General features: G+C 62.0%; 73 protein-coding genes (1 of these 73 cut by a window edge). 37 read left to right on the top strand and 36 right to left on the bottom strand.

Features of this window, described 5'->3' with window-relative positions; translation table 11 throughout:
- A partial coding sequence (locus C8K66_RS21645; protein WP_108525898.1) for a GTP-binding protein occupies positions 1-881 on the top strand: 881 nt, incomplete at its 5' end.
- The gene (locus tag C8K66_RS21640; RefSeq protein WP_026139746.1) at positions 878-2,050 is read left to right on the top strand and encodes a PotD/PotF family extracellular solute-binding protein; all 1,173 of its coding nucleotides are present in this window, start codon (positions 878-880) and stop codon (positions 2,048-2,050) included. The genes C8K66_RS21645 and C8K66_RS21640, both read left to right, overlap by 4 nt.
- 62 nt (positions 2,051-2,112) lie before the next feature.
- Here C8K66_RS21640 and C8K66_RS21635 read toward each other — a convergent pair whose 3' ends face one another.
- Together C8K66_RS21635 and C8K66_RS21625 are read right to left on the bottom strand one after the other, a co-directional pair.
- A complete protein-coding gene (locus C8K66_RS21635) occupies positions 2,113-4,524 on the bottom strand; it encodes a glucose/quinate/shikimate family membrane-bound PQQ-dependent dehydrogenase (RefSeq protein ID WP_046384576.1) in 2,412 nt (803 codons plus the stop codon).
- 981 nt (positions 4,525-5,505) lie between these two features.
- Positions 5,506-7,524 carry a TonB-dependent receptor gene (locus C8K66_RS21625; RefSeq protein WP_046384575.1) on the bottom strand — a complete coding sequence of 673 codons (2,019 nt, stop codon included), beginning with the start codon at positions 7,522-7,524 and terminating at the stop codon, positions 5,506-5,508.
- Positions 7,525-7,734: 210 nt separating this feature from the next.
- Here C8K66_RS21625 and C8K66_RS21620 point away from each other — a divergent pair, with 210 nt between their 5' ends.
- Together C8K66_RS21620 and C8K66_RS21615 are read left to right on the top strand one after the other, a co-directional pair.
- Positions 7,735-7,968 (top strand): VF530 family DNA-binding protein, encoded by a 234-nt coding sequence (locus C8K66_RS21620; RefSeq protein ID WP_010212838.1) that lies wholly within the window; start codon positions 7,735-7,737, stop codon positions 7,966-7,968.
- A 4-nt stretch (positions 7,969-7,972) separates the two neighbouring features.
- On the top strand, positions 7,973-8,596 hold the full coding sequence (locus C8K66_RS21615; RefSeq protein WP_017844565.1) for a Pr6Pr family membrane protein: 624 nt from the start codon (positions 7,973-7,975) through the stop codon (positions 8,594-8,596).
- Between the two features lies 1 nt (position 8,597).
- Here the strand turns inward: C8K66_RS21615 and C8K66_RS21610 are convergent, their stop codons facing one another.
- Positions 8,598-9,365 (bottom strand): siderophore-interacting protein, encoded by a 768-nt coding sequence (locus C8K66_RS21610; RefSeq protein WP_046384574.1) that lies wholly within the window; start codon positions 9,363-9,365, stop codon positions 8,598-8,600.
- Positions 9,362-9,931, bottom strand: coding sequence for a PadR family transcriptional regulator (locus tag C8K66_RS21605; protein ID WP_017844567.1), 570 nt, complete (start codon positions 9,929-9,931; stop codon positions 9,362-9,364). The genes C8K66_RS21610 and C8K66_RS21605 overlap by 4 nt, the downstream gene beginning before the upstream one ends.
- 157 nt (positions 9,932-10,088) lie before the next feature.
- On the opposite strand from C8K66_RS21605, the gene C8K66_RS21600 reads away from it, so the two are divergent.
- The 6 genes from C8K66_RS21600 (at position 10,089) to C8K66_RS21575 (ending at position 21,953) form a co-directional block, all read left to right on the top strand.
- On the top strand, positions 10,089-15,800 hold the full coding sequence (locus tag C8K66_RS21600; RefSeq protein ID WP_108525896.1) for a membrane-targeted effector domain-containing toxin: 5,712 nt from the start codon (positions 10,089-10,091) through the stop codon (positions 15,798-15,800).
- 445 nt (positions 15,801-16,245) lie between these two features.
- Positions 16,246-16,737 carry a CS1 type fimbrial major subunit gene (locus tag C8K66_RS21595; protein ID WP_046384572.1) on the top strand — a complete coding sequence of 164 codons (492 nt, stop codon included), beginning with the start codon at positions 16,246-16,248 and terminating at the stop codon, positions 16,735-16,737.
- Between the two features lie 114 nt (positions 16,738-16,851).
- Entirely contained in the window at positions 16,852-19,371 is a 2,520-nt protein-coding gene (locus tag C8K66_RS21590; protein ID WP_108525894.1) for a TcfC E-set like domain-containing protein, read from the top strand.
- 118 nt (positions 19,372-19,489) lie between these two features.
- A complete protein-coding gene (locus C8K66_RS21585) occupies positions 19,490-20,230 on the top strand; it encodes a hypothetical protein (protein WP_017844572.1) in 741 nt (246 codons plus the stop codon).
- A complete protein-coding gene (locus C8K66_RS21580) occupies positions 20,227-20,697 on the top strand; it encodes a CS1 type fimbrial major subunit (RefSeq protein ID WP_017844573.1) in 471 nt (156 codons plus the stop codon). Before C8K66_RS21585 ends, C8K66_RS21580 begins: the two co-directional genes overlap by 4 nt.
- Positions 20,698-20,738: 41 nt before the next feature.
- Positions 20,739-21,953 carry a hypothetical protein gene (locus tag C8K66_RS21575; protein WP_017844574.1) on the top strand — a complete coding sequence of 405 codons (1,215 nt, stop codon included), beginning with the start codon at positions 20,739-20,741 and terminating at the stop codon, positions 21,951-21,953.
- Positions 21,954-21,996: 43 nt separating this feature from the next.
- On the opposite strand, the gene C8K66_RS21570 is transcribed toward C8K66_RS21575, so the two are convergent.
- The 3 genes from C8K66_RS21570 to C8K66_RS21560 form a co-directional block, all read right to left on the bottom strand.
- Positions 21,997-27,075 carry an NEL-type E3 ubiquitin ligase domain-containing protein gene (locus tag C8K66_RS21570; RefSeq protein WP_108525892.1) on the bottom strand — a complete coding sequence of 1,693 codons (5,079 nt, stop codon included), beginning with the start codon at positions 27,073-27,075 and terminating at the stop codon, positions 21,997-21,999.
- An 82-nt stretch (positions 27,076-27,157) separates the two neighbouring features.
- Positions 27,158-30,259 (bottom strand): transglycosylase domain-containing protein, encoded by a 3,102-nt coding sequence (locus C8K66_RS21565; RefSeq protein ID WP_108525890.1) that lies wholly within the window; start codon positions 30,257-30,259, stop codon positions 27,158-27,160.
- 73 nt (positions 30,260-30,332) lie between these two features.
- Positions 30,333-35,534, bottom strand: a complete 5,202-nt coding sequence (locus C8K66_RS21560) for a hypothetical protein (protein WP_108525888.1) — start codon at positions 35,532-35,534, stop codon at positions 30,333-30,335.
- Positions 35,535-36,015: 481 nt separating this feature from the next.
- Between C8K66_RS21560 and C8K66_RS21555 the strand changes: the two genes are divergently transcribed.
- On the top strand, positions 36,016-37,434 hold the full coding sequence (locus C8K66_RS21555; RefSeq protein WP_017844578.1) for an amino acid permease: 1,419 nt from the start codon (positions 36,016-36,018) through the stop codon (positions 37,432-37,434).
- Positions 37,435-37,479: 45 nt separating this feature from the next.
- On the opposite strand, the gene C8K66_RS21550 is transcribed toward C8K66_RS21555, so the two are convergent.
- Both C8K66_RS21550 and C8K66_RS21545 read right to left on the bottom strand, forming a co-directional pair.
- Complete coding sequence (locus C8K66_RS21550; RefSeq protein WP_256591019.1) at positions 37,480-44,001, bottom strand: NEL-type E3 ubiquitin ligase domain-containing protein; 6,522 nt, start codon at positions 43,999-44,001, stop codon at positions 37,480-37,482.
- Positions 44,002-44,063: 62 nt separating this feature from the next.
- Positions 44,064-45,212: an OpgC family protein gene (locus C8K66_RS21545; protein WP_079442933.1), complete on the bottom strand. Its 1,149-nt coding sequence runs from the start codon at positions 45,210-45,212 to the stop codon at positions 44,064-44,066.
- A gap of 222 nt (positions 45,213-45,434) precedes the next feature.
- Here C8K66_RS21545 and C8K66_RS21540 point away from each other — a divergent pair, with 222 nt between their 5' ends.
- Genes C8K66_RS21540 through C8K66_RS21530 form a run of 3 tightly spaced genes read left to right on the top strand, consistent with a single transcriptional unit; the run spans position 45,435 to position 48,348 of the window.
- On the top strand, positions 45,435-45,809 hold the full coding sequence (locus C8K66_RS21540) for a GtrA family protein (protein WP_046384565.1): 375 nt from the start codon (positions 45,435-45,437) through the stop codon (positions 45,807-45,809).
- Positions 45,806-46,780 (top strand): glycosyltransferase family 2 protein, encoded by a 975-nt coding sequence (locus tag C8K66_RS21535; protein WP_046384564.1) that lies wholly within the window; start codon positions 45,806-45,808, stop codon positions 46,778-46,780. Before C8K66_RS21540 ends, C8K66_RS21535 begins: the two co-directional genes overlap by 4 nt.
- Positions 46,777-48,348, top strand: coding sequence for a glycosyltransferase family 39 protein (locus C8K66_RS21530; RefSeq protein WP_108525884.1), 1,572 nt, complete (start codon positions 46,777-46,779; stop codon positions 48,346-48,348). The genes C8K66_RS21535 and C8K66_RS21530 overlap by 4 nt, the downstream gene beginning before the upstream one ends.
- Before the next feature lie 78 nt (positions 48,349-48,426).
- On the opposite strand, the gene C8K66_RS21525 is transcribed toward C8K66_RS21530, so the two are convergent.
- Entirely contained in the window at positions 48,427-50,046 is a 1,620-nt protein-coding gene (locus tag C8K66_RS21525; RefSeq protein WP_057004330.1) for an FMN-binding glutamate synthase family protein, read from the bottom strand.
- Between the two features lie 303 nt (positions 50,047-50,349).
- Between C8K66_RS21525 and C8K66_RS21520 the strand changes: the two genes are divergently transcribed.
- Together C8K66_RS21520 and C8K66_RS21515 are read left to right on the top strand one after the other, a co-directional pair.
- Positions 50,350-50,628 (top strand): type II toxin-antitoxin system RelE/ParE family toxin, encoded by a 279-nt coding sequence (locus C8K66_RS21520; protein ID WP_108525882.1) that lies wholly within the window; start codon positions 50,350-50,352, stop codon positions 50,626-50,628.
- An 8-nt stretch (positions 50,629-50,636) separates the two neighbouring features.
- Positions 50,637-50,942, top strand: a complete 306-nt coding sequence (locus tag C8K66_RS21515) for a HigA family addiction module antitoxin (RefSeq protein ID WP_017844583.1) — start codon at positions 50,637-50,639, stop codon at positions 50,940-50,942.
- A gap of 80 nt (positions 50,943-51,022) precedes the next feature.
- Here C8K66_RS21515 and C8K66_RS21510 read toward each other — a convergent pair whose 3' ends face one another.
- The 4 genes from C8K66_RS21510 to C8K66_RS21495 are packed head-to-tail and all read right to left on the bottom strand — an operon-like array spanning position 51,023 to position 57,120.
- A complete protein-coding gene (locus C8K66_RS21510; protein WP_046384561.1) occupies positions 51,023-52,414 on the bottom strand; it encodes an ATP-binding protein in 1,392 nt (463 codons plus the stop codon).
- On the bottom strand, positions 52,411-54,225 hold the full coding sequence (locus C8K66_RS21505) for a DAHL domain-containing protein (RefSeq protein WP_046384560.1): 1,815 nt from the start codon (positions 54,223-54,225) through the stop codon (positions 52,411-52,413). Before C8K66_RS21505 ends, C8K66_RS21510 begins: the two co-directional genes overlap by 4 nt.
- Before the next feature lie 10 nt (positions 54,226-54,235).
- On the bottom strand, positions 54,236-55,222 hold the full coding sequence (locus C8K66_RS21500) for a cytochrome-c peroxidase (RefSeq protein ID WP_108525880.1): 987 nt from the start codon (positions 55,220-55,222) through the stop codon (positions 54,236-54,238).
- A gap of 23 nt (positions 55,223-55,245) precedes the next feature.
- Positions 55,246-57,120 carry a bifunctional diguanylate cyclase/phosphodiesterase gene (locus C8K66_RS21495; RefSeq protein WP_108525878.1) on the bottom strand — a complete coding sequence of 625 codons (1,875 nt, stop codon included), beginning with the start codon at positions 57,118-57,120 and terminating at the stop codon, positions 55,246-55,248.
- Positions 57,121-57,377: 257 nt separating this feature from the next.
- Between C8K66_RS21495 and C8K66_RS21490 the strand changes: the two genes are divergently transcribed.
- Together C8K66_RS21490 and C8K66_RS21485 are read left to right on the top strand one after the other, a co-directional pair.
- The gene (locus C8K66_RS21490; RefSeq protein ID WP_079442941.1) at positions 57,378-58,724 is read left to right on the top strand and encodes an HD domain-containing phosphohydrolase; all 1,347 of its coding nucleotides are present in this window, start codon (positions 57,378-57,380) and stop codon (positions 58,722-58,724) included.
- Positions 58,725-58,772: 48 nt separating this feature from the next.
- The gene (locus C8K66_RS21485; RefSeq protein ID WP_017844589.1) at positions 58,773-59,186 is read left to right on the top strand and encodes an NUDIX domain-containing protein; all 414 of its coding nucleotides are present in this window, start codon (positions 58,773-58,775) and stop codon (positions 59,184-59,186) included.
- Between the two features lie 31 nt (positions 59,187-59,217).
- Here C8K66_RS21485 and metR read toward each other — a convergent pair whose 3' ends face one another.
- On the bottom strand, positions 59,218-60,135 hold the full coding sequence (metR, locus tag C8K66_RS21480) for a transcriptional regulator MetR (protein WP_017844590.1): 918 nt from the start codon (positions 60,133-60,135) through the stop codon (positions 59,218-59,220).
- A gap of 289 nt (positions 60,136-60,424) precedes the next feature.
- Here metR and C8K66_RS21475 point away from each other — a divergent pair, with 289 nt between their 5' ends.
- Positions 60,425-65,359: a dermonecrotic toxin domain-containing protein gene (locus C8K66_RS21475; protein WP_256591018.1), complete on the top strand. Its 4,935-nt coding sequence runs from the start codon at positions 60,425-60,427 to the stop codon at positions 65,357-65,359.
- Positions 65,360-65,395: 36 nt separating this feature from the next.
- Here C8K66_RS21475 and C8K66_RS21470 read toward each other — a convergent pair whose 3' ends face one another.
- Positions 65,396-71,047: a dermonecrotic toxin domain-containing protein gene (locus tag C8K66_RS21470; RefSeq protein ID WP_108525874.1), complete on the bottom strand. Its 5,652-nt coding sequence runs from the start codon at positions 71,045-71,047 to the stop codon at positions 65,396-65,398.
- A gap of 207 nt (positions 71,048-71,254) precedes the next feature.
- Here C8K66_RS21470 and C8K66_RS21465 point away from each other — a divergent pair, with 207 nt between their 5' ends.
- The 5 genes from C8K66_RS21465 (at position 71,255) to C8K66_RS21445 (ending at position 74,805) form a co-directional block, all read left to right on the top strand.
- Positions 71,255-72,274 carry an alpha/beta fold hydrolase gene (locus C8K66_RS21465; RefSeq protein WP_057004338.1) on the top strand — a complete coding sequence of 340 codons (1,020 nt, stop codon included), beginning with the start codon at positions 71,255-71,257 and terminating at the stop codon, positions 72,272-72,274.
- A gap of 55 nt (positions 72,275-72,329) precedes the next feature.
- On the top strand, positions 72,330-72,983 hold the full coding sequence (locus C8K66_RS21460) for a DsbA family oxidoreductase (protein ID WP_057004339.1): 654 nt from the start codon (positions 72,330-72,332) through the stop codon (positions 72,981-72,983).
- Positions 72,984-73,106: 123 nt separating this feature from the next.
- A complete protein-coding gene (locus tag C8K66_RS21455; RefSeq protein ID WP_017844595.1) occupies positions 73,107-74,027 on the top strand; it encodes an arginase in 921 nt (306 codons plus the stop codon).
- Complete coding sequence (locus tag C8K66_RS21450) at positions 74,024-74,404, top strand: transporter (protein ID WP_017844596.1); 381 nt, start codon at positions 74,024-74,026, stop codon at positions 74,402-74,404. Before C8K66_RS21455 ends, C8K66_RS21450 begins: the two co-directional genes overlap by 4 nt.
- Positions 74,401-74,805 (top strand): EamA family transporter, encoded by a 405-nt coding sequence (locus tag C8K66_RS21445; protein ID WP_017844597.1) that lies wholly within the window; start codon positions 74,401-74,403, stop codon positions 74,803-74,805. Before C8K66_RS21450 ends, C8K66_RS21445 begins: the two co-directional genes overlap by 4 nt.
- A gap of 132 nt (positions 74,806-74,937) precedes the next feature.
- Here the strand turns inward: C8K66_RS21445 and C8K66_RS21440 are convergent, their stop codons facing one another.
- A complete protein-coding gene (locus C8K66_RS21440) occupies positions 74,938-75,708 on the bottom strand; it encodes a MipA/OmpV family protein (protein ID WP_108525872.1) in 771 nt (256 codons plus the stop codon).
- Positions 75,709-75,937: 229 nt separating this feature from the next.
- Here C8K66_RS21440 and C8K66_RS21435 point away from each other — a divergent pair, with 229 nt between their 5' ends.
- The 6 genes from C8K66_RS21435 to C8K66_RS21410 all read left to right on the top strand — a co-directional run bounded on the left by C8K66_RS21435 (position 75,938) and on the right by C8K66_RS21410 (position 83,305).
- Positions 75,938-76,651, top strand: a complete 714-nt coding sequence (locus tag C8K66_RS21435; RefSeq protein WP_057004340.1) for an MtnX-like HAD-IB family phosphatase — start codon at positions 75,938-75,940, stop codon at positions 76,649-76,651.
- Positions 76,644-78,038, top strand: a complete 1,395-nt coding sequence (locus tag C8K66_RS21430) for an aspartate aminotransferase family protein (RefSeq protein ID WP_017844600.1) — start codon at positions 76,644-76,646, stop codon at positions 78,036-78,038. Before C8K66_RS21435 ends, C8K66_RS21430 begins: the two co-directional genes overlap by 8 nt.
- Positions 78,035-78,946: a carboxylesterase gene (locus tag C8K66_RS21425; protein WP_057004341.1), complete on the top strand. Its 912-nt coding sequence runs from the start codon at positions 78,035-78,037 to the stop codon at positions 78,944-78,946. The genes C8K66_RS21430 and C8K66_RS21425 overlap by 4 nt, the downstream gene beginning before the upstream one ends.
- Before the next feature lie 78 nt (positions 78,947-79,024).
- Positions 79,025-80,149, top strand: a complete 1,125-nt coding sequence (locus C8K66_RS21420; RefSeq protein ID WP_017844602.1) for a GNAT family N-acetyltransferase — start codon at positions 79,025-79,027, stop codon at positions 80,147-80,149.
- Positions 80,149-81,918: a HAMP domain-containing sensor histidine kinase gene (locus C8K66_RS21415; RefSeq protein WP_057004343.1), complete on the top strand. Its 1,770-nt coding sequence runs from the start codon at positions 80,149-80,151 to the stop codon at positions 81,916-81,918. Before C8K66_RS21420 ends, C8K66_RS21415 begins: the two co-directional genes overlap by 1 nt.
- The gene (locus tag C8K66_RS21410) at positions 81,908-83,305 is read left to right on the top strand and encodes a sigma-54 dependent transcriptional regulator (RefSeq protein ID WP_108525870.1); all 1,398 of its coding nucleotides are present in this window, start codon (positions 81,908-81,910) and stop codon (positions 83,303-83,305) included. The genes C8K66_RS21415 and C8K66_RS21410 overlap by 11 nt, the downstream gene beginning before the upstream one ends.
- Positions 83,306-83,340: 35 nt before the next feature.
- On the opposite strand, the gene C8K66_RS21405 is transcribed toward C8K66_RS21410, so the two are convergent.
- The 11 genes from C8K66_RS21405 to C8K66_RS21350 form a co-directional block, all read right to left on the bottom strand.
- The gene (locus C8K66_RS21405) at positions 83,341-83,670 is read right to left on the bottom strand and encodes a GlpM family protein (RefSeq protein WP_162231505.1); all 330 of its coding nucleotides are present in this window, start codon (positions 83,668-83,670) and stop codon (positions 83,341-83,343) included.
- Positions 83,671-83,689: 19 nt separating this feature from the next.
- Positions 83,690-85,030: a sigma-54 dependent transcriptional regulator gene (locus C8K66_RS21400; RefSeq protein ID WP_017844606.1), complete on the bottom strand. Its 1,341-nt coding sequence runs from the start codon at positions 85,028-85,030 to the stop codon at positions 83,690-83,692.
- Complete coding sequence (locus tag C8K66_RS21395; protein WP_057004345.1) at positions 85,027-86,928, bottom strand: ATP-binding protein; 1,902 nt, start codon at positions 86,926-86,928, stop codon at positions 85,027-85,029. Before C8K66_RS21395 ends, C8K66_RS21400 begins: the two co-directional genes overlap by 4 nt.
- A 159-nt stretch (positions 86,929-87,087) precedes the next feature.
- Positions 87,088-87,822: an amino acid ABC transporter ATP-binding protein gene (locus C8K66_RS21385; RefSeq protein ID WP_017844608.1), complete on the bottom strand. Its 735-nt coding sequence runs from the start codon at positions 87,820-87,822 to the stop codon at positions 87,088-87,090.
- Positions 87,819-88,490: an amino acid ABC transporter permease gene (locus tag C8K66_RS21380; protein WP_046384547.1), complete on the bottom strand. Its 672-nt coding sequence runs from the start codon at positions 88,488-88,490 to the stop codon at positions 87,819-87,821. The genes C8K66_RS21385 and C8K66_RS21380 overlap by 4 nt, the downstream gene beginning before the upstream one ends.
- Entirely contained in the window at positions 88,490-89,236 is a 747-nt protein-coding gene (locus C8K66_RS21375) for an amino acid ABC transporter permease (RefSeq protein WP_017844610.1), read from the bottom strand. The genes C8K66_RS21380 and C8K66_RS21375 overlap by 1 nt, the downstream gene beginning before the upstream one ends.
- Positions 89,237-89,430: 194 nt before the next feature.
- Complete coding sequence (locus tag C8K66_RS21370; protein WP_017844611.1) at positions 89,431-90,357, bottom strand: glutamate/aspartate ABC transporter substrate-binding protein; 927 nt, start codon at positions 90,355-90,357, stop codon at positions 89,431-89,433.
- Positions 90,358-90,672: 315 nt separating this feature from the next.
- Positions 90,673-92,211 (bottom strand): glycerol-3-phosphate dehydrogenase, encoded by a 1,539-nt coding sequence (gene glpD / locus C8K66_RS21365; RefSeq protein ID WP_057004346.1) that lies wholly within the window; start codon positions 92,209-92,211, stop codon positions 90,673-90,675.
- A 275-nt stretch (positions 92,212-92,486) separates the two neighbouring features.
- A complete protein-coding gene (locus tag C8K66_RS21360; RefSeq protein WP_017844613.1) occupies positions 92,487-93,242 on the bottom strand; it encodes a DeoR/GlpR family transcriptional regulator in 756 nt (251 codons plus the stop codon).
- Positions 93,243-93,337: 95 nt separating this feature from the next.
- Positions 93,338-94,843, bottom strand: a complete 1,506-nt coding sequence (glpK, locus tag C8K66_RS21355; RefSeq protein ID WP_017844614.1) for a glycerol kinase GlpK — start codon at positions 94,841-94,843, stop codon at positions 93,338-93,340.
- 79 nt (positions 94,844-94,922) lie between these two features.
- Entirely contained in the window at positions 94,923-95,777 is an 855-nt protein-coding gene (locus tag C8K66_RS21350; RefSeq protein ID WP_026139753.1) for an MIP/aquaporin family protein, read from the bottom strand.
- Between the two features lie 327 nt (positions 95,778-96,104).
- On the opposite strand from C8K66_RS21350, the gene ybaK reads away from it, so the two are divergent.
- Complete coding sequence (gene ybaK / locus C8K66_RS21345; protein ID WP_017844616.1) at positions 96,105-96,575, top strand: Cys-tRNA(Pro) deacylase; 471 nt, start codon at positions 96,105-96,107, stop codon at positions 96,573-96,575.
- Positions 96,576-96,599: 24 nt separating this feature from the next.
- Here ybaK and C8K66_RS21340 read toward each other — a convergent pair whose 3' ends face one another.
- Both C8K66_RS21340 and argF read right to left on the bottom strand, forming a co-directional pair.
- On the bottom strand, positions 96,600-97,709 hold the full coding sequence (locus tag C8K66_RS21340; RefSeq protein ID WP_108525868.1) for an ABC transporter ATP-binding protein: 1,110 nt from the start codon (positions 97,707-97,709) through the stop codon (positions 96,600-96,602).
- The gene (gene argF / locus C8K66_RS21335; protein ID WP_026139754.1) at positions 97,706-98,626 is read right to left on the bottom strand and encodes an ornithine carbamoyltransferase; all 921 of its coding nucleotides are present in this window, start codon (positions 98,624-98,626) and stop codon (positions 97,706-97,708) included. Before argF ends, C8K66_RS21340 begins: the two co-directional genes overlap by 4 nt.
- Positions 98,627-99,059: 433 nt before the next feature.
- Here argF and C8K66_RS21330 point away from each other — a divergent pair, with 433 nt between their 5' ends.
- Positions 99,060-101,168 (top strand): molybdopterin oxidoreductase family protein, encoded by a 2,109-nt coding sequence (locus C8K66_RS21330; protein WP_102617512.1) that lies wholly within the window; start codon positions 99,060-99,062, stop codon positions 101,166-101,168.
- A gap of 86 nt (positions 101,169-101,254) precedes the next feature.
- A complete protein-coding gene (gene grxD / locus C8K66_RS21325) occupies positions 101,255-101,593 on the top strand; it encodes a Grx4 family monothiol glutaredoxin (protein WP_046384543.1) in 339 nt (112 codons plus the stop codon).
- Between the two features lie 171 nt (positions 101,594-101,764).
- Here the strand turns inward: grxD and bfr are convergent, their stop codons facing one another.
- Both bfr and C8K66_RS21315 read right to left on the bottom strand, forming a co-directional pair.
- The gene (gene bfr / locus C8K66_RS21320) at positions 101,765-102,235 is read right to left on the bottom strand and encodes a bacterioferritin (protein WP_017844621.1); all 471 of its coding nucleotides are present in this window, start codon (positions 102,233-102,235) and stop codon (positions 101,765-101,767) included.
- Positions 102,236-102,436: 201 nt separating this feature from the next.
- Complete coding sequence (locus C8K66_RS21315; RefSeq protein WP_026139755.1) at positions 102,437-102,655, bottom strand: bacterioferritin-associated ferredoxin; 219 nt, start codon at positions 102,653-102,655, stop codon at positions 102,437-102,439.
- Positions 102,656-102,900: 245 nt separating this feature from the next.
- Between C8K66_RS21315 and C8K66_RS21310 the strand changes: the two genes are divergently transcribed.
- Entirely contained in the window at positions 102,901-103,503 is a 603-nt protein-coding gene (locus C8K66_RS21310) for a peroxiredoxin (protein ID WP_017844622.1), read from the top strand.
- 64 nt (positions 103,504-103,567) lie between these two features.
- Here C8K66_RS21310 and rnt read toward each other — a convergent pair whose 3' ends face one another.
- A complete protein-coding gene (gene rnt, locus C8K66_RS21305; RefSeq protein ID WP_017844623.1) occupies positions 103,568-104,239 on the bottom strand; it encodes a ribonuclease T in 672 nt (223 codons plus the stop codon).
- Positions 104,236-105,282, bottom strand: coding sequence for a dihydroorotase (gene pyrC / locus C8K66_RS21300; RefSeq protein ID WP_017844624.1), 1,047 nt, complete (start codon positions 105,280-105,282; stop codon positions 104,236-104,238). The genes rnt and pyrC overlap by 4 nt, the downstream gene beginning before the upstream one ends.
- Before the next feature lie 156 nt (positions 105,283-105,438).
- On the opposite strand from pyrC, the gene C8K66_RS21295 reads away from it, so the two are divergent.
- The 3 genes from C8K66_RS21295 to C8K66_RS21285 all read left to right on the top strand — a co-directional run bounded on the left by C8K66_RS21295 (position 105,439) and on the right by C8K66_RS21285 (position 108,940).
- A complete protein-coding gene (locus tag C8K66_RS21295; RefSeq protein ID WP_057005827.1) occupies positions 105,439-106,347 on the top strand; it encodes an OmpA family protein in 909 nt (302 codons plus the stop codon).
- Between the two features lie 129 nt (positions 106,348-106,476).
- Positions 106,477-107,694: an argininosuccinate synthase gene (locus tag C8K66_RS21290; RefSeq protein ID WP_017844626.1), complete on the top strand. Its 1,218-nt coding sequence runs from the start codon at positions 106,477-106,479 to the stop codon at positions 107,692-107,694.
- Positions 107,695-108,307: 613 nt separating this feature from the next.
- Positions 108,308-108,940, top strand: coding sequence for a response regulator transcription factor (locus tag C8K66_RS21285; RefSeq protein ID WP_017844627.1), 633 nt, complete (start codon positions 108,308-108,310; stop codon positions 108,938-108,940).
- 87 nt (positions 108,941-109,027) lie between these two features.
- On the opposite strand, the gene C8K66_RS21280 is transcribed toward C8K66_RS21285, so the two are convergent.
- Positions 109,028-109,207 carry a PA3496 family putative envelope integrity protein gene (locus C8K66_RS21280; RefSeq protein ID WP_017844628.1) on the bottom strand — a complete coding sequence of 60 codons (180 nt, stop codon included), beginning with the start codon at positions 109,205-109,207 and terminating at the stop codon, positions 109,028-109,030.
- A gap of 107 nt (positions 109,208-109,314) precedes the next feature.
- Positions 109,315-109,775, bottom strand: the 3' portion of a protein-coding gene (gene nth / locus C8K66_RS21275) for an endonuclease III (RefSeq protein WP_046384541.1). 178 nt of this gene lie beyond the right edge of the window; the window shows 461 of its 639 coding nt (coding positions 179-639); the start codon falls outside the window, past its right edge; it ends in the stop codon at positions 109,315-109,317.

The raw sequence follows: 109,775 nt of genomic DNA, 5'->3' as shown, positions 1-109,775 counted from the left end.
CGGCGCTGCTGATCAATGAGTTCGGCGACGTCGGCATCGACCACCTGCTGGTGGAAGAGGTGGCGCCGGACACGGTGCTGCTGCCCGGCGGCTGCGTATGCTGCTCGATTCGCGGCGAACTCAAAGACGCATTGCTCAGCCTGTTGCAACGCCGCGAGCGCGGCGAGATCCCGGCCTTCAAGCGGGTGATCCTGGAAACCACCGGCCTGGCCGACCCGGCGCCGATCCTCGCGACCCTCAACAACGACGTGCAACTGCGCGGGCGTGTTCATATCGGCCTGGTCATCACCCTGGTCGACGCCAGCCACGCGGCCCTGCAGGAACGCCTGCACCCGGAATGGCTGGCCCAGGTGGCGGCGGCGGATCGCTTGCTGCTGAGCAAGACCGACCTTGTGGACGACTGCACGCCGCTGCGCCTGCACCTGCAGGCGCTGAACGCGGGCACGCCGATCCTTGATAGCCGCGACATCCACAGCGGCGATCAACTGCTGCTCGGCGCAGGTCTGCGCAGCGCCGAACCGGCCGCCGAAGTCAGGCGCTGGCAACTGCACCGGACCACCACCGCCCGCCACGGCGCCGCGCAAGTCTGCTGCCTGAGCTTCGACCGGCCGCTGGATTGGGTCGGTTTCGGAGTGTGGTTGTCGATGCTGTTAAGATGCCATGGCGAACGAATCCTTCGCGTCAAAGGACTGCTCAACGTGAACGCAAGCTCGGCCCCCATCGTCATTCATGGTGTGCAGCACTGCCTGCATGCGCCGGTCCACCTGCCAGCGTGGCCGGGCAGCGACCGCCAATCGCGCCTGGTGTTTATCCTGCGCGGCCTCGACCCGGTGCTACTGCGCCGCTCGTTTGAGGCGTTTTCACGGCGGTTCGCGGCATGATCACCTTAAGAGTCCTCGGTACGTCGGTGACCTTGCTCGAATGCTTGCGCGTGCGGGCCGAACAGGAACTGGGCATTCGCCTGGTGTACCAGGTGCATGACGTCGAACAGGCCCAGCGCATCGCCGTGATGCAGCCCGACAGCTACGACCTGTACGACCAGTGGTTCCACAACGTCGACTTCGTATGGCCCGCCCGCGCGATCCAACCCATCGACACGCGGCGCATCGCCTTGTGGCACGAGATCAACGACCTGCCCAAGCGCGGTCGCCTGTCGCCCAGCGACCGCCTGGGCAGTGGCAGCGTGCCCAGCGAGCGGTTGTTTGTGCAGCACGATGGTAGCCTCGGCAGCACGGTCACCGAACGCATCAGCATGTTGCCGCTGACCCACAACGCCGACAGCTTCGCCTACCGCCCCGAGCGCCTGCCCGAGGCGTTCAGCCGCAGCAACGAAAGCTGGGGCTGGCTGCTCGACCCGCTGTTGCGCGCGCGCACCGCGTTGCAAAGTGACGCCGCCATCGGCGCGCTCGATGCCGCGTTGGCGGTGCAGGGCGCCGGGCTGGCGAGGTTCAGGGACATCGGCAACATGAGCATCGAAGAGATCGACGTGCTCGCCGATATCCTGGTGCGCAAGCAGAAGGAAGGGCACTTCGCGGCGTTCTGGTCCGACGATGAAGAAGCCGCGCAATTGATGCTCAGCCCGAACATCGATATCCAGAGCCTGTGGTCGCCGACCCTGATGCGCCTGCATCGCGCCGGGGTGAAGTACCGCCTGGCGGTGCCGCGTGAAGGCTATCGCGCCTGGTTCGGCGGCCTGTCGTTGTCGCGCCATGCCCAGGGCCCGGTGCTCGACGCGGCTTATGCGTACCTCAATTGGTGGTTGTCCGGCTGGCCGGGCGCGGTGATGGCACGCCAGGGTTACTACATCGGCAACCCGGCACGCAGCCGCGATCATTTGACCAGCGCCGAATGGGACTACTGGTACGCCGGCAAGCCCGCGCGCGAAGAGTTACCGGGCAGCGACGGCCTGCCGCTGATCGATATCGGCGAAGTGCGCGACGGCGGCTCCTATGAACAGCGCATGGGGCATATCGCGGTGTGGAACTCGGTGATGGATGAACACAACTACCTGGTGCGGCGCTGGGGGGATTTCATGCGCGCGCGAGGCTGATGCCAACCAAAAAAGGCGGCTACCTGTGAGGGTAGCCGCCTTTGTTTTGCTGCAGGTTTTGCTTAATCCGGCAGTTTGAACGCCATCACATAGTCACCCTGCTTGGTGCCCAGGGAGCCGTGACCGCCGGCCATGACCAGCACGTATTGCTTGCCGTCCTTGCCGGTGTAGGTCATCGGTGTGGTTTGCGCACCGGCTGGCAGGCGACCTTCCCACAGTTGCTTGCCGTTTTTCACGTCATAGGCACGCAGGTACTGGTCGAGGGTGCCGCTGAGGAAGGACACGCCACCGGCGGTGGTGAAAGTGCCGCCCAGGCTAGGCACGCCCATGGTCAGCGGGAGCGGAACCGGCGAGCTGTCGCGCACGGTGCCGTTCTTGTGCATCCAGATGGTTTTGTGGGTGGTCAGGTCGACCGCCGCCACATAACCCCACGCCGGCGCCTGGCACGGCAGGCCCATCGGCGACAGCATCGCTTCGAGGATCACGCCGTAGGGCGCGCCTTTGTTCGGCTGCACGCCTTGGGTTTCGCTGATGCGCGGGCCTTGCTTGGCAATGTCGGCGGCCGGGATCAGTTTCGATTTGAACGCCATGTAGTTCGGGTTCACGAACGCGATCTGGCGCACCGGGTCGACGGAAATGCCACCCCAGTCGAACACGCCGAAGTTACCCGGATAAACGATGGAACCTTGCAGCGAAGGCGGGGTGAACGCACCGTCGTAGCGCATGGATTTGAAATCGATGCGGCACAGCATCTGGTCGAACGGGGTCACGCCCCACATGTCGCGCTCTTTGAGCGGCGGTGGCATGAAGTTCAGATCAGACTTCGGTTGCGTCGGCGCGGTGTGATCGCCCGCGACTGCGCCTTGCGGCACGGCCACTTCGTGGATCGGCACCACCGGTTGGCCGGTGGCGCGGTCCAGCACGTAGATGCTGCCTTGTTTGGTCGACGCCATTACCGCTTGTTTCACGCCGGCTTCGGTCTTGATGTCGATCAGCGAAGGCTGGCCGCCCACGTCCATGTCCCACAGGTCATGGTGGGTGAACTGGAAGGTCCACTTCACGTGGCCGCTGTCGATGTCCAGGGCGGTCAGGCCGGCGCTGTATTTTTCCGAGTCTTCGGTACGGTCGCCGCCGTATTGGTCGGGCATCTGGTTGCCCATCGGCAGGTAGAGCATGCCGAGTTTTTCATCCACAGAGAACATGGACCACATGTTCGGCGAGTTGCGGGTGTAGGTCTTGCCTTCGGCCAACGGGGTGGTGTCGTCCGGGTTGCCGCTGTCCCAGTTCCACACCAGCTTGCCGGTGTGGACGTCGAACGCGCGGATCACGCCGCTGGGCTCGTCGGTGGAGACGTTATCGGTGACGTGACCGCCGATCACCACCAGGTTTTTGGTCACCGCCGGTGGCGAAGTGGAGTAGTAACCGCCTGGGGCGAAGCTGCCGATATTGGCACGCAGGTCGACCTGGCCTTTGTCGCCGAAGTCTTCGCACATCTTGCCGGTGTCGGCGTTCAGGGCGATCAGGCGGGTGTCGGCGGTCGGCACGAAGATGCGTTTCGGGCAGGCGTTCGGCGCGGCAGCCGGGCTGGCGCTGCCGGTCGGGCTCTGTTCGGAGGCGTAGGCGGCGTCATCGTGATACGACACGCCACGGCAGGTCATGTGCGCCCAGCCCTTGAAGTTTGCGGCACCTTCGGTGCTGATCTTCGGGTCGAAGCGCCAGATTTCCTTGCCGGTATCCGGGTCCAGGGCAATCACCTGGCTGTGCGGGGTACACACGTAGAGCATGCCGTTGACTTTCAGCGGGGTGTTTTCCGCGGTGGTCTCGCCCGGGTCGTTCGGGCCTGGGATGTCGCCGGTGCGGTAGGTCCACGCTGGAACCAGTTTGTGGGCGTTTTCCGGGGTGATCTGCGCCAGGGGCGAGTAGCGATCGCCGTAGGCCGAACGGCCGTAGGAATTCCAGTCGCCATCGGCCTGGGTCGGCGCGGCGCTGGCCATGCCCGGTACTGCGTCGCGGTCCAGTTGGCCTTTGATTTCACCCGGGTGGGTGAATTGGCTGGCCACGGCGGCAGCGCCGGCCAGGACCACGGCCACGCTCAGCGCGCCGGTGCCCAGCGGTGCCGATTGGCCACGCAGCAACGGACGGCGAAACCATGGGAGTAGCATGACGATGCCCAGGGCGAACAGCAGTGCCAGGCGCGGTACCAACTGCCACCAGTCCAGGCCGACTTCCCACAGTGCCCACACGGTACTGGCGAACAGTACCAGTGCGTATAGGCCCAGCGCGGCGCGGCGGGTGGCCAGCAGCAGAAGGCCGGTCAGGGTGATGCCGATGCCGGCCAGCAGGTAGTACAGCGACCCGCCGAGCAGGCTCAGCTTGATACCGCCGGCCAGTAAGGCCAGGCCCATGATCAGCAGCAAGACGCCTAGCAGCCTGGGCAGTAGGCGGCTTGGGCTTGAGGCACCATCAGTGCTCATAGTGTGTTTCTCCGTGACGTTGGAATTATGTGTCCCCGTGTGTCTTCACTGTAGATGACGATTTGGCACGGGCTTGGTTCAGCGTGAGTCGGTTTTTCCTGGGGATAGCGGGGGGTATCCACAGGGGGGTGATTTATTTTTAGGCGCGGTCGGGTGTGAGACAGCGCTGTCTTTGTGGCGAGGGGTGTTCGGTAGGTTGGGGTTGACCGAGAGTGAATCGTTTCAGGTTATTGCCGCCAAGGATAATGCGGTGGGGCGTTGAGAGAAAGTGAAAATCGCAAGATGCATTATTTCGGATTTGGTAACAGTGACAGAATGTCGCTGTGGGATGAGGGGGTGGGGTTGTTGTTAGGGGGCTGGTGGATGGCCTTGGGGGAGGGGGCATATCCGTTTCTTCGGTAACGGCGGCTATGGGTTCCGCCCTTACGGCGGGTCACTTTGGAAAAGCCCCAAAGTAACCAAAGGGCTCTTGCCCCACCACTCGGCACCTCGCTAGTGCTCGGTGTGCCCTCACTCCGGCTTGAATCCGTGGGCCGCCGTCATGGGCCATCCCTGGCCCAGGACGGCTAACCCGGCGTCCTGCCGGGTTGCCCACGGATTCAAGCCTGCGTTCGGCCAGCGTGGTTTAACGGGGCGCCTCAGATCAAGATCAAGATCAAGAGCCTCGCTTCGCATTGTGGAGTGCTTTGGATCAAAAGCGGATCAAGAGCCTCGCTTCGCATTGTGGAGTGCTTTGGATCAAAAGCGGATCAAGAGCCTCGCTTCGCATTGTGGAGTGCTTTGGATCAAAAGCGGATCAAGAGCCTCGCTTCGCATTGTGGGGTGCTTTGGATCAAAAGCGGATCAAGAGCCTCGCTTTGCATTGTGGGGGGCTTTGGATCGAAAGCGGATCAAGAGCCTCGTTTTGCATTGTGGGGGGCTTTGGATCGAAAGCGGATCAAGAGCCTCGCTTTGCATCGTGGGGCGGTTCTTTTTGGATAGTTAGAAGGTGGTGCGCAGGCCCACTTGTACGCTTCTGCCTGCTGCCGGGGCGATGTCGCGCAGGATCGAGCTGGCATAGCGCACGGTTTGGTTGGTCAGGTTTTCGCCATTGACGAATGCCAGCCACTGGCTGCCGCCGACGTTGAAGCGATAGCCGGCGCTGGCGCCCAGTGTGGTGTAGCCGTCGGTGCCGCTTTCGTTGGAGGGCACACGGCCTTGTCCGGCGGCGTGTTCGATGTCGATGCGCGCTTGCCAGCGGTCCAGTTCCCACAGCAAGCCGCTGTTCAGGCGCAGCGGTGCGATGCGCGGCAGGGCTTCGCCGGTGTCGAGGTTGGTGGCGCGGGTGTAGTCGCCCGACAGTTCCAGTGCGAACTTGCCGTAGGCGCCTTCGCCGAGCTTCCAGTGATCCTGGGCTTCAAAGCCGGCGAAACGGGCACGCACTCCTGAGTATTCGTATTCGGGGATGCCGCCGGCGTCTTCTTCACCTTCGTCGTTCAATGTGCGACCTGTGCCCAGCAGGCCGATGTAGTTGGAGAAACGGCTGTAGAACACGCCGAAGCTGCCCTTGTGCGTGCCGTTGTCAAAGCGCAGTGCGAGGTCGCTGGATACGGCTTTTTCTTTCTTCAGGTTGGCGTTGCCCAACTCGTAGGTGCCGGTGGCGACGTGAGCGCCGTTGGCGTACAGCTCGTAGAAGGTCGGCGCGCGTTCGGTGTAGCCCAGGGTTGCGGCCAGCGACCAGATCGGCGTGAGGGTGTACACCGCGCCGGACGACAGGCTGCCGGCGGTGAAGTCGTTGGTCTTGTCGGCATTGGCGAAGCGCGCGTTGCCTTTGCTGTCCGGGTCGACGCTGGTGTGCTCCAGGCGCCCGCCGAGGCTGAGTTTCAGGCGCTCGGTGGCCTGCATTTCTTCGAGGATGAACAGCGCGCCGGCGTTGGTGTCGGTCTGCGGCACGAAGGCTTCTTCGCCGAGGGCCGAGAACTCGTTGCGGGTCACTTGTGCGCCGACCACGCCGTCGAACGGGCCGAGCGGCTGGTGGCGCGCTTCAACCCGGGCTTCATAGCCTTTGTTCTTGAAGATCGTGCCGGTTTCGCCGCCTTCGATTTCGCGGTGCTCGTAGTCGGTGTAGCCGGCGTCGAGTTTCACCGAGGTGAACGGGCCTTGCAGGTTGCGTACCTCGGAGGCAAACGCGTAGTGGTCCTGCTTCATGCGGATCCGCACAGCCTGTTCGGCGGGTGAGCCGTAGTTGCTGTCGTAGGTGCTGTAGGACAGCCCGGCATAACCGTCGTCCCAGGTGTAGGAACCGCCCAGCGCACCGCCGTCCTGGCGCCCGTCGCTGTTGCCCAGGCGGCCGTTTTTGCCGGGGCCGTCTTCGGCTTCCGGGGCGTGGCGGCTGCGGGCTTGGCCCGGGATTTTGAGGTCGTTGAATTCCCGCGCATTCGCGTCCAGGTGCAGGGCGAAGGTGCCGTTGCCGGCTTCGAGTTTGCCCGCGCTGCTGCGCGTGGTGTCGGCGCCGCCGTAGCGTAATTCGCCGGCGCCGTGGATGCCTTCGATGGCTTCGGTGGGGATGCGATTGTCGAAGGTGTTGACCACCCCGCCGATGGCGCTGCCGCCGTACAACAGGGCCGCCGGGCCGCGCACGATTTCGATGCGGTCGACGTTGACCGGGTCCAGCGGCACGGCGTGGTCGTAGGACAGCGACGACGCATCCAGCGCGCCCACGCCGTTGCGCAGCAGGCGAATGCGGTCGCCATCCTGGCCGCGGATGATCGGTCGGCTGGCGCCCGGGCCGAAGTAGGACGACGACACGCCCGGTTGCTTGTTCAGGGTTTCGCCGAGGCTGCCTTTTTGCTGCAGGGTCAGCTCATCGCCTTCCAGCACGGTGGTCGGCGAAGCCAGTTGCGCGCTGCCCAGGGGGTTGGCGGTGATGACTTGGGGTTGCAGTTCCAGCGCATGGGCTTCGGAGCAGATCAGCAGGGCGGCGGCGAGGGGCGACAAGCGCCAGGCAGAGGAGAGGGACATCGGACATTCCTTGGCAAACGACAAAAAGAGAAGGCGGCAAACGGTAACGAACAGCTTACGGTTGATAACTATCGTTACAATATAACATCTCTTTTTGCCCTGAAAAGGGCAACTTTTCCCCAGGGGCTATATTCAATGCGGTGCTTCCACCTGTTCGCCCCGTCGGCTAAGGTGCGCGGCTGTATTTCCTCTTTTTGCAAAAGGCCTGGCATGACCGCGACAAGCAACGACCCGCTTCACGGCGTGACTCTGCAACACGTCCTCACCACCCTGGTGGAACACTACGAATGGAGCGGTCTGGCCGAGCGCATCGATGTCCGCTGTTTCAAGAGCGACCCGAGCATCAAGTCGAGCCTGACGTTCCTGCGCAAAACCCCGTGGGCGCGGGAGAAAGTCGAAGGGCTGTACGTGAAACTGATGCGTACCAAACGCCCGTTGGACTGAGCCCATGAAACGCTGTGTGACGGCGGCGGCCCTGGCCGGTTGGGTGGGGTTGGCGATTCAGCAATACCTGATTTTCTATTCGCGCTGGTCGACGGGCGCCAGCCTGTTGGGCGGTCTGGTCAACTTCTTCAGCTTCTTCACCGTGTTGACCAACACCCTGGTGGTGGTGGTGCTGAGCTACGCCGTGGTTGATCGTGATTCAGCGGCGAAGCGGTTTTTCCTGGCGCCCAGGGTCAGCAGCGCGATTGTCGCCAGCATCGTGCTGGTGAGCCTGGCCTATAACCTGTTGCTGCGGCACCTGTGGCAGCCCGAAGGGTTCCAGTTCATCGCCGACGAATTGCTGCACGACGTGATGCCGCTGCTGTTTGTCGTCTACTGGTGGCGCTGTGTGCCCAAGGGCACGTTGCAGTGCAAACACATTGGCCTGTGGGTGTTGTACCCGTTGGTGTACTTCGCCTATGTGCTGCTGCGCGGGGATTTGCTCGGGCAATACCAGTATCCGTTTTTCGACGTCGGCACCCTCGGTTATCCACAGGTGTTCGTGAATGCCGGGGGGATTCTGGCGGGGTTTGTGCTGATTGCTCTGGCGGTGGTGGGGTTGGATAAAAGCATCAAACCCCACGGATGACTCACTCTTCCTCACTGCCCTCGGCGCGCCAGTAGCCGACGGCCTTGAGGAACGCTTCATCGACCTTGTGCGTATCCAGCAGCACCCGGCGCACCTGGCGCGACAGCTTGGTTTCCATCGCGACGAAGGTGTACAGCGCACCGCTCGGCAGCGTCAGTGCGCGCACGGTGTCGAGCAGGTCGGCCTGGCCGCGCACCACCCAAATCACTTCCACCTCGGCCGCGCTTTGCAGTGTTTGCCGTTCCGCCGCATCGGCGATTTCGATCACCGCCAGCACCGTGCGCCCGGCCGGCAGTTCTTCGAGGCGGCGGGCGATGGCGGGCAGGGCGGTTTCGTCGCCGATCAGCAGGTAGCTGTCGAAGATGTCCGGCACGATCATCGAGCCCCGTGGGCCGCCGATGTACAGGTGCTGGCCGACTTGAGCCTGCTCGGCCCAGGTGGAGGCGGGGCCGTCGCCGTGCAGCACGAAGTCGATGTCCAACTCGCCGAGGCTCAGGTCGAAACGCCGTGGCGTGTAGTCGCGCATGGCCGGCTGCGGGCCATCGCCCTTGATGCTGAAGGTCGGGCTTTGCAGCGCGGCTTGCTCGGCGGCGTTCTGCGGGAACATCAGCTTGATGTGATCGTCACTGCCCAGGCTGACAAACCCCGCCAGTTCGGGGCCGCCGAGGGTGATGCGGCGCATGCGCGGGGTGATATCGACCACCCGCAGCACGTCGAGGCGACGGCGTTTGATCTCGTGGCTGACGCGATGGATGACGGGCGTATTCATTGATTTTCCCCCTGGACAGCTTGAACGGCCGGGCCGTCGACGATGGCTTGTGCGGTGCTGTTGAGCAGCGTGGCGACCCGCGCGATTTCTTCGGCGCTCCAGCGTCCGTGGTGCAGTTGCAAGGCATGACGCAGGTTATGCACCGCCTCGTGGATTTCGGGCGGGCGATCATGGCCGCGCAGCGAGCGTTTGCTCACGTCGATACGCATTCGCACGCCTTCCAGTGCAATCGCCTGCTCACTTAAAGAAAGACGACCGGCGTCGGTGATGGTGTAGCGTTTTTTTCCGCCTTCGGCATCGCCGCTGATCAATTCGCTTTCTTCAAGGAAGGTCAGGGTCGGGTAGATCACGCCGGGGCTGGGGCTGTAGGCGCCGTCGAACAGGCCTTCGATCTGGCGGATCAGGTCGTAGCCGTGGCACGGCTGCTCGGCGATCAGCGCCAGCAACAGCAACTTCAGGTCGCCGGGGGCGAACACGCGTGGGCCGCGACCGCCGCGTTCACGGCCGGGGCGTTTTTCGAAGCCGTCGCGGCCGTCGCCGTGGGAATGGGGATGATGCTCTCTCATTTTGGGTCTCTCCGTTTTGGTTAAGATATAACTTAAGATATATCTTTATACTGTTCAAGATCAGTCGACCAACGGTCGCGGCCTACTTAACTACCACCGTCCCGCGTGATGCGCCCAGCATGCTGATGGCTCTTCCCATGTGCATGGAGCCAGTGCGATGAGCACATTGATTTCTCCCCCTTACTCGCCAACCTCCTTGGAAATACGCGGGTATCTGCATCAGATCGGTCACCAGTTGCTCGAAACCGACACCCCGTTACTGTCCAAGCGGCCGCTCCCCGTCGAGTTACAACAGCTTGAAAAACTCAACCAGACGCTCACGGCGCACGCGCGCGCTCACTTCGACCGCTGTCGTGCGCTGTATGCCGATGTGGCGCAGGCCGACCTGCAAAGTGACGAGGGCAAGCAACGGCTGGCGACGCTCAAGCGCGACCTCACGGCGCACTTGCAAAAACTGGACGAAACCGGGGTGTTGGGCGGCCAAAGCCTGCGCACGTTCATGGCCAACGACGCCGGCCTGGTCGCGTTGGAACTCGAAGCCAGGCTCAACATCCAGGACTCTCTGCTGCATCGTGAAGAGGCCCGTCTGGTGCAGAACCTGGGGCTCGGGCCGAGCTTTCGACCGGGCATCTATGCGCTGACGTTCAGCTATCGAGCCCAGACGATTGAGTTCGCCGGGGCCTTTGTGTTGACCGAAAAAAACACCCCCGTGGTCGCGCAGCTGACCCCGGCCGACGATGCCGGCTACGTCGTGCTGTTCACGCCGGCCCGCGGCTTCGAGTCGTTCAGCTCGCTGGCCGAGATGAACCGCCGACTGCGCGAGACGATGGCGGTCGGCAGTTGGCGCAAGGAGTTCATGCGCCTGCTGCCGCGCCGGTACTGGGGGCTGTCCGTCATGGGCGTCTGGCCGCTGCAGTTGGTCCCCATCAACAGCGAACCGCTGTGCGAACACACCTACGACGCCAGGCTGGCCAAACGCGCGCTGGATATCGATTGGGCCTTGAGCCTGGACGCCAACCCCGACCATAGCGCCCGACAGCTGCTTGCCGAGCTGGACGACGCGATTCGCGCGGCCTTGCCCGACCTCAGCCCGCGCCTGGAATTGCGCGCCCAGCGCCTGCTCGACCGTTGCCTGGAGCACAGCGCCCCGGCCTGGTATCGCAACGCGCCGAGCCACCAGCGCGAGGCCCTGGCGCGGCAGCTGAGCGAGTACGACGAGGCCCGCCAAGCCCTGCTGAACCTGTTCGGCCATGCCGCCTCGCCGCAGGCCCTGGCGCGCTATCAGTTGCTCGAACAACTGGCCGCTGACCTGGAAATCACCGACCTGGACCCTGACCGCCTGCAAGTCCGCACGCGCCGCAGTGTGGCCAGGGTCGGCGCCTACGAGCAGAAACACAACCTGACCGCGCTGGCGCTGCGCGGCCTGCACACCGGCGACGAACTGCCCGGCTCGGCGTTTTTGCTCAATACCACCCTCACGTATGCCGACGCGCCACTGCCCGAGCGCTATCAAGACCTGACCCCGGCCTATCTGGTCAGCCTGCTCGACAGCCTCAAACCGCGTGCGGAGTTTGAGGCCGTGCGCCGCGAGTACTACGCCAAGCCGCAGATCCATGCCGCCATCGAACAGATGCTCGACCGCCGCATCAATGCCCTGGCCTACACGGCCACGCTGCAAAACCACATCACCGAGGCCGACTATCAACGCGTTACCCGCCTGCGTCGCGGCACCGACGCGCAACTGCACGCGAGCAGCGTTGCGCTCAATGGCTGTGTGCTCAAGGACCTCTGGCTGCTGCGCGAGCGCGACGAGCAGGGCGCGATCCAGCGCTTGCTGCTGTGTACCCCCGAAGCGCCGCAGGCCCAGCAGTTTCATGGGTTCGACACGGAAACCGGCTGCCAGGCGCATATCCTCGGCTGGTGCGCGGACGAAACCATGCGCGCTTATCTGCTGGGGCAAGTCGCCCTCAAGTCCCGTGCGGGTCTGGAAACGTTCATGGCTGGCCTGGGCTTCATTCCGGCGCGCCAGGAATATCGCCACGTCACCTTCAGCCAGGCGGCCGACCACGCCGATTGCCTCAAGGCCCTGTGCGCCCAACTGCTGGAGGTGCAGACCGACGATTACCACTGGGGCACCCCGACGTGGTACCGGGCCGCCACCGAGGCCCAGCGTCGACAACTGACTCAACTGGCGGAAAACGCCGAAGGCGCGGCGAACACCTATGCGCAAAACCCGTTATCCGACGCCCGCTTCATCAGCTTCGAGCGCTTCCTGCATGCCCAGGCCAAGACGCAGCTCAACGCCCTGCTGGGGCGCCAGCGGCAAAACGATGTCGACCCCGATACGGTGTGGGTGCATTACCCCAAAGACTTCCCGGCGTTGACGCGCCCCGCGTCGGTGTCCTACACCCGCTTGTATCGCGATGGTTATGAGGATTCGCTGGGGTTTCTCGACGCCAGGTTCGACACCGTCGCCACCTTCATGGGCCCGGCCGGGGTCGACCTGAGCAAGCTCACGCCGCGCAACGTCGCGCTTTCGGTGCGCGGCGTATGGATCGGCCAGCGCTACGCCGATGAAGTCCAGGCCAAACTGCAAAACCCGGCCAGCCCCGGTTATGCCCTGCGCCGCGACGCAACGCTGGCGATCAACCAGTTGCAGTTGCACAGCGCGGCGCTCGAATCGCGCCTCAAAGGCCATATCGCCCAGGTCGATCTGGATTGGTTTGAACGCGCCATCAAGAGCCTGGACGACACCTCGGTCGAGACGCGCAGCATCTACAACGTACATCGCCTGATGATCGACGGCGACTGGGTGATCGACACCTTGCTGTTCAGCCACGGCGCGAATCCGGTGTTGCTCTATACACCGCAGGCGCCGGACGGCGTGTTCTTGCGCGAAGCCCGGCTGTTCAACTACCTGCTGAAAAAAGTCGACGGCATGCTCGATTACTTCAGCGCCCGCGTCGGTGTGCAGTCCCGGGTGCGCGTGCGGCGTTTTCTGCAAACCGCCCAGGCCGGCCTGCCCGCAGACCTCAACAGCACCGACCTGAGCCTGGCGCGCTACGACGCGATCGAGCGCGTGCCGCCCGTGCTCGACCTGCGTCACCTGCTGCACGACATGAAGCTGCAACGCAAGATCGACGACGTTGCCGCCACCACGGTCAATCGCACCGACATGATCATGGGCCTGGTCTGGAGTTGCCTCGAACCGCTGATCGCCATTGCGACCGCACCGTTCCCGGTGTTGAGCCTGAGCCTGGGCCTGCTGCTGGCGCTCAAGGACGGCATGCTGGCCCTGCACGCCTACAACCAGGGCGACACCGATGCGGCGCTGCAACACTTCGTCGGCTACCTGAGCAACAGCCTCGGCGCGGTGTTCACCGACCTGCGCCCGGCACTCAAGTCCATCGGCCCGCTGCTCCGGCCGATGCGCCACCTCATGCGCCCAGCAGCGCCGCGCCAGGCCATGGCGTTGATCCAACAACTGCAGCCGCCGAGCCCCACGCTCGCCGGTATGCAGGCGGTGTGGTTCGAGGGCCGGCCGTTGTGGGCGGGCAAAACCCCCGATGCCCTGGGTCGCTATCTGCTGTTTCGCCAGGACCCGGTGAGCGGCAAACTCGTGTCGACCGCACGCCTGGTCAACCAGAACGCCGAGGGCCGCTGGGTGCGCTCGGGCCTCACCGGCGGGGCGCCGAAACGCCCCGCGCCAAGCCCCCACGCGTTGCAGCGCTATGAAGTTCCGCCGGAGCTGGCCAAAGACTACGAAAGCGTTCTGAGCGTGGAGTTTCGCAACACCTCCAGCGTCGATGAGTTGTTGGGCGAGGGCACCCGCGACAGCCTGCTGACCTATGAAATGGCCCCGCTCCAGGCCCCTTACCTGCACGCCTACCTGCAGTTGCGCGGCGATGCCGACACGTTCTTCGCCCAGCTCAATCCCATCGTTCCCAGGGCCGATGTACTGGCCTTCGAAGCCAGCGCGAGCCATCGGCACATCCTGGAAAGCGCCTTCAAGGAAAACCCCGGCTTGGTGGTGGGCGCCGTGCCTGGCTCGCTCGCCGCCAAACAGCTGCTGATCGACAATATGCACACCCTCTACGAGCAGGGCGTGCGGCGCCTGTACATCGAGTACCTGCCGGCCGACCTGTTCCGGGGCAAACTGGACAAGTTCAACGCCGGCGGCAGCTACTGGCACATCAGCGAGTACCTGAAAAAAGTCGAGGCAGCCCTGGGGATCGCCAACGACTCGCCGCATTCCTATCGCGCCCTGATCCTTGCGGCGCGCCGGCAAAACATCGCCGTTTGTGGGCTGGACGCGTCTACCGGCTACGAGGTGGACAAAGCCTTCAACCTGAAAAACGGCGCGCTGGTCAGCCCTCGGCCCAACGCCCAGCGACACTTCTACTCCCACACGCTGATCGAGGCCGACATCGGCGCAAAACCCGGCGAAGGGTGGGTCGCCCTGGTCGACAGCCGCCGTCTCAACACGCACACCCAGACCCCGGGCCTGGCCGACCTGCAAAAGACCCTGAGTGTGCGCGTCGAAGACGTCGCCCCCGGCCAACCGGTGGGCATCTGGAACGATACGCCCGGCGCGATCGTCGACGACCCGGCGGCCAAAGCCGACTTCAAGCTGACCCTGCAAACCGCCTACACGGCGCCCCCGGCATTCGTCACCGCGCCTGGCCGCGCAAGCGCGTACAGCGAGTTCGACATCGACTCGCGGTTCGTCCCCGAGCTGCATGAAATGGGCAAAGGAGCGCATGCGTTCGACACCCGTTATGGGTCGCTCAACCCGAAAATCGCCGCTGCCGAAAGCGCCTTCCACAAGACCCGCGAGCGCCTGAACAAAACGGCGCAGGCGTTCTTCAAAACCCCTGAACTGCCCCCCAGGCCGACGTTGCCGGACCTGCCGGCGAACACCACGCCCGCCGACTTTATCGCGCAAAGCTACCAACACGCTCGGGGGCTGATTGTCTGCGAGAGCCACGTCGAGCAATCGAGCAAGGCGCTGCTGATCGATCAGATGAAGGCGCTCAAGCAGCAAGGCGTCAAAACCCTGTACATGGAGCACCTGTTCACCGACCTGCACCAGGCCGACCTGGATACCTTCCAGCGCACGGGCGTATTGCCCCCAGCGCTCAAAGACCGCCTGTGGACCCTCGACCGGGGCCACATGCCCGAGTACCGCGGGCCGCACACGTACACCAGCGTGGTGGAAGTGGCAGGCAAACACGGCCTGCGCATCCGCGCATTGGATTGCGTATCGAGCTACCACACCAAGGGTATGAGCGCGCCGCAGACGTCGCGCATTGCGATGTTCAACTTCTTTGCCGGCGAGGTCATCCGTCTAGACCAGGCGGCCCAGGGCGCGCACAAGTGGGTGGCGCACATGGGCAATGCTCATGTGCATTCGGTCGAAGGGATTGCGGGGGTGGCCCAGACGCAAGGGGCGATCAGCCTGCGGCTCTCAGATGTACCGGCGGGCACGGCCAGCGAGCTGCGCTCAGGGCTGCAATGGACCGTCGCCTACGGATCGTCGTTGTACCCCAACCGGCTGACGGCGATCCGCAGCGACTTCACCCTGGCTGTCGGCGTCCCTGGCATGCGTCCTCCTCGCGCCTATGTTCCCGCCGATCGTTCACGCTTGACGCGACCGGGGCAGTTCATGGTCGAGCAGCTTTCACTCCATGAAGTGAATCTGGTGCATCACTCGCGCAGCGGCGAGATCCTTTCCACGCCGGTGCAGATCGACGATCAAGGCCGCTTCTTCATCGAGCGCTGGGCAGAACTGAAGGACGAGCGGTTCAGCGCGTTCGAACGGCTGCTCTCGGCCCTCGATCAGGTGGTGAAACTCACCCACGTCCAGTAAACCTGACCCCCCCTGCCGGCGCGGGCAGGGGGGTGGAAAAGTCCAGATCCTACGTCAATAACACCGTCGTCAATCTAGGCGGTGGCCGTTGAAGGCGTAGAGTGATGCCCTCGTGTAGTTCCAATACTACAGATGTGAAGTTGTGCGTTAAGTGTCTCCTGATAACTGTACTGCTTTTATTGAATTATCTGTGTGTCATTAACGTCTTACAGTCGTTTTTTTAAAAATCGTATTTATTGCATTTCTTCCTCCAGCGTAATGGCCTATTGGCCTGCATGTTTCTCGGAGCTTGCCTGCTTACTTTTAAAGCGCATTGGTCGAATATTTCCCGGCGTTGAATGTTCAGCCAAACAATGAACATTGCGCCGCGCTGTTAGTTGGAAGTGAGTCTTGACTTGCTTTTTAGTTAACCGCCTTCCTTTAAATGACTACTAGGTATTCAAGCATGATCAAGAAGTTTGCTGTTCTGCTCCCGCTGGCTGTTGCGGTATTGGGTTCTTCGGCTGCCATGGCCGCCAACGATGCAAGCACCACGATCAACATCAAGGCCGACATCCCTACCAAGCAGTTCCACGCCCAGCCCCTGGACCCCAACTTCGGTCGCGACGAAATCATGACCTACAACACCGTGACCGGCGAACTGAGCACGCTGTCCTCGATGTTCACCCTGAAAAACACCGGTGGCTCGATCGACGCCTACCTGCAGGACGGCCCGGCGGCGCTCACCAACGGCACGGACTCGATCCCGCTGACCATCACCCTGGGCACCGTGGCCCTGACCGGTAGCCCGCAAGAAGTGGCCGCCGACGCAGAGTCCAACCCCGGCCTGCAAAAAATGATGACCATCAAGGCCGCCAAGCCGGCGGACACCCAGACCGGTCTCTACACCAGCGTCGCCACCGTGATCTTCGACAACGTGCCGCGCACCGCTTTCTAAGCACCCGGCACGCGATAAGGCCGCGCCTTATCGATCACACCCACCGCCCGCAGGTTGTGTTCGCCTGCGGTCGGTTTCCAGATGGTTTGCAGTTCGCCATAGAGTATTAAGTTCATGTTCCCGATGAAACCCATCGCGGCGGCGCTGGCCCTGCTTGCCTGTTCGGCTGCCTGGGCGGCGGCTGATAACAGTTATACGCCACGCAGTTTACTGGCTCAGGCGAAAGGTTTGCCGAGCGAATTCGAAGAGCATTTTTTTGATGTGCCCCTGGCCGTGCGTATCGAACGCGACGAAGTCTTTCTGGGCGAGGCGATGGTGATACTTTCGCGCGATGACCGCCTCACGCTGCTGGACTTTACCGATATCAGCGACAGCCCGATACAACCCGCTGAGCGCGATACCTGGAGCCACTACCTGCAACAAGGCGCGGCCCTGGGAAGTTGCACGCAAACCTGCCCGGAGAAGATGTTGGCGGTGCATTACAACCTGGAAAACTCGCTGGTCTCGATCCTCACGGAGAACGCCGAGCATGACACCGATCATCAACGTTATTACCACCAGCCCCAGGACGGCAGCACGGGCTTGATTGTCAGCAACCAGTTGAACCTCAACGGCGGCCAAGCGCAGGAACTCGGCGGACGTTTCGGGGTTGAAGCCAGCAGCAGCCTGGGGAACTGGAGCCATGCGCTCAACCTGCAACTGGCACGCCTCGGCGGGCCGGACACCCAGCTTTATCACGCACTGTATTCGCTGTACGCCCAGCGCGAATTCGAAGGCCAGTTCCTGCGCCTGGGCTATTTCACGCCCACCTCCGAGGGGCTCAATCGCCAGCCGCGCGCGTTCGGCGCCGCGCCGGATATCGCCGTGGGTGTGATGCTCGGCAGTTCCGACAGCCTGGCTATCAACAACCCCAAGCCCAGCGTGTACCCGATCTACGTCACCTCCAACCGCCAGGGCTCGGTGGAGATTTACCGCAACGGCCTGCTGATCAACACCCAGGCGGTGGCCGCCGGTTTGCAGAGCATCGATACGCGGCCGTTGCCCGGTGGCATTTATGAAGTGGAAGTGCGCCTGGTCGAGGACGGCCAGGTCACTGCCACCACCCAGGAGTTGGTGTACAAGCCCAACAACTGGCGCAACCATGACGAGCGCTGGCGCTACAACGTGTTCGCCGGCCGCGAAAGCACCTTGTTCAACAACTGGGAGCAACGCGACAAAGGCGATATGACCGCCGGCGCTTCGCTCAATTACCTGCTGCACCCGCGTGTGATCGTCGGCTTGTCCGGGCGCCAGGTGCAGGAGCGCATGCAATACGGCGCTTCCATCGACTGGACATTGGCGACCCAGGCGAGCCTGTACGCCAACGTCTACCAGACCCAGGACCACGGCACCGGCATGGACGTGCAAGGCCTCTACAGTTATGGCGCCGGCAGCGTGATCGCCAGCCACAACCGCAGTTGGCTGGACACCCGCAACACCTACGACACGCTGCCCGACGGCACGCGGCTGCGCACCCGGCAAACCTTCGTCGGCCAGACCAGTACCTCGTCGCTGTCGATCAATCACCGCCTGATCAACCAGCATTCGCTCAATGCACGCCTGTCCCACAGCCAGGGCAACGTCGAGGGCGTCGGCCTGGACCTGGGTTGGAGCAAGCACGACCGGTTGTTCGGCAGCGATGCCAATTGGCGCCTGTCGCTGTTCGACCGCCCCGCCAGCCGCAGCACCGGCGACCGGCGCAACCGTGGCGTCGACCTGACCCTCAACCTGGCCCTCGGTGGGCCGGGCGAGCAGTGGTCGGGCAGCATCGGCTCGCGCACCTCGCGCGACGGCAAACGTGACAACAATGGCTCGCTGACCTACCGCAAAGACCTCAGCGGCCATGTGCTGCAGAACGTCTCGGCCACCGTGCTGACCGATACCTACGGCGTCGGCCTGTCCGGCATGACCAGCTTCCACGGCGACATGCTCGCCGGCGATGCGTTTGCCCAGCGCTCCTCCTTCAACGGCAACCTCACCGGCGGCCTCAACCTGCACAGCACCTTCGCCGTCGGCGGCCAGAAGGTGGCCCTGACCAGCCAGTACCACGGCGACGGCGCGGGCATGATCGTCGATGTGGAAACCGACCTCGACGACATCACCCTGCGCGCCGACGACCTCAGCGGTGGCAGCACCGCGCTGCGGCCGGGGCGCAACTTCGTGCCGCTCACCGCCTACCGGACCGGCTCGGTGGCGTTCGACTTCGACGGCAACCACCCGCCGGCGGCGAACATCCAGCCGCCGCGCAGCGCCTACCACATCAACAAGGGCGGGGTGGACTACCGCAAGATCCGCGTGATGAAAACCGTCACCGTGCTCGGTCGCCTGCTCGACCCGCAGGGCCGCCCGCTCAAGGGTCATCACGTGATCAACCATGCCAGCCGTGGCGTCAGCGAGGTCGACGGGTTCTTCTCGATGGAAATGAACGCCGGCTCGCCCACCCTGGAAGTGCGCCGGGGCAACCAGTTGCTCTGTCAGTTCCGCCTCGACCCGAGCAAGGCCCGCAGTGAAAACGATGTGCTGATGATCGGCGACCTGCGTTGCACGCCGGATACCTTGGCCGATGGCGCTTTCGAGCGGCCGACGTCGGGGTGATTCGCACAGGGTGTAAGCCATGAACATCGATACGGATAGGCCTGTTCGGGCGCGGGTATTTGCGCTTCGCAAGTCGAGTGGGTTGGCTTCAGGCCAACCGTTAATGAGGTGTAAAGCAATGAAAGTATTAGCCGCAATCCTGGGCGTGTGGATGGTTTCCCTGGGGGTCCAGGCGGGCCCGAATATCAACGTCGGCGTGGTCTATGACTACCTGGACGGGAGCAAGAGCAGCTACCTCAAACGCATCTTCAACGGCGGCACCAGCACCGCGTTCGTCAAGGTCGAGATCCTCGAAATCGTCTACGACGCCAGCGGCGTGCCCCAGGAAATTCCCGTGCAATCCCAGGCCGACGCCAGCGCCCGCGATGGCCTGATGGCCAGCCCCGCGCGCCTGATCGTGCCGGCCAACGGCATGCAGGGCACGCGCTTGCTGTACATGGGCGAGCGCGCCAGCGAGCGTTACTTCCGGGTGCGCTACATCCCGGTGGTGCCGGAAAAAGAGGACGCGTTTGCCCTGTCCGAAGAAGAGCGTGAGGAATATCAAAAGACCCTGCAGGCCGGCGTCAGCGTGCTGGCCGGCTATGGCACGGTGTTTTTCGTGCGCCCCAAGGACACCCGCTACGACACCCGCATCAACGATGGCGCCACCCGCTATGAACTGCGCAACAACGGCAACAGCGTGATCGTGGTCGACGAATTCAAGAACTGTGTGGCCGGCAAGCCGACCGATTGCCATCCGACCACCAAGAACCACGTGCTACCGGGGCGTGCCTTTACCTTCGATAAACAAACCGGGCGCCACTACACCTTCAAGCTGGTGGAAGGCGACACGCAGAAGAATCAAGAGGTGAAAGGATGAGCCGCTGGGCCGTGTTGGCGCTGTTGAGCGCGCTCAGCTTCAGCGCCCTGGCCGCCCGCGAGGAGGCGGTGTTCCAGGTGTCGGTCAAAGTCCCCACCAGTGACTTCTATGTATTGCCGCTCAACCCCGGCTTTCTGGAGCGTGAGCAAACCCTGAGCTGGAACCCGGTGACTGAAACCCTGAGTGCGCTGCGCGAGCCTTTCGATGTGAAAAACGTGTTGGGCGCGGTGGACGCTTACCTCGCCTATGAACCGGTGCTGTTCAACGGCCGCGACAACATTGCGCTCACCGTCACCTTCAATCAGCAGGTGCTGGGGCTCGACGCGATGCGCGTGGTGCCGGAAGCCGAGGCCCGTGTCGGCAAGCGAGTGCTGCTGGAAATTGCCGCGCAGAAGCCTGAGGACGGTTACCTCCCCGGTCAGTACTTCGGCAACGTGCAGATCATTTTCGATGCGTTGCGCCCATGAACCGGGGGCCACGCTTGAGTTTTTTCAGAACGAGTGAACCCATGCAAATCAAAAACAAGGTGTTGGGGCTGTGGTTGGCCGGGCTGCTGGTGGGGCTGCCCGCCGACGTAACGGCGGCCACCGTGGACATCCTGGCCTCGTTCCGGCCGGACCCCAGCCAGCCGGCGCGCAACGTGTTCAAAAACCACACGCCGCCGGGTAACAGCTATTGCACCTGGGCGCCACAGTACTGCAACGAGACGCGCTACAGCATCGGTCTTCCGATCGATTTTCGGATGAGCGCGCCGATCGTGCCGGGCGGGGACGATCGCAATCATCTGTTGTTTCATGCGCCGACCGAACGCAGAAACATCACCGTCGTGCATGACGAAACGGGAGAGGCCGAAACCCTTCAGTTCCGGATCAGTGGCATTGGCATGGTGTTCCGGTGGCTGCGGCAGGACCCCACTGTGCGTTGGGAACACGATTATCCACCGCCACCGTGTCAATCCAGCGGGGTGAGTGTCGGCAACCAATGGCTTTTCGCGTTCACCTGGTTTTTGCCGGAAGGTGTCAGGGGGTGTGCGCAAAGAGCCGCCAGCCATATCCCCGCCGAGACATTTTGGTTCGATGGCCTCGGTTTCACCTACGAATTGGTCACGCCCGACCCCCTGGGGATGAGGGCCGGGACCTACCGCGGGCAGGTGACGTACAGCGTCGGGCCGCACAAGGACTTCGACCTGGGCAACGTGATGTTACCCAACGATGAGCAGATCACCCTCAATTTCATTCTTTCGGTCGATCACATCCTCAAGGTCGAGATCCCGCCGGGCGGTGAGCGCGTCGAGTTGCTGCCCCAGGGTGGCTGGCAAGGCTGGTTGAGCCAGGGGCGCAAACCGACGCGGCTGTTCAGGGACCAGACCTTCAACTTCTATTCCACCGCGCGCTTCAGGATCGGCATGGAATGCCAGTACGTCGAGGCGGCAGACAACACCTGCCGGATCCGTGACGCCAGGTCGGGGCGCTCGGTGCCGTTGCAGGTCGGCGTGACCATGCCCCACGGCATCGTCGACCCCGAGGGCCAGCCGGTCCAGCGCCGTCCGCTGCGGCTGGACGGCAGCGGCACGCACCTGTTGCTGTCGACGATGTTCGTCGACCGCAAGCCTGGCACCCTGCATTTCGAAGTGGCGCGCGACGATGTGGAGACGATGTTGCAGCCCGGTGAGTCCGGCACCTATGAAGGGAACGTCACAGTGATCTGGGATTCGGAGGTGTAACCCGCGGGGGGTGCAGGCGCGGGCATGCGCGCCTGCAGTGCCCTCACGTGTCGGACAACGGCGCCCGGTTACGCTGTTGAGCGGCGTTTTTCAGGGCTGTGCGGGTCAGGCCGCGCATCCAGTCTTTCTCCTTGTAGCCCAGGTCGTTGAGCAGGCGGTTGTAGAGCGCGTCGCTGATCGGCGTGTCGCTGAGCACGAGGTTTTCGGCCGTGTCCAGTTCGTCCGCCAGGGCCTTGAGCTGCTCGGCGAGCTGGGCTTTTTGCTGCGGCTCCCGTTCTTCGCGCCATTGCGCCTGCAGGGTTTGCAGGTCGTCCAGGCGGTAGAACTTCTGCGTGTACTCGGTGAGATTCTGTTGATAGCGGTTGTCGTAGGTTTCCTGCAGGAAGGTCTCCCAATACGGCTCAAGGAGGATCTGGTTGACCAGGCCGTCGCCCTGGCCCATTTCCCTTACCGTGGTGTACGCCTGCTGGATGCGGTCCGGGCTGACATTGGCGGTGTCGCGGTAGAGCATGTGGTCCGACAGCCAGGGCAAATCCAGCCTGTTGGCCAGGGCGGTCTGGTAGGCCAGGTGGATATCCACTTCGTCCACCTCGCCGGCCTCGCCGTCCACCAGCTCGGAGCGCAGGCGCTGGCCTTCGCCACCGGCGTCGATGGGCCGCAGGCGCCGGGCGACGTCCGCCTGGGCCACCAGGTTCAGGTGCTTGAGGCGCGCCGCGCCCTTGGCCAGGGTCACCAGCCGGCCTTCGAGTTCAGCCAGTGACGCGGAAAAGCGCCGGGCTTCGCTGGCCATGACCTCGATCCCCATCTCATTGAAAATCTGCGCGCCGCCGTCGCCGCACAAACCGGGGAAGCTCGACAGCTTGAACAAGCGCTCGCGCAGGGCGCTGTCGGCGTGGGTGGCGTTGATCAAGCGCCATACCCGTTGCGTCAGTTCCGCTTGGTTGCGGGCGTAGCGCTGCTGGTCCTGGGGGTTCTCGAAAAACTCGGGCGGCTCAAGCAGCTTGATGACTTCGAAAAAGCCCTGGGAGCCGTGTTCGTCTTCGACGGCGTCCCACAGCTGCTCGCGGACAAGCCGGGTGTTGGCGTCGACGCCTTCCAGCCAGGGATCGCTGCTGCCCTGGGGCTCATAGGTGCGATACGGGTCCAGCCCGGCCTCGCTGCGGTAGCGTTCGTACAGAGTGCGCTGATCGTCGTTCAGCGTGTTGCGGTCCAGGCGGGTGCGCGCCACGGTGCGCGCAGCCGTGGGTTCCGGCGTCAGGGTGGGCAGGGCGCGGATCGGGTTGCCGCTCAGGTTCAGGTCGAACGCATCGTTCCTGGGGTGGGCAAACAGGCCGCGGGGCCATTGGCCGATCTGTGTGTGGCTGAGGTCGAGGCGGCGCAGGTTGGGCATGCGCGTGATGTCCGGCGCGAGGCTGAGCGGGTTGTGGCTGAGGATCAGGACTTGCAGGCGGCGCAGGTTGCGCAGGCGCGTCACGTCTTCGGGGAACAGGGCCAGGCGGTTGCTCGCGAGGTTGAGGTTGCGCAGCAAACGCATCGCGCCAAGCTCGACCGGCAGGCTGCTCAGGTGGTTGTCGCTCAGGTCCAGGGAGTGCAGCGCCGGGAAGTGCTTGAGCAAGCCGCAGTGGGTTTGCCCGACGCTGCTCTGGCTCAGGTCCAGGAATGTCACATGTTCAAAGTTGACGGTCAGCGCGGGCAGCGATTCGGGTAACGGCATGCCGTTCATGTCCACCCGAGCGCCGCGTTGGGTGCGGCCCCAATCGTCGGTGTATTCGGCGTAGCGGTCGGCCCAGGTCTGTTCGAGGAGCAGCGCCAGGCGTTTGCGGCTGGCCAGTTGTTGACGCTCCTGGACGCTGCCTTTGGGGTGATGGGTGGGCGATTGTTTCCAGGTCTGCAATTGGCTGTGCAGGGTTTGTTTCTCCAGGGTCAGGTCGTTCAGGGTGGTGCCCAGTTGGTCGGTGGGGATCGCCTCGATAAAGCGGCTCAGCCGTTGCTCGCTGAGACTCGGAAACAAGCGTTGCAAGACCTCCCTGGCAAACGTCGCCGGGTGATCGGCAGGGGCGGCGCGGCAGCGACTGAGCAGCGGGCCGCCGAGCAACTGTTGGGTGTGCCGCTCCATCACCCGGTGAGTCGCCGGCTCAGCGAGGAGCGTGCGGCGCGCGGCCAAGGGTTCCAGGGCGGTCATCAGCCAGCGCCGCAGGTCTGCACCTTCGCCGGGGCGGTAACCCAGCCCGCTGTGCGACGCGGCGGGCAGGCTCGACAACACGGCTTCGTACAGATTGGCCGGGCTGTGCAACGGTTGGCCGGCGCCGTCATAGACCGCATAACCGAGGCTGTTGTGGACCAACACCCGGCGAGTGGTGGCAGTGTCCGGGCCGGCCTGGCTGCGCAGAGGGCCGGTGACGGCGCCGTTGCGGATTTCAAGGTGCAGGTCGCTGAGCACGTCGGCGTGCAATTGCAGGGTCTTGAGCATCAGGGTTTCCGTGGCCGGGCTGGGCGACGCTGGTGGATAGAAGCCTTCATAGGCGCGTGCCGCCTCGGCGGCCACGTGCAGCTCGTCGGCCAGGTTGCGCAGGCGCAACGGCCCGCGCCGGTGCGCGGCCAGGGCCTGGCGTTCGGCGGGGCGGGCGGTGTCGAGCAGGCGGCGGGCCAGGCTCAGGTCGAGGTCGGGATGGTCGTGGCGCAGGCTGATAATGCCGGGGTCGTCGCTCTCTTCACGGGCGCGGTAGACCGCCGGGGCGATGTCGCGGCTCTGGCTCAATACGTAGTCGGCCAGTTGCTCGCGTAACGCGTGTACCCGCTGCGACTTCGGCACCTCGGCGCCCAGCAGGCGGGTGATTGCCGCTTCATCGAGAAAGCCCAGCACCCGTTCCGGCAAGTGCCCGGACAGCACTTCGCCGAGGCTGATGCGCAAGGTGTCGGCGGCGCTGGCTTGCGCAGCGCCATAGCGGTGCGAGCTGCCGCTCAGGTCGGGCTTGAGGAACACTTGCAGTGCTTTGTTCCGGGGCCAACCGTCGAGTTCGGTGACCATCTGCTCGAACCAGTCCGAACTCGGGTCGGCGCTCAAAGCCTGCCCGGCGCGGATTTTTTCGCTGGCCGCCTGGATGGAGTCGGCCGCTTCGAGCCGTTTGAGGCCGGCATCGAGCAACGGCGGCAGTGTTTCGTTGTACTCGTACATGCGGCGTAGGGCGCCGTCTTCGGTGGCGCTGGCGACCCTTAGCTGTTCCAGCTGCGTGTCACTGAACGGTTGCACCCGATGCCCGAGACGTCGCAGCAACTGCGCACGCTCCCAGGTGCGCGGGCGTTCGCCCTCGTGGGTCGCCGCGCCGTCGCCGTTCAATTGCAGGCGCGGCCGGTAGGCGTCCGGGCGTTCGGGGTGGACCACGCGGTGCGCGTCGCTGAGCGGGTCGTATTGCACCTCCAGGTGATGCTCGCCCAGGGCCAGCAGGGTTTTGCCGTCATGCTGATGCAGGCCCGCGGGCGACGGTATCGAATCGGCGGGGATCGGGGTTTTCCGGGCGAACGCGCTGATGTCCGGGTTCCACAAGCGCCGGCTGCCGTCGGCTCGCTGCACCGGGACCAGGCCTTCGATGAAGGGCGAGAGCTTGAGCCGCGCCAACTGACCGATGTGGCCGCCCGCGGCAAACAGGGCGAACTGGATCACGCTGTCGGCCACCCCCGCCACATGTTCCCAGGCTTCGGTGCGCCGGCCTTCGCTCCAGTCGACGACGCCTTCGCACACCTCGTCCATGATCTGGTAGGCGCTGTAGACCAGCATCAGTTCGCCGAGCACCGGCACGAAGGGCGTCAGCACCAGCAACGCGGCATTGAGGAGGTCGGCGAACATCTGCTCCAGGTTGTCCCACCAGGCCCAGCGGGCGTGGCGTTCGACGTCGGTGCTGGACACGGCGATAGTCCGCGCATCGTTGACGATTTTGTTCAGTTGCACGCGAAACAGGTAGCTCCACAGGGTGTCCGCGTGGGGTGTCGGCGGGCGTTGGCGATAATCGTCCTGCCAGCGTTGCACGCTGAAGTGCAGGTTGGGGTCGCTGATCGGCGTGTCTTTCCAGCTCGGCCCGCTGTCGGTGCGGGCTTTTTGGTGCCATTGGATGTGGCTGAGGCGCGCATTGAGCCCGGCAAAAAAAGCCCCGCGCTCGGCATGGGGCACGAACTGGCTGAAGAACACCTGGTAGCGCGCCTTGTCGCGCAACTGACGGGTCAGTTCGGCCATGAACGCCTGGGGCGACGGGTATGCCTTGAGCGGGTGTTCGGGGTCTTCGGCGACATAAGCGATCACCCGAGGGCCTGGCGCGGCGATAAACAGCACGATGCCCACCAGCGCGACGTTCATCACGCTGAGGGTGTAGGCCTGGAGCGGGCTCGGCCGGTCGCTCAGCAGGTCAAGCATCGAACCGTGCGTCTCGGGCTCGAGGTCGCCCTTGGCCAGGGCCAGGTGGGCGGCGCTGTTCAGCGCGGCTTTGTGGCGTGCGACCACCTCGTCGTGAACCGTGCGGGCCAGCGGCGGGTTGTTGAAGCCGAGCGCCTGGCTGAGCTTGAGTTGATACTGCGCGCCGAGATCCAGCTGGCGGCAAATAGCTTTGAACCCCTGCGCCGTGAGGCGGGCGCCGCTGGTGCGGTGGGTGATCGACAGCACATCGCGCTGGCCGCGTGCATCGCTCGGGCCGAGGAAGGCGAAGTCGAGAAAGTCGTCACTGGCGGCGAAGTTGCCCAGCGCCGCATCGAGCAATGACACGGTCTTGCTGGTCTGTGCGCCGCTGATGTTGATCTTCCACCAGGCCAGGTTGGCTTCGACATAGAGGCGCAGGTAGGTGTTGCGCACATCCACCGCGCCATAGTCGCGCAGGGCGTGTTTGAGCAATGGCTCGGCGAAGGCGTACACATCGTTCAACGCGGCGAGCCGTTGGTCCAGGCGGTTTTGCCGCTGCCAATGTTCGGCAATGGCGGCCTTGAGCGGGGCCGGTGCGGTCAGGCTGTTGAGGCGCGCGGTTTTCAATGCGCCGAGGCGTGCGGGCGTGGCCTGGGTGAGCCAGGCCGGCAGGGCGTCGCGGATGTGCGCGTAGTGGGCGCCGTTGAAGGCGCTGTCGAGTGACGGTAGAGCGGGCATGGATCAAGTCCTGTAAAGGGTGATCCATGAGTGTGTGTGGCGGCGTCGCGCCGCGGTGGCAGATAGGTAGTGCAGCCGGGCGTCAGGGTTGGCGGGCCAGGCACAGCGTCGGGTCGCCCGGTTGCAGCAGCGGGTTGAGCATCGGCGCCATGCCCTTGAGCACCTGCACCGGCAAGGCCGAGGTGAAGGTGAAGTGCTGCGCCGACGCCCCCGGCACAAACGCGGTGAGGGTGCCGAAGTGATGCGCGCCGATGTAGAACACGAAGGTCGCCGTGCGGTTGATCGATTTCGAACTGAGCATGCGCCCGCCGGGCCCCATGGCCTCGATGCGGTTATCGCCGGTGCCGGTTTTGCCGCCCATCGCCAGCGCCGTGCCGTCCGTCAGTTTGAAGCTGCCGGCCACCCGCTTGGCGGTGCCGGCGTCGACCACTTGCGACAGCGCGCCGCGCAACGCCGTGGCGACTTCGCTGGGCAGCACCCGTTTGCCGCGGTTCGGGTCGTTGACCACGCGGGTTTCATAGGGCGTGCCGCTGGCGAATTGCAGGCTGTCGATACGCAGCACCGGCAAGCGCACGCCGTCGTTGAGGATGATGCCCATCAGTTCCGCAAGGGCGGCGGGGCGGTCGCCGGAACTGCCGATGGCGGTGGCCAGCGACGGCACCAGATGGTCGAACGGGTAGCCCACGGCCTGCCAGCGCTGGTGGATATCGAGGAACGCTTCGATCTCCAGCATGGTGCGGATCCGGCTGTCACGCGCACTCTGGTGACGGCTCTTGAACAGCCAGCTGTAGACCTCCTGGCGTTCGAATTCACTGGCTTTGACGATTTCGTCGAAGCTCGCCTCAGGGTGGTTGAGCAGGTAGCCCAGTAGCCACAGGTCCAGCGGATGCACCTTGGCGATATAGCCCTGGTCCGGCAGGTCGTAGGCGCCGGGGCCGTAACTCTGGTAGAGCCGTTCGAGGCGCTCGTCGCTGAGCGTGTCGGGGGTTTTGAGGTTTTTCAGGTGCGAGCGCACGAAGGTGTTGAAACTCGCCTGGCTGGCCTGGGGCAGCAAATAGCGGTGGACGGCGGCCAGGCGGATCGCGGTGGGGTGGAGGCTGTCCATGAAGGTGTCGAGCCGGGCCTGGGTGTCTTTGTGGCGGTATTTTTTCCAGAACTTGAGCAGGAACGCGGTGCCTTCGTGGTCGGCGAACTTGGCCAGGTATTCCTGGCGGCGCGGGTCGTTGTCGTCCTTGAGCAGCCGTGCGCTGTTGTCTTCGCCCGAATAGGTGGTGTAGCGCACCAGGTCGCGCATCAGGCGAATGAACGGCAGGTTGATCGACTCGCGCAGGGCATCGCGCAAGGTCGGGTTGCGGCCGTTGTCTTCGTTGCGAAAGTTATGGAAGCGGTGCAGGCCGCCGCCGGTGAAAAACGCCTCGCCGGGGCTGGCCGAGTAGGTGCGGTCGAGGGCGGCGTCGAGCATTTTCGCCAGGTCGCGGTCGCTGTGCTGGATCAGGTAATTCAGCGCCCAGCGCGAGAGCACATCCTGCTCGGGCAGCTCGACGCTTTTCAGCTCGGCGGGCGTGCGCGCCTGGTAGCGTGCATGCAGCTCGGTGACGATCTGCAGGTAGGTGGTCAGCACCCGCAGCTTGGCGGTGGAGCCCAGTTCGAGTTTGCTGCCTTCGTTGATATCGAACGGCTGGTCGGTGTTGTCGGTCTGCACCCGCACGCGTGCGCCGTCGGGCGTCAGTTCGTAGAGGGTGAAGCTGTAGCGCACCTGCGGTGTGCTTTGCGGCGTCAGCAGGCGCGGGCCGAGCAGGCCCATCTGCGCGGCGAACGTCGGGTCGGCCAGGTGCTTGAGGTAGTCGGTGGCCTGGGTTTGCAGCGCGTAATGCAAGGTGCTGGTGGCCGACAGGTCGAGGCGGTCGAGGTCATACAGCGAGCGGTTGAGCAGGCTGGCGAGACGGCTGCGGGCGACGTTGATGGCTTTGTTGGTTTCTACCGGCTGGAGGGTCGGTTGCTGCTGCCAGTCGCGGTAGGTCACGTGGCTGGCGAGGGCGGCGGCGGACAAGGTGGCGGGGATCACCTGGTTCTGCGCGAGCAGGCGGATATGGCTGTCGGTCAATTGCGCCAGCTCTTCGCGACCTTTGGTCAGGTAGTGCGAGGGCCGGCGTTGGGCAATCATCAGCGACAGCACCTGGCGCAGGGCCAGGCCGCGTCTGGCCAGGCTCGCCGGGTCTTGTGCGCTGTCGCTCAGCGCCTGGTTGACCTGATTGAAGTCGGCGCCGTACCACACCCGCAGGCCTTCGGCCAGGCCATGCACTTCGCCGTGGCCCGGCACGGCGGACAACGGCACGCTGTTGAGATAGTCGCGCACGATATTGCGCCGACTGCCCGAGGTGTCCGGCCCGGCCTGGTAGGCCCGCACGCTGGCGGACATCATCTGGCGGATTTTCTCACCGCCGGACAAGGTCAAGCCGTCGGGCGAATGGCGATATTTCTCGAGCTGTGTGGCCAGGGTGCTGCCGCCGGCGGTCTGCCCCGGCAGATGCAGGAGTTTGGCCACTTGCGACCAGGCCGCCTTGGCAAAGCGCGGCCAGTCCACCGCCGGGTTGGCCAGCGGTTGCGTGGGGTCCAGCAGGTCGCGGTCCTCAATGAACAGCAGGCTCTGCACCACCAATGGCGGAACCTCGGCAAAGCTGGCGTAGAGCTGTTGCGGGTAGGTGAAGGCATACAGCGGCGCGGCGCGGCAATCGGTGATGCTCAGGCCGGCCTGGACTTTTTCCGCGTAGGGCACGAACAGCCCGTGCTCGGCATAGCCCAGCAAGGCCGGGGAGAAGCGTGTCTGGGCCTGGATCAGGTAATTGCGCTTGAGCAGGCGCGGTAGGAATTCATTCAGCGCGCTGTAGCCCAGGCGCCGGTCGAACGGGCCGTCGCCGGGGTACACGATGGCATCGCTGGCGCCGGGCTCCAGGCGATAACTGAGGGTGGCGGCCAACGGGCTCAGGTAGCGGGCCTGCAGGCGCGAGGTGTGCATTTCCACGCTGGCGGCCCAGCCCAATGCCAGCAGCGCGAGCAACAGCACCAGCCACACCAGGCGCCACCACCCGGATCGCCGGCGGGCGCTGTGTGGCAATGGCAGTTGATCCGGGCTGTCGGTCGGCAGCGCAGCCTGTTTCGAATCGGTTTGCCATAAAGCGCCCATAGTCGATTCATCCATTTACGCAGATTGATCGGACTTGGGTGAAGCTTAGTCGTTGGTGACGAAATGTGTCGGCTCACGGCTGCGGGCGTTTCACGCCGTTGCGCAGCAGCGCCAGCCAGTTGCGGTCGTTGGCCTGGCCCCAGCGGTAGGTGCCGCGATCGTTGAAAAACACCGAAATGTCTTCCAGGTACCACATGTGCATTTTGACGTTGAGTTGACGCACATAGTCGCTTGCCGGGCAGACGATGGCTGCCCAGGGGTCGCATATCCACAGGCCGACCCAGCCCGCTTCGCTGAAGTCCAGGGTCGAGCCCAGCGTCGCCGGCGGGTTCCCCACCACCACAAACGCGTGGGCGGGCGGGCTGGTGCCCCAGACGCGCGCGGCGCCGCCGTTGAACCTGATCAGTTCGCTCGCCACGTGGGCCATCTGGTCGCAATTGCCTGCACCGGTCTTGAGGATCACTTCGGTGTAGTTGGGCTGGCCCGCCCGGCTGTACTGCCACATCACCAGCGGTTCGGCGATGGCCAGCCGTTCCAGCTCGTCGACCCCCGTGCCCACGATGTTGGCCGAGCCGATCCCGGTGCTTTTGACCAACGCCACGGTGCTGGCCTGGGCCTTGCTGGCCAGGTACTGATTGAGGGTCTGGCCAGGCTGGGCGAGGTAGGGCGGCCAGGTGTCGAGTTTCAAGGGTGTGACGGCCACGCTCATGCCCAGGCGCTGCCCCTGATCGCTGGCGTTGAGCAACAACTCGCGCTGCTTGATGACCCGCAGGCCGCGTGACTGCTCGAGCAGGCGCTTGAGTTTGGCCGCACCGAAGCCGCGCCTGGCCAGTTGTTGGCTCAGTACCTCCAGGGTGGGCAGTGTGACCAACGGGCGGTTATGCACAAACCCGGCGGCGCTCAAGTAGTCGAGCTTGCGCTGGCTGAATGCGCGGATCAGCTGTTCGGGTTCACCGCCGAGGTTGAAGTCCAGGCGGTTGAACAGCATCGCCGGAGCGGGGGCGATGGCGATGCCTTCGTAAAAGACCCCGGCGTCGGCCTCCACGATAATCCGCGTGCCTCCCGCCGGGGTCAGTTCGATCGCCATGGCGCGCAGGGTTCGGCTGTCATCGGTGCCCGCTGTCAGCCCGGTCAGCTCGACCACGCGGGTGTCGCGGTTGAGTTGATTGTCCAACTGATTGTTGGGCAGGCCGAATTGCGCTTCGTTGGCGATGAGCCGACCGGTGAGCTGGGGCTTGTAGGTCAGCGGCGCGGTCCTGGCCACTGGCGTCAGTTCAAAGCTGGTGCCTTGGGGCATCGCTTCGTACAGCCGGCGGTTGTGGACCAGCTTGCGCGGGTCAGGGCCGACGGCGGGGGCGGGGATTAGGCGCAGGTGCTCGATGGCCTGGGCGCGGCGTTGCTGGATCGAGGCGTTGAATGCGGTGAGTTTTTTGGTGAAGCAGATCAGTGGGATCGGGCTGCGTTTGCTGCGCGCCGCACCGCACAGGCTGTCGAAGCCTTCGGCGGCCTTGAAGTAGGCGGGCGAGGCCAGGTCGTCCAGGTGGGTCGGCGCCTGGTGCTCCAGGCGGAACAGGTTGTCGCCGTCGAGCAGGTCGGTGGCGTCGCGACGCACAATCAGCAGCGGCTGGGTGGCGAACAGCCGTTCGCTGACCAGCACCTGCTGCCCGCGGGCGTTCTGCATCGGCGCCACGCCAAGGGCGCTGTCCAGACGAAAGGTGTGGCTCGGCGGCCCATAGGGTTTGCCGGTGAACGGGTGGCACGGGTACCAGTGGTTTTTGTGCAGCAGCGCATTGATCCGCAGCAGGTCGCTGCCGCGCAGCAGCGTGCCGCTGCCGAGGTTGGCGCCGGCGAGCAGCCGGGGGTAGTCGAGCAGGAACCGGTCGGCGGTGCGACGTTGAACCTGTTCGATAGCCGTGTGGAGGATTTTCCGCGCGCCGCCGCTCAGCCGGATCACCCCGCTGCGAGCCAGCCTGAACAGGCCCGGAAGGCCGTCCAGCGGGTTCAGCGCGGTGTTGAGGAAGGCGCCGCTCAAGCGGGCCAATTGCAGCAGTTTGATCGGCAACGGCGCGGTTTTTTTCAACACCGCCAGGGACGCCGTGAGAAAGCGCTGGGTGGGGAACAGCAGCGCCAACAGGTCGATAAAGCAGGTGTAGCCGCCGTCGATGACACGGCGGGTGTCGCCGGAACCGAGGTCCTCGGCGCAGGACCAGAACGGCACGAGGGCTTTGAGGCGTGTCCACAACCGATCCCAGCGTTGTTGCATCTGCTCGCGCTGCGTGGTCCCCCGGGCTTGCAGGTGCAAGGCGTCGACTTCGAGGAAGAAGTGCTCGCGCACGATGGCTTGGGCAATGGCGCGGTTGAGCGTCGAACCATAGGTCAGCGCCGCCGTCGTCGGCGGCTGGGCGGGGGGCGGGCTGAATGACCACAGCGTCTGCACAATGACCTTGGCGCGCACCCCCGGCCGTGGCGGGCGCCCGTTGGCATAGGCGTCCCAGTCCAGCGGCAGTTCATCGCCCATCAGCAGTTGGGTGACCGGGCGGGTGGCGTGGGGAGTGCCGGTGGCCACCGACATCAGCGTGCCGCCCTCGCGGAATGCCAGCGGTGCGCCGCGGCGTTTGTCGACGCGGTTCAACAGCGGGAACAGCTCGTATTCCTGCACCGCGCTGGGCGATGTGCCGCGCAGGATCACGCCCATTCGGGCGCTGCGCGCCAACGCTTCCTCCGGGCTCAGCAGGGCGAGGTCTTTGCCGGGTTCTTTTTTCAGCACCAACAGCTGCAAGTCGGCCTGTTGCAGGTGGTGTCGGTCGGCCAGCGGCAGTTGCGCCAGCAGGTCTTCGATCAGGCTGCTGTAGGCCTGCTTCAGGCGTTCGATGTAGGCCGCGAACGCGCTGTCGAAGCGTTGATGGATGTTGCCCAGGCGCCCGAACGATGGGCGTAGTTGTGCCAGGTCCAGTTGGGGCTCGGTGGACTGCCAGCGGCTGTCGCCCAGTTGGCCATCCATGTGCAACTCCACCAGACTGTGCAGGCTGTAGTTCCGGCGCTCGTGATGGTGCATCGGGAAGCGCAGGCTGCCGCCGGCGAGCGGCGGGACGGGGCGCCACAGGCAGGCTTTGTCCAGCAGCGTCTGGTTGGGGAATAGGTTTTTCAGGTCGGCCAGGGCAATGCTGCGGCGGGTCGGTGGCGCGTCGGCAAAGGTGATCAGGGCTGCCTTCAAGGCGTGCAGGCGTTGGCTGAGGCGCAGCTTCAGCGCGTCGATTTCATGCGCGAGGTAGGCGGTGTTGTCGCGTTCGGGCAGTTCGCCCACGGTGATGGCCCAGTCGAGCAGGGTGCGGGTGGCGAGGTATTCGCGCCACTGTTGTTGCTGGCCGGTCGTGGCGGGCATGGATGCCAGGGCGAGCATGTCGTGGTAGCTCAGTTGGCGCGGTGAGCCGGGCGCCATGGCCTGCGCGATCAAGACCCCTTGCTTGAAACTCATCCAGGCGATCGAGCTGCGAAAGCGCATCGTCGCAGGCAGCCCGCGCACCAGAAACTCCGGCGCGGCGCCGGCCAGCAACAGGTGGGCGGCGAGGGGCGCAGCGCGGGTGGAGACCTTGCAGGTCCGCACCAAATGCAGTTCCAGGTCTTGGCGCACTTCGCCATGGGGCTTGCCCGCGTGGGCGCTCAGCTCGAAACCGGCGATGGGAGCGCCTGCTTCGCCGGCTCCAGGGTCGAGGTCGAGGATCAGGGCGCTCAACACCAACAGGTCGAGGCTGGTCTGGCTGGCGGCTTCGTCCGGGTGCTGGCCGTACCAGTGCAGCGCCGTCACCAGTTGTTGGCCCAACTGCCGCGCCGGTCCGCGCCGCAGCAGTTGTTTGAGCAAGTGGTCGGCCTGGGCGCGGATCGCGTCAGCACTCAGGTCGCCCAGCAGTGTGCCGCACAAGCGGTCAAGCAGGCGTGGGTGGCCATCGGGCAGGCCGTGATTGGCGGTGGCGAGAACGCTGTGGCGCTGTTCGCTGAGCAGTCGTACCGGCGAGTGAGTCGTGGCGCTCAACAGCCCATGATAGTCGTCGAACTCGGGGCGGCGGGGCAGGTTCATCTCCAGGGTTTGCAGGGTGTCCTGGGCTTCGTCGACGCTGGTCGGTGGGGCAAGATCATGCTGTTGCAGCAGTTGCTGGAGGGTGAAGGGGCCGCAGATGGGGTGCGGGACAACGGCGGGATGGTGCGGCGCGCCGGAGTCCGGTGCGGGGTGCAACGTCACGCTGGCCGTGTCGATCACGTGGTCGTTGGGCGGGGCTTGGATCAGGCCTTTCAAGCACTCGGCCATGACGTCGCGGTCATGGTCCTGGGCCAGCCACTGCTGGTGCTGCATCAGGGCGAGATCGGCGTTGGCCAGGTCGCTGACCGGCAGCGTGGTCAACGCCGTCGACTGGCGCAGCGTGTCGATCAGCACGCGGGCTTCGGCGGGTGTGTCGGGCACCGGCAGATCATGGCAATTGAGCAGTTGGGCGAGGCTGAACTGGCCGCTCTGGTGGACAAAGCTCCCCAACTGCTCGGCGACTTCGACCAGGTGTTCGAGCTGGCCGTCCAGGGGCAGCGCCAGCAGTTGTTCGATGCCGATATCCACCAGCCCGCCCCAGGCTTTTTTGCCGCTGAGCCGGCGTGTGGCGGGATCGAACATATACGTGCCGGGTTGCAGGCCGTCGACCGCTTCCAGCGCCAGGAACGACGGGCTGCGGGTGATGGCGTCGAGTAACGTGGCGCCGGTTTGCTGGGCGGTGGCCCAGAACGAACCGGAGTCGAGTTTGAAATAGCTCCTGTAGCAGGAAAACAGGCTGAAATCGTCGTCGTCGAGCAGGGTTTGCAGTTGGTCGGCGATCTGTTGCCGGTCTTGATTCAACCGCTTCAACCCGTCATCCAGCCCCGCCTTGGGCTCGGCGAAACTGTTCGATTGATCGAGTGCCTGGGAGATCACCCTGCGCTCGCCGCGATGCTCGGGGTAGGGATAGCCGTAGAAATTCAGCACCGATTGCGCCGGCAGTTCGAGCGGCGCGGTTTCGAGCGGCACGTCCAGGCCGGCCAGGTCCACCGGCAGGCGCGTGGCCCAGGCCCGCAGGTGTGGGCGGCTGAGTGCGCGGCGGTATACCTGCAGCCAGCAGCCCAGGGTGGAGTGCTCGGGCACGATCACTGTGGTGGAGTCGCCGTTTGTCAGGTGATTGAACAACGCGCTGATCAATTGGCCATCGGCGGCCAGGCGTCGTGCCCGGCCTTGTTGGAGTACGTCGAGGGTGGTCGGCATGGGGAGATCCTTTCGCTGGGATTGCCGTCCTGGCAATCGAAGCACCCCATGGTGAAGGGGCGGCCCGGCGGCGGGTATGGCGATGCTTCCCGTTCGGCCGTGGCCGGCTTCCGCGTTGTCCGCCCGATGGGCTGAAAGTATTGAAGCAGAGCCTTCGGCTGGGTATATACGGCCTAGGTAGGGGCATGACGCTGCACCAAAGCTGTGCAATACTCGGCGCGCGTCAAACGGAGAAAATCCTTACGCTATCCAGGTAATGCCCCTCCACAAAAGCCGCTTTTACCGCGAGTTCTCGCTGAATCTTGCCGTTTATTAAGTGAAAAACCCTGGGTTGAGCTTTTTATACTGCACCCCCGCTGAACTGGCCCTGGCCAGACGGGTTGGCCCATGAGGCGAACCCGGTGTGAGGCGTCCTGGCAGACCTGCTGCGACGTCGAGTACTCGGTGGCTTAATCCAATAACAAGACGAGGTTGTACCCCTATGCCAGTTGGCAACCACCTGCCTCATGGCGAGACCGCTCAGGGCGGCCCGCTGAAACGTGAACTGGGCGAACGGCATATTCGCCTGATGGCCCTCGGCGCCTGCATCGGTGTCGGCCTGTTCCTTGGCTCGGCCAAGGCCATTGAAATGGCCGGCCCGGCGATCATGCTCTCTTACATCATTGGCGGCCTGGCGATCCTGGTGATCATGCGCGCGCTTGGCGAAATGGCGGTCCACAACCCCGTCGCCGGCTCGTTCAGTCGCTATGCCCAGGATTACCTCGGCCCGTTGGCGGGCTTTCTCACCGGTTGGAACTACTGGTTCCTGTGGCTGGTGACCTGCGTTGCGGAAATCACCGCCGTGGCCGTGTACATGGGCGTCTGGTTCCCCGATGTGCCGCGCTGGATCTGGGCCCTGGCGGCCTTGATCAGCATGGGCACGATCAACCTGATCGCGGTCAAGGCGTTTGGTGAGTTCGAGTTCTGGTTCGCCCTGATCAAGATCGTCACCATCATCGCCATGGTGATCGGCGGCGTCGGCATCATCGCGTTCGGTTTCGGCAATGACGGCGTGGCGCTGGGGATTTCCAACCTGTGGGCCCACGGCGGCTTCATGCCCAACGGTGTGCAGGGTGTGTTGATGTCCCTGCAAATGGTGATGTTCGCCTACCTGGGCGTGGAAATGATCGGCCTCACCGCCGGTGAAGCGAAGAACCCGCAGAAGACCATCCCGAATGCCATCGGCTCGGTGTTCTGGCGCATTCTGTTGTTCTACGTCGGCGCGTTGTTCGTGATTCTGTCGATCTACCCGTGGAATGAAATCGGCACCCAGGGCAGCCCGTTCGTGATGACCTTCGAGCGTCTGGGCATCAAGACCGCCGCCGGCATCATCAACTTCGTGGTGATCACCGCTGCCTTGTCGTCCTGCAACGGCGGCATCTTCAGCACCGGGCGCATGCTCTACAGCCTGGCGCAGAACGGCCAGGCCCCCGCGACCTTCGGCACCACCTCGCGCAACGGCGTACCGCGCAATGCGTTGCTGCTGTCGATCGCTGCGTTGCTGCTGGGCGTGCTGCTCAACTACCTGGTGCCGGAGAAAGTCTTCGTCTGGGTCACCTCGATTGCCACCTTCGGCGCGATCTGGACCTGGGTGATGATCCTGCTGGCGCAGCTCAAGTTCCGTAAGAGCCTGAGCCCGGCGGAACAGGCGGGCCTCAAGTACCGCATGTGGCTGTACCCGGTCAGTTCCTACCTGGCATTGGCGTTCCTGGTGCTGGTGGTGGGCCTGATGGCGTACTTCCCGGACACCCGCGTCGCGCTGTATGTCGGCCCGGTATTCCTGGTGCTGCTGACGGTGCTGTTCTACACGTTCAAATTGCAACCGACCCAGGTTGCCCAAGGCGTCGCGCGCTCGGCGTAACGCTTGTTCAAGGCGGCCTGTGGCGCACAGGCCGCCTTGATGCGCTCAGTCGCGCGGCAACGCGTGAAGGGCGGCGTCCGTCAACTGGCCGATGAGGCGGTTGCGCTCGGCGGTCTGCGTGTCGATCAGCGCTTGCAGGCGGTCGAGGTGTTCATCGGAGTGTTTGTCCGGCAGCTCCTTTTGCAAGAGCCCGATCTTGTAGCGGGTCACTTCCTTGATCGTCAAGAAGGGCGCGGGAAAGCGTCGTTCCAGGTAGTCGAGCCAGAAGTCGCAGGTTTTGTATGCGTTCACCAGCCCAGGGGAATCCTTCAACCCGCGCAGCATTTGACGCGCCTGTTGGACATCGTTGTCGACCACGCCGTACCCCTCCACTGAATACAACATTTGGTCCGCCTGGACCGGCAGGTTGAATTCCTCGCGCAACATCACCCGATAGAACAGGGTGATTTCGGCGGGGTCCGGCGAACGCCCTTGCGCGGTCAAGCGGCTGATGTGATCGTCGGCGAACTGGTCGAGCTGCTCCAGGTAATACACTTGTTTGGCCAGGCCGAGCAGTTCGCGGTCGATGCGGTTTTCGTCGTATCGAGCGAGGGTCTGATGCACTCGGTGCATGAGCTCCATGTTGTTGAACAGCAGTATGGCGCCGTCGCCACAGGTGCCCGCCGCATGGGTGTTGAGGAACACTTTTTCGCGCAGCTCGGTGGAGTTGCTCAGGCCATCGAGCAGGTTCCAGACCCGGAATGTCAGTTTTTTACGTGCATTTCCAGCGATGGTGTACTCCAGAGACTTGGTCAAGTCCGCCAACACTCTGAAGACATCATCGGGACGGGCGCCTTCATGGCTTGACAGACCGTTCCACAGTTCTCTGGCGCTGTCGTGTTTAAAGGGTTTCAGGTGGACCAGCCAAGGCAAAATGCCGCGTTCGGCGGGCGGCGTGTGGGCGATGCCGGGGAGGGAGCCCCCTACGGCCATGCCAATGTCGACTTGGTATTGCCTAATGCGCTGCAAGGTTTGGGGCGACAGCGGATTGTCATGCAGGAACGTCGAACGATTTCGGATGATGGCTCTGGGGTGGGTAAACACGCGCTCGGGAATGCTGGAGATCTGGTTTTCCTGCAAGTACAGGGTGTTCAGATTCGCGTGATCTGCGGCGCCGATCGGCCATTGTTGGGTATGGGTTGCTCTTAAATCCAAGGTCGAGAGTTGGCTCATTCGCGTGACGTCGAGCGTGATCCCCAGGGGGTTGTAACCCAGGTTGAGGTTTTCCAGGTTGACCATGGCGGCGAGGCGTGCGGCGGACTCCTCGGTTAAAACCAGCGCGTTGCCTTCCAGGTTCAGGCGGGTGAGTTGCGTCATCTGAGTGATGGCGCTCGGTAGCTCGCTCAACTGGCAGTCGATTTGCAGGGCCCGTAAGCCTGGGAAGAGCGCGAGGAATGTATGGCCCGAGGCGGGGAAGCTGTCCCCGGCGATACTCAGGTGCTCGATGTGCTCGAAGCCCCTGAACCCGTTGATAAAGGCCGCCGTGGGCAGATCGATGGTGTCCAGTTGCAATGTCAATGACTCCGCATGAAACAACCCATCGATGTAGACCTGTGGCGGCTCATCCCGTCGCCAGGCCCTGCGCAGTGTGTTGGCGATATGGCGACGACGGCCCAGATGGAGGCCCAGTGGGTCGGTTTCGTCGTTGTCGGTGTCACGAGGGGTGTCGCTCCAGCGGGTCAGTTCAATGTCCATGAAGCTGTATTCGGCCTGGCGTCGGTCAAGCTCGATCAGGGCGGCCGGCTCATCCAGGTTGAGCCAGCGGATGAAGGCGCGGGCGGTGTCATTGTCGAACCGGGGGTAGAGTTCCTGGACCCTGCTCACCAGGTCCGGCGCGCGATTACCGCCGAATGGCCACAGCCAGTTCCAGACGGGGTACACCAGAAATGAGCGATCCAGGCCCATCGGCGGTTGCAGCCAGGGTTGCAGGTGCGGCAGGTCCAGCAGGCTTTTTATCGCCACGCGCTGGGACAGCGCCAGCTTGGCGATCTGCTCCTGAAGTGGCGCGAGGTCGTCTTCATGTGTGATTCCCAGCGTGCTCCGTTCGGTGTCGGTCAACGTCTGGATGATGGCTGACAGCAGGTTGCTGCCGCTGCCGACGGGCGCGGCGAGAGGCGCTCCTTGTGAGTCGTAGGCGTGGTAGACCTGGTGTTGCTTGACCAGCACTTTTTGGCGCGTCCCGGCCGGGTTGCCGGCGGCTTCGATGCTGGAGCCGCTGAAGTGTCGGTCGCGGACTTCGATGTGCAGGTCGCTGGGCCAGCCGGGCACGGTGTTGAGCAGGTGCAGGATGATCCGGTCGCTGTCCGGGTTGATCAGGTTGTCCAGGTACAAGCCCTCGAAGGCGCGGTTCAGACGCACCTCGTGGGCGGTCAGTCGGGCTGTTTCGCCGAGGCGCAGGCTCACCTTGCCGTGTTCGTGCAGTTGCTTGAGTTCGCGGGGCGTTGCGTGGTCGAGGATGCTGTCGACGGTGTTGTTGGGTAAGTCGGCATGTGCGGCCTTGAAGCGTTCGCGCGCGACGTTGGGGCTGCGGTGCTCGCTCTCTTGGTAGAGCGAATTGAACAGATGGTTGGTTTCTTTCTCGGCGAACTCGACGATTTTTTTCACCAGTTTGAACAAGCGCTCTTCAGCGGAGCTGGGCAATTCGCCCAACAAGGCATTGATCAGCGTGTCGTAGCCGGTGAGTTGGTTCAGCAGGCGGGCGTCCCTGTAGTCCTGCTCGGTCACGAGGATTGTTTCAGCGTTCGGGCCCGCACTGGCCGGGTATTGATAGCGCACCTCGTTCCCGGGGCCGACGATCTGCAGTCTGTGGTTGTCCGGCCATCCCTGCAACGCGGAGATCACCAGCAATTGCAGGGCCGGCTCGGCTTCCTGGGTGTTGGGGTTCACCCGCAGTGCATTGATGAAGTGTTGAATCTGTTGCTCGATCTTGAAGCGTTTGCAGGTGTCGGCCAACAACGGCGGCACCGGGTGGGTGGCACGGTGTACCTGGCGCAGCACGTGGTCCGGGGTGTCGGTCAGGGCGAGGATTTGACTGGCCCGTTCCTGCGTAAACGCGTAGTCCTCGTGCCCCAGGCGGTGGAATAGCTGGTGGGTGTCCCAGGTCATCGGGTTCTCGCTGGCCAGGCGCCAGGTGCCCTGGCCGTTGTGCTCCAGGAGCGGGGTGTCGACACCGATTTTTTTCGGGTGCTTGAGCCGCCATTTGAACAGCGTTTTATCGAAGACGATGCGGAACAGGCTGCCGAACAGCGGCAGGTATTCGTTGCCCTCAATCATGAAGATCCCGTCGGTCCTGGGTTTGAGGCCAGGTGACAGCATTAGGTTGTGTTGGTAGGGCACCAGCGAGCCATTGACCAGGCTGACGTGACCTTGGGGGTTGCGTCGGGCGCTCATGTTGTCCCCCAGGGTTTTGCGCAGGCCCTTGGCGTCGGTGACACTGCTCATGCCCAGTTGTTGACGTTCGTGGGGGTGGAGCACCGAGGCGATGGCCAGGTAGAAGCTGTCTTGGGCGGGTGAGACGGGGATTTCACTGTCGTTGCGGATGTCATAGGCCTGGTAGCGACCGCCGGGGTGCAAGCGCAGGTTGACGGTGAGGTCGTCCGCACCGCTGGGCACGAAGGTCTCGCCCTGGCTGACATCCGTGACCACGAAGGGACGCTTGAGGGTGTCGCGGATCAGCGCGCCGGCAAATTCCCGGGCCCAGAGGTCAGTGTCGGCATTGAAGTCGCGGGGGTTGTACAGGCTGTCGATCACCGCGTCGATGCGCAACGCGGTACGTTGGCGATCGAGTGTTTCAACGAACGCTACCGGCAAGGTGCCACCGCTCAGAAACGCCTCTTGCTGGCGTGCTGTCAGCGGGTGCTCGGCGAGCAATCGCGCAAGGTTGGCGGCGGTCAGGGGCGGGTTCAGGTCGCGCAGTTTTTTCAACAGGGGCGTGACGGTAATCAAGGCCGGTGACACCTTGACCGGCAGAAACCGTCTTGCCGCCGGTGCGGCGGCGAGTTCCGCTTTTTCGTAGCCCCAGTAATCGAACAGCGCCGAAAACAGCGCGTGGCGCTCGAGGCTTGCCAATGCGCCAACCTGTTGGCGTACGCTGCTGACGCGCGCGTCCTCGGATGCGTTGGGTTGGTCCTCTTTACCCAGGGCCGAGTCGCGTGGTTGCTGGCGGATGATCAGTTGAAGCAGGTGCTCGTTGCCCTCGGGGCCGCTGCCCGCGTCGTTGAGGTCTGTGTAGCTGCCATCCTCGCGGCGCTTGAGGTTGATGGCATGGGCGCGTGGGGGTGGTTGCTCGGTTTTGCCGTAGGTCTCGATCCGCGTGCCTTGTGCATCGTGGATATGCAGCAGGGTGTCGGTCGGCCAGCCGTTGAGTTGGGTCAGCAGGCAGAAGACCGTGCTGTCGGCATGCGCCGGCAGTTGGCCGGGTTGGGGGAACCGCTCGATGATTTGCTGGATGACCTGATCGACCTGCAGTCGCCGGGCGCCTTCGATCAGGTTCAACGGTGCCGGCTGGGCGCGCCACACGCGATCCAGCGTATCGCGAGTGGTGGCGGTGCTGCGTAGCATGTGTTCAAGGTCGGCCGACGGGATCGTCGACGCCCCGTTGGGCAGCATGCGTTGCAGCAACTCCGGGTTGGACAGGAGATGGGCATTGTGCAGATCGAAGGTCCAGGCCTGGAGCTCTGGGGCGAATATGATCGCTGGGGTGTAGCCGTCTTTACCGCGTGTGAGTACATAGCGTTTGTGCGCGTCGTCGAATTTGACTTCGATCAGCACGTCCAGCTCGCCCTGGCGCAGTTTGGCGTAGAGGTGACCCTCGACCACGTAAATGCCCAACGCGTTGGGCGTGATACCGTTGACCAGGCGCTGGTTGTCGTGGGCATACGGTTGGGCGTCGGCTTTCCAGAGCCCATGGCTGCCGTCGGCGCGCGTGATTTTGTACGGGTTGCCGAGTTTTTCCAGGTACGCGTGCATGCGTTGGCGATGGGCCCTTCCGGCGGTTGAGATCAGCTTGCCGCTGACGGCCAGGTCGGTGACATCGGCCAGCGCCGAGGCAAATCCGCTGGCTTCGCCCTTGGCCAGCTCATTCACGCCTTGGGCGGCGCTGTAGGTCAGGCTGCCCATGACCGCGAGTTGCATGACCCGGTTCATGCCGGTGACGCCGCCGGGCAATGGCGTAAGCAGCATCTGCAGCACTTCACCGGCAATCGCCGCCGCCGCATCTTTGAGGGCTTGCCAGTCTTTTTCCGAGCGGGTTTGCGCCAGTGTGTCGAGGTCTGACTGAAAGCGCTGGATCTGGCGATAGGCACACGCCTGCACCAGGGTGATTGCGCGCCCGGATTTGATGTCGGTGTTGAAGCGGATGTTGTCCAGGGTCTTTGTTGAGAAGGCCAGGTGAAAACCGTCGTACACATAAGCGCCTAACCAACTGAACCCCTTCAGATGCGGCGCTTTGTTGATCAGTGATCTGAACACCGACAGCCCGATCAACGGCAATTGCCGGGAGAACCAGCCCAAGTCTTTTTTCGCGTGGCTGTCAGTGAGTTGTGTGCGAAACGCGTACTCGGCGGCCTGGGCATCGTCGTGGTATTGCAACGCCCCGCCGGGACGGAAAGGGAAGTAGGACAACACGCCCAGGCTGGCCACGCGAATCAGCATTAAGGGCACGGGGATGCAACTGTCCCAGGGGACGAAGGGCACGGAGATCAGGGGGGTGATACCGGAGCTCAGGTTCAGCGTGTCGAACGGCAATTGCGCACCAGTGCCTTCGATGGCGGCGTTGAGTCGCGTGTAGATCTCGAGGGTGACGCCGGTAGTGGCACGGTTGCGGTAGGCTTCGATTACGTCGAACAGCAGGCTGGCCTTGGCCGACGCCTCGAACAATGGGCGCAACGGCCCGCCCGGCGCCATGGCGGTACGGGCTTTGTCGCGCAGTTGAGCGCCCAGGTCCAGCGTGCGGGCGGCTTCGATGAAGGCCAGTGCGCCCAGGCTTCTGTCGTTGTCCGGCCCCACGATATAGCTGGCTTCCACCAGGCTGAAACCCGAGTCCCCGTGAATGGAGTGGGTGAAACCGTAGTTGAGGCAGGCCGCTTCCCACAGCGACATGTGCTTGAGATGCTCAATGTAATGGAAGTCGTAATGGGCCCGACGATAGCGCGCGGCGGGCAAGGGCACGGTATTGAGCGGAAGGAGCGGCTGCGGCGGGTCCCAGGGGAAGCCCTGCTCCCGTTTCTCTTTGTAGCGGGTGAACAGGGTGTATTGCTCGGGATCGCGCCCGCCGATTTTTTCCCGCAGTTGCGCAAGGCCTTGAGTCTTGAAGTCGCGGGTCAGCGCTTGCTGGGCGTGTTCCAGAGCGGTCAAGGCGCTCAATGCCTCGCGTTGCAACCTGACGTAGCGGGCTTTTTCCTGTGGGTTCAAGCTGCTCATGGCTTGAATCACGTTGTTCTGAATCTGCTCAAGGGCTTGTTGCCGTGACCAGGAACTGCTGGACTGCAAGTTGCCTGATAACCCGTTGAGTCGTTGATAAGTTGACATCAGCCATACCCTTTCACGATAAGTGGAAGGGCATGGAAGCACCGTCGCGAAAACGGCCGGGGCTATCTATTTAATGATGACGTGGGCAGTGAGCGACGCGCTTGCAACCTGCTGTCCAGGCGTTTGTTGAATTCCAGCCAGGTCGCCAGAGCGCCCATCAACACCACGCCTGCCAACGCGCTGAATAGCTGCATGGCCAACGCGTCGCCGGCCAGGGCGTTGAGCATGTCCGCCAGCGGTGCGAGCAGCACGCCGAGACAGAACACCTCCAGGGAATAGCGGCCCATGCGGCAACTCTGTTGCGCCAGCCAATGGCGGGTCCAGCCGGCATGGGGCAAGAGCTTGGCGGTGACATAAGCCAGCGCCAGGAAGTGCACCAGGCGCACCGGCGACAGGTCGGTCTTGCTGATGGGGTACAGCCGTTCGCTGAGCCACGCGGGCATCAGCGCGTCATGCACCTCGGGCCAGCGCCAGGCCAGCGTGATGATCGCGGCCAGCAGCGAGTAGCCCGCCGCTGCCACAAACAGCGGCTGACGCAGCAGCGCGCGGCGCTCTGCCGGGCGTGGCCGGCGGGCATGAATCGCCGCCGCGCCGCCGAGCACAAACAGCAACTGCCAGGTGACGGGGTTGAAGTACCACACGCCATCGGCAATCGCCCGCAGGTTCCAGCCCATCCACGGCGCCAGCAGGTACACGCTCAACGACACGGCCACCACCGCCCAGGTCTGGCGCAGCAGCAACGGCAGCACCAGCGGCAACCCGCCGAGCAGCACGATGTACAGCGGCAGCGGGTCCATCAGGTTGGGCTTGAAGCGCAACAGCAATTCATCGGTGAGCGCTTGCTGCGGGTGGGTGACGAAGTGCGTCAGGCCCATCTCTTCGACCAGGTCGCGGGTTTCCACATGGCTGTTGGCGAAGAACACGATGCCCATCAGCATCGCCAGCAAAAAGATATGCACCACATACAGCACCCAGGCGCGCCGCAGGATTTTCAGCGAGGCGATCCAGTAGCCGTCGCGTTGCAGGACGTTGCCGTAGGCCAAAACGGCGGCGTAACCGGCGAGGAACACAAACACCTCTGCCGCATCGCTGAAACCGATGTTGCGCAGGGTGATCTGGCCGAGGGGGTTGTGGGGGACGTGATCCCAGAAAATGAAGATCAACGCCAGGCCCCGAAAAAAATCGATGCGCGGGTCGCGTCCGTTCAGCATGGCAGCGGGCTCTTGTACGAAAGGTTTAGTAATGACTGGCGCGCGCGGCTGTTGTCTTACGCCGCACGTCGAGCGGGCGCAGGTTGGCGGTATTTGTAAGCGATTGCAAAGGCTGGGTATTACTGAATGTCTCAATGGCGTGGGGGGCTACCTGTTAATTCTGACAGTAGACGGACCGCAGGCGCCGTGGCTTGCTAGAGCAAGGCCTGACGGGGCAACGGTATGACCAGATTGTGGAAGGGATTCTCCAGCTACACAGTGATTGGCATCGCCAATACGCTGATCCATTGGCAGCTGTTTTTCGTGTTCCGGGCCGCATTGGAGCTCAGCCAGGCGGTGAGTAATGTCCTCGCGTTTTGCGTGGCAGCGTCCTTTTCGTTTTATGTCAACGCGATCTACACCTTTGCCATGCCCCCTTCGCTGCCGCGTTACGCGCTGTTCATGGCCTGCATGGGCGGTGTGAGCCTGGGCGTGGGGTGGCTGGCGGATCGTTGGCAGGTGCCGGGGATTCTCACCGTGGCGGTGTTTTCGCTGATCAGCCTGGTGTGCGGGTTTTTGCTGTCCCGGTGGGTGGTGTTTCGCGAGCGTGGGCAATGAGGGTCTCGCTGGTGGTGCCTGTGTATAACGAGGAGCAGGCGCTGGGCGTGTTTTACCGCAGCGTGCGGCAAGAGGCCTCGTTGCACGAGCAGACGCTTGAGATCGTGTTTATCAACGACGGCAGTTCCGACCGCACCGCCGAGCATGCCCGGGCTATCGCCTTGGCCGATAGCGGCGTGGTGCTGATCAACTTCTCGCGTAACTTCGGCAAAGAAGCCGCGCTGTTCGCCGGGCTCGAATATGCCACCGGAGATGCGGTAATCCCGATGGACGTGGACCTGCAAGACCCGGTCGAGGTCATCCCGCACCTGTTGGCCGAATGGCAAAAAGGCGCCGACGTGGTATTGGCCAAACGCAGGGATCGCTCCAGCGACGGCTACCTCAAACGCCGCAGTGCGTCGCTGTTCTATCACCTGCTCAATCGTATTTCCTACACACACATTGAAGAAAACGTCGGCGACTTCCGGTTGATGGACCGCAAGGTGGTGGACGTGATCAAGGCCTTGCCCGAGCAGCAACTGTTCATGAAAGGCGTGTTGTCCTGGGCCGGCTTCAACGTCGCGATTGTCGAGTACGACCGCGCGCCCCGTGCTGTCGGCCAGAGCAAGTTCAACGCCTGGAAACTGTGGAACCTGGCACTGGATGGAGTCACCTCGTTCAGCACCTTGCCGCTGCGGTTGTGGAGCTATATCGGCGGCGGTATTTCGCTGCTGGCGCTGGTGTACGCCGGGTATCTGGTGGTGGACAAAGTGTTGTTTGGCAATGCGGTGCCGGGGTATCCGTCGTTGATGACGGCGATCTTGTTTTTGGGTGGGGTGCAACTGATCGGGATCGGGATATTGGGCGAGTATGTGGGGCGGATTTATATGGAGGCCAAGCATCGGCCGAGGTATGTGGTGAAGGATGTGTTGAATAGTTCAGGTAAATGTCAATTTCAAAGGCCGGATAATGAATCGGAGATGAGTAAGTGAACCTAAAAAATACGTTGGCTTCAATTGGGTTTACGCGTGATTTGCCTTTTTTTTTAATGATTGTCGGGCTTGCTGTAGCACTCCGATTCTATAACTTAACGGGTGCGTCTATCTGGTCTGATGAGGCATTTAGTCTGTTGTTTGTCACGTATTCGTACTCTGATATATGGGTGTTGAGCACTGTGGATGTTCACCCGCCTCTTTATTATTTTATACTGCGGGCCGTGATGCAGGGGGCGGGCAGCGATAGCTTAATCTGGATGAGGGGGTTCAGTGCAGTCGTAGGCGTCCTGAATGTAATTTTGGGTATGGTATTAGCCAGGCTGATCTCTACGCGCCGGGCATCCTTGATAGCCGGGTTATTTCTTGCCTTGTTGCCTATTGCAGTGCGCTATAGCCAGGATGTACGCATGTATGCGCTGATGGGGTTGTTACTAACGGCTGCCACAATCGCACTGGTGTGTTGGGTCAGGGATTCTGCCAGAACAGGCTACTTGGTGATCTATGTGTTACTGATGGGGGCGGGGTTTTATACTCATTATTTTGCAGTGTTTTGTGCGCTTTCACACTGGCTGTACATTGTGTTTCTGCAGTTTCGCAAGCCTGGAGTGAATAGCTATATATCAGCTCCGGCTTGGTGGTTGGCAAATATTGCGATCGCTCTGCTATTTGCCCCCTGGTTACCGAGCTTTATCAATCAGACTCATAACACTTGGGCGATAGGGTGGATTTCAGAGGTAACGTGGTACAGCTTGCCTTCCGCAATATGGCGATTTCTTATATTAGAGGATGCTAAGGATTATCAGAGCGTGGTTTATTGGATGTTGCCCGTGGTGTGTTGGATAAGTGGTTTGGCAGTTCTTTTCAATGACAAAAGCAAATGGTCTTCTCAGGTGTTAATTGCTGTGTGTTTTTTTGTTCCTGTGCTAGGGGGTTTTCTCATCTCTTTGGTAAAACCTTTGTTTGTAGAGCGATATTTGTTTTTTTCGGCAGTAATGCTTGCTGTTGTTATGGCTGTGGCCGTTGATAAAATTAAAAATGCGGTGTTGTTTGTAGTCTCGACTATGGTATTTTTAAGTGTTGAAATTTTTGGATTGATGAATTTTTATTGGGGTGAAACCACAATGAATAATCCAAGTAGGGTTCAGGTTGATAAAATGAATGAGCTGATGCTTGAGTATGAGCAAGGGCGTAGGCCGGGCGATGCAATAATTGTATATGATCCCTATATATTTTACGCTGCAATTTATTACGATAAAGGCAGAAGCAGGGTTTTATTATATACGCCGCCTACTTCGGATGGGCGATCAGGCCGACCCAATGGCAAAGGTTTTTCTATGCCGATGGATAAATATCCAGAGAGCACTTATGTCGATAGCTTTGAAGGGCTTATCCCGCCAACTCGTCGCGTATGGTGGATCGCAAATTTTGAGCAGGCGCAGCGGTCCGCCATTCGATTTCCCCATAACTGGCGCTCTGTACATCAAGAGCGTAAAGGTGATCAGATTCTTGAGCTTTATGTTATATGCGAAGCGAATCCGATAACTGATGTTGAGGTATGCGAGTAAGCCGCTGATGATGAATGTCGGCGGCTGCCCCTGTCTTTTTCCTGTAGGTGTTCGTATGGGGAGGAGGCAGGATTGTGCTCAAGCCACTTTTACTTCACTGGGCTCAAAACTATCCGCCCGCGCCATCTGCCACATGCGCGAATAAAACTCGCCGTTCACTTCCCCAGTCAGCAATTCCCCAGGCTTGAGGAACACATGCAGCTGTGAGAACAGCTTGATCTCGGTCGCCGACATGCGTCGCACCAGATGCTTGGCCGACAGTTGCGACGGGTGTTCCAGGCCCGCTGCCGCGAGCATTTCGGCCAGGGCCTTGAGGGTGTTGCGGTGGAAGTTGAACACGCGCTGGGCCTTGTCCGGCACGACCAGGGCGCGTTGGCGCAGTGGGTCCTGGGTGGCGACGCCGGTCGGGCATTTGTTGGTGTGACAGCTTTGCGACTGGATGCAGCCGATGGCGAACATGAAGCCGCGCGCCGAGTTGGCCCAGTCGGCGCCGATGGCCAGGACGCTGGCGATGTCGAAGGCGCTGACGATCTTGCCGCTGGCGCCGAGTTTGATCTTGTCGCGCAGGTTCAAGCCCACCAGGGTGTTGTGGACGAACAACAGGCCGTCGCGCAGCGGCACGCCGATGTGGTCGGTGAACTCCACGGGCGCGGCGCCAGTGCCGCCCTCCTTGCCGTCGACCACGATAAAGTCGGGGAGGATGCCGGTTTCGAGCATGGCCTTGGCGATGCCCATGAATTCCCACGGATGACCGAGGCAGAACTTGAAGCCCACCGGCTTGCCGCCGGACAACTCACGCAATTGGGCGATGAAATGCATCAACTCGATAGGCGTGGAAAACGCGCTGTGGCGCGACGGCGAGACGCAATCTTCGCCCATCAGGATGCCGCGTGTCTCGGCGATTTCCTGGGTGACCTTGTGCTTGGGCAGAATCCCGCCATGGCCAGGCTTGGCGCCCTGGCTCATTTTGATTTCAATCATGCGTACTTGCGGGTTCTGGGCCTGCACCGCGAAGCGTTCCGGGTCGAAATGGCCGTCGCGGGTACGGCAGCCGAAGTAGCCGCTGCCCAGTTCCCAGGTCAGGTCGCCGCCGTTTTCGCGGTGGTAGGGGCTGATGCTGCCTTCGCCGGTGTCGTGGGCGAAGTTACCCAGCTTGGCGCCCTGGTTGAGCGCGCGGATCGCGTTGGCGCTCAGAGAGCCGAAGCTCATGGCCGAGATATTGAATACCGAGGCCGAGTACGGCCGCTTGCATTGCGGGCCGCCGACCATCACACGAAACGAGCTCGGGTCAGTCAACGGCGCGGGGCGCATGGAGTGGCTGATGAACTCGAAGCCCGACTGGTACACGTCGATCAAGGTACCGAAGGGTTTGTCGGCGGTTTCGTTCTTGGCGCGCGAGTAGACCAATGAGCGTTGCGCCCGGGAAAAGGGCAGGGCGTCGCTGTCGGACTCCAGCAGGTACTGGCGGATCTCCGGGCGAATGCCCTCGACCAGGTAACGGATATTGCCCAGGATCGGGTAGTTGCGGCGTATCGCGTGGCGGCTTTGCAGCAGGTCGAAGAGGCCGAGCAGGCTGAGGACGCCGGTGACCAGGGTAATGGGCCATAACCATTCATGTTCGACAAAGGGCAGGCTGGCGAGGGTAAACATCACGCATACGGCAAACACCGCGTAGCGGCTTAGCAAGGACAGGCTCATACGGTTACCTTGGGATCGGACTCTTCTGGTCGGTGCGGCATTCTGCGCCAGTAAGGAAACCCTGAACAACCTGTAGGTGCATTCGCTTGGGTCGCATAGACACGGCGGACTGGCCCGATATAGACAGTTGGCGTGAGGCGTTCCGGCCTTACCTCTAAGGCCGTTCCAGTGTCTGGAGCGGCTTTTTTTGACGGCGGCACTGACCGCTCGTCGCCCTCCCTCAGCGCCTATTCAACTGTCGGTTGAATATATCGACAACCCATGTAGAACTGGTCATTAACGAATAACGTTAAGCATTAAGCGATGATCAGAAGCTTTAAATGCGCCGAAACCCCAAAACTGTTTGAAACCGGTCGAACCCGACGTTGGTCCGCTGTCGTTTCCGTGGTGGAACGACAGCTGAGCATGCTGGATGCGGCGGTTGAACTCGCTGACTTGCGCTCACCGCCCGGGAATAGGCTGGAACCGTTATACGGTGACAGAGGGGGGCAACACAGTATCCGAATCAATGGTCAATTCCGGGTCTGTTTCATTTGGGGGCCTCACGGCCCTGAAAATGTTGAAATTGTGGATTACCACTGAGGTGAATGATGTTTAAGAATGGCATGCGACCTGTACATCCTGGGGAAATACTCAAGGAAGAGTACCTGGAACCGCTGGGCCTGACCGCAGCCGCTCTCGCAAGGGCGCTGCATGTTTCCGCCCCTACGGTGAATGACATTGTATTGATGCGTCGGAGCATCAGTGCGGACGTTGCATTACGCCTGGCAGTCGCGTTGGAGACATCTGCACAGTTCTGGCTGAACCTGCAGACCGCCTATGATCTGCGCACTGCGGAAATTGCCAAAGGCGCCCAGATTTACAAAGAAGTCGAGAGAGTTGCGCATTGCGCATGAGCTCGTATCGGGTCCTATTCGAACTCGATGGAAAGTTCGGGCGTTGATCCAACCGTTGCGTGATGCTTTTTCGAACGGGCCTACACCGCTGTTTGGCGAATGGGCAGCACTACCCGGAACGTGGTGCCTTTGCCCAGTTCGCTGCTGACGGAGATTTCGCCATGGTGTTTCTTGACGATGCCGTAGGAGAGTGACAGCCCCAACCCCGTGCCTTCGCCCACCGGCTTGGTGGTGAAGAACGGATCGAAGATTTTCAGCTGGGCGTCCGGGGCAATCCCGCAGCCGTTGTCCGCGATTTCCAGCCAGATGTTCTCGCCGTCCACGCCGTTGCTGATGGTTATGGTGCCGCGCTCCGGCCCGATGGCTTGCGCTGCGTTGATCACCAGGTTCATCACCACTTGGTTGAGCTGCGAGGCCAGGCATTCGATTTCCGGCAAGGGCGCATAGTGCTTGATGACGTCGGCTTTGTACTTGAGCTCGCTGGCGACGATGTTCAGGGTCGAATCGATGCCTTGTTGCAGGTTTGCCCACTGCCAGGTCTGGTCGGTGTCCACTCGGGAAAAGTCTTTCAAGTCCTTGACGATCTGCGCCACACGGCCAATGCCTTCCTTGGATTCGTGAATCAGTGTCGGAATATCTTCCCTGAGAAAGTCCAGGTCCAGGCGTTGGCGCAGGGCTTGGAGCTGATCATCGCCGATCGCGGCTTCGGCCTGGCGGTAGGCATCGAGCATCTGCTGCAGCTGTTTGAAATAGCCTTCGAGGGTGCCGAGGTTGGAGGAAATGAACCCTACCGGGTTGTTGATCTCGTGCGCCACGCCCGCGGCCAGTTGCCCCAGGGACGCCAGTTTTTCCGATTGCACCAACTGGCTTTCGAGCTGTTTGCGTTCGTCGATCTCCTGTTGCAGGGCCTGGCTGGCCTGGGTCAGCGCTTGGGTACGCTGTTCCACCAACAGCTCCAGGTGGCTGGTTTGCAAGGACGCGCGGCGGGCCATGTCCCATTTGGCGGTCAGGGTGTTGGCCATTTGCTGGACTTCGATATTGTCGAACGGCTTTTTCAGGATCAGCAGCCGGTCATGGGCACGCAGGCGAAACAGCAGCTCTTCCCAGGAATAATCCGAGTACGCCGTACACACCACCACCTGCAGGTTCGGGTCGACCTTCCACAGTTCTTCGATGGTTTGCGCGCCGTCCCAGCCCTGGGGCATACGCATGTCGACGAAGGCCAGGGCATAGGGCAGTTGCGCCGCCATGGCCGCCTCGAGCAGTTGTAAACCTTCCTGCCCACCGTAGGCGGAGTCCAGCTCGAACAGCGGGCTTTGCGGCTGTTTGTCGCTGGTGCCGAACAGCGCGGCTTCCATCGCGTCCAGGGCCTGGTTCTGTTCCAGGGGCGGCTTGAGGATCTTGCGAAAATCTTCGTGAATCGAGGGCGTGTCGTCGATCAGCAGAATGCGCCGGTTCGGTGGTTGGTTCATGCGGGGCCTGCAGCATCGTTGAGGGGGATTTGCAAGGTGAACAGCGCGCCTTTGCCCGGACCATCGCTATAGGCGGTAAGCCGGCCATTCATTTCAATCGCCGCCAGGGCGCAGCTGTGCAGACCGAAGCCATGACCTTCCTTGCGAGTGGTGAAGCCGTGGGTGAAGATCCGCGTCATGTTTTCGGCGGGGATGCCTTCACCTTCGTCTTTGACGCTGATTTGCAGGATGTTGTCCTCTACCGTCTGGATCGACAACGTAATCTGCCGAGGCCGGTCGGTCAGGTTGGACATGGCGTACTTGGCGTTGCTGATCAGGTTGACCATGATCAGCAGCAGCCGGTGTTTGTCGGCCATGATCTGCGGTACGTCGGCGTATTCCTTGACCACCGTCACATGATGGCGATTCAGCGCGCCGGAATTCATGCGCAGCGCGTCGTCCATCAGGGCGCTGACCTGCAAGGGCTCCAGCACGCTGGAAACGCCGGCGTAGGATTGCTGGGTGGAGACGATGTCCTTGATGTGGTCGACGCTTTTGCTCAATTGCGCCAGCTCGTCGGTCAGGCCCTGTTGCTCGACGGCGATGGCTTCCACCAATTGGTTGAGGTAGCCCGGCAGCAGTTTGCCTTTTTCGTCTTCGCGCAGGTAAGTGCCCAGGTCATCGGGGTGTTCGTTGATCAACTGCATGGCCTTGCCCAACCCCAGTGCTTTGCTGGTGCGCAGCTTACGGGCGACCAGGTCGGCGGAGATGTTCACGCTGTTGAGCACGTTGCCCACGTTGTGCAGCACATTGGTTGCGATTTCCGCCATGCCGGCCTGGCGGGCGCTGTCGAGCAGTTCGCTTTGCGCATCCCTGAGCTGGCGCGTGCGTTTTTCCACGCGCTGTTCCAGGCTGGCATTGGCGGTGTGCAGGGCGCGGTTGACGCGGTTGATCACGGTGAAACTGCGCAACAGCCTGATGGCCAGGTACAGCAGCAATGCCACTAGCAGGGTGGAGAACACCAGCAAGTAGTTGTGATACTTCTGGTCGATCAGGTCGGCGGCCTGCTGATCCTGGTTGAGGTGGGTGGTCAGTTCGTCCAGGCGTTCGGCCACGGGAACCGCGGCGATGCGTTCCAACAAGGTGTTGACCAGCGGCTGTTCGCGCAGGATCAGCGCGACGTGGTTGCTGAGAATCTCCACCGGCAGGTGGAAGTCGGCCGGCAAGCGTTCTTTGTTCACCGCCAGCAGGTTCAGGCCCAACAGAATCTCGGCCGCGCGGTCGTCGCTGGCAACCTGGGCGAATTCCATGCTGCTGAGCAGCAGGTCATAGGTGTCGGTGGCCACGCTTTGCAGCGGCAGCCGCTGCTCGTCATCGAGCCGCGTGAACGCGGCCTGGATATCGTTTTCAGCGGTCGGCAGGAACGCCAGGGAGTTGCGCAGCACTGCGTTATGGGACTTGAACTGGTCGACCAGCCGCGCTTTGTCCTGGATCGCCGCCTGACCGGCATCCAGGCTGGCTTGCCAGCCGGGCAGGTCTTTGGGCGCGTGATACGACTCGTGCTGGCGCAGTTCCTCCCAGATTCTTGTGATCTGCGTCAGCGGCGTCACCAGGGGGTCGTAATTGTGGGTCAGGGCGATTCTGGCCTTGAGCACCTCACTGTCCCACTGGGCGTTGAGCTGCTGCATCTGGCGGATCAGGTCGCGGGATTCGGTGTAACGGCTGGTCTGGTCAGTACTTGATTTGATGTACAGGAACACCAGTATCGATGCCAGCAGCAGGGTCGCGGTGCCCAGTAGTAGTTGGATGACGTAGTGGCGGGAGAGTCTCATGACCGTCTGCTCATAAAGGTTTGCCCGCCCATTGGCCGGTCAGGGTCTTGAGAAACTTGATGATCTGGTCCTTGTCTTCCGCGGAGGGCACGCGCCCCAGTTGGAATCTGAACATCACATCCACGGCTTCTTCGAGGGTCTTGGCCGAGGCGTTGTGAAAATACGGCGCGGTGACGGCGACATTGCGCAGGCTGGGCACCTTGAACACGTTACGGTCTTCTTCGTCGTGGGTCACCAGATAGCGGCCCAGGTCGGTCTCGGCGGGCGTGCGGCCCTTGAAATAATCATCCATCACGCCGAACTTCTGGAACATGTTGCCGCCGATATTCATGCCTTGATGGCAGGCGATGCAGCCATATTCCTTGAAGCGTTGGTAGCCGTATTTTTCTTCGATCGTGAGGATATCGGTATTGCCCAGCAGGTATTGGTCGAAGCGGGAGTTGGGCGTGAGCAGTGTGCGTTCATACGTCGCCAGGGCATTTTGCACGTTGGCCGCCGTCACGCCGTCGGGGTACACCTGACTGAAGGCGGCCTGGTACTGCGGCATGGCGGTGAGGTTGTCGACCACGGTTTTCCAGTCGCTGCCCATTTCCACCGGGCTGATGACCACTTGTTCGATCTGGGCCTCGAGGGTATCCACCCGACCGTCCCAGAACTGCTTGAAATTCAGGCTGGCGTTGAACACCGTGGGTGTGTTGAGTTTGACCGGCTTGCCATCAAAGCCCAAGGAAAACGGCTTGTCATCGCCCCCGCCCGTTGCCAGCTGGTGGCAACTGGCACAGGACAGGCTGTCATTGACCGACAGGCGTTTCTCGTTGAACAACTGGCGGCCCAGCTCAACTGTTGCCACATCCAGCAGCGGCACCGGCGGCAGTGGTTTGAGCGGCTCATCCAGTGGCGCGGCCGCCGCGGGCAGGGCGGCGCCAACCCCGAGGGCGACGGCAAGGCCGAGTGCCCAGGGTGACGGGCGAGGAGAGCGGGTGAGGGGACGGATCAAGCGTTCGTTCCTTGAATAGACAGTCACTGGGGGGGCATCAGGCTGCGTTGCCCGGCTTGCATCAATTGGGCGAATTCAGCGGCCGCCACGGCTTTGCTGAACAGGAAACCCTGGCCCTCCTCACAACGGTGGGCTCTGAGGAACGCCAATTGCTCAAGCGTTTCGACGCCTTCAGCAATGATGTCCAAGTCCAGGCTCTTGCCCAGGCTGATGATGGCACTGATCAGTTGTGCGTCCTGGCTGTTTTCGCCCAGGCCGCGCACGAAGGATTGATCGATCTTCAACACATCGATGGGAAACCGGCGCAAGTAACTGAGGCTGGAATAGCCGGTGCCGAAATCGTCGATCGACAGCCGCACGCCCAAGGCTTTGATGTCTTGCAGGGTGACGAGCGTGTCTTCGACGTTTTGCATCAGTACGCTCTCGGTGATTTCCAGTTCAAGCAAACTGGGCATCAGGCCGGTGCGTTGCAGAATGGCCGCCAGGTTGGCGACAAAATTGCGCTGGCGAAAATCAATCGCCGAAATATTCACCGAGATACACACTGCAGGCAGGCCGGCGGCGCGCCAGGCTTGTGCTTGCTCGCAGGCTTGGCGCAACACCCATTGGCTCAAGGGCACGATCAGGCCGCTGTCTTCGGCCACGGGAATGAAGGCTGACGGGTAGATCCAGCCGTGGTCGGGCTGGTGCCAGCGAATCAGGGCTTCGGCGCCGACGATCCGCCCGCTGCTCAAATCCAGTTTCGGTTGGTAGTGCAATATGAACTCATTGCGCTGCAAGCCCTGCCGGATCGCGCTTTCCAGGCTCTGCTGGGCCTGGGCGCGCAGGTTCATCTCGTTGACGAAGAAACTGAAGTCGTTGGGGCCATGGGCTTTGCTGGTGTGCATGGCGGTTTCGGCGTTCTTGATCAGCTCCACCGCGCTGAAACTGTCGTTGGGGTAAATGCTGATGCCCAGGCTTGCGGTGACATTCAAGTCATGCCCAGCCACATAGTGTGTCGTGCTGATGGCGCCGAGCAGTTTTTCGGCAATGTACTGGGTTTGCTGGGGATGCTTGATGTCGTTGAGGATCAGCACGAACTGGTCGGAGCCGTAGCGAAACACCGAATCCGACGCGCGCACCGTGGCCACCAGGCTTTGGCTGACCTGCTTGAGCATTTCATCGCCGACCGGATAGCCCAGGGCATTGTTGATGCGCTTGAAGCGGTCCAGGCCGATAAACATCACGGCCAACTGGGTGTCATGGCGCCTGCAGACGGCAATGGCCTGCGTCAGCCGGTCGCCCAGCAGGGTGCTGTTGGGCAGTTCGGTCAGGGCATCGTATTGCAGCAGGTGTGAGACCTTCAGCAGTTCCTGCACGCGTTCTTCGACCGTGCGCTCCAACCCCATCAGTTTGAGCGCGGCATCCTGGGCCAACTGCCATTTCCAGGTCAGCGCGCTGGCCATCTGGCGGATTTCCAGGTTGTCGAACGGCTTTTTCAGGATCAGCAACTGGTCGCTGTATTGGATGCGCGCTTCGATGGCTTCGAAGGAATAGTCCGAGTAGGCCGTACACAGGGCGATCTGCAGGTTCGGGTCGACGTTCCACAGTTGTTCGATGGTTTCCAGGCCGTCCCAGCCCGGCGGCATACGCATATCGATGAACACCAGGGCGTAGGGCGCGTTGTCGGCCACGGCCTGGTTGACCAGGGCGAGGGCTTCCTGGCCCTGATAGGCAGAGTCCAGCACAAAAGTCTGGCGCACGGTGGGGGCGGTGCCGAACAGGGTTTCTTCGATGCTGTCCAGGGACTGGCCGCCTGTGGTATCGGCGCACAGGATCTTGCGGAAATCCTCGTGGATGGAGGCCGCGTCATCGACGATCAGCACCCGTCGATTGGCCCTTCCTGAGCACGGATTCATGGCTGACACCGGGACGCAGGCAACTGAAGATTCTTACGCATCGGGCTTCCTTACCTTGAATGCTTCAATAAACAGGGAACAGTCATGGCTTCATGCTACTAGCATAGCCGGGTCCCTTGAATAAGTACGCCAGTTGGCGTCAAATCACCCTCAGTTACCCCAGCGTGCATCTAGCGCTCATTGCTTATGCAAGTACAGCGATCGATCACGCCAGGGCGCAATGAAGCAACCGAGTACCATCGCCAGGAGGTGTCGCCATGGATGAACAAACTGCTACGACGTCCCCTTACCGACCTACTATTTTGCTGGTCGACGATGAAGAATCGATCCTCAACAGCCTGCGCCGCCTGCTGCGGGGCCAGCCTTATGATGTGCTGCTGGCCAGCAGTGGTGCCCAGGCCCTGGAAATCATGGCCGCCGAGCCCGTCGACCTGCTCATGACCGACGCGCGCATGCCCGCGATGGACGGGGCGATGCTGCTGGCCGAGACCCACCGCCTGTACCCGGCCACCACGCGCATCCTGCTGACCGGCTATGCCGACATGACCATGATGATCAAGGCGATCAACGAAGGTCAGATCCACCGCTATATCAGCAAACCCTGGAACGACGAGGAAATGCTCCTGACGTTGCGCCAGTCCCTCGAACACCAGCATTCCGAACGCGAGCGCGTGCGTCTTGAGCAGTTGACCCGCGATCAGAACGAGCAGTTGAAGGCCCTCAACGCCACCCTGGAAAAGCGCGTCGAAGCGCGCACCAGCGAGCTGCAGCAAACCGCCGACATGCTCGACCTGGCCTACGACGAGCTCAAGCGCAGCTATGTGACCGGCACCGAAGTGTTTTCGCTGCTGGCCAACCTGCGCCTGCCCAAGCAGAAGCAGACCAACCGCCAGTTGATCGAGCTGATCCGCGTGTACTGCAAAGCCCAGGCGCTGGACGAAGCCAGCGCCCGTGACCTGACCATGGCCGCCGCGCTCTACAACATCGGCAAATTGAGCTGGAGCGACGGCATGATGGCCGTCCCGTCGGAACTGCTGCACAGCAACGACCGCGAACGCTATCGCGCATACCCGGCGCAGAGCGAGTCGTTGCTGATGACGCTCGAGCCGATGAAGGACGCCGCACGGCTGATCCGCCATCACCAAGAGCGGTGGGACGGCACCGGGTTTCCCGATCACCTCAAGGGTGAAACGATTCCCTTAGGCGCGCGCTTGCTCAAACTGGCGGTGGACTTCATCGAACTGCAGAAGGGCCTGATCCTGGAACGGCAGATGAACAGCGATGAAGCGCTGTTGTACATCCGCAAGTACGCGGGGCGGCTCTATGATCCGGACATGGTCGAAGACTTCGTCCTGGCCTGTGCCACATTCCTCAACGACGTGACCCTGGGCGACCCGAGTGTCAAAGTGCTGAGCACCCGCGAACTGGCCGACGGCATGATCCTGGCGCGCAACCTCAACGCCGATAACGGCATGTTGCTGCTCAATGCCGGCAAAGTGCTCAACTTGCCGCTGGTGGACAAGCTGATCGCGTTTGAAGCCATGGAGGGCGCCAAGTACAGCGTGTTTATCCGCGAACCGGAAGAGCCGCATCTTTTGAGCTGAGGCGCTTCATGGGATCATTGTGTCTTTGCATTCAAGGTGATTTTGTCCATGCCAACCACTATCCGTATCGCCGCCGCGCTCCTGATCGGCGGCGACGGCCAGACGTTGCTGGTGCGCAAGCGCGGCACTCAGGCATTCATGCAACCGGGCGGCAAGATCGATGCCGGCGAACAACCGGTCGAAGCGCTGGCCCGTGAGCTGCACGAAGAGCTGAACTTGCGCATCGAGCCGAGCCAGGCGGTCTACCTCGGTCGTTTCTCGGCCCCGGCCGCCAACGAGCCAGGTTTTACGGTGCAAGCCGAACTGTTCCAGGTACGGATCGACGTGCCGGTGACCCCGGCCGCCGAGATCGAAGAAGTGCGCTGGATCGACCCGGCCGGAGACGGCGGCCTGCACCTGGCGCCCTTGACGCGTGAGCTGATCCTGCCGTTTTATCGCAAATCGCTGACCACCACCGCCTGATTGGCGGGTTCCAAGGACTGAGCCGTGCCCCTCAACGCACGGCGCTGACCCCATCCAGTGTGGAAAACGACGTGTCCTTGGCCGTCAGCAGGAAGTCGCGCATGTACGGCGCGTCCAGCATGTCTGCACGAATCCCCGCATACAGCGTTGCAAACAGGCCTTTCTCACCCAGGCGCTTGGCCTTGACGTAACCGCGCGAGCTGTATTCATGCAGCGCCCAATGCGGCATGCCGCAAACGCCACGACCGCTGGCGACCAGTTGCATCATCATCACCGTCAGCTCCGAGGTGCGTACCTGGGCCGGTTCGACATCGGCGGGTTCGAGGAAGCGGGTGAAAATATCCAGGCGGTCGCGTTCCACCGGGTAGGTGATCAGGGTTTCGCTGAGCAGGTCTTGCGGCACGATGTACGACTTGTTCGCCAGGGGGTGCTGGTTGGCCACGGCCAGCATGGCTTCGTAGGTGAACAGCGGCACATACGTGATGCCCGGCAGCTCCAGCGGGTCGGAAGTGACCACCAGATCCAGGTCGCCACGGGCCAGGGCCGGCAGCGGGGCGAAGGCGAAACCGGACGCCAGGTCCAGCTCGACCTCGGGCCAGGCATCGCGGAACTGGTCGATGGTCGGCATCAGCCACTGGAAGCAGCTGTGGCATTCGATGGCCATGTGCAGGCGCCCGGCGGTGCCACCGGCCAGGCGCGCAATGTCGCGCTCGGCGCCGCGCAGCAGGGGCAGGGTGGCGTCCGCCAGTTGCAGCAGGCGCAGGCCGGCGCTGGTGAAACGCACCGGTTTGGTCTTGCGCACGAACAACGGCATGCCCAACCGCTCCTCCAGTTCTTTGAACTGGTGGGACAGGGCGGATTGGGTCAAGTGCAGGCGTTCGGCGGCTTCGACCAGGCTGTCGGCCTCGCGCAAGGCGTGCAGGGTTTTCAGGTGGCGGATTTCCAGCACCGTGGCCTCCATGAGCAATATTGATGAGCAATTCGAATAGGGTGAGTTTGTCTCATGTTGCGCGGGCTGTCGACCTGCCGGCCGGCGCACGAGGTTCATATCCCGCCATACATTGCGAAACGGCGCTGGCCCGGAGCCCCGGCGGGCCCCGCGTGTGTGGACATAGTCAATTACGCATTTCTTGTTTCACCGTAGGGATGAGTGGGTATTTTTGCCGCGACATTCGTCCCGAAGAGCGCTCCATGCGTCGTTGGGACGACACCGTATTGCCCCGCCAAGGATGTGCCCCATGACCGCTAGCGCCGCTGCAATGCCCTTCATCCCTCGTCTGTACCCCGCTGTACCACCGGCCAATCCAACCCCTTCGCCCCCTGCACCCGCGCCCACCTCCCTGAGCCGTGCCGGCGCCATCGCCGAGGTGCAACCCCGGCCCCGCGTCAGCCACCTCGCCGCCCACGCCGTCAGCAGCCAGTTCGCGACGCGGCCCGACGTGCGCTCGGTTGTCAGGGACATGCTCGGCGAGGCGATCAACAGCCTGTATCCCACGCTGGAATTCGACGTGGCGCGGACCTCGGTGGCAGAACCGATCGCGGAAAACCCGGTTCAATACCGCTTGACCCCGCTGCTGGATGTCGCGCTCAACCACCTGGCCAGCGGGGCCGATATCGATTTCACCGACAAGTATTCATGGCCGCAGAAACTGGTCAAACAGGGAACCGGCACCACCCTCAGAGTCCCCGAGGCTTCAGGCAACCGGCGCGAAGACATCGACATGTCGGCCATCGAACTGGCGATCCGCAGCCTTCGGCCCAGCCTCAAAGACGCGTTTGCGCGAGCCTTGACCCGTTACTGGGGACAAAATGCTGTCGGGGCGGACAACCGCTGGTTGTGGCTCAGCGGCATGCTCAGCGACAACCTGCGCAGTGCGGCGCTGAAACAGCCCGGCCTTACCGATGCGCAACGCGCCACCCTTGACCAGGTGGTCACCTGGCCCGAGCGTGCGCAACGCGTGAGTGCCAACGGCGACGACGCGGCGCGGGTCTTCGTGCTCGACACCAGCGTCCGCTACGGTGGCGGTGCCTCCACCCAGCTCAGCCCGGATCTTTTGATCACCCGTCAGATCGGCGCCAGCACCCAGGTTCTGCATGCCGCGGCCAACGGCCAGATTACCCCTTACGACTCGCTGGAAGCCTTCGGCAAGGCCTGGGGCGAGACGCTGGAAAACGACTTCGTCTTCGACCACTTGACCTGGAAACGCCAGGAGCCGGACGCGAATATCTTCGATGCGCAAGCGGGCATCATTCTGAACAACCAGTTGCAGGCGATAGACAGCATCGAACTCCCGCCAGCCGGCAGCCTCCAGGTTCTGGAGCAGCGCTTCAGCGTGCTCAGTGATCCGAGCCCGTGGTTTGTCGGCGCCTATGCCGCAGATTCCACGGAGCTGGCACGGCTGCAGGAAAAACTGCCGCAGTGGATGCGCAACGCCGACCTGGCCGATCGCCTTGCCTACCATCGCCACGCCCTCGAACTGGCCAGCGATGTCCAACGCAACCAGGGGCGTAACTTTTTTTCGGACATCCCCGATATTCGCACCTATACCCAGCAACAGCTGCAAGCGCAGTTGCAGAACACCGGGCTGCTCGCGGACCACCTCGACGTCACCTTCAAAGTACCGGTCGGCACGTTGGGCAGCGGCTACATCGAGCGCGTCACGATGAGCCTGACCGACATGGCCTTGCGCAATCTGGCCGGGCTGCCCAAGGGCGAAATCGAAGTGCGCCACTTCGGTCAACCGATCAGCGACCCGGCAATGCCGCAGCGCTTGAAAGACATCGTCAGCCAGGTGGACATCGGCAAACACTATCCTGCGTTGCTGCAAACCCACCTGCTGGGTGACAGCGATGAGTCACGTCGGCGCAGCGCCTTGTTCGCCCAACAAGTCCCGCGCCAACTGGCGATGCAGGCGCTGGAACTCAAGCTCAAGGGCGAAGCGGGCATCACCGCGCACGGTTACCGGTATGTGGAGGCGCTGCTGACGCCCGGCGCTGGAGCGAAACAGGTCGACGGGCAAGACATCGTCATGCGGCCCCTGGCGTTTATCCGCAAGTCCGGCGCGACACCCGATGTAGTCCAGAACATGTTCGTCATCGAGCCAGCGAATGCGGCTGTCGGCCCGCACCTTCTCTACCGGCCGATGTTGTCCCCGGTATTGCAGGAATTTGCCACGCGCCAAGCGCTGCTGGAGGCGGTGCAACAGCCCGGCCCCTTGCAGCAAAGCGTGCTGGCCTGGTTGCCTGACGACAGGACGCGCGCGGTGTACGGCAACGGCGGCTTCAAGATTCCCAACATTGCCCGCTACAGCGTCTTCAACGAGTTCGACGCGCCCGCCCAACCGGCACCGACGACACTCGCCGTGGACGGCTATGACGCCGCCAGCACATTACGCCAGGACCTGGAGCAAGGGCGCCTGATGCAGCACCTGTACCAGAGCAATACTCACAGCCTGGTGAACCTGGCCCAGGGGCAATCGGTATCGGACGCGCAGAGCCGCTGGGCTTCCTTCAAGGAACTGGGCGGGTTGTTGTTCAACACCCTGTTACCCGTGTTGCGTGGGCCTGGGGCGATGGCGGGGTGGTTGTTGCAGTTGGCCGGCAGCGAGGACGATATCCGCACACTGTCCAACCCCGCCGCCCAGGGCGACAGCACGGCCAGCGTGGTGGACCTGTTGCTCAATATGGGCATGGTCTTGACCCATTCCGCGCCCGCCGACGCCGCGCAGCCGCCGCTGACACTCGACGCTCTCAAAGCCATCGCGCCAAACGATGGCCCGCTGCGCCGCGCCCCGGGCCAGACGCCGGGCGCCCATCGCGCGAGCATCCGCCAAGGCGGTGTGGAGCCTTCTGCCAGCGCCATCGGCGGTCATGCGAGCATGCTAGATTTTGCGTTCTCCAGCCCGCGCCGCCTGAGCCCCGGCCAGCTCGCGCAGATCGAGTCATTCCGGGTAGCCGCGCCGGTCGATGTCGGTGCGGCGATTGCCGAGGGGCCAAAACAGGGCTTGTACCTGAGCCAGGGCGGGCTGTACGCCAACATCGACAAGCAGTGGTTCCGGGTGGCCAACGACCTCGACGGGGTGTTCATCATCGACGCGAACAACCGCGCGCGTACCGGCCCGCCGATCAGGCGTGACGCACAGGGGCGCTGGAGTTTCGACAGTCGCCCCCGGTTGCGCGGTGGCATGCCGCGCAAGAGCGGCGTCGCCGAGCGGGTCAAACAAAACAGGCAGGCACAACAGGCGCGAGGGGAAGCGTTCAGTCAGGCCGTCGAGGCCGCACTTGTATTGGATGGACCGAGGGCAGACTCGCGTAATCAAGTGATTGCGAGCATTACCGACTACTACAACGGCCGTAAAAAACTGCGCACACTGTGGGGGCTGTCCACCACCGGGGAGCATCAACAGCGCTTTATCGCGCCTTACCTGGCGCAGTTGGAACTCACGAAGCACCTCAGGCAGACCATCGACCAGCAACTCGTGCAACTCAAGCAACGCACTGAGGTACACAGTGCGGCGGCTCAGACCGCCATTGACCATCTGGTGCCGAAAAAACTCGGCGCAGTGGATGATCTTTCCGAAGAAAAACAGGCGCGCTCCAATCTCTATGAGACGGTGCTCGACAACTACCGTGAAATCGAACAGTTCTACACCACGCTGGCCGAAGACAGCAATCAACACGTCCCCAGCGGACGCTCGATGGCGGAGGTGGTGAGCGAGGCAAGGACCGGCTCCAAAAGCACGTATATCGAGCTGATGGACAACTTCGCCAGGGTTTACCGCGACTTGGAAAGCGTGCGGGAAGCCGCCCTGGCCTCCGCCGCCGAGCTGGAGAAATGGACGGACGATTCGTCGTTCGGCAAAACCAAGGCCGCGCACTTCCTCAAGCAGCAAGAGCGACAGCCACCTGCGATTACGGCCCTGCGCATGAAGCTGACCAGCCTGACCAACCTCAAAGAACTGAGCCTCGATCGCTATGCGCGAACGAGCGACCCAGTGGAGTCGTTTTACCTGCAGCGCTTGAGTTCAACCAACCTGATCCCCGTCTACAACGCTCACCTGGACCTGCGGCAGTACACCGGTTACAGCTTGAGCGAACGCAAGGCGACGCTGGAAACCGTCATCGGCACCTACCAGCGCGTGCTCAGCGACAGCCTGGCGATACAGGACACGAATCCCGGCCTTCAGCGAGCCGAGTATCAGCAGCTGTTTGCCGAACGCCTGCGCGATGTGATCAACGATGCCCAAACCGACCTGGCCGAAGTGATGCGCGAGGAACAAGCGCTGGTGCCTGCCGCTGTCGTGCGTATCGATCAACGGCAAAAACCGGCGGGCCAGCGCACGTTCAAGACCCGCGACAAGGAAACCCTGATCGGCACCGCGCGCCCCCAGGCGGCAGGCTCCGGCGTGATCATCGATGTGCTGGACCCGCAATCCGGCCGGTCGGTCGCCAGTTACAGCGAACACGCGAGCGAGGGCGAGTGGGTGAAGATCGTTCCCGCGCAACCCGCACGGCCCGCGTCATCGCCAAAGTCGCTGTCAACGCTCAAGTCCGACGCCAGGAAACTGCTCGAAGAAAGCGCCGGCATTGAACGCACGATCGCGTTCCAGAAACGCAAACTCAACGACCCGCAACGCCGGGAGGGCATCAACCCGCTGGACTGGAACGACATGCTGCAAGCCCAGGCCGAGCGGCTTCAGGCGACCGCCTTGCTGGCCGAAACCCGTCACGGCAGCAATCCCGAAACCGAACAATGGGTCAAACAGTGGCGCACGGCGGCGGACGAACTGCTTGCCAAGGCCCGCCAACATTGCGCCGATGGCTACAAGCTCCTACCCCCCAAACCGGAAAACATCGACTACCTGTGGAAGCACGGGTTCGTCGACATCAACCTGGTCCAGCGAGACATCGCGACCAAAAGCGGCGATGTCTTCACCGAGTACGCCGTGCGTGAAAAAGGCAAGGTCGACGTCTTGTGGTATGCCCATTTCCACTACCCGGCCAAAGGTTCGCCGCGCAATCTCTACACGGCGGCGCACCTGAAGATCCCGTCGCAGCGCACCAAGACCCAGAAAGACCTGGTGGCCGAGGCGGGCAATAACCGCGTGGTGGAACAGATCGTCAGGGCGCGGATCGGCCCGCCGCTGGATGAAAAACTGTTTCTGACGCTGTGACCGAAGCGCTCCGCTGACAGCCGCAGGCCGGCGCGGTTATTGGGCAACCCATAGCGGCCGGATATGCGGCAATGCAGCGGACTGCCTGCCGATGTCCGAGAACGGCAGCGACGGGTCGTCGGCATGGGTCAAGTAACGATGCTCCGGCAGTTTCAGGTGGGCCTTTTCGAACTCGTCGAAGATCGCCGTGCGGCGGTTGTAATGAAAGTGCGCGTACCACAACGGGCGCGGCGGGGTGGCGGTCAGGTCCCAGACTTCATATTCCTGCATGAAGTCGCGATGCCCGTTGGCACGCCTCGCCAGTTCGCTCATCGACGCGGTTCGACGCACCTCGACCACGTGATGCCTGACCAGGTCATCGAGCATGCCGTCGGTGGGTTTGCGGCTGGCCAACGATTGTCGGGTGCGCAAGGCGCGGCCGGCGGCGGTCAGTTCGCTGGCGGTCGTGCGCAATGGCTGGAGGCTCGGCTCCTCGGGGTCAAGGCGCGCGATGCGGTTTGCGCGCAAGGTGAGTTCGGCGGCTTCGCTGACCAGCATGTGTTCAAGGTCCACCGGCAACATGCCCTGGCGGGCATAGGCCTCGACTTTGGCCTGGTACGCCGGTACGGCGCGCAGGCGGTTCTGGGCTTCGCTCACCATCACCGACTTCACGTTCGCCTCCGCCGGGAACTCCACGGGCGGCGCCGGTTGGCGCTGGGCCCGACCGTCCGGGCGTTGCTCCCAGGTCTCGGTGTGGCCGCTGAGGTTGTCGATGGTGTAGCGCGTGGTGTTGGTGCGAGGGTCGGTGCTTTTTATGCCGATCAGCAGCCGGTTGTCTTCGCTTTCAAACACCGTCCCTTGGGGGGCATCGGGCTGCGGGCGCCGCAGGCGAGGTGTTGTGCCGATACGGTGGCGGGCCAGTTGAATCATGCGCTCGAGGTTGTTCAGCAAGGCGTCCAGGTTATCCAGGTCAAAATGTTGCGGGTAGCCTGCGCTCAAGGTTTTAACGCTGAGGCTGAACCGCGCGTAGGCATCGATACATTCGTTGAGGATCCGCGTGCGCTGGCTGACGGTGGTGGGCGTTTTTGTCAGTGCGAAATGCGTGTTCAGGGCCAGGTGAGCGTCGAGATAGACGCGATTGACCTCACTTTGCAAATACAACCAGGAAGGATCGCTGACGTGATCGTAGCGGTTGAACGTATCGATGCTGTGGACGGTGCGCAGGTGCGTGCGAAACCCTTCATCGTAGAGCTCGTTCCAGCGCGCCGCGTCATCGCGAGCCTCGCCCACCAGCGTGCGCGTATTTTGCAGGTCCGCGTCGATCTGTTGCGCGGTCCTGCGCGTGCTTCTGCCTTGGAGGCGCAGATCGGCCTCCAGCGCTGCCAGGTTGATCTGGCTGCTCCATTCGTTCATGACCAGGAAGACGCGGTCGATCCGGTCGAGTTCCTGCACGATTTTCTGGCTGAGACCTTTGCGGGTTTGCAGAAACTGCAGAATGGCGGCGGGGCGTGCTGGCGGCACTTGGATATCAGCGAATTGCCCGGTCAATTCCTGCAGCGCGGCCGCGGCGACTTTCAGGCGCTCTACGGCTCTGCTGGTGACAATCAAGGCAGCGCGGCTTTGCAAGCCTTGGAGGGCCAGGTGCTCTCTGTTGGGGGTGAAGGCGATCACGTCCTGAATGGCGTTGGCCTGCTGAATCGCCAGCTCGATGTCCTGGGTGTAGGCCTGATCAAGGGTTGGCTGCAATGTCTTGCGGGTGGCGAAGTCGCTTTGGTTGGACAGGTGTTGCAGGTTGCTGGTCGCGGCCAGTTGAGCGTCGAGCCGACTGCTCAGCGTATTGAGCGCATTGCTGAGCGCCAGTTGGCGGCGCAGGACATGATCGGTCCACCAGATCGGCAGCCGTTGTCGAATCGCCATCGGCCAGAGCGGCTCGAGGGTGTCGGCCAGGTGCCCGAGCACACCGCCGCCGCCCGCCAGGCCCGCCGGTTGCGCGGTGCCGTAGACGCCGAAGTGGGTGTCCCATTGGCCGGCGTCATCCAGGGCAATCGGTTGTTTGTAGGTTTTCAGCGCGTTGCCGCTCAAGCGCCAATGGCCGTTCTGCAGTTCGACCTGATAGACGTTGCCCTGCCGCACGATGAAGTGGCCGTCGGCATGGCGGTAGATGTTGCGATAAATACCGTGGCTCGCCGGGGTCAGATGGGCCAGGGCGATCTCCTTGTCGTACTCATACCCGCTGAAGCGCTCGGCGATGCGGCGCGCCTTGCGGCTCATGGGCGGTTGCAGGTAGCGGCCGCCCTTGAAGGCATTGCGCAACTGGCGCCCAAGCGTGCGCGTGCGCGCTGCATTGGGCGTGATCAGCACCCCGCCGGCCACATCCACGCCGGCGTCGATCATTGATTGCAGGACCTGGGTGATGTCGTGCATGCCTTGGGCATGATCGCCGCGTCGAAATGCATCTACCGCGTCATTGGCGCTGACCCAGCCGTCGTAAAGGCCGATCACCGTACCCACCACGGGGACCACGCCGAGCGCCATCTTGATATAGCTGAAGGCCTGCACGCCTTTGATGGCATAGCGTTCCAGGTACAGGTCGCTGTTGGAACGGGAACTGGCGCGGTGGGCCTCCTTGACGCGGCCCATTTGCGCGTTGAGCAAATGGCCGGCCAGCGACGTGGTGACGGGCCAGGGGCGGCCGACGCCGATCAGCGCGTCGAAATGCCGGAGCACCGCTTGATTGATCCGGCTGACGTGGTTGGCCACGTTGCCCAGCAAGGCGCGGCCGGCCAGGTAATTGACCATCGTGCTGCTCAGGCACAGGCGGTACAGCGCCAGCCGCGCGGCTTCAAGGTTGGCGTAGCTGCGCAGGTAGTGGCCGTCCGGGCTCTCGGGCAGATAGAGCAGGGTGAGCCCGGAGTTTTTCTGACGGATGAAGGTGACGCCGGACAACGTGCTTGAACCGTCCTGGGTGTCTGGCCCGCCGACACTGAGGTGGGCGGGGAGCAACTCAATGTCATTGCCATCGGCGCGCCAGGCTTCGGCTGTGCTGGCATTCACGGCGATGTTGAAGGTGTTCAGTTCGGTGGCCGTGATGTGCTTTTGCAGGAACGCCAGGCGCCCCTGGAGCGTAAGCATCAAGCGCTGAGGTTCGAGCAGGCATTCGAGGCGATAGTCACGGCTGAAGTCCGTTTCGCGATCCGAGCCTTGGTAAGCCTCGACGATCAGGTCTTCATACGCTTGGGCCAGGTCCAGTTCCGGCACCAGCTTGCGCAGGTAGTTGGCGCTGAGCCCGGCGGTGAGTGCCTGGCCTTCCGTGGCGTCCTGGCTGCTGACCTCGACCTTCATGAACGTCAAGCGCTCGGCGATCGGCGTATCGATGTTGCTCAGCGCCAGCTCATCCAGGCTCATTTTGACCCGGGTGGCGCTGGGGACCTGCACCGTCTTGGTCGGAGTGCCCGGCGCGCCAGGGGCTCCGACGAAATGCTGTTGATGCGTGACCGATTCGGGAACGTCGAGCTGAACGCTGAACGGTTGTTTGAGCGAGAAGTCCCGGGACAGCCTTGCGTGCAGGCGTTTTGTGCAAAAACTGCTGATCAGCGGCAGCTTCAGGTTCAATACTTCATCGGCGCGTTGCAACGCCACGATGTAGCGCTCCAGCAGGGCCTTGAGTTCGGCCCTGTCGGCCGCTGAAACCTGGCCGAGCCAGACCGGCAGTTGCGCCGCCAGTGCGCCGCTCTGCTGCTGCTCCAGAAGCTGCGCATAGGCCAGTTCGCGCGCGGTGTTGGTCGATACGCCCAGTTCCTGGATCGCTTGCACGCGCATGGGTTGCAGCTCCCGGGCTTGGCGCTCGGTGTCGTCCGGGGCGCGGCGAAGCATCGCTTCGATCTGGGCGACCCAGTCGTCGAGTTGCACGGTGAGGCTGTACTCGAACGGGGTCTGATTGAGCAGGGCCAGTTCCAGCGACGACGCGTCCGAGGGCGTTACGCCGAGCCACTGTTCAAGCGCCTGGCGCGAAGCGAAGTGCTGCAGCCCGCCCTGGCTGCCCGGCCAGTACAACAACAGGTCCTGAGGCGTTGACGCATCGAGCAGCGCCGCTTCCAGGGTGATCAGCAGCACGCCGTCCAGTTCTTTGCGCTGGGTGTTGATTGCGTCGTTGCTGCGCTCGCGGATCGACAGCGTCAAGGTCGCCACCGACACTTTGAGTTCGGGGTCTGGCGCGTTGAGCGGGTCAAGCGCGGCCAGGAGCATGGCGTACCCGGCCTGGCTGATCTGGTTGAGTTGGCGCTGCAGGCTGGCTTCGGCAAGCAGCCCGTTCAGCCGTGCCTGGAGCAAGCGGTGATAGTCGGGGTTGGCCTGTTGGGACAGCTCCAATAGCTGGTTCTGGGGTTGATTCCACAGCGCGCTGGCCGCTTCGTGGGCTTGCTGTTGCGCCTCGTGCAAGCGGTTGAGTTGGCTGCGCAACGTGGCCTGTTGCTCATCGCTCGGCGGCGGCAATATGGCAGGCGCTTGCACCGTATCGAAGAGCGGCTGTTGTTGCCGCGACAGCGCGTGGCGGCGCTGGGTCAGGGGCAGGTCGGCGGTCAGTCCGGCGAAGACTATGGGCGCGCTGTCGACGGGCGCGTCGTTCTCGGCGGGAGCGAGCGCGGATGCCGGCGGCAAGGCGAAAACCCCCTGGGTGCGCTGTTGCCGGTCAACCTGATCGGCTGCTTCCAGCGCTCTGTGTCCATGTTCGGCGAGGTCGCGGCCGTGGGGGTATTTCAAGCTGGCCTGCTTTTCTTTGAGGCGATGTTCCAACAGGTGCGTCACGCCGGCTTGCAAGGGCTCGTCGACCTCGCGGTAGTCGATCAGGTTGTCTCGCGTGATGGCCGTCACGCCAGGGAACAGCGTGGGGTGATCGAGCAACCACTGCTCCATGCCGACGCGGCTGTTGAACAGGTTCAGCGCCGGTTCTTCAGAGGGCAGGTACAACAGCTGGAGGACGACCTCGGCATCCAGGGTAATGACCAGCGCACCGGGTATCTCGGCATCGGCCAACCCGGTGCGTTTGAGCAGCAGTTGCTCGGCGTAGATCTTCTGACCGTCGAGCTGCAACGCGCCGCTTGGCGGGTCGAGGACGGTGAGCAACGGTTTCAATTGATCGGCCGTGATCGCCCCCGAGGCGCAGGCCAACTGCGCGGCGGCTTGGAGATGGCTGCTGTACTGCGCAACCGCGTGATCGCGACGCGAGACCGCAGTGCCAGGCGCGCGCGTGAACCACCAGTAGCGGACCCACGCGGTTCGCAGGGCCTGTTCCACGTTGAGCTGGGTAAAGGGTTTAACCAGCTCGAACGGCTGCGCTGCGTACTGGGTTTTGCCTTCCGGCAGGCCGATCACCCGGCAATGTTGGTAAAGCGCGGCGTAGGCGGGAAATTGATGAACGAAGGCACTGGCCTGGGTCAGTGTGATGGAGCGCGCCGGTCTTTCATCGGAGGCGGCAAAGTGCAACTGCACGCTGTCGCCGTCCAGGTCCAGTTGCTCGTTGATGAACGCGTTGAGCGAGGCGTGGACACTGGGCGCATCGGTGCTGAGCCGGAGCATCTGTTCGCGGCTGGCGTGCCAGCGGGCCGTGGCTTCCAGCAGCAGGCTTTCGTTCACGGGGCGAACCTGCGCGTGGGAAAACGGCGGAAAATCGCGCACGGCAAGGGGGGAGAGCGGGTTGGATGTATCGGTCATGTGACGGCACTCGAAAAATAGGGGCAGAACGGTGCTTTACCGGTCGGAGCCCTATTTAAAGGTGGAGAACGAGGCGCGCAGGGATAGATAGTTAGTGAGTCGACCGTTGAGCGACATTCATTAAACTGTCACGCAACTGTGGCAGCGCGCTTGAACAAACTTCATCAGACTCGCGCTCTACTGGGGTTCTGTGTTTCGGTGTTTTTCATGCGCGTGTTGCTGTTACTGGCCGCTCTACTGTTCGGCCTGCCGTCTTTTGCGGCGTCTCGATGTGATGTCAATGTCCCGACCCAAACGGTCGATCTGGCTCAGGTGAGCATCGCCTACCAGAGCATCGGCCGTGCGTCCGATCCGGCCTTGTTGCTGGTGATGGGCCTGGGCGGGCAACTGATCCACTGGCCTGACGAGGTTGTCGTCGCCCTGTGCCAGCAAGGTTTCCGGGTGATCCGCTACGACAATCGCGATGTCGGCCTGTCCACCTGGCGCCAGGCTCCGGCCAGCGCCAACCTGACGTTTGAAGTGTTGCGCTACAAACTCGGCCTGCCCGTGGCGGCGCCATACACGCTGACCGACATGGCCGATGACGCCCTGGGCTTGATGGATGCGTTGCAGGTCCAGCAATTCCATGTCCTCGGGGCGAGCATGGGCGGCATGATTGCCCAGCACCTGGCCGCGATGGCACCGCAGCGGGTGGAAAGCCTGACGCTGATCATGACCAGCTCCGGCGCCGAAGGCCTGCCGGCGCCGAATGCGGCGCTGGTGCAATTGTTGTCGCGGCGCAGCGCACCCAATCGCGCAGTGGCCCTGGAGCAACAGGCCGATTTGCTGGCCGCGCTGGGCAGCCCGTATGTCAAGGATGACCGCCAGGTGTTGCTGCATCAGGCCGCGCTGTCCTACGACCGTGCGTTCAACCCCGAGGGCGTGAAACGCCAGATCATGGCGATCCTCGCCGAACCGAGCCGCGTGCCGTTGCTCAACCAATTGCGCGTGCCGACCCTGGTGGTGCATGGCACCGCCGACCCGTTGTTGCCGGTGATGCACGGCGTACACCTGGCCGCGCATATCCAGGGGAGCCAGTTGAAGCTGATCCCGGGCCTGGCCCATCGTTTCCAGGAAGCGTTCAAGGCGCCGTTGCTGGCGGCGGTGCTGCCGTACCTGCAAGCCCATCGCGAAGACGCCACCCATTGGGCGCAGATCGAGCCGCCGGTCTCGGCGAAGGTGTTGTGACATTGGTGTATCGTGCAGCTTTTGCGGCGCATTAATGCCAGCGAGGTTGCCTACCATGAGTACTGCCCTGAAAATCGATTTCGTCAGCGATGTGTCCTGCCCCTGGTGCGTCATCGGCCTACGCGGCCTGACCGAAGCCCTCGACCAACTCGGCAGCGAGGTGCAGGCCGAGATCCACTTCCAGCCGTTCGAACTGAACCCTGGCATGCCCGCCGAGGGCCAGAACATCGTCGAGCACATCACCGAGAAATACGGCTCCAGCGCCGAAGAGTCCCAGGCCACCCGTGCGCGCATCCGCGACATGGGCGCCGAGTTGGGCTTTGCGTTCCGCACCGACGGCCAGAGCCGCATCTACAACACCTTCGATGCCCATCGCCTGCTGCATTGGGCCGGGTTGGAAGGCTTGCAGTACAACCTCAAGGAAGCGCTGTTCAAAGCCTATTTCAGCGATGGCCAGGACCCGTCCGATCACGCGACGCTGGTGCGTATCGCCGAGAGCGTCGGCCTGGACCCGCAACGCGCCGCGGCGATTCTCGCCAGCGATGAATACGTCGCCGAGGTGCGCGAGCAGGAACAACTGTGGGTGTCCCGTGGCGTGACGTCGGTGCCGACCATCGTGTTCAACGGGCAGTACGCGGTCAGCGGTGGCCAGTCGGTCGAAACGTTTGTCGGGGCGATTCGCCAGATCATCCGCGAATCCCGATCCTGACGCAGGTCCCATGTGGGAGGGGCTCATTGTCCTCAAGAGAGTCCCTGGCCCGTCCCTTGCATTGACCCCCTAAAGCCCATCCGCAATCCGGTTGGGCGCTGCCATTGGGGGTGAAACATTACCTTGAATATTCTTGACCTCGACCACAGCCTTACGGGCCAGGCGCCGATTGCCCGGCGTTTGGCCAGTGGTCATGCCACCCGTCTCGACTTGCTGGACCTGGGCCCGAAACTGCGCCTGTGGTCCACCGAAAAAACCTGGAAGCGCTTCACCGAACGCCTGGCGGCACGGCCCCGGCCCACGGACGCGCGGCCGGAAATCCTGTTTGTCGGCTCCGGTGATTATCACCACCTGACGCCGGCATTTCTGGCCGACCTGAAAGAACCCATCAGCCTGATCCACTTCGACAACCACCCTGACTGGGTCCGCTTTGCGCCCAAGCGCCACTGCGGGTCGTGGGTCAACCGCGCGCTGAAGATGCCGGCGATCAAGCGCATCGTCACCCTCGGCCCGTGCAGCGATGACCTGCATAACCCGCAGCTGCGCGGCGGCAACCTCGGCGCCCTCACGCGCGGGCAATTGCAGCTGTTTCCATGGCAGCACCCGCCGTCGAAAGTCTGGGGGCGGGTCGGCGATGGCGCCGGCCACCAGCAGCAGGAAAACTACCTGTACTGGCGCAACCTGGCGGAGCTGGACTGGGCCGCATTCCTTGAGCAAATGATCAGCAGCCTGCCCACCGAAGCCATCTGGATCACCATCGACAAAGACGTGCTGGCCAGCGAAGACGCGGCCACCAACTGGGACCAGGGCGGCATGCGCCTGAGCCATCTGCTCCAGGCCCTGCGGGCCCTGGCGGCGCGCAAACGGATCATCGGCATCGATGTGTGCGGCGAGTTCGCCAAGCCCGTGTTCAGTAACGCCTTCAAGCGTTGGGAGGCCAAGTCCGACCAGCCGCCGGCCGAGCGCTGGAGCGCCGAGGACCTGCAGCGCAATGCCGCGACCAACGAAGCCCTGATCAACCTGTTTGAGGAGCTGTTCCCGTGACTTTGACCGTGGTGTTGCTGGTGGCCTTTTCCATCGTGCTCGATGTGGTCGGCCAGTTGTTTTTCAAGATGGGCCTGGACCGTTTGCCGGAGTTGGAGGGCGGCTTTCGCCTGAACGCGTTCTGGGGCCAGGTGTTCAATGCGCCGTTGTTGTGGGCGGGGCTCGGGGCCTACGCCATCGAGTTTTTCGTCTGGCTTGAAGCCTTGTCCCGCGCGCCGTTGAGCCTGTTGTTTCCGGCGGCGGCGCTGGCTTATTGCGGGGTGGTGCTGGCGGGCAAGCTGGTGCTGGGGGAAACCGTCAGCCGCCGGCGCTGGATGGGCACGCTGGTGATTACTTTCGGCGTGATGTTAGTCGCGATTGCAGGGGGTCAGGCATGAGTACGCAAAATATCGATCAGGGCTGGTTGCACGAACGCCTTGGCACCGTGGTGCTGTGGGCGTTGCTGATTTGCACCGAGAGCGCCGGGCAGCTGTTTACCAAGGTCGCCGGGGACCAACTGGGGCAGATGGATTTCAACTGGCAGTGGTTGTCCGAAGTGGCGCGCAACCCGGGGATTCTGGCGGCGATCGCCAGTTACATCGGCGCGTTTTTCGTGTGGATGCTGATCCTGCGGCGCAGCAGCCTGTCGCTGGCGTTTCCGCTGAGTTCGCTGGTGTTTGTGGTGGTGTTGCTCGGTTCGTGGCTGGGGCTGGGGGAACATATCAGCCTGCTGCACTGGGTGGGCGTTGGGGTGATTATCGTCGGGATCGGGTTGTTGGCCGAAGGCGAGGAAAACTGAAAGTATCGCGATGAAATACTGGCTCCATGTGGGAGGGGGCTTGCCCCCGATAGCGGTAGATCAGTCCCGTATGTATTGGCTGACCCTGCGCTATCGGGGGCAAGCCCCCTCCCACATTTTTATCGATGTGCATCAGTTGAACTTGTAGCTGATCGCCGTCTGCACCTGGCTCTGGTTCACTTCGCCGGCCTGCTTGACGATGCTGCTGTTCGCCGCCGAACCCACCAGGCGGACCCAGCTGGCACTGGTCAACAGCGACCATTTCGTCGCCAGGGGAAACTCGAAGCTCTGGGTGAACGTCACGTTCTGGAAGCCGCCGCTGGCGTTGTAGGGGCGGAAACCCGAGGCGGCGGCTTCGCTATCGCTCACGCCGAAAAACGTGTTGGTCTGGCGTCGGTCGGCAAAATGCGCCATCAGGTCGCTGCTGCCGATGATCCCGCCGACCAGCGGATAGCCCAGCTCGCCGCCGACCTTGCCGAGCACGCCGCCCTGACCCTGGGCGCCGCCCACGGCGCGACCCAGTTGGGCGTAGACGCGCCAGAAGTCGGCCGGCGCGTATTCCACGAACCCACCGACTTCGGCCATGCTCGACACTTCGCGCAACCCCGACAAGGCGCCGTTGGACGTGCGGCGCGACAGGTAGTTGATGTACGGGCCGGCGCTGAAACCGTTGGTTTTCAAGGCGCTCCAGGACAGGCCGTCATCGGTGCTCAGGCTGACGTCGCCCCAGTCCAGGTCGAGGTATGGAACGGCCGCGGTTTCATAGCGGGTGCCGGTGGGTTCCTTGGGCTGGTAGCTGATACCCGCGCCTGCTTCACCGGTGATGCCTTCGGCCTGCGCGGCTTGTGAAACGCTCCACAGCCCCAGTAACCCGGCGAATAGAGCGGAGGTGATCTTGAACATGGTCACTGTTCCTTGATTGAATATGCGCGCATGAACGCGCAAAGCGCAGCCTTGGCGCAAGCACTCATCTTGTTTGTAGCAAGCTACAAAAATTGTAGCTCCTTCGACACAAAACCGTCTGACATCCGCGCAAACCCCCAGCGCCATTGGGTGCTGGCCAGTTGGCACAGTCCCTGCTCTACACCTTCTGCAAGCGCACAGAGCGCGCTCCTCCTCAAGGTAAACGCAGATGATCCACTGGCATATCGTGTGTGACTTCGACGGGACCATTACCCCCACCGATGTCATCGACAACGTCCTCCAACGCTTCGCCGGCCCCGAGTGGGAAACCATCGAGCAGGAATGGCTGGATGGGCATATCGGTTCCCGCGAATGCCTGAGCCGCCAACTCGCGCTGATCAAGGCCACCCCAAGTGAGCTGCTGGCGTATTTCGACAGCGTCGAGATCGACCCGGACTTCCCCGATTTCGTCGATCACGTCATCGGCCTGGGGGCCTCCATCGAAGTGGTCAGCGACGGCATCGAGCAAGGCATCGCGCGGATTCTGTCGCGCAACTACGTGAGCTTGCTGCCGATCCTCGCCAACCGCCTGCGCCAGGTCGACCAGAACAGCTGGCGCATCGACTTCCCGTATGCCAGCGATGCCTGCCGCGCCGCTTCCGGCAACTGCAAGTGCAAATCCACCCCGCGCAACAAGCGCGTGCTGGTGATCGGTGACGGCAAGTCCGACATGTGCGTGGCCTCCACCGCCGACTTCGTTTTCGCCAAGGGCAGCCTTGCCCGGTACTGCGAGGCCAACAACATTCCCCATGCGCGCTTCGACACCTTCGCCGAAGTGAGCGCATTGCTGGCCAAGCTGCCACAGGGCATCGCCGCCAACGCCACGACCTTTGCCACTACTGACCTCTCTATTGAAAATCAGGAACTCTTCCACCATGTCTGATATCCGCATCGCGAGCGCCGAAGACCAGATTCTTCTGGATAAAGAGGCCAAATACTGCTCTTACGGCGACACCGTTCACTACATCGAGCCACCGCGCATTTTCAGCCGTTGCGAAGGCTCCTACGTGTGGGACACCGAAGATCAGGCCTACCTCGACCTGCAAATGTGGTACTCGGCGGTCAACTTCGGCTATGCCAACCCGCGCTTGAACAATGCGCTGAAACAGCAGATCGACACCCTGCCGCAGATCGCCAGCCAGTACCTGCACAAAGGCAAGATCGAGCTGTCGGAAATGATCGCGGTCGACGCCAAGAAGAAGTTCGGCCTCGACGGTCGCGTCCACTTCAACGTCGGCGGTTCGCAGTCCATCGAAGACTCCCTGAAAGTGGTGCGTAACGCTACCAACGGCAAGAGCCTGATGTTCGCCTTCGAAGGCGGCTACCACGGCCGCACCCTCGGCGCGTCGTCGATCACCTCCAGCTACCGCTACCGTCGTCGCTACGGCCACTTCGGCGAGCGTGCGCAGTTCATCCCGTTCCCGTACCACTTCCGCGGCCCTAAAGGCATGACCAAGGAAGAATACGGCAGCCACTGCGTGCAGCAATTCGCCCGCCTGTTCGAGACCGAATACAACGGCGTGTGGGACCCGAAAGTCGGCCAGAGTGAATACGCCGCGTTCTACGTCGAGCCGATCCAGGGCACCGGCGGCTACGTGATCCCGCCGATGAACTTCTACCGCGAGCTCAAGCAGGTGCTGGACCAGCACGGCATCCTGATGGTGTCCGACGAAATCCAGATGGGCTTCTACCGCACCGGCAAGTTGTGGTCGATCGAACACTTCGACGTACAACCGGACGTGATCGTGTTCGGCAAGGCGCTGACCAACGGCCTCAACCCGCTGGGCGGCATTTGGGCCCGTGAAGAGCTGATCAACCCGAAGATCTTCCCGCCAGGTTCGACCCACTCCACCTTCGCCTCCAACCCGTTGGGCACGGCGGTAGGCCTGGAAATGTTCAAGATGACCAACGAAGTCGACTACGGCGCGATGGTCATGGCCAAGGGCAAGTTCTTCCTGGAAGGCTTGCAGGACTTGCAGAAACGCTTCCCGATCATCGGCGACGTCGACGGCCTGGGCCTGGCCCTGCGCTGCGAAATCTGCGGCCCGGATGGTTTCACGCCGGACAAGGCGACCCTGGACTACATGGTCGAAGAAGGCATGAAAGGCGACATGGTGGTGGACGGACGCAAACTCGGCCTGATCCTCGACGTGGGCGGCTACTACAAGAACGTGATCACCCTGGCACCGTCCCTGGAAATCAGCTACCCGGAAATCGAACTGGGCCTGAAGCTGCTCGAGCAACTGCTGGTGCGAGCGACTAAACGGTGAGCAACGTCGGGATCGACCTCGGTGAGGGTGATGCCGGCTTCGTTCTCGGTGAAGGGCCGGTCGGCATCCTGTTGATCCACGGCCTGACAGGCACGCCGACGGAACTGCGCCAGGTCGCCAAGGGCCTGGCCAAGGTGGGTAATTGCACGGTGTACGTGCCCACCCTGGCCGGGCACTGCGGCGACAACAGCGACCTGCAGGCCACCGGCTGGCTGGACTGGTACGAAGGGGTGCGCCGAACCTTCGCCCAGGTCCGTCAGCGCCATGAACAGGTGTTTGTCGGCGGTCTGTCGATGGGTGCGGTGATGTCGATGTACCTGGCCTCGGAGCATCCGGGCCAGGTCGCCGGGCTGCTGATGTATTCGACCACCTTGAAGTACGACGGCTGGAGCATCAATAAGCTGGCGTTCCTTACGCCGTTGCTGATGAAAATTCCGTTCGGCGTGCATATCTGTCGCTTTGAAGAGAAGCCGCCCTACGGCATCAAGAACGAACGCCTACGGGCGATCGTCGAGCGGCAGATGAAGGAAGGGGAGAGCAGCGAGGCTGGCCTGCTGACCATGGAGGGCATCACGGTGCGCGAGTTGCACCGGATGAACGCGGTGGTCAAGAAGCGCATGCCTCAGGTCAAGGTGCCGGCCCTGGTGCTGCATTCGATCGAGGATGACATCACCAGCCGCTGGAACGCCGATTACGTGGAACGTCACCTCGGCGGGCCGGTGACCAAGATCCTGCTGGACAACTGCTACCACATGATCACCGTCGACCTGCAATACCGCCGGGTGATCGAGTTGAGTGCGGAGTTTGTCGAGCTGCACACCGCTTCTGTGGACGCCGGTGCGTTGTGGCGAGGGCGCTTGCCCACGTCAGGCAGCGAAGCGAGCCTGGAACCTGCCACCTCGTTCTAGTTGTAAGGACCGCGTGTCATTGAGGGGGCTGCTGCGCAGTCCAGCGGGAGTACGCTCCCTCGCTACAAAGGATTCGATGTGATAACCACCCAAGCCTTCCCGACCATCCGGGCCATCCGGCGCAGTGCCTGGAACGACTGTTTTCCCGGTGCGCTGGAGGACTGGGACTACTACGTTGCCGTGGAAAACGCCGCGATCGACGATTTTCAATGGCGCTACCTGGCGGTATTTGAAGACGGCGCGCTGGTGGCCGTGGCGGCCGCGTTCATCACCCATTACCGCCTCGATACCACGGTGTCGGGCGTCGGCAAGCGCTTGACCTCGCGGCTGGAGCGGCTGTGGCCGGGTGTTTTGCAAGTGGGGCTGTACGCCATCGGTTCGCCGGTGGCCGAGCGTTGTGACGCCGGGTTTGCCAGTGGCGTGCCTGAGGTTCGGCGCGCGCTGTTACTCAAGCACCTGCTGCTGGCGGCGCGCCAGGACGCCGATGAGTTCGGCATCGGCCTGGTGGCGGTCAAGGATGCCCCGACGCAGGACCCGCACTGGGCCGACAGTTGCCGCGCGGCTGGCTTTCAAAGCATGCCGAGCTTGCCCACGGGCTTATTGCCGCTGCCTTACGGCTCGGTGGACGCTTACCTGGGTTCGCTGGGCAAATCCACGCGCAAGGACTTGCGGCGCAAACTGCGCGCGCCAGGCCCGCGGGTGGAGTGGCGGCGCAACATCGACGATGTGCTGCCCGAGGTCATGCGCCTGTACGAAGCCACGCTGACCCGTGCCGAGCTGCAGTTCGAACGCTTGCCCGCGAGTTATTTCACCGGCGTGCTCGAACGCCTTGAACAACGCGCGGTCTGTGTTCTTTACTGGGTCGACGAGCACTTGGTGGCGTTCAACCTGATGCTGGTGGACGAGCATCGGCTGGTCGACAAGTTCTTCGGGCACGACGTGGAGTTTACCCGTGACTACAACCTCTACTTCCGTAGTTGGTTGACCAATGTCGACTACTGTATCCAACACAATATTGCGTTGTATGAGTGTGGCCAGGCCGGATATGCCAGTAAGCTGCGGCTGGGGTGCGAGTTCCAGGGCAACAGCCTGTTCTTCCGCCACCGTAACCGGCTGGTCAACGGCCTGCTCAGACTCGTGAAAATGTTTCTTCGACCGGATCGTTCCGACCCTGCCATGGCTGCTGCGATAAGCGAAACCTGATGATCACCAAGACCCGCCAGAAAGCCCGCCCCTTTGCCATTTCGCGCTGGAGCGTCCAGCGCAAGTTGGTGCTGGCGTTCTGGCTGGTCAGTGTGATTCCGACCATGATCGCGGCCGAGTTGGCCGCCACCACGCTGTCGCAGATTTTCGACAGCAACGTGCGGATCTGGCTGCAGGAATCGACCAAGATCGTCAAGGACGAGATCGGCGACATCCTGCATGACAACGCGCGCATGGCGAAATTGTTCCTGCGCTACGCCAGCCCGCCCTCCAACCGGCAGGCGGCCAAGCACGACAGGCTCGCCGCCGATATCGCCGAAGCCACGGACATCGACGTGGTGGCCCTGATTCGCAGCAGTGACCACCGGGTGGTGTTCAGCACCGCGCCCGATGACATCGTCAAGCAGATCAACCTGACCAGCAACGCCGCATTGCAGACCGTGCAAGTGGCGGGGGTGAATACCGGCATCGTGGTCTCGACTTTCGAGACCAGCCAGGACGGCGTTGACTACGTGCTGCTGGTGGCCACCTACCTGGACAGCAGTTTCCTCACCAGCGTAGCCGACGTGCATTCCCTCGACCTGCGCCTGTACCTGGCCAACCCCGGCGGTTTCTCGGAAATTTTCTCGACCCAGCGCTTCATGGATCACCCCTCGCACATCCCGAAAGGCGTCGAAGCCGAGATGCGCAGCAGCAAGCAACCCAGCGAACAGTTCACCAACAAATACAGCGGTTTGTACTGGCCGATCTTCAACGATGCCGGCGAGCTGCAAGGCGTGATCTTCAGCGGCCTGCTGCGCCATACCAGCCTGGTCGGGCTGGTGAACCAGAGCAACCTGTTCGTGCTGATTTTCCTGCTCAGCTCGGCACTGTCCCTGGCGGCGGGGCTGCTGGTGTCGCGGCGCTTGACCCAACCGTTGCGCGATCTGTCCCAGGGCGTGAGCGCCGTGATCTCGGGCAATTATGCCCACCGTGTGGTGGTCAGCGGCGGCGATGAGCTGGCGCAATTGAGCAGCACCTTCAACCATATGACCGAACGGCTGGGGGAGTTGCATCACCTCGAAGCCCAGCTGCGCCGGCGCGACCGCCTGCATGCCCTGGGTGAAGTCGCCATGGGCCTGGCCCACGAAATCCGTAACCCGCTGGGGATCATCAAGACTGCCACCCAACTGCTGCACCGTCGCGCCGACTTGCCGGAAGCCGACAAGCGCCACCTGGAATATGTGATCAGCGAAGTCAGCCGGATCAACGACCTGATCACCGAGTTTCTCGATTTCGCCAAACCCAACGCGCCGCTGCGCGTATTGCAACCGGCGCGCGCGCTGGTGGAGGAGATCCTCGGCTTCTGCAGCCCGGAACTGGCCAGCCACAAAATCGACGCCCACATCGACGACCAGGCGCCTGGCGCGACCATCTATGCCGACGCCAAGCAGCTCAAACAGGCCTGCCTCAACCTGATTCTCAACGCTATCGATGCAATGCCCGAAGGTGGCCGCCTGACCCTGGGCATTCGTTCGATGGGCGACAACACGGTCATCAGCGTCGCCGACACCGGCCAGGGTATCCCGGCGGATATGATCGAGCGCATCTTCACCCCGTTCGTCACCACCAAGGCCTCCGGCACCGGCCTGGGCCTGGCCAAAGTCTATTCGATCATGGAAAGTCACGACGGCAGCATCGAATGCATCAGCGAGAATGATGCCGGCGCTACGTTCAGCCTGTACATTCCGGCAATCGGCGAAGACGACGAGGACACTCATGACGCATAACATATTGGTGGTCGACGACGAGCCCAAGCTCTGTGACCTGTTGTCGTCGGCCCTCAGCCAGAATGGCGTACAGGTGTTCACGGCGGGTAACGGCCTGCACGCGCTCAAAGTGCTGGAGCAGGAAGACATCGACCTGGTGATCAGCGACTGGCGCATGCCGGGCATGGACGGTCCGGCGCTGCTGGCCGAGATCAAGGCGCGCTATTCCCAGGTGCCGGTGATCGTGATGACCGCCTACAGCACGGTGAAAAACGCCGTACAGTCGATGCGCAACGGTGCGTATGACTACATTGCCAAGCCGTTCGATATCGACGAGTTGGACATCACCGTGGCCAAGGCCCTGCAGTTTCGCGACATCATGCGCGACAACGCCCGCATGCGCGCCGAGCTGGACGAGCAGGCGCAGTTCGACAGCCTGGTGGGCGACGGCCCGGCGTTTCGCAAGGTGTTGCAGGCAGTGGATTCGGTGCGCGACAGCAGCGCAACGATCCTGCTGACCGGCGAAAGCGGCACCGGCAAGGAAATGGTCGCCCGCGCCATCCACAAGCACGGCAGCCGGGCCGACAAGCCGTTCGTCGCGGTCAATTGCGCGGCGATTCCCGAAGGGCTGCTGGAAAGCGAAATGTTCGGCCATCGCAAGGGCGCCTTCACCGGTGCCGTGGCCGACCGGGTCGGGCGTTTTATGCAGGCCGACAAGGGCACGCTGTTTCTCGACGAAGTGGGCGACATGCCGCTGGCGCTGCAGGCCAAGATTTTGCGCGCCTTGCAGGAGCGGGTGATCGAACCGGTGGGCGACCCCCGCGAGCGCAAGGTGGACGTGCGCGTGATCGCCGCCACCAACAAGAACCTGTTGGAGGCGGTGGCCAACAAGGAGTTTCGCGAGGACTTGTATTACCGCCTCAACGTGTTCCCGATCCCGCTGCCGCCCTTGCGCGAGCGCGTGGAAGACATCGCGCCCCTGGCTCGGCACTTCGCCCAGACCTTGAGCGTCACCGCGGGTAAACGCATCACCGGTTTCAGCCCCGAGGCCTTGCAGGCCATGACGGCGTATCACTGGCCGGGCAATATCCGCGAGCTGCAGAACTGCGTGGAACGCGCGACGATCGTGGCGTCATCGCCGGTGATTGAAGATATCGACTTGCCGGGTTATCTGTTCGCGTCCAAGCCCAGCGAGGGCGGCGTGACGGCGATCCTCAGCGACGGACCGGGCATTCCCCAGGACCTGGATGCGGCGCTGGCGGAGGTGGAGAAAGCCTACATCCAGGCGGCATTGCACGAGAGCAATGGCGTACAGGCGGCGGCAGCGGCGAAGATCGGGATTTCCGAGCGCAGCTTCTGGTATCGCCTGAAGAAGCTGGGGATTCAGATCGACAAAATAGTCCGCTGAGTTGCCTGGCACAGCACTGTTCTAAATGTGGTGTGTCAGGTCTGCAGGCGTACCCAGACGCTGACCAGAACAGTCGCTGCCATCAACCACGCTAGCGCTGCTACGGCTAAAGAGGCTTCCAGGCGCAGGCGATCGACCAGCACGTAGAGCGTCGCCAGGTACACAAAGTACGGAATGATCGACCACATCCCGAACAGGATGGTGGTCTTCAAATCGTCCACCGAACGGCCTTTGCCGACGATGTAATGGGCGATCAGCGCAAAGGTCGGGAACAGCGGCACCAACCCGGCGATGTAGTAATTCCGGGTCTTGGCCAACGCGGCCAGTATCAGCACCACCGCCGCGCCCAGGGCGGCCTTCAATATCAGATCCACGCGCGGTTCCTCAGTGGCTCAAACCGTATTTCTTGACCTTGTCGAACAGGGTGGTCTTGGCCATTCCCAGTTCCTGGCTGGCCTGGGTCAGGTTACCGCCGCTGCGTTGCAGCGCGTCGTTGAGCAGGTTGCGTTCGAAGGCTTCCACCGCTTCGGTGAAGGCCAGGCCCTGGCTGCCGCTGCTGGCGCCGCTTTTCTTGAAGGCGGGCAGGCCCAGGGCGAAGCGCTCGGCGACGTTGCGCAGCTCACGCACGTTGCCCGGCCAGTCGTGGCTCATCAGGTTGGACAGGGTCTGGTTGTCGAGGTCCGGCACGCTGCGGTCGAAGCGCAGGGATGATTGCTGCAGGAAGTGTTCGAACAGTTGCAGGATGTCTTCGCGGCGTTCGCGCAAAGGCGGCAGTTCCAGGGTCACGACGTTGAGGCGGTAGTACAGGTCGCTACGGAACTGGCTGGCGCGGCTCAATTCGTCGAGGTCGGATTTGGTGGCGGCGATCACCCGGCAATCCACCGCCACGCTCTGGTTCGAACCCAGGCGTTCGAGGGTGCGTTCCTGCAACACGCGCAGCAGCTTGATCTGCAGGTTGATCGGCATGCTTTCCACTTCATCGAGAAACAGCGTGCCTTCGTGGGCGTGCTCGATCTTGCCGATCCGACGTTTGCCGGCGCCGGTAAAGGCGTTGGCTTCGTGGCCAAAAATCTCGCTTTCGAACAGGTTCTCCGGCAGGCCGCCGCAGTTCAGCGCGACGAACGGGTGAGCGTGGCGTCGGCTGAAATCATGCAGGCACCGCGCGACCAGTTCCTTGCCGGTGCCGGTCTCGCCTTCGATCAGCACGTTGGCCGAGGTATCCGCGACGTTGGCGATCAATTCGCGCAGGTTCTGCATCGCCGGCGAGCGGCCGATGATGCGTCCTTCCAGGGAGTCGCGCTCGGCCAACTGGCGGCGCAGCGCCCAGACTTCCCGCGCCAGCCCGCGCTGTTCCAGGGCGCGGCGCGCGACGTCGACCAGGCGTTCGGGAGAGAAGGGTTTTTCCATGAAGTCATAGGCGCCGTTGCGCATGGCGCCGACCGCCATGGAAATATCGCCGTGCCCGGTAATCAATACCACCGGCAGGCTTTTATCCAGGGCCTTGAGGCGGGTGAGCAGTTCCAGGCCGTCGATACCCGGCAGGCGGATATCGCTGATGACGATGCCAGCAAAGTTCTCGCCGATGCGCTTGAGCGCCTCTTCGGCACTGCCCACGCCGACGCTGGGGATGTCTTCCAGTGCCAGGGCTTGCTGGCAGCCGAGCAGCACGTGGGGGTCGTCTTCGACGATCAGGACGGTGAGGTCAGGGTTTTTTTCTACGTTCATGACGACTCGGCTGTTTGAGCGCCCACCAGCGGCAGGCTCAGGACAAAGGCAGTACCACCACCGACGGGATGCTCCACGGCGAGGTTGCCGCCGGTGGCCGCGGCCAGGCTGGCGGACAACGTAAGGCCAAGGCCCAGGCCTTGCTCGCCGGGTTTGGTGGTGAAGAACGGTTCGAACAGATGCTTGCGCGCCTCGGGGTCGATGCCATGGCCGTTATCGCGCACCTGCAGGCGGTATTTGCCGTCGGCTTCGTGGCCTTCCAGCCACAGTTCCGGCGCCGGTTGTGCTTGCATGGCATCGAGGGCGTTGCCGATCAGATTGACCAGGATCTGCTCCAGGCGCGTCTGGTCGATCTGCAATTGGGCCGGGGCAAAGTCGCGGTGCAGCGTCAGAGGCAGGCTGTCGAGGCGTGCGCCGAGCACTTGGAACGCGGCATCCACGGCCTTGCCCAGGCTGGCTTCGCCCTGGTCGTCACCGCGCCGTGCGAAGGAGCGCAGGCTGGCGGTGATGCGGCCCATGCGGTCGATCAATTCGTTGATGGTCTTGAGGTTGGCGCTGGCGGTATCCAGCGCGCCGCGTTCGAGGAAGCGCACGGTATTGCCGGACAACGTGCGCAACGCGGCGAGGGGCTGGTTCAATTCGTGGGCGATGCTGGTGGACATCTGGCCGATGGCCGCCAGCTTGCCCGCCTGCACCAGCTCATCCTGGGCGCGGCGCAGGGTTTCCTCGGCCTGGCGGCGTTCGCGAATCTGCCCCTTGAGGCGCTCGTTGCTCGCGCGCAGGTCGGCGGTGCGTTCGGCAATCCGGCGTTCCAGCTGGCTGTTGGCTTCCTGCAAGGCTTCCCGGGCGGCGAGGCGGGTGGCGATGACTTTGCGTCGTTCGTTCCAGGCAATCAGCAGGAGCGCCACCAGGCCAAAGGCGACGGCCACCAGGATGCCCTGGTTGATCGCCGCACGGCGCAGGTCGTTGAGCGGGGTGAGCAGGGTGAAATTCCACGGCGTGTCGCTCAGCGGCCGGGTCTGGGCCAGGTAGCTGACTTCGTGCTCATCGGCCACCACTTCACTGTTGGCCGGAAAGGTCAGTTTTTCTGTGCCTTCGTTGAGGCGCTCGCGGGCCAGGGGCTCCAGCTCGTTCAGCGTAGCCCAGTAATATTGCAGGCTGTGCGCCAGGCGGTCCTTGGTCTCATCGCTCAGGGGGCGCACGGCCTTGAGGCGGCGGGCCGGGTCGCTGGAAAGGATGATGATACCGTTCTCGTCGCTGACAAACGCTTCGAGACGCGCGCGTTTCCAGCGTTCCTCCAGGGCTTCGAGGCGGACCTTGACCACAGCGACGCCGATGATCTTGCCGTGCTCTTCCAGGCCGTGTGCCAGGTAGTAGCCGGGTTCGCCATTGGTGCTGCCGATGCCATAGAAACGCCCGGGCTGGCCGCGCACGGCGTTCTGGAAATAGGCGCGGAAGGACAGGTCTTCACCCTGGTAGCTGTCGGCATCGCGCCAGTTGCTGGTGGCCAGTACGCGGCCGGTGGTGTCCATCACATAGATGGCCCGACTGCGGCTGCGCCGGTTCAGGCCTTCGAGGTAGTCGTTGACGGTCTTGCGGGTGTCCTGGTTCGGCTCGGCCAGCAGCGTGGACACGCTGGATTCCAGTTCCAGGAGGCTGGGCAGGTACGTGTATTTGCTCAGTTCGCTTTCGACGGTGCGGGCATGCAGCTCCAGCTGGCGTTCGCCGGTATCGCTGAGGGTGCGGATGCCATAGTACTCACTGATCCAGAAGCCGATGTAACCCAGGCCGATCATCAGGGCGATGATCAACGGCGGCAGGAACAGTTGGCGGATCAGACGAGGCTTCACGGCAAGTGATGGCGGCGCGGCGCGATAGAGGTTGGGGTCGCATTTCATCACAGATGCCTTGGGTCAGCTACCGCTCACCCCTTCCTGTAGGAGCGAGCTTGCTCGCGAAAAAACCAAGGGCACCGCGTTCATCCAGGATGTGCGCTTCATCGTTGCCGTTTTTTGCGAGCAAGCTCGCTCCTACAGGAGGAGCAAGCTGTGGCTTTTTTAGTGCTGCAGGATTTTCTCGAGGAAGTGCTGCGCGCGTTCGGAGCGGGCGCTGATGTCGCCGAAGAACTCTTCTTTCGGGCAGTCTTCGATGATCTTGCCGGCGTCCATGAAGATCACGCGATCGGCCACTTTGCGGGCGAAGCCCATTTCGTGGGTCACGCACATCATGGTCATGCCTTCCTGGGCCAGTTGCACCATCACGTCCAGCACTTCGTTGACCATTTCCGGGTCGAGGGCCGAGGTCGGTTCGTCGAACAGCATGACGATCGGGTCCATGGCGAGGGCGCGGGCAATCGCCACACGTTGCTGCTGGCCACCGGAAAGCTGGCCAGGGTGCTTGTGGGCGTGCGCCGACAGGCCGACGCGATCAAGCAGTTGCAGGCCCTTCTTGGTGGCTTCTTCCTTGCTGCGGCCGAGCACCTTGATCTGCGCGATGGTCAGGTTTTCGGTGATGGTCAGGTGCGGGAACAGCTCGAAGTGCTGGAACACCATGCCGACGCGCGAGCGCAGTTTCGGCAGGTTGGTCTTCGGGTCGGCGATGGACGTGCCGTCGACGATCACGTCGCCTTTCTGGAACGGTTCCAGCGCGTTGACGCACTTGATCAGGGTGGATTTACCCGAGCCGGACGGCCCGCACACCACGATCACTTCGCCTTTTTTAACCTCGGTGCTGCAATCGGTCAGCACCTGGAAGTCGCCATACCACTTGTTGACGTTTTTGATAGAGATCATACGGCAAACCTTTTTTGCAGACGCTTGACCAGCAGCGAGGCGGAAAAGCTGATGATGAAGTAGACGACACCGGCGAAGATCAGGAACTCATTGGAGCGGCCGATGATGTCGCCGTTGGAACGGGCGGAGTTGAGGAAATCCACCAGGCCCACGGTGTAGACCAGCGAGGTGTCCTGGAACAGGATGATGCTCTGTTGCAGCAGCAACGGGGTCATCTTGCGGAACGCCTGGGGCAGGATGATCAGGCGCATGGTCTGACCGTAAGTCATGCCCATGGCCTGCGCGGCCGCCATCTGGCCCTTGGGGATCGACTGCACGCCGGCCCGCACGATTTCACAGAAGTACGCGGCCTCGAACATCATGAAGGCCACGACGCAGGAGGTGAACGCACCGATCGGCGTGTCTTCGCCGGTGATCCAGCGCAGCACGAAGGGCACCGCCAGGTAGAACCAGGTGATGACCAGCAGCAACGGGATCGAGCGGAAATAGTTCACGTAGGCGCCGGCCAGGCGTGACAGCAACTTGCTGGACGACAGGCGCATCAACGCCAGGATCGTGCCGAGGACAATACCGCCGACCACGCCCATGACCATCAACTGCAAGGTCATGACCATGCCGTTCCACAGGCCGGGGATCGCGGGGATGATGCCGCTGAAATCGAATTCCATTATTTACCCCCCACGGAGATCAGGCCGGGCACGGCGACTTTCTTCTCGACCAGGCGCATCAGCAACATCAGGCTCATGTTCAGGGTGAAGTAGATCAGCGTGGCCAGGGTGAAGGCTTCAAACAGGTTGGCCGAGAATTCGGCGGTCTGCTTGGTTTGCGCCAGCAATTCCATCAGGCCGATCAAGGACGCCACGGAGGAGTTCTTGAACACGTTGAGGAATTCCGAGGTGAGCGGCGGAATGATGATCCGGTAAGCCTGCGGCAGCAGCACGTTCCAGTAGATCTGCGGCAGCTTGAAACCCATGGCGCGGGCGGCGGCTTCCTGGCCACGCGGCAGCGCCTGGATGCCGGTGCGTACCTGCTCGCAGACACGGGCGGCGGTGAACAGGCCCAGGCACACCACAACGCTCAGGTAGGCCGAGGTGGTCGGGTTCAGGTCTTGCTTGTACCAGTCCTGCAGGTTTTGCGGCAGCAGGTCGGGTATCAGGAAGTACCAGATGAACAGCTGCACCAGCAGCGGCACGTTGCGGAACAGTTCCACGTAGCAGGTGGCGATGCCCGATACGATACGGTTTGGCACGGTACGCATGACCCCCAGCATGGAGCCCAGCAGCAAGGCGATGATCCATGCCACGACGGCGATGGCAATGGTCCAGCCCAGGCCGGCGATGTACCAGTCGAGATAAGTCTCGCTGCCAACGCCAGTGGACTTGAAGAACACGCCCCAGTCCCAGTTGTAATTCATTAGGGTCTCCCCTCGAGATCGATCGATGTACAAGCACCCGCTTGGGGAAAATCCGTTCCCGCCTGACGGTGAACGCCAGGCACACACGATCGGCTCGAAAACCGCCCGGTCGAGTGTTCCAAAATATAGCCAGCAGGTAGTAACAGACGCCTGAGGGAGGAGTGGCTCCCTCAGGAGATAAGGTTAGCCAGAAATCAGATTTTTACGTCAGGCGCAGGCTTATCGCTCGGATTGGCGATCAGTTCCTTGACCTTGTCGCTCATCGGGAAGTTCAGGTTCAGGCCTTTTGGTGGGATCGGGCTTTCGAACCACTTGCTATAAATCTTGTTGATTTCACCGGATTTGTAGAGCGCGACGATGGCGTCATCCACGGCTTTCTTGAACGCAGGATCTTCTTTGCGAACCATGCAGGCATAGGCTTCGAAGGACTGCGGAGTACCAGTGATAACCCAGTCATTCGGCTTCTTGGCCTTGGCTTCTTCACCGGCCAGCAGGGCGTCGTCCATCATGAAGGCAACGGCGCGGCCGCTTTCCAGCATCTGGAAGGACTCGCCGTGGTCTTTGGCGGAGATGACGTTCATGCCCATCTGCTTGTCGGCGTTCATCGCCTTGATGATGCGCTCGGACGTGGTGCCGGCGGTGGTCACGACGTTTTTGCCTTTGAGGTCGGCGAAGTCGCTATAGGACGGCTTGCCATCCTTGTCTTTCTTGACCAGCAGGCGGGTGCCGATTTCGAAGATATTGGTGGTGAACGCCACTTGCTGAGCGCGTTCGGCGTTGTTGGTGGTGGAACCGCACTCGATGTCCACGGTGCCGTTCTGCACCAGCGGGATACGGGTCTGGGAAGTGACCAGGTTGTACTTGGCCTGCAGCTGGGGCTTGTTCAGGTCTTTTTTCAGGGCTTCGACGATAGCCAGCTGAATGTCGTGGGAGTAGCCCACCGGTTTACCCGAACCATCCGCGATGTAGGAAAACGGAATGGAGCTGTCGCGGTGCCCGAGGGTGATGGTGCCCGAGTCGTTGATTTTTTTCAGCGTGCCGGTGAGTTCGGCGGCGAAAACTGGAGTGCTGATCAGAGCGGCAGCGATAGCTGCGCCCAAAATATGGGGAACGATGCGCATCAATACTTCCTCGACATTTGTTTTTTTTATGAAGCCGGTTAAGCGGCTCTCTTATACAGCGAATGCCCGTGACGGCTCCTGAGGCATCTCAGGCAATCGTCCTGAAGTGTAGAGCATGAGTCGTGCCAGTCCACGAGTAAAAGGTTAACTGTATGATTTATATAGCAATTAAGTTTTTATGAGCGAGAATTTATAACGGCCAGGTCCGGCAAACCGAATCGCGCAGGGGAATGCTGTTCGGAAAACCGAATGGCTGAACCGATATGAAAAAGCCCCCGGGCCTTGCGGCGCAGGGGCTTTTGTACGAGCAGTCTGTCAGGCCGCCTGGATCTTGCTGCGGTTATGCTCCACCTTGGACAGATAACGCCGCACATTGGCCTGTTCTTCCGGGGTGGTGAACAGGCCAAGCTTGGTGCGGCGCCACAGCACGTCCTCGGGTTGGGTCGCCCATTCTTCGGCGCACAGGTAGTCGACTTCGCGGGTGTACAGGCCGCCACCGAGGTGGTCGCCGAGGTCGGCCAGCGATTGCACGCCTTCGAGCAGGCGCCAGGTGCGGCTGCCGTAGGTGGTGGACCAGCGCCGCGCGATTTCGCTTGGCACCCAGTCGAACTGGGTACGGATGGCCGCAGCGAGGGCTTGCGGCGTGCTCATGTCTTCGCCGCCCGGCAGGCTGGCGGTGGCGGTCCAGCTTGGGCGCATCTGTGTGAAATAGGGCGCCAGGTGGGCCATCGCCGACTCGGCGAGCTTGCGGTAGGTGGTCAGTTTGCCGCCGAACACCGACAGGATCGGCGCCTCGCCAGCGCCGCCGGAGAGCGACAGGGTGTAGTCGCGGGTGATGGCCGACGGGTTGTCCGACTCGTCGTTGCACAGCGGGCGCACGCCGGAGTAGGTGTGGACGATGTCGTCGCGGCTCAGTTGTTTCTTGAAGTGAGCGTTGACCACCTTGAGCAAGTAGTCGGTTTCACCTTCGGTAATCGCCACTTTCGCCGGATCGCCGGTGTATTCGCGGTCGGTGGTGCCGATGATAGTCAGGTGGTCCAGGTATGGAATCGTGAACACGATGCGCTGGTCTTCGTTCTGCAGGATGTGCGCGTGGGCGCCTTCGTACAGTTTCGGCACGATCAGGTGGCTGCCCTGGATCAGACGGATGCCGTAGGGCGAATCCAGCTTCAAGTCTTCCTTGATGAATTTGGCGACCCACGGCCCGGCGGCGTTCACCAGCGCCTTGGCGCGGATCGAGAACAGGCTGCCGTCGGTGCGTTCCATGTTCATTTCCCACAGGCCCTTGCTGCGGTACGCGCTGACGCAACGGGTTTGGGTGTGGATGTGTGCGCCTTTTTCACGCGCGGCCATGGCGTTGAGCACCACCAGGCGGGCGTCATCGACCCAGCAGTCGGAATATTCGAAGCCTTTGGTGATTTCGCTTTTCAGCGGGCTGTCGGGGCCGAACTTGAGGCTTTTCGAACCGGCGAGCTTTTCGCGCTTGCCCAGATGGTCATACAGGAACAGGCCGGCGCGGATCATCCACGCCGGACGCAGGTGCGGGCGGTGCGGCAACACAAAGCGCATCTGCTTGACGATGTGCGGGGCCTTGGCCAGCAGGACTTCGCGTTCGGCCAGGGCTTCGCGCACCAGGCGGAATTCGTAATGTTCGAGGTAACGCAGGCCACCGTGGATCAGCTTGCTGCTGGCGGAAGACGTGTGGCTGGCCAGGTCGTCCTTTTCGCAAAGGAATACCGACAACCCGCGCCCGGCTGCGTCTGCTGCAATGCCGACGCCATTGATCCCGCCACCGATTACGGCAACGTCATAGACTTCGGCAAGCGGTGGAGCAGGCAAGGTGGAAGGGTTCATCGGCTGGCCTCGCGATCTTTTCGTATTGGAAATCGAACATTAATGTTCATTTCCGAAAATGGTAGCTGATAAACGCGCCCACAGCCACCCGACTTCGATTGAAAAAACTCATCGAAGGGCGAGAAAAGGAAAATTTGTGAACATGTGCCTGGGGAAGGCTCAAGGAAATGGGGGCTGGATCAATCGCTATCGGGGGCAAGCCCCTCCCACATTTGAATGGGTTCACACATCAAAGTGTGGGAGGGGGCTTGCCCCCGATAGCATCAGTGCAGGCGCTAGACGACTTCCAGCCGAACCTTATGCTGGTTCAACAACTGCACCAGCGCCGGCACCGGCTGCTGGTCGGTCACCAGGCAGTCCACCAGGCTGATCGGGCCCAGGCGAATCATGGCATTGCGCCCGAATTTGCTCGAGTCGGCCGCCAGGATCACCTTGCGTGCATTGGCGATGATCGCCTGGGAAACCCGCACTTCCTGGTAGTCGAAGTCGAGCAGGCTACCGTCTTCATCGATACCGCTGATGCCGACCAGGGCGAAATCGACCTTGAACTGGTTGATAAAGTCGACGCTGGCCTGGCCCACCACGCCGCCGTCACGTCGCACGCTCCCGCCAGTCAGCAGCACGTCGAAGTCGTCCTTGGCGCTGAGCATGGTGGCGACGTTGAGGTTGTTGGTGATGATTTTCAGGTGATTGTGGTTGAGCAACGCACGGGCGATGGATTCAGTGGTGGTGCCGATGTTGATGAACAGCGAGGCATGGTCGGGGATTTGTGCGGCGATCGCTTCGCCGATGCGCTGTTTCTCGTCGCGCATCTGGTCGGCCCGCATGGCGTATGCGGTGTTTTCGACGCTGGAATCATAGGCTGCGCCGCCGTGGTAGCGGCGCAACAGGTTGGCGTCCGCCAGCTGGTTGATATCGCGGCGGATGGTTTGCGGGGTGACAACGAACAACTGCGCCATTTCCTCGATACTGACGTAGCCGCGTTCGCGGACCAGTTCGAGGATTTGTTGCTGGCGGGGAGGCAGATTCATTGGGCGTCCTTTGGGCTGCCATACAAAAGTGGCCCATGATGACGCAGGAATCTGCTCCCTGCCAGTTACAACCCTAAGTGGTTCCGGCGAAGGGCTTATTCAGCGCCTTCGTGCGGTTCCCAATCACGGGTGCGGCTCACCGCTTTTTGCCAGCCGGCGTAGAGTTTCTCCTTGGCCGCTTCTTCGAGCTGGGGTTCGAATTCGCGCTCGATCACCGCTTTGCCGCGCAATTCCTCCAGGCTGCCCCAGAAGCCGCAGGCCAGGCCCGCCAGGTAGGCGGCGCCGAGTGCCGTGGTTTCGCGCATTTGCGGGCGTTCGACCTGGGTGCCGAGGATATCGGCCTGGAACTGCATCAGGAAGTTGTTGGCCACTGCGCCGCCGTCCACGCGCAGGGATTTAAGGCGTTCGCCGGAGTCCTGCTGCATCGCGTCCAATACGTCGCGGGTCTGGTAGGCAATCGACTCCAGAGCTGCGCGAATAATGTGATCCACGCGCACGCCACGGGTCAGGCCGAACAACGCGCCACGGGCATACGGGTCCCAATACGGCGCGCCCAGGCCGGTGAACGCGGGCACCAGGTACACGCCGTTGCTGTCCTTGACCTTGCCGGCGAAGTATTCGGTGTCGTGGGCGTCGTTGATGATTTTCAGCTCGTCGCGCAGCCACTGTACGGTGGAGCCACCGTTGAACACGGCGCCTTCCAGGGCGTAGGCCACTTCGCCACGCGGGCCGCAGGCGATGGTGGTGAGCATGCCGTGCTTGGATTTCACCGCTTTGTCGCCGGTGTTCATCAGCAGGAAGCAACCGGTGCCGTAGGTGTTCTTGGCCTGGCCCGGTTCCACGCACATCTGGCCGAACAGCGCGGCCTGCTGGTCACCGGCGATGCCGCCGATGGCAATGCCACTCTTGGTGCGGCCGTAGATTTCCGACGACGATTTCACTTCCGGCAGCATTTCCCGTGGCACATCGAGGATGTCCAGCATCTTCGCGTCCCATTCCAGGGTATGGATGTTGAAGAGCATAGTGCGCGAGGCGTTGGTGTAGTCGGTGACGTGGGTCTTGCCGCCGGTGAATTTCCAGATCAGCCAGCTGTCGATGGTGCCGAACAGCAGCTCGCCGTTGCGCGCACGTTCGCGGCTGCCTTCGACGTTATCGAGAATCCACTTGAGCTTGGTGCCGGAGAAGTACGGGTCGGTGACCAGGCCGGTGGTGTCGCTGATGTATTGCTCGTGGCCATCGCGCTTGAGCTGCTGGCAGATCTCGGTGCTGCGGCGGCACTGCCAAACGATGGCGTTGTAGATCGGGCGGCCGGTGACTTTGTCCCAGACCACGGTGGTTTCGCGCTGGTTGGTGATACCGATGGCGGCGACCTGGTCATGGTGCAGGCCGGCCTGGGCCAGGGCTTCGACCATCACCGCGCTCTGGGTCGCGAAGATTTCCATCGGGTCATGTTCGACCCAGCCCGCTTGCGGGTAATGCTGGGCGAACTCACGTTGGGCGGTGCAGACCACGTTGGCGTCACGATCGAAGATGATCGCCCGGGAACTGGTGGTGCCCTGATCGAGGGCAATGATGTAGTTCTTATTCTGAATGTCGGTCATGTCGATTGCCTTGGACGAGAAATAAGGAAGTGGGTAAACCGCCTGGGCCACGAAGGGGCAGGGTGGACCAGGCTGGCTATCAGGAAATGCGGGTGTTGCCGTTGACGGCGCTGTCTTCGGTTTCGGCGACAGCGGGTGCGGCGCTTGGCAGGTGACGGGCAATCAGCCCGCGATACGCTGCAGCCCCCAGGCATGCACCGACAATCGGTGCGAAAATCGGCACCAGGAAGTAGGGAATATCACGCCCGCCAGTAAAGGCCATTTCACCCCAACCGGCGAAAAAGGTCATCAGCTTGGGCCCGAAATCCCGTGCCGGGTTCATCGCAAAGCCGGTCAGCGGGCCCATCGCGCTGCCAATCACCGCGATCAGCAAGCCGATCAGCAGCGGTGCCAACGGGCCGCGTGGCAGGCCGTTGTTATCGTCGGTCAGGGCCATGATCACGCCCATCAGGATCGCGGTGATGACCATTTCCACCAGGAAGGCCTGGGCCGTGCTCAGCAGTGCATGGGGATAAGTCGAGAATACCGAGGCCAATTCCAGGCTGGCCTGGGTGCCGCGCACCAGATGGTGGGTTTGTTCGTAATCGAAAAACAGGTTGCTGTAGAGCGTGTACACCAGGGCCGCGGAGCAGAAGGCGCCGGCGACTTGGGCGAGGATATAGAAGGGCAGTTTGCGCTTGTCGAAATCGGCAAAGAGACACAGGGCGATGCTGACCGCCGGGTTCAGATGTGCCCCGGAGATGCCCGCGCTCAGGTAGATCGCCATGCTCACGCCGATCCCCCAGATGATACTGATTTCCCATAAGCCAAAGCTGGCACCCGCGACCTTGAGCGCAGCGACACAACCGGTACCGAAGAAGATCAGAAGCGCAGTCCCCAGGAATTCGGCCATGCATTGGCTCGAAAGTGAAGGCTGTTGAAGTGCAGTTGTCATGGAAAACCTCAATTTGTTGTTCTTGTCTGGCGTCTGGCCTCAACGGGCCTTGCGCGATTTTCACCGTGTCGAGGATCCCCATCCCGGGCACGGGTTACTGCTGGAATGCTGCGGATGTATTCCTACAGTATTCGGAAACGAAAAAATATAGACAAGAATGACTGCTGTCAAAGGTCGAAAGTGAACTATCAGTCATTTTCGAACTATAGGTTTGATGAATGATCACGCTCGCCACAGTAAGTATTGCCATGAGTGAGGGGCGTACTAGAGCGTTTTGTGTGGGCTTGGCCTAGAATTGGCCATCCGTTTGCCACGCCTGGAGCGTCCATGACCCCTGCATTGGATTTGTTGAAAAAAGTTCGCGCCGAACATCGCATTCACAGTTATGAACACGATCCCAAAGCTGCCTCGTATGGCCTGGAGGCCGCGGAAAAGTTGGGTCTGGACCCGGCGCAGGTGTTCAAGACCTTGCTGGCGAGCAGCGAGAAGGGCGAATTATTGGTGGCGGTGGTGCCGGTCGTCGGAAGTCTGGACTTGAAAGCCCTGGCGCACGCCGCCGGGGTGAAAAAAGTCGAGATGGCCGACCCGGCGGCGGCGCAGCGTTCCACTGGCTATCTGCTGGGTGGGATCAGCCCGTTGGGACAGAAAAAGCGTTTGCGCACCTTTATTGATATTACTGCGCAGCCGTTCCCGACGATTTTTGTCAGCGCCGGGAGACGGGGGTTGGAAGTAGAGCTGTCCGCAGCGGTTCTGGCCGAGCATACCCAGGCCACGTTCGCGCCGATCGGCCGGGCCTGAGTTCGAAGGCTGGAGCGGGTTTCTTCAGTTGGCGGGGCTGTAGCGCCGCACACCCGAATCGGTGTGCGGAATCTGCGCCGCCGTGCTGCCGGAAGCCCGGAACAGCACCAGGTGTTCGACGGCGACGCGGATCCCCACGTCTGCACCGACCTGATGGTCGGCGTGGCTGGGGAAGATCGACTCCAACTGAGCGCCCGTCGGCAGTTGCAGGCGGTACAAGGTCGAGGCGCCGAGGAACGTCTTGCCGACGATCCGCGCTTTCAATGCGCTGTCCGGTGCGTAGACGATGTCGTCCGGGCGCAGCAATACATCCACGGCGCCACCTGGCGGCCAGCTATACGCGCGGTTGCCGCGCAGGTCGCCGAGCTCGGTGCTGACCGATTCCGGCGTACACAATTGGCCACGGATGAAATAGCCCTGGCCGACAAAGCTTGCGACGTAGGGTGTGAGCGGTTCGTGATAGAGGTTGTAGGGCGTATCCCACTGCTCCAGGCGACCTTCCTTGAACACGCCGACGTGGTCACTCACGGCAAACGCTTCTTCCTGGTCATGGGTCACCAGGATCGCACTGGTGCCACGTGCCTTGAGAATGTCGCGCACCTCATGGCTGAGCTTGCGTCGCAGCTCGCCATCGAGGTTGGAGAAGGGTTCGTCGAGCAGCAACAATTGCGGCTCCGGCGCCAAGGCGCGGGCGAGGGCCACGCGTTGTTGTTGACCACCGGACAGCTCGTGGGGAAAACGCTTGCCCAGGTTCTTCAGGTTGACCAGTTCCAGCAATTCGGCGACCACGCGGTCTTTCTGCGGGTGCTTGCGAATGCCAAAGGCGATGTTGTCGGCCACGCCCAGGTGGGGAAACAGCGCGTAGTCCTGGAACACCATGCCGATGCGACGTTTCTCCGGCGCCAGGGTGAACCCAGCACTGGAGATGACTTCGCCGGCCAGGCTGATTTCGCCTTCGTGTACCGGTTCGAACCCTGCGATCGCACGCAGGGTGGTGGTCTTGCCGCACCCCGAGGAGCCGAGCAGGCAACCGATGTCGCCGGCGTTGAGGTGCAGGTTGAGGTTCTGTACCACCCGCTGATCTTGATAGCCGCATGCCAGATTGCGCAGGTTCAGCAGTAATGGCTTGCTCATGCGTGGTGGTACGCTGGTTCGACCAGAAATTCGAGCAGGGCCTTTTGTGCATGCAGACGGTTTTCTGCCTGGTCCCAGGCGACCGAACGCGGGTCGTCGAGCAGATCGAGGCTGATTTCTTCGCCACGGTGGGCAGGCAGGCAGTGCATGAACAGCACGTCCGGCGCGGCCAGGTCGAGCAGGGCGCGGGTGACCTGGAACGGTGCAAACAGCTTCAGGCGCTTGGCGGTTTCGTCTTCCTGGCCCATGGAGGTCCAGACATCGGTGCTTACCAGGTGCGCGCCGACCACCGCGTCTTTTGGATCACGCAGGATCTGCACGCGACCATCGGCTTTGGCCAGGAATTCGGCGGACGGTTCGAAGCCTTCCGGGCAGGCGATGCGCAGGTGGAAGTCGAACTGGATCGCCGCTTCTATATAACTGTTGCACATGTTGTTGCCGTCGCCGATCCAGGCCACGGTCTTGCCCTGGATCGAGCCACGGTGCTCGAGGAAGGTTTGCATGTCGGCCAGCAACTGGCACGGGTGCAGGTCATCGGACAGGCCGTTGATCACCGGTACCCGGGAGTTCGCGGAAAATTCGGTCAGGGTGCTGTGGGCAAAGGTCCGGATCATCACCGCATCGAGCATGCGCGACATGACAATCGCGCAATCGCTGATTGGCTCGCCACGGCCCAGCTGGGTGTCACGCGGCGACAGGAAGATGGCCTGGCCACCCAACTGGATCATGCCGGCCTCGAAGGACAAGCGGGTGCGGGTCGACGATTTCTCGAAAATCATCCCGAGCACGCGGTTTTTCAAAGGCTCGAACAGTACGCCGCGGTTACGCAGGTCTTTAAGCTCAATGCCTCGACGGATCACGCTGACCAGCTCTTCGGGCGTGCAATCCATCAGGGAGAGAAAGTGCCTTGCGCTCATCATTAACTACCTTTTTGCAACAGACCGCAGATACTCAAAGCCTTGTTTATTGTGAAAACGGGCGAGACCTGCGGCGAAAGCCGCACGGGGCGACGAAATAGGGGAAGGCGCGATCTTATAATTAAATGTCGCGTCTTACCAATAGGGCTACGGTGTTTAGGGGTGTTCAGACAGGCGCGAGAGCGCTTTTGAAGACGATTTCCTGACAGCAGCGGGTCATTTGTACACTGGCCCTGCGACCTTTTGCAATCCGCGAGGGCGGGGCCAGGCCTGGCTGCGTCGGTTTCAGGGGCACTTCGGCAGGTTTTGAAACATTTTCTCACGCTTGCCCATGGCCTGGCCTGATGCCCTTCGATTCACGCGACGAACGTTGCTGGTGCCCGCCGCAGTCGCGGCCCATAGTCAGGCCAAAGCCCTAATAAAGAGACTGGCCATGACCAAGACTCTCCACCACCGTGCCTGCCATCTGTGCGAAGCCATCTGTGGCCTGACCCTGGAAACCACCCAAGCCGAAGACGGCAGCCTGGCGATCACGTCGATCAAGGGCGACCCACTGGACACCTTCAGTCGCGGGCATATCTGCCCCAAGGCAGTGGCGTTGCAGGATATCCAGAATGACCCGGACCGCCTGCACCAACCCATGTTGCGGGTGGGTAGCGAATGGCAACCGATTGCGTGGGAAGACGCCTTCGCGCTGGTGGCCGAAAAACTGGCGGGCATCCAGGCTCGCTACGGACAGAATTCAGTGGCGGTGTACCAGGGCAATCCCAGCGTGCATAACTACGGGCTGATGACCCACAGCAATTACTTCCTTGGCCTGCTCAAGACACGCAACCGGTTTTCCGCGACGTCGGTCGACCAGTTGCCTCATCACCTCAGCAGCCACCTGATGTACGGCCATGGCCTGTTGTTGCCGATTCCGGATATTGACCACACCGACTTCATGCTGATCCTCGGCGGCAACCCGCTGGCGTCCAACGGCAGCATCATGACCGTGCCCGACGTGGAGAAGCGCCTCAAGGCCATCCAGGCCCGGGGCGGCAAAGTGGTGGTGGTCGACCCGCGGCGCAGCGAGACGGCGGCGATTGCCGATCAGCACCTGTTTGTACGGCCCGGTGGCGACGCCGCGTTGCTGTTCGGACTGCTCAACACGTTGTTTGCCGAAAACCTGACCCGTGCCAGTCACTTGCCAGTCGACGGCCTGGACGACGTGCGCCGCGCAATCGCCGGGTTTACCGCTGAGGCCATGAGCCGCCAGTGCGCGCTGCCTGCCGAGCAGATCCGCCAGTTGGCGCGGGATTTTGCCGCGGCGGACAGGGCCGTGTGTTACGGGCGCATGGGCGTTTCGACCCAGGCATTCGGCACGCTGTGCCATTGGCTGGTGCAATTGATCAATCTGGTCACCGGTAACCTGGATCGTCCAGGCGGCGCCTTGTGTACCACGCCAGCGGTGGACCTGGTGGCCTCCACCTCCGGCGGGCATTTCAATCGTTGGCAGAGCCGTGTGTCGGGGCGTCCGGAGTACGGTGGCGAGTTGCCGGTGTCGGCGTTGGCGGAAGAAATGCTCACCGAAGGTGAAGGACAGATCCGCGCCCTGGTCACCGTGGCCGGCAATCCGGTGCTATCGACGCCGAATGGTCGCCAGTTGGAGCAGGCCCTGGATGGGCTGGAATTCATGGTCAGCGTCGATCTCTACATCAACGAGACGACGCGTTATGCCGACCTGATCCTGCCGTCCACCTCGGCGCTGGAAAACGATCACTACGACACCACCTTCAATATGTTCGCGGTGCGCAATGTCAGCCGTTTCAATCGTGCGATCCTGCCCAAGCCTGACGGCGCGCTGCACGACTGGGAGATCTTCGTCGGCCTGGCCAAGGCGTTTGCCGCGCACACCGGGGTTGCGCTCAAGCCGACCCTGCCACCGGCGCAGATGATCGACTTCGGCCTGCGCGCCGGCGTGTATGGCGATGCTTCCAGCCACCAATTGTCGGTGGCAATGCTCGCCGAACACCCCCACGGCGTGGACCTGGGGCCCCTGACGCCCAATCTCGCCGCGCGCCTGAAAACCGCGAATGGCCGGGTACAGGCCGCGCCGGCCGTGATTCTGGCGGACCTCGCGCGCTTCGCGGCACAACCGCTGCCACCGGCCGACGAATTGCTGTTGATCGGCCGCCGCCATGTGCGCAGCAACAATTCCTGGATGCATAACTATCACCGCCTGGTGAAGGGCAAGCCCCGGCACCAACTGCTCATGCATCCGGAGGATCTGGCCCGCCGCCAATTGAGCGACGGGCAGCGGGTGAAGGTCAGTTCGCGCATCGGCATGATCGAGGTCGAGGTCGCGGCCAGCCTGGACATGATGCCTGGCGTGGTCAGCCTGCCGCATGGTTGGGGCCACGGGCGTCCGGGCGTGCAGATGACGATCGCCAGCCGTCAACCGGGTGCCAGCGCGAACGACCTGACCGACGAGCGGCAGTTGGATGAGTTGTCGGGCAATGCCGCGCTGAACGGCGTGCCGGTCCACGTAGCTGCGGCATAAGGTCTCCGAGCACCACGCTGGGATTTTGCGTTACAATGCGCCACCGTGCCGACCTGTGAGTCGCAAAGTTCCAGCCGAGGTGTTCCATGGATATCATCGAAACGATCAAAGAGCAGATTGCCAACAACACCATTCTGCTTTACATGAAGGGCTCTCCCAATGCCCCGCAGTGCGGCTTCTCCGCGAAAGCGTCCCAAGCCATCATGAAATGTGGCGAGAAATTCGCTTATGTGGATATCCTGCAAAACCCGGAAATTCGCGCGAACCTGCCCAAGTACGCTAACTGGCCGACTTTCCCGCAACTGTGGGTAGCCGGTGAGCTGGTCGGCGGCAGCGACATCATCAGTGAAATGTTCGAGAACGGTGAGTTGCAGACGTTGGTCAAAGACGCAGCGGCAAAAGCGGCAGCCCAGACTGAAGCTTGATTGGCCTGCAACAAAAAGCCCCGCTTCTCATACGAGAGCGGGGCTTTTTTGTGCTTCATCTGTAGGAGCGAGCTTGCTCGCGAAGAACGTCAACGATAACGCGGGCCCCCTGATGGAATGCGGTGCCCTTGAGTTTTTCGCGAGCAAACTCGCGCCTACCGTGAATAAGGGTTATTCACCCATCTGCGATTGCAGGTAGTTCTCCAGGCTGACCTTGTCGATCAGGCCCAGTTGGGTTTCCAGCCAGTCGATATGTTCTTCCTGGTCTTCCAGGATATCTTCCAGCAGTTCGCGGCTGCCGAAGTCCTTGGTCACTTCGCAGTGAGCGATGGCGGCCTTGAGCTCGCTGTGGCTCTTGCGTTCGAAGCCCAGGTCGCTGCTGATCATTTCGTGGGTGTGCTCGCCGATGTTCAGCTTGCCCAGGTCCTGTACGTTCGGCAGGCCTTCCAGGAACAGGATGCGCTTGATCAGGGCATCGGCGTCCTTCATGGCTTTGATCGATTCCTTGTACTCACGCTTGCCCAGCTTTTCCAGGCCCCAATCGTCATACATGCGCGCATGCAGAAAGTACTGATTGATCGCGACCAGTTCATTGCCAAGGATTTTGTTGAGTTGCTGGATGACTGAGATGTCGCCTTTCATGATTGGGGTCCTGCCCTTTATTCGCGGTATATAAGCAGGAGTCTGCGTGGCGAGCCCCTGAGTGTCAAACCTAAGTTATTGAATAATAAATGAAAATTAATCTGAATAAGAATGTTTATGTTCCGCGTCTTGGCCCTAACTAATTGAATTTCGGGCATAAAAAAGCCGGACACTAAGTCCGGCTCTTTAAAATACGTTGATTCAGGCGTGTGTAAATTCTGCTGAATAGGGCAGCGCGACCTGAGCTGTTTGCAGCTGCGTCAGGGTTTCCCGTACCACTTGCTTGGCGAGGCAAGCACATTTGCCACATTGGCTGGCAACGCCGGTCGTTTCACGCACTTCCTTGTAGCTGCAGCAACCTTCGTAGATTGCTTCGCGGATTTGTCCGTCGGTGACGCCAGTGCAGAGGCAGACATACATAAGGGAGAACCATCGCGGGTTTAAGGCTTAAGTGCGATGGATCTTAATGTTAACGAGAATGATTGTCAAAGTAGTTTTGCCGTGCTGGGCCGCGACTTTGCCTGTGCGCTGACGAACGGTTTTTTCAGTGTATGATGGTCGGTCTTCACGAAGCGTGACTGCGTCACAGGCTTGTCGCTTATGCGCGGCAGACTCGAGGCCGGTCCTTTTACTTCAATCGTCACCCCTGCATCAGGAGATATCCAATGAGCGTACTCGTCGGCAAACAAGCCCCGGATTTCGACGTACCTGCCGTTCTCGGCACTGGCGAAATCGTTGACAGCTTCAAGCTGTCTGAAGCCATCAAAGGCAAATACGGCCTGGTGTTCTTCTACCCGCTGGACTTCACTTTCGTCTGCCCTTCGGAGCTGATCGCTCTGGACCACCGCATGGACGATTTCAAGGCGCGTAACGTTGAAGTGGTCGCGGTTTCCATCGACTCCCATTTCACCCACAACGCCTGGCGCAACACTGCCATCAACGATGGCGGCATCGGCAAAGTCAAATACACCATGGCTGCCGACATGAAGCACGACATCGCCAAGGCCTACGACGTTGAGTCCGAAGGCGGCGTGGCGTTCCGTGGCGCGTTCCTGATCGATGACAAGGGCGTTGTGCGCTCGCAGATCATCAACGACCTGCCGCTGGGCCGTAACATGGAAGAGCTGATCCGTCTGGTCGACGCGCTGCAATTCCACGAAGAGCACGGCGAAGTCTGCCCTGCCAACTGGAAAAAAGGCGACAAAGGCATGAACGCTTCGCCAGAAGGCGTTGCAGCCTACCTGACCGAGAACGCCGGCAAGCTGTAAGCCACGTTTGCGGTAAAAAAAACCGGCCTGAGAAGGCCGGTTTTTTTATGTGCGGGATTCCACTTCAGTCGTTGAAGTCTTCCCAGCCGCCCATCTGTTTCCAACGGTTGACGATGCCGCAGAACAGCTCGGCGGTCTTTTCGGTGTCATAGCGCGCCGAGTGGGCTTCGCGACCGTCAAAGTCGATACCGGCGGCCTGGCAGGCTTTGGCCAATACGGTCTGGCCATAAGCCAGGCCGGCGAGCGTAGCGGTGTCGAAGCTGGAGAACGGGTGGAACGGGTTGCGCTTCATGTCCAGCCGCGCCACGGCGGCATTCAGGAAGCCCAGGTCGAAGCTGCTGTTGTGCCCCACCAGGATCGCGCGTTTGCAGCCATTGGCCTTCAACGCCTTGCGCACGCCACGGAAGATATCGGTCAGTGCTGCTTCTTCACTCACCGCCATGCGCAGTGGGTGATCGAGCTTGATCCCGGTGAATTCCAGGGCCGCGGCTTCGATATTGGCGCCTTCGAACGGCTCGACGCGGAAGAAGTGGGTGTGTTCTGCGAACACAAAACCCTGTTCGTCCATGCCGATGGTGGTCGCGGCGATTTCCAGCAGCGCGTCGGTGGCGCAGTTGAAGCCACCGGTTTCTACGTCGATGACGACCGGCAGATAGCCGCGAAACCGCTCGGCCATCGGGTGACGGGAACCGCCACCGCTGTGCTCGTGTTCGTCATCGTAATGGTCTTCACTCACTTGCTTTCCTCCAGCAGGCGCCAGCGCAGTGTTTCACCGGCGCGCAGCGGGATAACAGTCAGCTCGCCAAACGGCAGGCTGACGGGGGCAGTCCAGTCTTCACGGACCAGGGTGATGCGGTCGGTATTCGCCGGCAGCCCGTAGAAACGCGGGCCGTTGAGGCTGGCGAAGCCTTCGAGTTTGTCCAGGGCGTTGCGTTGGTCGAACGCTTCGGCGTACAGCTCGATCGCCGCATAGGCGGTGTAGCAACCGGCACAACCGCAGGCCGCTTCCTTGGCATGCTGGGCGTGGGGCGCCGAGTCGGTGCCGAGGAAGAACTTCGGGTTGCCGCTGGTCGCAGCGTCCAGCAGGGCCACCTGATGGGTGTTGCGCTTGAGAATCGGCAGGCAATAGAAGTGCGGCCGAATCCCGCCCACCAGCATGTGGTTGCGGTTGTAGAGCAGGTGATGGGCGGTGATGGTCGCGCCAACGTTGGCCGAGGCCTCGGTGACGAACTGCACCGCATCGGCCGTGGTGATGTGTTCGAACACCACCTTGAGGGTCGGAAACAGCTCGACCACCCGGCGCATATGCTCGTCGATGAAGATCTTCTCGCGATCGAACACGTCGACATCGCCGCGGGTGACTTCACCGTGGATCAACAGCGGCATGCCGACTTCGGCCATCGCTTCGATCGCCGGCAGGATCTTGTCGATGCTGGTCACGCCGGAGTCGGAGTTGGTGGTCGCGCCCGCCGGATACAGCTTGGCGGCGTGTACGAAACCGCTGGCCTTGGCCTCGCGGATTTCGTCGGGCTGGGTGCGGTCGGTCAGGTAGAGCACCATCAACGGTTCGAAGCGGCTGCCGGCCGGCCGTACAGCGAGGATGCGCTGGCGATAGGCGTCGGCCTGCGCGGCATTACGCACCGGAGGTACCAGGTTAGGCATGATGATGGCGCGGCCAAACGTGCGCGCAACATCGGCCACGGTGTGGGGCAACGCAGCACCATCGCGAAGATGAATATGCCAGTCGTCGGGACGCAGCAGGGTCAGGCGGTCGGACATTGGGGATTCCAGGCGGGTCAATCTGGTGGGAATGCTACCGGAAAAGACTCTTGCAGGCACTCGCTATCAAGTTTTGCAGGATGCATCCGATAGCCTTTGGTATGCCTTAACGATGTATGACGCTTTGAAGTGTTGTAGAAACCAGTGGAGCCTCCCGTGCGCCAGCATTATCTAGCCCTGCTCAGTGTGTTCGCCAGCCTGCCTGCGATGGCCCTCACGTTCCAGACACGTCTGGAGAATATTGAGTGGAAGGTGGAGGGCGACAAATTCGAGTGCCGCTTGACCCAGCCGATCACCGATTTCGGCTCGGGTGAGTTCGTGCGCCGGGCCGGCGAGCAGGCGACATTCCGTCTGAAAGCCTTTAACGGCTTGCTCGGCGCAGGATCGGCGACCCTGCTGGCGGCGGCTGCGCCATGGCAACCGGGCCGCGGCGATATCAACCTCGGCGCCGTGCGTGCCGGCAGTGGCGATGTCTTGTTCAACAGTTCCCAGGCCCAGGCCGGGCGCCTGTTCAATGGCCTGCTCGAGGGGCGCAGCCCGACCGTGCGGCATTACGGGCGTGAAGGCGGCTATTCGGAAATTCGTCTGTTGCCGGTGAAATTCAACAAAGCCTACAACGACTATCAACTGTGTACCGCCAAGCTGCTGCCGATGAATTACGATCAGGTCAAGCAGACCGAAGTCGGCTTCCCCGGTGGCGGTATCGAGCTGGACGCAGCGGCCAAGCGCAAGCTGGCGGTGATCGTCGAATTCATGAAGGCCGATCCGACGGTCAACCATATCGAATTGAACGGTCACTCCGACAACAGCGGCAATCGCCTGACCAATCGCGATGTCTCGCGCCGTCGCGCATTGGCGGTGATGGACTACTTCAAGGCCAACGGCGTGCCGGAATCGCAGATCACCATGCGTTTCCACGGCGAAAGCTACCCCTTGGCGCCCAATACCAATGCCGCCAACCGCGCGCGCAATCGGCGCGTCAATATCCAGCTCGAACGCGTGGCCGCCCCCGAGAAACCGGCGGTGCAAGCCAAGGGCCCGAGCAACCCCGCCGCTACGTCATAAGGTGCGACCATTGGTCGCCCGCTCGACATAATCTGTCGCTTTATCTTCATTTGCTGTCGCGCCCCTGTAATTTCGCGGTTTTGATCGGTAGAATCGTTGCCTTTCCGTAAAACCCCGTGGAGTGATGGCATGGCCGACGTAAACAAGGTCGTTCTCGCGTATTCCGGCGGCCTGGACACTTCGGTGATCCTCAAGTGGCTGCAGGATACTTATAACTGTGAAGTGGTGACCTTCACCGCTGACCTGGGTCAGGGCGAAGAGGTCGAACCTGCACGCGCCAAGGCGCAAGCCATGGGCGTCAAAGAGATCTACATTGACGACCTGCGCGAAGAGTTCGTCCGCGATTTCGTTTTCCCGATGTTTCGCGCCAACACCGTCTACGAAGGCGAGTACCTGCTGGGTACCTCCATCGCACGTCCGCTGATCGCCAAGCGCCTGATCGAAATCGCCAATGAAACCGGCGCTGACGCCATTTCCCATGGCGCCACCGGCAAAGGCAACGACCAGGTGCGTTTCGAACTGGGCGCCTATGCCCTCAAGCCGGGCGTGAAAGTGATTGCCCCTTGGCGTGAATGGGACTTGCTGTCCCGTGAAAAGCTGATGGATTACGCTGAAAAGCATGGCATCCCGATCGAGCGTCACGGCAAGAAGAAGTCCCCGTACTCGATGGACGCCAACCTGCTGCACATCTCCTATGAAGGCGGCGTGCTGGAAGACACCTGGACTGAGCATGAAGAAGACATGTGGCGTTGGACCGTCTCCCCGGAGAACGCTCCCGACAAGCCGCAGTACCTGGAACTGACCTACCGCAACGGCGACATCGTCGCGCTGGACGGCGTCGAGATGACCCCGGCCACCGTACTGGCGACCCTGAACCGTATCGGCGGCGAACACGGTATCGGCCGTCTCGACATCGTCGAGAACCGTTACGTGGGCATGAAATCCCGTGGCTGCTACGAAACCCCAGGCGGCACCATCATGCTGCGCGCCCACCGCGCGATCGAGTCGATCACCCTGGACCGCGAAGTGGCTCACCTCAAAGACGAGCTGATGCCCAAGTACGCCAGCCTGATCTACACCGGCTACTGGTGGAGCCCTGAGCGTCTGATGCTGCAACAGATGATCGACGCTTCCCAGGCTCACGTGAACGGCGTTGTGCGCCTGAAGCTGTACAAGGGCAACGTGATCGTCACCGGTCGCAAGTCCGATGAGTCGCTGTTCGACGCCAACATCGCCACCTTCGAAGAAGATGGCGGCGCCTACAACCAGGCGGACGCAGCAGGCTTCATCAAGTTGAATGCACTGCGCATGCGTATTGCGGCCAACAAGGGTCGCAAGTTGTTCTGAGTGTTCCCGTCGAAATGAAAAGTGGCCCCTTGTTCAGGGGCCATTTTTTTTTGCCTGTAAAAAAGGCGCGGCGATCCTGATGTTTAAAGTTGTTTAGGTTTGTTTAAAGTCTATCGAGGTTCGTCGTTTCAGAAAGTTTGATGCCTGGCCCGCCGAGGAATGAATTATTTACACCTGAGTAGGAACTATGTCTTACAGAAAATTCACTCACCAAAGTGCGGCGTAGATGTAAGTCGCGGAAAGTTCTGTAGGAAATTTATGGTGTAAATAAATATGTTGAATGGAACTGAAATCATCAGGCTTTTTTTACCTGTCGGCCCATGCGGTCGCGACATGCAAGGGGCATTTCCTGAAACGGGTGTGCGCTGCGTTTACGGTTGCCCCCCTATTCACCGGATATTTCTCTCAAAATATGTGCGAGCCCGGAAAGGTCTGAAAGGCTCCATAAAACTCGAAACATCTGAGTTGGTGTTTTTTTGTAGGTTAATTCCTATCTCGTTGTGGGTTGGGTCTCTGCTTGCTGTTGCTTGGGGTGGAACGCTATGCCAACTAGGAAACGACTAGGCTATTGTGCTTGCTCTGAATAATTCGAACAGCGAAATTGGACTTTCTCATGAATAAAGTGCTGATCGTGGATGATCATCCCGTCATTCGTCTTGCTGTGCGCATGCTAATGGAGCGTCATGGTTATGAGGTCGTTGCCGAGACCGATAACGGTGTCGATGCGTTGCAACTTGCACGGGAACATATGCCGGACATTGTCATACTGGATATTGGAATTCCCAAACTCGATGGCCTGGAAGTTATCTGCCGGCTGTCGTCCACCAAACAGGCCACACCGTTCAAGGTGCTGGTCCTGACTTCCCAGGCGCCGGGCCATTTCTCCATGCGCTGCATGCAGGCGGGGGCGGCCGGGTACGTGTGCAAGCAGCAGGACCTGACGGAATTGCTGAGTGCCATCAAGGCGGTGCTGTCCGGCTACAGCTACTTTCCCAACCAGGCGCTGAATTCGGTGCGTTCCACCATGGGCAACGCCAGCGAGGCCGACATGGTCGAGCGCCTTTCGGGACGCGAGATGATGGTGTTGCAGCAACTGGCGCGCGGCAAAACCAACAAGGAGATCGCTGACGGTATGTTCCTCAGCAACAAAACCGTCAGCACCTATAAGACACGCTTGCTGCTCAAGCTCAATGCCCGCTCACTGGTCGATCTGATCGAGTTGGCTCAACGCAATGGCCTGGTCTAGAGGAGGGCGCCACCCCATGGCTGGATAGCCAGGCGAATCGGCATAAAAAAGCCTCCGTGAGGGAGGCTTCCGGCCGTTCTCGGCTGATCAGAGGTCGAAATCGTAATCGGCCAGCTGTTTTTGCAAGCGTCGCTCTTCCAGAAGGTTGTCGATGGTGCGGCGTTTGCTTAGATTGGTCTTGGCCACCTCTACAGGTGCTTCCTGCCCATCGTCATCCGACTCGACAAGGTCATCGTCCACTTCCAGTTGTTCTTTGCCAGTGCTCATAACGTTAACTCCGGGCTAAGACTGCCGTTGGCGCTCCTTATAACGATATTCCATGAGCGGGTAAAAAAGATTTTTTCAATCGATAGATCGAAAAAACCTATGATCCCTCAATCGTCCGACGTCTTGTCCTTGTATTCGCACAGGTCTTCGATGCGACAGCTGCCGCAGCGCGGCTTGCGGGCCTGGCAAACGTAGCGCCCGTGAAGGATCAGCCAGTGGTGCGAATCGAGCAGATACGGCTTGGGGACAAACTTCATCAGTTGTTTTTCCACTTCCACCACATTCTTGCCGCGGGCAATGCCGGTGCGGTTGCTCACCCGGAAAATGTGAGTGTCCACGGCCATGGTAAGTTGCCGGAACGCCGTATTGAGCACAACGTTTGCAGTTTTGCGGCCCACGCCTGGCAAAGCCTCCAACGCTTCGCGGGTTTGCGGCACTTCGCCGCCATGCCGCTCCACCAGCAGGCGGCAGGTCTCGATGACATTTTTCGCCTTGCTGTTGTACAAGCCGATGGTCTTGATGTATTCGGATAAACCTTCCACGCCCAAGGCATGGATCGCTGCCGGCG

The organism is Pseudomonas sp. GV105, assembly GCF_003058185.1.
Classification (GTDB): Bacteria; Pseudomonadota; Gammaproteobacteria; order Pseudomonadales; family Pseudomonadaceae; genus Aquipseudomonas; species Aquipseudomonas veronii.
Note: the sequence above shows the minus strand (reverse complement) of the source record. Positions and strands in the feature narration are given on the sequence as shown.

What these genes read in the sequence shown, in the direction of transcription:
- C8K66_RS21415 (WP_057004343.1), top strand. Translation starts at nt 80,149, where the DNA reads ATGATCACCAAGACCCGCCAGAAAGCCCGCCCCTTTGCCATTTCGCGC.
- C8K66_RS21560 (WP_108525888.1), bottom strand. Translation starts at nt 35,534, where the DNA reads ATGCCGACCACCCTCGACGTACTCCAACAAGGCCGGGCACGACGCCTG.
- C8K66_RS21640 (WP_026139746.1), top strand. Translation starts at nt 878, where the DNA reads ATGATCACCTTAAGAGTCCTCGGTACGTCGGTGACCTTGCTCGAATGC.
- C8K66_RS21615 (WP_017844565.1), top strand. Translation starts at nt 7,973, where the DNA reads ATGAAACGCTGTGTGACGGCGGCGGCCCTGGCCGGTTGGGTGGGGTTG.
- C8K66_RS21570 (WP_108525892.1), bottom strand. Translation starts at nt 27,075, where the DNA reads ATGCCCGCTCTACCGTCACTCGACAGCGCCTTCAACGGCGCCCACTAC.
- C8K66_RS21535 (WP_046384564.1), top strand. Translation starts at nt 45,806, where the DNA reads ATGAGGGTCTCGCTGGTGGTGCCTGTGTATAACGAGGAGCAGGCGCTG.
- C8K66_RS21505 (WP_046384560.1), bottom strand. Translation starts at nt 54,225, where the DNA reads ATGAGACTCTCCCGCCACTACGTCATCCAACTACTACTGGGCACCGCG.
- glpD (WP_057004346.1), bottom strand. Translation starts at nt 92,211, where the DNA reads ATGAACCCTTCCACCTTGCCTGCTCCACCGCTTGCCGAAGTCTATGAC.
- C8K66_RS21375 (WP_017844610.1), bottom strand. Translation starts at nt 89,236, where the DNA reads ATGAATTACAACTGGGACTGGGGCGTGTTCTTCAAGTCCACTGGCGTT.
- C8K66_RS21585 (WP_017844572.1), top strand. Translation starts at nt 19,490, where the DNA reads ATGAAAGTATTAGCCGCAATCCTGGGCGTGTGGATGGTTTCCCTGGGG.
- C8K66_RS21495 (WP_108525878.1), bottom strand. Translation starts at nt 57,120, where the DNA reads ATGAATCCGTGCTCAGGAAGGGCCAATCGACGGGTGCTGATCGTCGAT.
- C8K66_RS21285 (WP_017844627.1), top strand. Translation starts at nt 108,308, where the DNA reads ATGAATAAAGTGCTGATCGTGGATGATCATCCCGTCATTCGTCTTGCT.
- C8K66_RS21550 (WP_256591019.1), bottom strand. Translation starts at nt 44,001, where the DNA reads ATGTCAACTTATCAACGACTCAACGGGTTATCAGGCAACTTGCAGTCC.
- C8K66_RS21445 (WP_017844597.1), top strand. Translation starts at nt 74,401, where the DNA reads ATGAGTACGCAAAATATCGATCAGGGCTGGTTGCACGAACGCCTTGGC.
- argF (WP_026139754.1), bottom strand. Translation starts at nt 98,626, where the DNA reads ATGAGCGCAAGGCACTTTCTCTCCCTGATGGATTGCACGCCCGAAGAG.
- C8K66_RS21590 (WP_108525894.1), top strand. Translation starts at nt 16,852, where the DNA reads ATGTTCCCGATGAAACCCATCGCGGCGGCGCTGGCCCTGCTTGCCTGT.
- C8K66_RS21625 (WP_046384575.1), bottom strand. Translation starts at nt 7,524, where the DNA reads ATGTCCCTCTCCTCTGCCTGGCGCTTGTCGCCCCTCGCCGCCGCCCTG.
- C8K66_RS21620 (WP_010212838.1), top strand. Translation starts at nt 7,735, where the DNA reads ATGACCGCGACAAGCAACGACCCGCTTCACGGCGTGACTCTGCAACAC.
- bfr (WP_017844621.1), bottom strand. Translation starts at nt 102,235, where the DNA reads ATGAAAGGCGACATCTCAGTCATCCAGCAACTCAACAAAATCCTTGGC.
- C8K66_RS21465 (WP_057004338.1), top strand. Translation starts at nt 71,255, where the DNA reads ATGCGCGTGTTGCTGTTACTGGCCGCTCTACTGTTCGGCCTGCCGTCT.
- C8K66_RS21515 (WP_017844583.1), top strand. Translation starts at nt 50,637, where the DNA reads ATGTTTAAGAATGGCATGCGACCTGTACATCCTGGGGAAATACTCAAG.
- C8K66_RS21340 (WP_108525868.1), bottom strand. Translation starts at nt 97,709, where the DNA reads ATGAGCAAGCCATTACTGCTGAACCTGCGCAATCTGGCATGCGGCTAT.
- C8K66_RS21525 (WP_057004330.1), bottom strand. Translation starts at nt 50,046, where the DNA reads ATGAGCCTGTCCTTGCTAAGCCGCTACGCGGTGTTTGCCGTATGCGTG.
- C8K66_RS21485 (WP_017844589.1), top strand. Translation starts at nt 58,773, where the DNA reads ATGCCAACCACTATCCGTATCGCCGCCGCGCTCCTGATCGGCGGCGAC.
- C8K66_RS21435 (WP_057004340.1), top strand. Translation starts at nt 75,938, where the DNA reads ATGATCCACTGGCATATCGTGTGTGACTTCGACGGGACCATTACCCCC.
- C8K66_RS21310 (WP_017844622.1), top strand. Translation starts at nt 102,901, where the DNA reads ATGAGCGTACTCGTCGGCAAACAAGCCCCGGATTTCGACGTACCTGCC.
- pyrC (WP_017844624.1), bottom strand. Translation starts at nt 105,282, where the DNA reads ATGTCCGACCGCCTGACCCTGCTGCGTCCCGACGACTGGCATATTCAT.
- C8K66_RS21600 (WP_108525896.1), top strand. Translation starts at nt 10,089, where the DNA reads ATGAGCACATTGATTTCTCCCCCTTACTCGCCAACCTCCTTGGAAATA.
- ybaK (WP_017844616.1), top strand. Translation starts at nt 96,105, where the DNA reads ATGACCCCTGCATTGGATTTGTTGAAAAAAGTTCGCGCCGAACATCGC.
- C8K66_RS21555 (WP_017844578.1), top strand. Translation starts at nt 36,016, where the DNA reads ATGCCAGTTGGCAACCACCTGCCTCATGGCGAGACCGCTCAGGGCGGC.
- C8K66_RS21540 (WP_046384565.1), top strand. Translation starts at nt 45,435, where the DNA reads ATGACCAGATTGTGGAAGGGATTCTCCAGCTACACAGTGATTGGCATC.
- C8K66_RS21395 (WP_057004345.1), bottom strand. Translation starts at nt 86,928, where the DNA reads ATGAAATGCGACCCCAACCTCTATCGCGCCGCGCCGCCATCACTTGCC.
- C8K66_RS21440 (WP_108525872.1), bottom strand. Translation starts at nt 75,708, where the DNA reads ATGTTCAAGATCACCTCCGCTCTATTCGCCGGGTTACTGGGGCTGTGG.
- C8K66_RS21610 (WP_046384574.1), bottom strand. Translation starts at nt 9,365, where the DNA reads ATGAATACGCCCGTCATCCATCGCGTCAGCCACGAGATCAAACGCCGT.
- C8K66_RS21580 (WP_017844573.1), top strand. Translation starts at nt 20,227, where the DNA reads ATGAGCCGCTGGGCCGTGTTGGCGCTGTTGAGCGCGCTCAGCTTCAGC.
- C8K66_RS21635 (WP_046384576.1), bottom strand. Translation starts at nt 4,524, where the DNA reads ATGAGCACTGATGGTGCCTCAAGCCCAAGCCGCCTACTGCCCAGGCTG.
- C8K66_RS21370 (WP_017844611.1), bottom strand. Translation starts at nt 90,357, where the DNA reads ATGCGCATCGTTCCCCATATTTTGGGCGCAGCTATCGCTGCCGCTCTG.
- C8K66_RS21565 (WP_108525890.1), bottom strand. Translation starts at nt 30,259, where the DNA reads ATGGGCGCTTTATGGCAAACCGATTCGAAACAGGCTGCGCTGCCGACC.
- C8K66_RS21315 (WP_026139755.1), bottom strand. Translation starts at nt 102,655, where the DNA reads ATGTATGTCTGCCTCTGCACTGGCGTCACCGACGGACAAATCCGCGAA.
- C8K66_RS21430 (WP_017844600.1), top strand. Translation starts at nt 76,644, where the DNA reads ATGTCTGATATCCGCATCGCGAGCGCCGAAGACCAGATTCTTCTGGAT.
- C8K66_RS21470 (WP_108525874.1), bottom strand. Translation starts at nt 71,047, where the DNA reads ATGACCGATACATCCAACCCGCTCTCCCCCCTTGCCGTGCGCGATTTT.
- C8K66_RS21280 (WP_017844628.1), bottom strand. Translation starts at nt 109,207, where the DNA reads ATGAGCACTGGCAAAGAACAACTGGAAGTGGACGATGACCTTGTCGAG.
- C8K66_RS21575 (WP_017844574.1), top strand. Translation starts at nt 20,739, where the DNA reads ATGCAAATCAAAAACAAGGTGTTGGGGCTGTGGTTGGCCGGGCTGCTG.
- C8K66_RS21400 (WP_017844606.1), bottom strand. Translation starts at nt 85,030, where the DNA reads ATGAACGTAGAAAAAAACCCTGACCTCACCGTCCTGATCGTCGAAGAC.
- C8K66_RS21520 (WP_108525882.1), top strand. Translation starts at nt 50,350, where the DNA reads ATGATCAGAAGCTTTAAATGCGCCGAAACCCCAAAACTGTTTGAAACC.
- C8K66_RS21460 (WP_057004339.1), top strand. Translation starts at nt 72,330, where the DNA reads ATGAGTACTGCCCTGAAAATCGATTTCGTCAGCGATGTGTCCTGCCCC.
- C8K66_RS21350 (WP_026139753.1), bottom strand. Translation starts at nt 95,777, where the DNA reads ATGACAACTGCACTTCAACAGCCTTCACTTTCGAGCCAATGCATGGCC.
- C8K66_RS21595 (WP_046384572.1), top strand. Translation starts at nt 16,246, where the DNA reads ATGATCAAGAAGTTTGCTGTTCTGCTCCCGCTGGCTGTTGCGGTATTG.
- glpK (WP_017844614.1), bottom strand. Translation starts at nt 94,843, where the DNA reads ATGACCGACATTCAGAATAAGAACTACATCATTGCCCTCGATCAGGGC.
- C8K66_RS21290 (WP_017844626.1), top strand. Translation starts at nt 106,477, where the DNA reads ATGGCCGACGTAAACAAGGTCGTTCTCGCGTATTCCGGCGGCCTGGAC.
- C8K66_RS21360 (WP_017844613.1), bottom strand. Translation starts at nt 93,242, where the DNA reads ATGAATCTGCCTCCCCGCCAGCAACAAATCCTCGAACTGGTCCGCGAA.
- C8K66_RS21490 (WP_079442941.1), top strand. Translation starts at nt 57,378, where the DNA reads ATGGATGAACAAACTGCTACGACGTCCCCTTACCGACCTACTATTTTG.
- C8K66_RS21545 (WP_079442933.1), bottom strand. Translation starts at nt 45,212, where the DNA reads ATGCTGAACGGACGCGACCCGCGCATCGATTTTTTTCGGGGCCTGGCG.
- C8K66_RS21510 (WP_046384561.1), bottom strand. Translation starts at nt 52,414, where the DNA reads ATGAACCAACCACCGAACCGGCGCATTCTGCTGATCGACGACACGCCC.
- C8K66_RS21385 (WP_017844608.1), bottom strand. Translation starts at nt 87,822, where the DNA reads ATGATCTCTATCAAAAACGTCAACAAGTGGTATGGCGACTTCCAGGTG.
- C8K66_RS21380 (WP_046384547.1), bottom strand. Translation starts at nt 88,490, where the DNA reads ATGGAATTCGATTTCAGCGGCATCATCCCCGCGATCCCCGGCCTGTGG.
- C8K66_RS21605 (WP_017844567.1), bottom strand. Translation starts at nt 9,931, where the DNA reads ATGAGAGAGCATCATCCCCATTCCCACGGCGACGGCCGCGACGGCTTC.
- C8K66_RS21330 (WP_102617512.1), top strand. Translation starts at nt 99,060, where the DNA reads ATGACCAAGACTCTCCACCACCGTGCCTGCCATCTGTGCGAAGCCATC.
- grxD (WP_046384543.1), top strand. Translation starts at nt 101,255, where the DNA reads ATGGATATCATCGAAACGATCAAAGAGCAGATTGCCAACAACACCATT.
- C8K66_RS21475 (WP_256591018.1), top strand. Translation starts at nt 60,425, where the DNA reads ATGACCGCTAGCGCCGCTGCAATGCCCTTCATCCCTCGTCTGTACCCC.
- C8K66_RS21410 (WP_108525870.1), top strand. Translation starts at nt 81,908, where the DNA reads ATGACGCATAACATATTGGTGGTCGACGACGAGCCCAAGCTCTGTGAC.